At 66.8% G+C, this 103,399-nt stretch carries 94 protein-coding genes (1 of these 94 running past the window's edge); 48 read left to right on the top strand and 46 right to left on the bottom strand.

Translation table 11 applies throughout. From position 1 onward, the window contains the following. Nucleotides 1–451 precede the first annotated feature (451 nt). The 6 genes from M2319_RS17310 to M2319_RS17285 all read right to left on the bottom strand — a co-directional run bounded on the left by M2319_RS17310 (nucleotide 452) and on the right by M2319_RS17285 (nucleotide 6,407). Nucleotides 452–1,540, bottom strand: a complete 1,089-nt coding sequence (locus M2319_RS17310) for a DUF1513 domain-containing protein (RefSeq protein ID WP_264602712.1) — start codon at nucleotides 1,538–1,540, stop codon at nucleotides 452–454. A 2-nt stretch (nucleotides 1,541–1,542) separates the two neighbouring features. Beyond that, the gene (locus M2319_RS17305; protein WP_264602711.1) at nucleotides 1,543–2,631 is read right to left on the bottom strand and encodes an imelysin family protein; all 1,089 of its coding nucleotides are present in this window, start codon (nucleotides 2,629–2,631) and stop codon (nucleotides 1,543–1,545) included. Beyond that, nucleotides 2,631–4,154, bottom strand: a complete 1,524-nt coding sequence (locus M2319_RS17300) for a di-heme oxidoreductase family protein (protein WP_406682203.1) — start codon at nucleotides 4,152–4,154, stop codon at nucleotides 2,631–2,633. Before M2319_RS17300 ends, M2319_RS17305 begins: the two co-directional genes overlap by 1 nt. A 112-nt stretch (nucleotides 4,155–4,266) precedes the next feature. Next, entirely contained in the window at nucleotides 4,267–4,752 is a 486-nt protein-coding gene (gene bfr / locus M2319_RS17295; protein ID WP_111432224.1) for a bacterioferritin, read from the bottom strand. 105 nt (nucleotides 4,753–4,857) lie between these two features. Then, nucleotides 4,858–5,190, bottom strand: coding sequence for a (2Fe-2S)-binding protein (locus M2319_RS17290; protein ID WP_264602710.1), 333 nt, complete (start codon nucleotides 5,188–5,190; stop codon nucleotides 4,858–4,860). Continuing rightward, a complete protein-coding gene (locus tag M2319_RS17285; protein ID WP_264602709.1) occupies nucleotides 5,187–6,407 on the bottom strand; it encodes an imelysin family protein in 1,221 nt (406 codons plus the stop codon). The genes M2319_RS17290 and M2319_RS17285 overlap by 4 nt, the downstream gene beginning before the upstream one ends. A 362-nt stretch (nucleotides 6,408–6,769) precedes the next feature. On the opposite strand from M2319_RS17285, the gene M2319_RS17280 reads away from it, so the two are divergent. From M2319_RS17280 to M2319_RS17230, 11 genes are all read left to right on the top strand, one after another. Then, a complete protein-coding gene (locus tag M2319_RS17280; RefSeq protein ID WP_264602708.1) occupies nucleotides 6,770–7,255 on the top strand; it encodes a hypothetical protein in 486 nt (161 codons plus the stop codon). A 58-nt stretch (nucleotides 7,256–7,313) separates the two neighbouring features. After that, complete coding sequence (locus tag M2319_RS17275) at nucleotides 7,314–7,484, top strand: hypothetical protein (protein WP_264602707.1); 171 nt, start codon at nucleotides 7,314–7,316, stop codon at nucleotides 7,482–7,484. A gap of 483 nt (nucleotides 7,485–7,967) precedes the next feature. Beyond that, on the top strand, nucleotides 7,968–8,414 hold the full coding sequence (locus M2319_RS17270) for a 2Fe-2S iron-sulfur cluster binding domain-containing protein (protein ID WP_264602706.1): 447 nt from the start codon (nucleotides 7,968–7,970) through the stop codon (nucleotides 8,412–8,414). Nucleotides 8,415–8,459: 45 nt separating this feature from the next. Further along, a complete protein-coding gene (locus M2319_RS17265) occupies nucleotides 8,460–9,380 on the top strand; it encodes a catechol 2,3-dioxygenase (RefSeq protein ID WP_264602705.1) in 921 nt (306 codons plus the stop codon). 13 nt (nucleotides 9,381–9,393) lie between these two features. After that, nucleotides 9,394–9,828, top strand: a complete 435-nt coding sequence (locus M2319_RS17260; RefSeq protein WP_264602704.1) for a GlcG/HbpS family heme-binding protein — start codon at nucleotides 9,394–9,396, stop codon at nucleotides 9,826–9,828. 25 nt (nucleotides 9,829–9,853) lie between these two features. Beyond that, nucleotides 9,854–11,347 carry a 2-hydroxymuconic semialdehyde dehydrogenase gene (locus M2319_RS17255; protein ID WP_264602703.1) on the top strand — a complete coding sequence of 498 codons (1,494 nt, stop codon included), beginning with the start codon at nucleotides 9,854–9,856 and terminating at the stop codon, nucleotides 11,345–11,347. Nucleotides 11,348–11,355: 8 nt separating this feature from the next. Then, the gene (locus M2319_RS17250) at nucleotides 11,356–12,153 is read left to right on the top strand and encodes a 2-keto-4-pentenoate hydratase (RefSeq protein WP_264602702.1); all 798 of its coding nucleotides are present in this window, start codon (nucleotides 11,356–11,358) and stop codon (nucleotides 12,151–12,153) included. A gap of 2 nt (nucleotides 12,154–12,155) precedes the next feature. Continuing rightward, nucleotides 12,156–13,103, top strand: a complete 948-nt coding sequence (locus M2319_RS17245) for an acetaldehyde dehydrogenase (acetylating) (protein ID WP_264602701.1) — start codon at nucleotides 12,156–12,158, stop codon at nucleotides 13,101–13,103. A gap of 13 nt (nucleotides 13,104–13,116) precedes the next feature. Beyond that, nucleotides 13,117–14,142, top strand: a complete 1,026-nt coding sequence (dmpG, locus tag M2319_RS17240) for a 4-hydroxy-2-oxovalerate aldolase (RefSeq protein ID WP_264602700.1) — start codon at nucleotides 13,117–13,119, stop codon at nucleotides 14,140–14,142. A 28-nt stretch (nucleotides 14,143–14,170) separates the two neighbouring features. After that, nucleotides 14,171–14,938, top strand: coding sequence for a 2-keto-4-pentenoate hydratase (locus M2319_RS17235; RefSeq protein WP_264602699.1), 768 nt, complete (start codon nucleotides 14,171–14,173; stop codon nucleotides 14,936–14,938). A gap of 24 nt (nucleotides 14,939–14,962) precedes the next feature. Next, the gene (locus M2319_RS17230) at nucleotides 14,963–15,556 is read left to right on the top strand and encodes a 2-hydroxychromene-2-carboxylate isomerase (protein ID WP_264602698.1); all 594 of its coding nucleotides are present in this window, start codon (nucleotides 14,963–14,965) and stop codon (nucleotides 15,554–15,556) included. A gap of 616 nt (nucleotides 15,557–16,172) precedes the next feature. Here M2319_RS17230 and M2319_RS17225 read toward each other — a convergent pair. After that, on the bottom strand, nucleotides 16,173–16,901 hold the full coding sequence (locus tag M2319_RS17225; RefSeq protein WP_264602697.1) for a GntR family transcriptional regulator: 729 nt from the start codon (nucleotides 16,899–16,901) through the stop codon (nucleotides 16,173–16,175). Nucleotides 16,902–17,155: 254 nt separating this feature from the next. Between M2319_RS17225 and M2319_RS17220 the strand changes: the two genes are divergently transcribed. Then, a complete protein-coding gene (locus tag M2319_RS17220) occupies nucleotides 17,156–17,719 on the top strand; it encodes an antibiotic biosynthesis monooxygenase (RefSeq protein WP_264602696.1) in 564 nt (187 codons plus the stop codon). Between the two features lie 177 nt (nucleotides 17,720–17,896). Here the strand turns inward: M2319_RS17220 and M2319_RS17215 are convergent, their stop codons facing one another. Next, on the bottom strand, nucleotides 17,897–18,106 hold the full coding sequence (locus M2319_RS17215; protein ID WP_264602695.1) for a cold-shock protein: 210 nt from the start codon (nucleotides 18,104–18,106) through the stop codon (nucleotides 17,897–17,899). Nucleotides 18,107–18,252: 146 nt separating this feature from the next. Continuing rightward, nucleotides 18,253–19,629 carry a DEAD/DEAH box helicase gene (locus M2319_RS17210; RefSeq protein WP_264602694.1) on the bottom strand — a complete coding sequence of 459 codons (1,377 nt, stop codon included), beginning with the start codon at nucleotides 19,627–19,629 and terminating at the stop codon, nucleotides 18,253–18,255. A 419-nt stretch (nucleotides 19,630–20,048) separates the two neighbouring features. Between M2319_RS17210 and M2319_RS17205 the strand changes: the two genes are divergently transcribed. Beyond that, nucleotides 20,049–20,987: a 3-hydroxyacyl-CoA dehydrogenase family protein gene (locus M2319_RS17205; protein ID WP_264602693.1), complete on the top strand. Its 939-nt coding sequence runs from the start codon at nucleotides 20,049–20,051 to the stop codon at nucleotides 20,985–20,987. Nucleotides 20,988–21,031: 44 nt separating this feature from the next. Here M2319_RS17205 and M2319_RS17200 read toward each other — a convergent pair whose 3' ends face one another. The 3 genes from M2319_RS17200 to M2319_RS17190 are packed head-to-tail and all read right to left on the bottom strand — an operon-like array spanning nucleotide 21,032 to nucleotide 25,228. Beyond that, complete coding sequence (locus M2319_RS17200; protein ID WP_264602692.1) at nucleotides 21,032–22,156, bottom strand: HlyD family secretion protein; 1,125 nt, start codon at nucleotides 22,154–22,156, stop codon at nucleotides 21,032–21,034. A gap of 4 nt (nucleotides 22,157–22,160) precedes the next feature. Further along, a complete protein-coding gene (locus M2319_RS17195) occupies nucleotides 22,161–23,423 on the bottom strand; it encodes a glycosyltransferase family 2 protein (protein ID WP_264602691.1) in 1,263 nt (420 codons plus the stop codon). 2 nt (nucleotides 23,424–23,425) lie between these two features. After that, a complete protein-coding gene (locus M2319_RS17190) occupies nucleotides 23,426–25,228 on the bottom strand; it encodes a TackOD1 domain-containing metal-binding protein (protein WP_264602690.1) in 1,803 nt (600 codons plus the stop codon). Between the two features lie 288 nt (nucleotides 25,229–25,516). Between M2319_RS17190 and M2319_RS17185 the strand changes: the two genes are divergently transcribed. The 3 genes from M2319_RS17185 to M2319_RS17175 are packed head-to-tail and all read left to right on the top strand — an operon-like array spanning nucleotide 25,517 to nucleotide 29,427. After that, entirely contained in the window at nucleotides 25,517–28,660 is a 3,144-nt protein-coding gene (locus M2319_RS17185; RefSeq protein ID WP_264602689.1) for an ATP-binding protein, read from the top strand. A gap of 1 nt (nucleotide 28,661) precedes the next feature. Further along, nucleotides 28,662–29,090, top strand: coding sequence for a response regulator (locus M2319_RS17180; RefSeq protein WP_264602688.1), 429 nt, complete (start codon nucleotides 28,662–28,664; stop codon nucleotides 29,088–29,090). Further along, nucleotides 29,071–29,427: an Hpt domain-containing protein gene (locus tag M2319_RS17175; RefSeq protein ID WP_264602687.1), complete on the top strand. Its 357-nt coding sequence runs from the start codon at nucleotides 29,071–29,073 to the stop codon at nucleotides 29,425–29,427. The genes M2319_RS17180 and M2319_RS17175 overlap by 20 nt, the downstream gene beginning before the upstream one ends. 18 nt (nucleotides 29,428–29,445) lie before the next feature. On the opposite strand, the gene glnQ is transcribed toward M2319_RS17175, so the two are convergent. From glnQ to M2319_RS17155, 4 genes are all read right to left on the bottom strand, one after another. After that, nucleotides 29,446–30,225 (bottom strand): glutamine ABC transporter ATP-binding protein GlnQ, encoded by a 780-nt coding sequence (gene glnQ / locus M2319_RS17170; protein ID WP_319801792.1) that lies wholly within the window; start codon nucleotides 30,223–30,225, stop codon nucleotides 29,446–29,448. Continuing rightward, a complete protein-coding gene (glnP, locus tag M2319_RS17165) occupies nucleotides 30,222–30,878 on the bottom strand; it encodes a glutamine ABC transporter permease GlnP (protein ID WP_264602720.1) in 657 nt (218 codons plus the stop codon). Before glnP ends, glnQ begins: the two co-directional genes overlap by 4 nt. 167 nt (nucleotides 30,879–31,045) lie before the next feature. Beyond that, nucleotides 31,046–31,798 (bottom strand): glutamine ABC transporter substrate-binding protein GlnH, encoded by a 753-nt coding sequence (gene glnH / locus M2319_RS17160; protein ID WP_264602686.1) that lies wholly within the window; start codon nucleotides 31,796–31,798, stop codon nucleotides 31,046–31,048. 58 nt (nucleotides 31,799–31,856) lie between these two features. Beyond that, nucleotides 31,857–32,849, bottom strand: coding sequence for an N-carbamoyl-D-amino-acid hydrolase (locus M2319_RS17155; RefSeq protein ID WP_264602685.1), 993 nt, complete (start codon nucleotides 32,847–32,849; stop codon nucleotides 31,857–31,859). A 113-nt stretch (nucleotides 32,850–32,962) separates the two neighbouring features. On the opposite strand from M2319_RS17155, the gene M2319_RS17150 reads away from it, so the two are divergent. After that, entirely contained in the window at nucleotides 32,963–33,865 is a 903-nt protein-coding gene (locus tag M2319_RS17150) for a MurR/RpiR family transcriptional regulator (RefSeq protein WP_264602684.1), read from the top strand. A gap of 9 nt (nucleotides 33,866–33,874) precedes the next feature. On the opposite strand, the gene M2319_RS17145 is transcribed toward M2319_RS17150, so the two are convergent. From M2319_RS17145 to M2319_RS17060, 18 genes are all read right to left on the bottom strand, one after another. Beyond that, nucleotides 33,875–34,372 (bottom strand): ferritin family protein, encoded by a 498-nt coding sequence (locus M2319_RS17145; RefSeq protein ID WP_264602683.1) that lies wholly within the window; start codon nucleotides 34,370–34,372, stop codon nucleotides 33,875–33,877. Beyond that, on the bottom strand, nucleotides 34,372–36,171 hold the full coding sequence (locus tag M2319_RS17140; RefSeq protein ID WP_264602682.1) for an FAD-dependent oxidoreductase: 1,800 nt from the start codon (nucleotides 36,169–36,171) through the stop codon (nucleotides 34,372–34,374). Before M2319_RS17140 ends, M2319_RS17145 begins: the two co-directional genes overlap by 1 nt. An 11-nt stretch (nucleotides 36,172–36,182) precedes the next feature. Next, nucleotides 36,183–37,361 (bottom strand): NADH-quinone oxidoreductase subunit D, encoded by a 1,179-nt coding sequence (locus M2319_RS17135; protein WP_264602681.1) that lies wholly within the window; start codon nucleotides 37,359–37,361, stop codon nucleotides 36,183–36,185. 1 nt (nucleotide 37,362) lies between these two features. Next, the gene (locus M2319_RS17130; RefSeq protein WP_264602680.1) at nucleotides 37,363–37,896 is read right to left on the bottom strand and encodes an NADH-quinone oxidoreductase subunit C; all 534 of its coding nucleotides are present in this window, start codon (nucleotides 37,894–37,896) and stop codon (nucleotides 37,363–37,365) included. A 6-nt stretch (nucleotides 37,897–37,902) separates the two neighbouring features. Then, nucleotides 37,903–38,604 carry a NuoB/complex I 20 kDa subunit family protein gene (locus tag M2319_RS17125; protein ID WP_264602679.1) on the bottom strand — a complete coding sequence of 234 codons (702 nt, stop codon included), beginning with the start codon at nucleotides 38,602–38,604 and terminating at the stop codon, nucleotides 37,903–37,905. Between the two features lie 10 nt (nucleotides 38,605–38,614). Then, the gene (locus M2319_RS17120) at nucleotides 38,615–39,520 is read right to left on the bottom strand and encodes a respiratory chain complex I subunit 1 family protein (protein ID WP_264602678.1); all 906 of its coding nucleotides are present in this window, start codon (nucleotides 39,518–39,520) and stop codon (nucleotides 38,615–38,617) included. Further along, a complete protein-coding gene (locus tag M2319_RS17115; protein WP_264602677.1) occupies nucleotides 39,517–42,660 on the bottom strand; it encodes a proton-conducting transporter transmembrane domain-containing protein in 3,144 nt (1,047 codons plus the stop codon). The genes M2319_RS17120 and M2319_RS17115 overlap by 4 nt, the downstream gene beginning before the upstream one ends. Further along, on the bottom strand, nucleotides 42,657–43,013 hold the full coding sequence (locus M2319_RS17110; protein WP_264602676.1) for a sodium:proton antiporter: 357 nt from the start codon (nucleotides 43,011–43,013) through the stop codon (nucleotides 42,657–42,659). Before M2319_RS17110 ends, M2319_RS17115 begins: the two co-directional genes overlap by 4 nt. Then, nucleotides 43,010–43,714, bottom strand: coding sequence for a Na(+)/H(+) antiporter subunit B (locus M2319_RS17105; protein WP_264602675.1), 705 nt, complete (start codon nucleotides 43,712–43,714; stop codon nucleotides 43,010–43,012). Before M2319_RS17105 ends, M2319_RS17110 begins: the two co-directional genes overlap by 4 nt. After that, entirely contained in the window at nucleotides 43,707–43,967 is a 261-nt protein-coding gene (locus tag M2319_RS17100; protein WP_264602674.1) for a hydrogenase subunit MbhD domain-containing protein, read from the bottom strand. Before M2319_RS17100 ends, M2319_RS17105 begins: the two co-directional genes overlap by 8 nt. Beyond that, nucleotides 43,964–44,293 (bottom strand): monovalent cation/H(+) antiporter subunit G, encoded by a 330-nt coding sequence (mnhG, locus tag M2319_RS17095; RefSeq protein WP_264602719.1) that lies wholly within the window; start codon nucleotides 44,291–44,293, stop codon nucleotides 43,964–43,966. Before mnhG ends, M2319_RS17100 begins: the two co-directional genes overlap by 4 nt. Further along, complete coding sequence (locus M2319_RS17090) at nucleotides 44,293–44,553, bottom strand: monovalent cation/H+ antiporter complex subunit F (RefSeq protein WP_264602673.1); 261 nt, start codon at nucleotides 44,551–44,553, stop codon at nucleotides 44,293–44,295. Before M2319_RS17090 ends, mnhG begins: the two co-directional genes overlap by 1 nt. After that, on the bottom strand, nucleotides 44,546–45,043 hold the full coding sequence (locus M2319_RS17085) for a Na+/H+ antiporter subunit E (protein WP_264602672.1): 498 nt from the start codon (nucleotides 45,041–45,043) through the stop codon (nucleotides 44,546–44,548). Before M2319_RS17085 ends, M2319_RS17090 begins: the two co-directional genes overlap by 8 nt. Nucleotides 45,044–45,345: 302 nt before the next feature. Continuing rightward, complete coding sequence (locus M2319_RS17080) at nucleotides 45,346–46,632, bottom strand: TRAP transporter large permease (protein WP_264602671.1); 1,287 nt, start codon at nucleotides 46,630–46,632, stop codon at nucleotides 45,346–45,348. Continuing rightward, nucleotides 46,629–47,159, bottom strand: a complete 531-nt coding sequence (locus M2319_RS17075) for a TRAP transporter small permease (RefSeq protein ID WP_264602670.1) — start codon at nucleotides 47,157–47,159, stop codon at nucleotides 46,629–46,631. Before M2319_RS17075 ends, M2319_RS17080 begins: the two co-directional genes overlap by 4 nt. Before the next feature lie 12 nt (nucleotides 47,160–47,171). Then, nucleotides 47,172–48,152 carry a TRAP transporter substrate-binding protein DctP gene (dctP, locus tag M2319_RS17070; RefSeq protein WP_264602669.1) on the bottom strand — a complete coding sequence of 327 codons (981 nt, stop codon included), beginning with the start codon at nucleotides 48,150–48,152 and terminating at the stop codon, nucleotides 47,172–47,174. 58 nt (nucleotides 48,153–48,210) lie between these two features. Further along, nucleotides 48,211–49,155, bottom strand: coding sequence for a hydroxymethylglutaryl-CoA lyase (locus M2319_RS17065; protein ID WP_264602668.1), 945 nt, complete (start codon nucleotides 49,153–49,155; stop codon nucleotides 48,211–48,213). Further along, entirely contained in the window at nucleotides 49,152–50,342 is a 1,191-nt protein-coding gene (locus M2319_RS17060; protein WP_264602667.1) for a CaiB/BaiF CoA transferase family protein, read from the bottom strand. The genes M2319_RS17065 and M2319_RS17060 overlap by 4 nt, the downstream gene beginning before the upstream one ends. A gap of 111 nt (nucleotides 50,343–50,453) precedes the next feature. Between M2319_RS17060 and M2319_RS17055 the strand changes: the two genes are divergently transcribed. Further along, nucleotides 50,454–51,383 carry a LysR family transcriptional regulator gene (locus M2319_RS17055; protein ID WP_264602666.1) on the top strand — a complete coding sequence of 310 codons (930 nt, stop codon included), beginning with the start codon at nucleotides 50,454–50,456 and terminating at the stop codon, nucleotides 51,381–51,383. Nucleotides 51,384–51,500: 117 nt separating this feature from the next. After that, on the top strand, nucleotides 51,501–51,968 hold the full coding sequence (locus M2319_RS17050) for an SAM-dependent methyltransferase (RefSeq protein ID WP_264602665.1): 468 nt from the start codon (nucleotides 51,501–51,503) through the stop codon (nucleotides 51,966–51,968). Nucleotides 51,969–52,131: 163 nt separating this feature from the next. Here M2319_RS17050 and M2319_RS17045 read toward each other — a convergent pair whose 3' ends face one another. Continuing rightward, the gene (locus tag M2319_RS17045) at nucleotides 52,132–52,536 is read right to left on the bottom strand and encodes a type II toxin-antitoxin system PemK/MazF family toxin (protein ID WP_264602664.1); all 405 of its coding nucleotides are present in this window, start codon (nucleotides 52,534–52,536) and stop codon (nucleotides 52,132–52,134) included. A 291-nt stretch (nucleotides 52,537–52,827) separates the two neighbouring features. On the opposite strand from M2319_RS17045, the gene M2319_RS17040 reads away from it, so the two are divergent. The 3 genes from M2319_RS17040 to M2319_RS17030 are packed head-to-tail and all read left to right on the top strand — an operon-like array spanning nucleotide 52,828 to nucleotide 58,533. After that, the gene (locus M2319_RS17040; RefSeq protein ID WP_264602663.1) at nucleotides 52,828–53,670 is read left to right on the top strand and encodes an ImuA family protein; all 843 of its coding nucleotides are present in this window, start codon (nucleotides 52,828–52,830) and stop codon (nucleotides 53,668–53,670) included. After that, nucleotides 53,597–55,123, top strand: coding sequence for a Y-family DNA polymerase (locus M2319_RS17035; protein WP_264602718.1), 1,527 nt, complete (start codon nucleotides 53,597–53,599; stop codon nucleotides 55,121–55,123). Before M2319_RS17040 ends, M2319_RS17035 begins: the two co-directional genes overlap by 74 nt. Beyond that, complete coding sequence (locus tag M2319_RS17030; RefSeq protein ID WP_264602662.1) at nucleotides 55,120–58,533, top strand: error-prone DNA polymerase; 3,414 nt, start codon at nucleotides 55,120–55,122, stop codon at nucleotides 58,531–58,533. Before M2319_RS17035 ends, M2319_RS17030 begins: the two co-directional genes overlap by 4 nt. On the opposite strand, the gene M2319_RS17025 is transcribed toward M2319_RS17030, so the two are convergent. From M2319_RS17025 to M2319_RS17015, 3 genes are read right to left on the bottom strand one after another with little or no spacing between them, the layout of a single operon-like run. Continuing rightward, on the bottom strand, nucleotides 58,505–59,890 hold the full coding sequence (locus M2319_RS17025; protein WP_264602661.1) for a sensor histidine kinase: 1,386 nt from the start codon (nucleotides 59,888–59,890) through the stop codon (nucleotides 58,505–58,507). The genes M2319_RS17030 and M2319_RS17025 overlap by 29 nt on opposite strands. After that, entirely contained in the window at nucleotides 59,887–60,549 is a 663-nt protein-coding gene (locus M2319_RS17020) for a response regulator transcription factor (protein ID WP_264602660.1), read from the bottom strand. The genes M2319_RS17025 and M2319_RS17020 overlap by 4 nt, the downstream gene beginning before the upstream one ends. Then, complete coding sequence (locus tag M2319_RS17015; RefSeq protein WP_264602659.1) at nucleotides 60,549–60,887, bottom strand: PepSY domain-containing protein; 339 nt, start codon at nucleotides 60,885–60,887, stop codon at nucleotides 60,549–60,551. The genes M2319_RS17020 and M2319_RS17015 overlap by 1 nt, the downstream gene beginning before the upstream one ends. A gap of 137 nt (nucleotides 60,888–61,024) precedes the next feature. Between M2319_RS17015 and M2319_RS17010 the strand changes: the two genes are divergently transcribed. The 19 genes from M2319_RS17010 to menC all read left to right on the top strand — a co-directional run bounded on the left by M2319_RS17010 (nucleotide 61,025) and on the right by menC (nucleotide 83,353). Then, the gene (locus M2319_RS17010; RefSeq protein WP_264602658.1) at nucleotides 61,025–61,321 is read left to right on the top strand and encodes a PepSY domain-containing protein; all 297 of its coding nucleotides are present in this window, start codon (nucleotides 61,025–61,027) and stop codon (nucleotides 61,319–61,321) included. After that, a complete protein-coding gene (locus M2319_RS17005) occupies nucleotides 61,321–61,974 on the top strand; it encodes a cytochrome b/b6 domain-containing protein (RefSeq protein WP_264602657.1) in 654 nt (217 codons plus the stop codon). Before M2319_RS17010 ends, M2319_RS17005 begins: the two co-directional genes overlap by 1 nt. Nucleotides 61,975–62,137: 163 nt before the next feature. After that, nucleotides 62,138–63,604, top strand: a complete 1,467-nt coding sequence (locus tag M2319_RS17000) for a cryptochrome/photolyase family protein (RefSeq protein WP_264602656.1) — start codon at nucleotides 62,138–62,140, stop codon at nucleotides 63,602–63,604. A 95-nt stretch (nucleotides 63,605–63,699) separates the two neighbouring features. Beyond that, a complete protein-coding gene (locus M2319_RS16995) occupies nucleotides 63,700–63,954 on the top strand; it encodes a glycine zipper domain-containing protein (protein ID WP_264602655.1) in 255 nt (84 codons plus the stop codon). Nucleotides 63,955–64,000: 46 nt separating this feature from the next. After that, on the top strand, nucleotides 64,001–64,582 hold the full coding sequence (locus M2319_RS16990) for an exopolysaccharide biosynthesis protein (RefSeq protein WP_264602654.1): 582 nt from the start codon (nucleotides 64,001–64,003) through the stop codon (nucleotides 64,580–64,582). Nucleotides 64,583–64,652: 70 nt separating this feature from the next. Continuing rightward, nucleotides 64,653–65,684: a sodium:calcium antiporter gene (locus M2319_RS16985; protein WP_264602653.1), complete on the top strand. Its 1,032-nt coding sequence runs from the start codon at nucleotides 64,653–64,655 to the stop codon at nucleotides 65,682–65,684. Nucleotides 65,685–65,750: 66 nt separating this feature from the next. Then, nucleotides 65,751–66,638: a LysR family transcriptional regulator gene (locus M2319_RS16980; protein WP_264602652.1), complete on the top strand. Its 888-nt coding sequence runs from the start codon at nucleotides 65,751–65,753 to the stop codon at nucleotides 66,636–66,638. A 97-nt stretch (nucleotides 66,639–66,735) separates the two neighbouring features. Continuing rightward, nucleotides 66,736–67,212, top strand: a complete 477-nt coding sequence (locus M2319_RS16975) for a formate dehydrogenase subunit gamma (protein ID WP_264602651.1) — start codon at nucleotides 66,736–66,738, stop codon at nucleotides 67,210–67,212. Then, nucleotides 67,209–68,726, top strand: a complete 1,518-nt coding sequence (locus M2319_RS16970) for a formate dehydrogenase beta subunit (protein WP_264602650.1) — start codon at nucleotides 67,209–67,211, stop codon at nucleotides 68,724–68,726. The genes M2319_RS16975 and M2319_RS16970 overlap by 4 nt, the downstream gene beginning before the upstream one ends. An 11-nt stretch (nucleotides 68,727–68,737) precedes the next feature. Beyond that, nucleotides 68,738–71,620 carry a formate dehydrogenase subunit alpha gene (fdhF, locus tag M2319_RS16965; RefSeq protein WP_264602717.1) on the top strand — a complete coding sequence of 961 codons (2,883 nt, stop codon included), beginning with the start codon at nucleotides 68,738–68,740 and terminating at the stop codon, nucleotides 71,618–71,620. Nucleotides 71,621–71,624: 4 nt separating this feature from the next. After that, the gene (gene fdhD / locus M2319_RS16960) at nucleotides 71,625–72,461 is read left to right on the top strand and encodes a formate dehydrogenase accessory sulfurtransferase FdhD (RefSeq protein ID WP_264602649.1); all 837 of its coding nucleotides are present in this window, start codon (nucleotides 71,625–71,627) and stop codon (nucleotides 72,459–72,461) included. Then, the gene (locus tag M2319_RS16955; protein ID WP_264602648.1) at nucleotides 72,451–72,669 is read left to right on the top strand and encodes a formate dehydrogenase subunit delta; all 219 of its coding nucleotides are present in this window, start codon (nucleotides 72,451–72,453) and stop codon (nucleotides 72,667–72,669) included. Before fdhD ends, M2319_RS16955 begins: the two co-directional genes overlap by 11 nt. Nucleotides 72,670–72,736: 67 nt before the next feature. Continuing rightward, the gene (locus M2319_RS16950) at nucleotides 72,737–74,107 is read left to right on the top strand and encodes a sigma-54-dependent transcriptional regulator (RefSeq protein WP_264602647.1); all 1,371 of its coding nucleotides are present in this window, start codon (nucleotides 72,737–72,739) and stop codon (nucleotides 74,105–74,107) included. 3 nt (nucleotides 74,108–74,110) lie between these two features. Further along, on the top strand, nucleotides 74,111–76,090 hold the full coding sequence (locus M2319_RS16945) for a sensor histidine kinase (protein ID WP_264602646.1): 1,980 nt from the start codon (nucleotides 74,111–74,113) through the stop codon (nucleotides 76,088–76,090). A 256-nt stretch (nucleotides 76,091–76,346) separates the two neighbouring features. Then, nucleotides 76,347–78,077 carry an OFA family MFS transporter gene (locus M2319_RS16940; RefSeq protein WP_264602645.1) on the top strand — a complete coding sequence of 577 codons (1,731 nt, stop codon included), beginning with the start codon at nucleotides 76,347–76,349 and terminating at the stop codon, nucleotides 78,075–78,077. A 323-nt stretch (nucleotides 78,078–78,400) separates the two neighbouring features. Beyond that, nucleotides 78,401–79,753 (top strand): isochorismate synthase, encoded by a 1,353-nt coding sequence (locus M2319_RS16935; RefSeq protein ID WP_264602644.1) that lies wholly within the window; start codon nucleotides 78,401–78,403, stop codon nucleotides 79,751–79,753. Continuing rightward, entirely contained in the window at nucleotides 79,750–81,414 is a 1,665-nt protein-coding gene (menD, locus tag M2319_RS16930; RefSeq protein WP_264602643.1) for a 2-succinyl-5-enolpyruvyl-6-hydroxy-3-cyclohexene-1-carboxylic-acid synthase, read from the top strand. Before M2319_RS16935 ends, menD begins: the two co-directional genes overlap by 4 nt. Before the next feature lie 20 nt (nucleotides 81,415–81,434). After that, on the top strand, nucleotides 81,435–82,283 hold the full coding sequence (gene menB / locus M2319_RS16925) for a 1,4-dihydroxy-2-naphthoyl-CoA synthase (protein ID WP_406682191.1): 849 nt from the start codon (nucleotides 81,435–81,437) through the stop codon (nucleotides 82,281–82,283). After that, entirely contained in the window at nucleotides 82,283–83,353 is a 1,071-nt protein-coding gene (menC, locus tag M2319_RS16920) for an o-succinylbenzoate synthase (RefSeq protein ID WP_264602642.1), read from the top strand. The genes menB and menC overlap by 1 nt, the downstream gene beginning before the upstream one ends. Here the strand turns inward: menC and M2319_RS16915 are convergent. The 4 genes from M2319_RS16915 to M2319_RS16900 form a co-directional block, all read right to left on the bottom strand. Continuing rightward, on the bottom strand, nucleotides 83,285–84,760 hold the full coding sequence (locus M2319_RS16915; RefSeq protein WP_264602641.1) for a class I adenylate-forming enzyme family protein: 1,476 nt from the start codon (nucleotides 84,758–84,760) through the stop codon (nucleotides 83,285–83,287). The genes menC and M2319_RS16915 overlap by 69 nt on opposite strands. Nucleotides 84,761–85,167: 407 nt before the next feature. Continuing rightward, complete coding sequence (locus M2319_RS16910; protein WP_264602640.1) at nucleotides 85,168–86,556, bottom strand: glycoside hydrolase family 15 protein; 1,389 nt, start codon at nucleotides 86,554–86,556, stop codon at nucleotides 85,168–85,170. After that, on the bottom strand, nucleotides 86,556–87,803 hold the full coding sequence (locus M2319_RS16905; RefSeq protein ID WP_264602639.1) for a glucoamylase family protein: 1,248 nt from the start codon (nucleotides 87,801–87,803) through the stop codon (nucleotides 86,556–86,558). Before M2319_RS16905 ends, M2319_RS16910 begins: the two co-directional genes overlap by 1 nt. 13 nt (nucleotides 87,804–87,816) lie before the next feature. Continuing rightward, nucleotides 87,817–89,631, bottom strand: a complete 1,815-nt coding sequence (locus M2319_RS16900) for an ABC transporter ATP-binding protein/permease (RefSeq protein WP_264602638.1) — start codon at nucleotides 89,629–89,631, stop codon at nucleotides 87,817–87,819. 161 nt (nucleotides 89,632–89,792) lie between these two features. Between M2319_RS16900 and M2319_RS16895 the strand changes: the two genes are divergently transcribed. Then, on the top strand, nucleotides 89,793–91,928 hold the full coding sequence (locus tag M2319_RS16895; RefSeq protein WP_264602637.1) for a glycoside hydrolase family 3 N-terminal domain-containing protein: 2,136 nt from the start codon (nucleotides 89,793–89,795) through the stop codon (nucleotides 91,926–91,928). A gap of 28 nt (nucleotides 91,929–91,956) precedes the next feature. Here the strand turns inward: M2319_RS16895 and M2319_RS16890 are convergent, their stop codons facing one another. Next, the gene (locus tag M2319_RS16890; protein WP_264602636.1) at nucleotides 91,957–92,607 is read right to left on the bottom strand and encodes a helix-turn-helix transcriptional regulator; all 651 of its coding nucleotides are present in this window, start codon (nucleotides 92,605–92,607) and stop codon (nucleotides 91,957–91,959) included. Nucleotides 92,608–92,721: 114 nt separating this feature from the next. On the opposite strand from M2319_RS16890, the gene M2319_RS16885 reads away from it, so the two are divergent. The 6 genes from M2319_RS16885 to M2319_RS16860 all read left to right on the top strand — a co-directional run bounded on the left by M2319_RS16885 (nucleotide 92,722) and on the right by M2319_RS16860 (nucleotide 99,949). Beyond that, nucleotides 92,722–93,324, top strand: a complete 603-nt coding sequence (locus M2319_RS16885) for a superoxide dismutase (protein ID WP_264602635.1) — start codon at nucleotides 92,722–92,724, stop codon at nucleotides 93,322–93,324. Between the two features lie 214 nt (nucleotides 93,325–93,538). Beyond that, entirely contained in the window at nucleotides 93,539–94,159 is a 621-nt protein-coding gene (locus M2319_RS16880) for a flavin reductase family protein (protein ID WP_264602634.1), read from the top strand. A 3-nt stretch (nucleotides 94,160–94,162) separates the two neighbouring features. Further along, a complete protein-coding gene (locus M2319_RS16875; protein WP_264602633.1) occupies nucleotides 94,163–95,008 on the top strand; it encodes a universal stress protein in 846 nt (281 codons plus the stop codon). A gap of 37 nt (nucleotides 95,009–95,045) precedes the next feature. Further along, on the top strand, nucleotides 95,046–96,302 hold the full coding sequence (locus M2319_RS16870) for an efflux RND transporter periplasmic adaptor subunit (protein WP_264602632.1): 1,257 nt from the start codon (nucleotides 95,046–95,048) through the stop codon (nucleotides 96,300–96,302). A gap of 3 nt (nucleotides 96,303–96,305) precedes the next feature. Beyond that, the gene (locus tag M2319_RS16865) at nucleotides 96,306–99,464 is read left to right on the top strand and encodes a multidrug efflux RND transporter permease subunit (RefSeq protein WP_264602631.1); all 3,159 of its coding nucleotides are present in this window, start codon (nucleotides 96,306–96,308) and stop codon (nucleotides 99,462–99,464) included. Between the two features lie 122 nt (nucleotides 99,465–99,586). Beyond that, nucleotides 99,587–99,949, top strand: a complete 363-nt coding sequence (locus M2319_RS16860) for a DoxX family protein (RefSeq protein WP_264602630.1) — start codon at nucleotides 99,587–99,589, stop codon at nucleotides 99,947–99,949. On the opposite strand, the gene M2319_RS16855 is transcribed toward M2319_RS16860, so the two are convergent. The 3 genes in view from M2319_RS16855 to M2319_RS16845 are tightly spaced (at most 39 nt apart) and all read right to left on the bottom strand, a layout consistent with a single transcriptional unit that may run on beyond the window. Continuing rightward, entirely contained in the window at nucleotides 99,924–100,703 is a 780-nt protein-coding gene (locus M2319_RS16855; RefSeq protein ID WP_264602629.1) for an SDR family NAD(P)-dependent oxidoreductase, read from the bottom strand. The two genes, M2319_RS16860 and M2319_RS16855, sit on opposite strands and share 26 nt — an antisense overlap. A 39-nt stretch (nucleotides 100,704–100,742) precedes the next feature. Beyond that, nucleotides 100,743–101,540, bottom strand: a complete 798-nt coding sequence (locus M2319_RS16850; protein ID WP_264602628.1) for an SDR family NAD(P)-dependent oxidoreductase — start codon at nucleotides 101,538–101,540, stop codon at nucleotides 100,743–100,745. Between the two features lie 22 nt (nucleotides 101,541–101,562). Further along, nucleotides 101,563–103,399 carry the 3' portion of a molybdopterin guanine dinucleotide-containing S/N-oxide reductase gene (locus M2319_RS16845; RefSeq protein ID WP_264602627.1) on the bottom strand. The gene runs 467 nt beyond the window's last position, so 1,837 of the gene's 2,304 nt are visible here — the last part of the coding sequence; the start codon falls outside the window, past its right edge — the gene reads right to left on this strand; the stop codon is at nucleotides 101,563–101,565.

Below are 103,399 nucleotides of genomic sequence, written 5' to 3'. Positions count from 1 at the left end.
GCGAAAACGGAAAAACCAAAATGGTCGCCCTCATCGCCATCGCAAGAAAGCTCATCACAATCATAAACGCCAGAATCCGCGATCAAATCCAACCACAGACAAAACTGTGTTGATGACGCAGAACATATTTATTTGTCAATGAATTACCGTCATTGCGAGCGCAGCGAAGCAATCCAGAGCAGAGCTGGCGCAGCGCAATGCGCCGCCTGCCTGAGCCCCACCACCAGCCCCACACTCTCCCCGTCACTCCCGGCTTGACCCAGGGCCCATTGCCCCTCTCAACGCGGAAGCCCGTCGAGGTGAAGGAAGGCCGTCGGTCCACGCACACGCACCCCAAACCGCCGGCGACATACCGTGTGGACAAGGGCAATAGGCCCCGGCTCTCCGCTGCGCTACGGCCGGGGTGACGGGAGAGTGAAGGGCCGGGCTGACGGCGAAGGGGGAGCGTCCCTCAAACCATCCGCATGTGGTTGTCGAAGGCGATCCCCGGATAGCGCGCAAGGTCCTTGTCGCCGTCGAAGACGAGCCCCGTTCCACTGGTGCCGAAGAAGGCGTTGCCGGCGTCGGGCGCAAGGCCGCAGACGTCTTCGATCTTCGCCTCCGAGACGATGGTCCCGCTCGCGCAGTTCCAGATCGTCATGACGCCGCCGCGCGGGCTGGAGGTGGCGACGAGCGTTCCGTCGCGGCTGGTGGCGACCGAACCGACATATTGCCGGTAGCCGCGCATCACCCGCGCCGGCGCCGACATCATCTCGGCCTCCCCGTCCCGCATGTGCTTGCCGATCAGCGGCACCTGGTCGGTCTTCGGCCCCTCATACTGGCAGCCGAACCAGACAGCGCCATCGCCGTCGATGCTGATGTGGCGGATCGAGAGCTGGTGGCGCTCAGGCCCAAGCTCCATCTTGTCGACGACCTCGCCGCTCTCAAGATCGAGATAGGCGAGCGAGGGCTCCATGGTGGCGATGTTGAGCTTCTGGCGGCCATACATCGGATCGATGAGGATGCCGCCATTGGCGACGACGGCCGTCTTGCCGTCCGGCATCAGGAGCGTCTCATGCGGGCCGATGCCGCCGGTCCAGATCTCGCCGATGCGCCGGTAGTCCGCCGCCACGTCGTAGACCCCGAGCATCCCTTTTTCGAGCTCATAGGCATTCTCGGTCGCATAGAGCAGCCGCCCGTCCGGCGTATAGAGCCCGTGACCGCAGAAATGCCGTCCCTCGACCGCCGGAATGGTCCGCACGATCTTCCCGGCCGCAAGGTCGACGACGGCCGCGAACCTGCCCGGCCTCCGGCCGAAGACGACGGCCGTGGCATTGTCTGGCGAGACGGTGGCGCCATGGCCCCGCCCTTCCATGCTCTCGGTGAAGAGGAGCCTTCCGTCCGCGTTGAGGACGGCGACGCCGAAGCTGCCGTCGGCATTGCGGATCGCGGTGACGTAGGTCGCCTCGCCCCCGGACGCCTCCGCCGGCACGGCGACGGCCGTCGCCAGCCCGCTGGCAAGCGCGCCGGCCAGGAACCGGCGCCGGTCGATCTCGATCACGGTCAGTCTCCGTCGAAGGAATTGAAGCCGATGGCGAGCCCGGTCCGCCCGGCATAGTAGTCGCCGATGGATTCCTTGGCGCCATGCAGGCTGAGGAGCACGAGATCGAGGAACTTGCGCTTCTCCTCGTCGCGCAAGGCTTTCCCGAAATCGTCCTCAACCTGCCCCAGCGACTGGAACACCTGGCCGACCTCGAAGCGCAGCGACTGCGACAGCCAGGCGTCCTCCTCGCCGAGGGCGGAGATGAAGTCGCCCTTTTCGAACATCGCCAGCACCGATTCCACATTCGCCTTGATCGCGGCAACGGTGAGCCCGGCGCGGCGGAACGGCGCCACGCGCGGGTTGGCGTCCCTGGCGTCCTCACCCATGATGGCAACGAGCTTGAGGTCGCGGACGAACTGCATCTCCTCGGTCATCGCACGCAGGAGATCCTGAACCACTTCGCCGTGGGTCCTGTAGACCGGATTATCGTCGCCCGGCTGGAGGAGCACGGCGGAAAAGCCGTCCGCCTTGGTCCAGTCCGCGGCGATGTCGCCGGCCGTCGCCGCCATCCGCGCGGCGATGGACTGGGCATAGCGGCAACGGAAATCGGCGGCGCCCGGCTCTGCAAGCTCGTCGGCGCCGGTGCCGAAGAGCGCGAATTCCAGCGCCCCAAGCCCCTGAACGGCGACGCTCTTGTCCCAAAGCGCATCGGCACCGATCGCGCTCTCGTCCTTGGTCGAGATAATCCGCTGAACCTGGCGAAGGCCGAGGCTGCGCCGGTCCGGCCAGAAATTGAGCCGCTCATAGCGGTTGTCCTCGCGCACCGGGCCGAAGCGGAGGAGCTCCACCCGCGACCAGGCGTCGACGAGGTCGGCGAATTGCCCGCGGGCAGCGCTCAGCGTCTCCTTGGACGGCTCGGAACACAGAGCCGACGTCGCCGCATCCATCGCCTTTGCCTCGGCCGCCAGCCGGTTGTAGCCGGGGCGGATGAACTCCGTGATGGTCCGCTCCACGATCCGCGGATAGGCATCGGCGGGTGCCGCCGCGGCGGCGCCCGGAAGGGCCGCGGCGAGAAGGAGGAAGGCGAGAGCGGCGTGAACGAACGGCATCACAGGGACCCCAGGAATTTCAGAAGATCGGCACGGGCGGAGGGTTCAAGATCGGCAACGGCATCGCGCGCCGCCTTGGCCTCGCCGCCATGCCAGAGGATGGCTTCCAGCAGGCTGCGGGCGCGCCCGTCATGCAGGAAGTAGGTGTGGCCGCTGACGGTCTCGGTCAGCCCGATGCCCCAGAGCGGCGGCGTGCGCCACTCGCGGCCCGAAGCATCGCCGACAGGCCGGCCGTCGGCAAGCCCCTCGCCCATGTCGTGGAGCAGGAAATCGGAATAGGGCCAGATGAGCTGGAAGCGGTGGGCCGGGTTCGGCGCATCGCGGCGGGTCACGAATTTCGGCGTATGACAGGAGGCGCAGCCGGCGTCATAAAAAACCTTCTTGCCGCGCAGCACCGCCGCATCGCCGACATCGCGGCGGGCCGGAACGGCAATGTTTTCCGAATAATGGACGACCATTGCGAGAACCGGGTCCGGCGCCTCGGTGGCGCCGAGATTGGCCTGCTCGCCCGTCGGCATCCCGCGGCAGTCCTTTTGGCGCGCGGTACAGTCGCCGAAGGCATCGGGCATCAAGGGTGTGGAAATGCCGATATCGCCGGAAAAGGCGTGGGCCGACTGCTCCAGCACCGAGGGCATCGATGCCTTCCAGCCGAACCGGCCGAGGACGATGTTGCCGGCGTGGTCGCGCACGATGCTGGCCTTGCCGGAAATGCCGTCGCCATCGGCGTCCTCAGGGTCGGCAAGGCTGAGGATGTCGGCCGCGTGGATCTGCTCGATTAGGCCGAGGCCGATCATCTGCGGCGCCACGCGTGGTGAGAGCTGCACCTTCGGGTGCATCGGCCCGTAGCCGAGATTGCTCACCCGGTAGTCCGGCCGGCGCAGGCGCGCGGTCTCGCCGCCGGCAAGCGCGATTGTTTCTTCCGTGTAGTCCACATGGAGCCGGCCCTCCGCAGCAAGGCCGGTGACGGCGGATTCCTGGAGCTGGCCGCCATAGGTCGGCTCCGGCACGCTGAGGATTGCCTTGGTCGCGAGCGCCTGGCGGTCCGCATCGGTCTCGGGCGGGATGGAGAGCCTCAGGAACATGGAGACGGCGCTGGCGCCGGGGCTCTCCGGCGGCCGGCCGCGGCCGTCGCGCACATGGCAGCTCTGGCAGGAACGGGCGTTGAAAAGGGGCCCGAGGCCGTCCGAGGCCCGGGTCGATGAGGGCGAGGAGACCCAGAGCTTCTCGAACAGCCCGTTGCCGAAGCGGAACTCGGTCTCGTCCTTGCGGGAAAGATTGGCGAGCGGCTGGGAAAACGCCATCCGCGTCACCCGCTTCATATGGGTGCCCGCGCCGGCGGACCGGGCCTCGAAGCGCTCGGGCTTGGAAAAGTCGGTGGTCGGCCGGGTGACGGTAGCGACGCGCGCCGCGTCATCGGCGGAAAGGTCGTCGCGGCCGCCCTTGTCGGCGGCGACCGTCGCGGCAAGGCCCGTGGCAAACGCCAACGCACCGATGCCCGCGGCCGGCAACAGGCGCCGCGCCACTACGCGCCCCCTTTCGCGCAATCGCGCATCGGCCGGAAAGGGGGGCGGAAAGGCCGGACCGGCACAGCCAGGGGCATGCGCCGGTCCGTGGAATTCGCGGCCGTGAAGCGGCCTAGTCGGCTTCGCTCGCCGGGCCGGCATTGAGCTGGCCGTAGTTCTGCGGGCCGATTTCCTTGAACAGCTCGAGCTGGGTTTCCAGGAAGTCGATATGGCCTTCCTCGTCCGTCAAAAGCTCCTCGAAGAGCTCCATGGAGACGTAGTCGCGCGCCTCGCGGCAGACCTCGCGCGACTTGGCATAGGCCTCGCGCGCCTCGTATTCGGCAGCCAGATCGCTGTCGAGCACTTCCTTGACGGACTGGCCGATGCGCAGCGGCGCAACGGTCTGCAGGTTCGGAAGCCCCTCCAGGAAGATGATGCGCTCGATCAGCTTGTCGGCGTGGCCCATCTCCTCGATGGACTCTTCCCGTTCCTTCTTGGCCAGCAGCGTGTAGCCCCAGTCGTCCAGCAGCCGGTAATGCAGCCAGTACTGGTTGATCGCCGCCAGTTCCATAAAGAGCGCTTCGTTCAAACATTCAATGACTTTTGGGTCGCCCTTCATCGGCTCTTCGTCCTTTCCGTCTCGCATTGGGATGTCGTCTCCCAATGCAAATAGAACGAATGGCGCCATATTCAAAGGGGCGTAGTCGTGGCGAGCGGCCGGCGGTTATGCCGCGATCGTCTTTTTCCACTGCTTTGCGGCGACCTCGCGGCGCGCCCGGCGCATCTCGACGATGCGGCGGTGCTCGGCCTTCAGGTTCGACAGGAAAGCCGCCGTGCGGTCTGCATCGGCGGTTCCCAGGGTGCGGTGGAAGCGTTCGGTCGCCCGTTCGATGATCTGGACGACATTCGGAAAGCAGTTGCAGCACTTCCCCCGTTTCCGCATCTCCTTGTAGACGTGGCCGGGGACGATAAGCCGCCAGGGATCGTCCTTGAGGAGGCCGAGAACGGCCTCCTCAATTTCAAGATCGCTGATGACGTTGCAACTGCAGACGATCATTGGAACACCGCGTTCGGGTTATCGAGGCTGTCGGAGCCCTCGAAATCGATGGCGTCGAGGTCGAGTTCGGCGACCACCCGCTCGATCGAGCGGGTCTGGTCGACGAGCGCGTCGATCGCGGCCTGGACGACGGCGTTGCCCTCGTCATTGCCCTCGCCGATCATCTGATCGTAGGCCTCGCCGCCTTCGGCGCGCTCCTTCATGGTCGTCATCGCCGCCATGGTCGCCTCGAGCTTGCCACTCAGTTCCTTGTCGAGGTCGGCGTTCTTTTCGGCGACGAGGTCGGAGAGGCTCGCCCCCTCCACGACGGACCCGTCAATGCGGGTGTACTTGCCGTGGTAGACGTTGCTGATGCCCTTTGCATCCAGGAAGTGCGACATGTGGGTGTTGTCGGAGAAGCAGTCGTGCTCTTCCTCCGGATCGTGGAGGAGAAGGCCGAGCTTCATGCGCTCGCCGGCAAGCTCGCCATAGGAGAGCGAGCCCATGCCAGTGAGGATGCGAACGATACCGCCATCGGCGTCCATCACGTCCTCGCGGGCAGCGCCGCCCTCAGACCAGGCCGCGACGATCTCTTCCAGGTCGCTGATCATCAGCGTCGAGGCCGCCTTCAGGTAGGCCGCGCGGCGGTCGCAATGGCCGCCGGTGCAGTTGGCGGTGTCGAAGTCGGTCGCCGGACGGGTTCCTGCGCCGGCATCGGTGCCGTTGACGTCCTGGCCCCAGAGCAGGAATTCGATGGCGTGGTAGCCGGTGGCCACGTTCGCCTCGACCTCGCCGGCCTCGTGCAGGGTCTCGCCGAGAAGCTCCGGCGTGATCTTGGAGGTGTCGATCTCCTTGCCGCCGATGGTGATCGTCTCATTGGCGATGACGTTGGCCGTGAAGAGCTCGTTCTCGTCCGACTCCATGCCGTAAGTGTCGGTCTTCACGTAGTCGATCAGGCCCTCGTCGAGCGGCCAGGCGTTCACCTTGCCTTCCCAGTCGTCGACGATCGGGTTGCCGAAGCGGAACGCCTCGGTCTGCTGATAGGGGATGCGGGCGGCCCGCCAGGCGTCCTTGGCGGCGGCAAGCGTCTCCTCGGAGGGATCGGCGATCAGCTTGTCGATGGCCGCATCGAGCGTCTTGGCCGCGGCCAGAGAGTCCTCGTAGCCGGCCTCGGCGATATCCGCATAGGTATCGAGGACCGCCTTCTTGTCGACCTCGGCGGCGGCAGGTGAGATCATCGTCAGCCCCGCTACAAGCCCGGCAACTCCACAAGCCCGGACGAACTGGGCACTTACGATTGGCAACATAAATTGTCCTTCCCCTTGTTTTCTCGCCTTGGCGAGTGACGCACCCCTACTCTTAATGCGAATGACTTTCAATGGCAATTAAGGGATATTGCGCATAGACATTTAAAAAATCGCGAAAAAAGGCCATTTCTGCCCATTCCCACGGCAAAATGTTAGACCGAGTATAATTTAAGCACATCCGCCGTTCTACGTATTGCTATTGCAACTCATTCTCATTAGCGTCATGCGGATGAGAGGCGTGCCCTGCCGCGACGACGGCGCGCCCGGTGGACCGGTGGAGGGGAACCGCCGCAATGAACTGCATTCCATGCCCCAAGGGCGACATCTGCCCGCTGCGCGAGGCCGACGGCAGCCTGCGCATACCCGAGCGGCTGGTCGGCATCGGCTTTCGCTGCTGGATGGCGGGGTTCGCGACCTGCGACATCAATTGCTGGGAGGCCGGCTGGCGCATCTATCGCGACAGGCTCGGCGCCGACGCGGCCAAGGGCGCGATCACCGAACTGTCCTGCTGGGTGCGGGCGCTGAGCGCCGCCGCCAACCGGCGTATCGAGTTCTATCCCTTCTACGATCCCTTCGACGGCGTCGCCTTCTGCCGCGACGAGCGGCTCGGCATCGCCATGATCGCCGCCGGCCAGCACGAGGCGGAGGACGCCGTGCGCGGCGTCGCCGCCACCCTCCTCGGCACGCCCGACGCCGACGAGGTGGTGCGGACTGCCCGAGATTTCGCCGCCGTGCTCGGCGCAGCCGGCATGACGCTGGAGCCGCGCCAGAGCCAATAAGAACCGCGCACGGTCCCTCAGGCGCCGGCGCCAAGAAATCCAGAACCGGGAAACATCCATGATCGTCCTCAGAATGCTGCCCGCCCGGACCCTCGCCGAACTCCTGACCGCGGATGCCGGCCACCGGCACGGCACGCGCCCGTCCAACGTCGTCCGCCTCCACCTGGAGGACCCGGCGACCGAGGACGATGCCTGCCGCGAGGAGCCCCGCCGCTCCGCGGCCGTCTGAGGCCGCATTACCGCGTCAGATCGACCGCGCGCGGACGGCTCGGCGCCGTCGGCGCCAGCACCAATCGACCCTGCTCGAGGCGCACACTCTCCCGCCTCCACGTCCCCCGCGTCACCACCGGACTTGATCCGGTGGTCCATGAGGCCTGTCCGCTTGCATCAGCATTCGTGTTTGGAATCAACGCCCTATGGATTGCCGGGTCAAGCCCGGCAATGACGCTTGAGAGGGATGGAGACGGGAAGCAAGCCCGCATCCTTCTCACCTAGCCTCCGACATCGGTTTGCCTCTTGGCGGATACCCAGACCAATAGTCTGGCCCGGCCGGACCTGCTCTGCCGCCTCGCAGCCGCCCCCTCCGGCAACCATCCCCATTCCTAAGAATCCGCCTTTTTGCCACGGCCCTGCGCCCTTCCGCGCGGCCGCCGACGGCGCGCGCCTGCCCGAAACAAATAAACGAGAGAGTCTTTAAATAACGATATTTTTGTTGACAGACGATATTTTAGACGACCATGATGCATCCGTAAGCGAGTGGCGGTCCGCAATACCGGACCGGACAAAACTCGCGCCGATGGAAACGTTGAAGAAGGATCCGGCCTGCATGGCTGATGCCGCCGGAACGGCCCCGAAAACCTACCGCATCACCTTCGAGGGCGGCGACAGCTTCGACTGCCGCGAGGGGGAGCGGGTACTGGCCGCCATGGAGCGGGCGCGTCTGCGCAAGATCCAGGTCGGCTGTCGGGGCGGCGGCTGCGGCGCATGCCGGGTCCAGATCCTTCAAGGCGACTGCGACCGTTTGCGGATGGGGAAGAACCATGTCGACGACGCGGAGGCGGCAGCAGGCTTTGCCCTGTCCTGCCGCATCACGCCGAAGAGCGACATGGTGCTGCGCAACGCGGTCAAGACACCGGTATCGCGGCAAAAATGCGCCTGAAGGCAGCCGCGACGACACCACGGGAAACGTCAAGGGAGACGACAAATGGCACTCAAAGGGATCTTGCGTCCGGGCTTCATCCAGCTCCGCGTCCTGGACATGGATGAGGCGCTGACCCACTACATCGACCGCGTCGGCCTCAACGAGGTCAGCCGCAGCGACGACGGCCGCGTGTTTCTGAAGGGCTGGGACGAGTTCGACCGCCACAGCTTCATCCTGCGCGAGGCTGACCAGGCCGGCATCGACCTGATGGCCTTCAAGGTCGACAGCGACGCCTCGCTCGATGATTTCACCAAACGCCTCAACGACTACGGCGTCGCCACCGACGAGGTGCCGGCCGGCGAGCAGCCGGGCGTCGGCCGCCGCATCGGCTTCACCATCCCGAGCGGCCACCGCATCGAACTCTATGCCGACATCGAGATGTCGGCGACCCATCCGGCGATCGAGAACCCGATGATCTGGCCGGTCGAGCCGCGCGGCATGAAGGCGACCCGCTTCGACCACGCCCTGCTCTACGGCCCGAACCTCGATCAGGTCCTCGACCTCTTCACCAACGTGCTCGACTTCTCGCTCGCCGAATATGTCGACACCCCGGACGGCAAGCTGGCGATCTGGCTGACGGTCTCCAACAAGGCCCACGACATCGCCTTCGTGAACCATGCCGAGCCCGGCAAGTTCCACCACGCCGCGTTCTTCCTGGAAAGCTGGAACGACGTCGGCCACGCCGCCGACATCATGACCCACTACAACATCTCCCGGGACGTCGGCCCGACCCGCCACGGCATCACCCGCGGCCAGACCATCTACTTCTTCGACCCGAGCGGAAACCGCAACGAAGTCTATGCCGGCGGCTACACCTACTACCCCGACAACCCGACCCGCCGCTGGAGCGCCGACCAGGTCGGCCGCGGCATCTTCTATTACGAAGGCGAGTTGAACGAAGCCTTCCTGTCGGTTCTGACCTGACGGGATCGCACCGATGAAGGTTGTCGAACCCAGCACCTGTCTGACGTTCGAGGCCGGCCTGGCCGCGGTGGAAGCCGCGGTCAGGACGGGCCTTGCGATGGAGCGGCCGATCAACGCCGCCGTCGTCGATACCGGCGGCCACCTGCTGGCGTTCCTGAGGGCGCCCGGCGCCCCGCTCCATTCCATTTCCATCGCCGAGGACAAGGCCTTCACCTCGGCAAGCTTCGGCCTTGCCACCTCCAAATGGGGCGCGGTCGTTGCCGGCGACGACATGCTGCGCGACGGCCTGATGGTCCGCGACCGCCTGGTGATGTTCGCCGGCGGCCTGCCGATCTCGGTCGACGGAAGGATCGTCGGCGGCATCGGCGTCTCCGGAGCCTCGGCCGAAGAAGACGAGATTTGTGCAATGGCCGGGCTGAAAGCCATCGGCCTTGCCCCCGAAAAATAAGATCAACCAGTCCGGAAAGACGACGATGAGCACACAGACAGCCCTCAAAGCGGAAACCGCCGCGGTCGAGATCAAGCATTTCATCAACGGCGAATTCGTCGCCGGCTCCGGCGGCGAGACCTTCGACAACATCTGCCCGCTGAACGGCGAGAAGCTCGGCGTCATCCACAAGGCAACGAAGGACGACGTCGACGCCGCGGTGAGCGCCGCCCGCGCCGCCCTCAAGGGCGAGTGGGGCCGCATGCCGACGGCCGAACGCGTCAGGCTGCTCTATGCCGTCGCCGACGAGATCGACCGGCGCTTCGACGACTTCCTTGCCGCCGAGATCGCCGACACCGGCAAGCCCAAGTCCCTCGCCGCCCACATCGACATTCCCCGCGGCGCCGCCAACTTCAAGGTTTTTGCGGACGTCGTGAAGAACGTGCCGACGGAAAGCTTCTTCCTGGAGACCCCGGACGGCGCCGGCGCCATGAACTACGCGGTGCGGAAGCCGAAAGGCGTCATCGGCGTCATCTCGCCCTGGAACCTGCCGCTCCTCCTGATGACCTGGAAGGTCGGCCCGGCGCTCGCCTGCGGCAACACCGTCGTGGTCAAGCCGTCGGAGGAAACCCCGATGACCACAGCCCTCCTCGGTGAGGTGATGAACGCGGTCGGCATCCCGAAGGGCGTCTACAACGTCGTCCACGGCCACGGCCCCGACGCCGCCGGCGAATTCCTCACCCAGCATCCCGGCGTCGACGCCATCACCTTCACCGGCGAGACCCGCACCGGCGAGGCGATCATGAAGGCCGCGGCCAGGGGCGTGCGCGACGTCTCCTTCGAACTCGGCGGCAAGAACCCGGCGATTGTCTTCGCCGACTGCGATTTCGACGCCGCCATCGAAGGCACCATGCGCTCCGTCTTCGCCAATTGCGGCCAGGTGTGCCTCGGCACCGAGCGGGTCTATGTGGAGCGGCCGATCTTCGACAAATTCGTCGCCACCCTGAAGGAGAAGGCGGAAAACCTGAAGCTCGGCCATTCCGACGACCCGGAGACCAATCTCGGGCCGCTGATCTCCGAGGAGCACCGCGCCAAGGTGAAGTCCTACTACGACAAGGCCGCCGCCGAGGGCGCCACGGTCGTCACCGGCGGCGGCATCCCGGAAATGGGCGACCTCAATGGCGGCTGGTGGGTCGAGCCGACCATCTGGACCGGCCTTCCCGACGACAGCGCCATCGTCACCGAAGAGATCTTCGGCCCCTGCTGCCACATCCGCCCGTTCGACAGCGAGGACGAGGTGCTGAAGCTCGCCAACGACACGCCCTACGGCCTTGCCGCAGCGGTCTGGACCGGCGACGTCTCCCGCGCCCACCGCGTCTCGCGGCATCTTGAGGCCGGCATCATCTGGGTCAATTCCTGGTTCCTGCGCGACCTCCGAACCGCCTTCGGCGGCTCCAAGATGTCCGGCATCGGCCGCGAGGGCGGCGTCCATTCCCTCGAATTCTACACCGAACTGTCCAATGTCTGCGTGAAGCTGTGAGATCCGCCGTGAGTTCCACTGAAGAAAACATCCAGAAGGCCGCAGACGCGATCTTCGATGCCCATGCCACCAAGAAACCCGTCGCGCCGATCCGCGACATGCTGGAAGACGGCGACGTCGACGGCGCCTATGCCGTCCAGGAGATCAATACGAAGCGCTGGCTGGAGGCCGGACGCAAGGTGGTCGGCCGCAAGATCGGCCTGACCTCCGACTCCGTCCAGAAGCAGCTCGGCGTCGATCAGCCCGACTACGGCATGCTGTTCGCCGACATGGCGGTGCCGGAGGGTGAGGAAGTACCGACCGGCACCCTGATCCAGCCCAAGGTCGAGGCCGAAATCGCCTTCGTCATCGGCAAGGATCTCGCAGAGCCGGACCTCACCATGTCCGACCTGATGAGCGCGATCGAGTACGTCCTGCCCGCCATCGAGATCGTCGACAGCCGGATTTCCAATTGGGACATCCGCATCCTCGACACCGTCGCCGACAACGCCTCCAGCGGCCTCTACGTCCTCGGCACGACGCCGGTGAAGCTCGACGGCCTCAACCTTCGAAGCTGCGGCATGGTGATGACGCTGAAGGGCGAGCCGATGGCGACCGGCGCCGGCGCCGCCTGCCTCGGCCATCCGCTGAACGCGGCCCTGTGGCTGGCAAAGACCATGGCCCGCGTCGGCCGACCGCTCGGCGCCGGCGACCAGATCATGTCCGGCGCCCTCGGCCCGATGGTCGTCGCCAGGCCCGGCGACGTCTTCGAGGCCCGCATTACGGGCCTCGGCTCCGTCCGCGCCCAGTTCGCCAAGGGAGAGTAACGATGAGCAATGCCAAGACCAAATGCGCGATCATCGGCTCGGGCAATATCGGCACCGACCTGATGATCAAGGTGATGCGCACCGGCAAGAACATCGAGATGGGCGCCATGGTTGGCGTCGACCCGGCCTCCGACGGCCTTGCCCGCGCCGAGCGCCTGAAGGTGGCGACGACCGCGGAAGGCATCGACGGCCTCATCAAGATGCCGGTGTGGGACGAGATCGGCGTCGTCTTCGACGCCACCTCCGCCTACGCCCACAAGAAGCACAACGATATCTGCATTCAGTACGGCAAGCAGATGATCGACCTGACGCCGGCGGCGATCGGCCCGCACTGCATCCCCGTCGTCAACATGGACGAGCACCTGAACGAACAGAACGTCAACATGGTGACCTGCGGCGGCCAGGCGACCATCCCGATGGTCCATGCCGTCGCCCGGGTCTCGAAATCCGTTCCTTACGCGGAGATCGTCGCCTCGGTGGCGTCGAAGTCCGCGGGCCCCGGCACCCGCGCCAATATCGACGAGTTCACCCAGAACACCGCCCGCGCCATCGAGACCGTCGGCGGCGCCCACCGCGGCAAGGCGATCATCATCCTCAACCCGGCCGAGCCGCCGCTGCTGATGCGCGACACCGTCTATGTGCTGAGCCAGGGCGCCGAGCCGGAAGAGATCCAGAAGAGCGTCGAGGAAATGGCGGCCGAGGTGCAGAAATACGTGCCCGGCTACCGCCTCAAGCAGGACGTCCAGTTCGAGCGCTTCGGCGACAACAACCCGATCCGCTTTCCCGGCTATGGCGAGTTCACCGGCATCAAGTCGACCATCTTCCTGGAGGTCGAGGGCGCGGCCCACTACCTGCCCGCCTATGCCGGCAATCTCGACATCATGACGTCCGCAGCGCTGGCGACCGCCGAGCGCTGGATGGACAAGACACGCGACGCCGAAGCGGCCTGAGGGAGCGAGAAAGATGACCGATAAGATCTACATCCAGGACGTGACGCTCCGCGACGGCATGCATTCCATCCGTCACCAGTTCCAGCTTCCCGACGTCATCCGCATCGCCAAGGCGCTCGATCAGGCCAATGTGGCTGCCATCGAAATCACCCATGGCGACGGCCTCGCCGGCGAGAGCTTCAACTACGGCCTCGGCGCCCACACCGATTTCGAGTGGATCGCCGCCGTTGCCGATGCCGTCGACACCGCCGTCGTCACGGTGCTGTCCCTGCCCGGCATCGGCACCCGCGAGCACCTGAAGGCCGCCTATGAGGCCGGTGCCCGCTCCTGCCGCATCGCCACCCACTGCACAGAGGCCGACGTCTCCCAGCAGCACATCCCGATCGCCCGCGAACTCGGCTACGACACCATCGGCTTTCTGATGATGGCGCATATGAGCTCGCCGGAGGGCCTTGCCGAACAGGCAAAGCTGATGGAGGGCTACGGCGCGACCACAATCTACGTCACCGATAGCGCCGGCTACATGCTGCCCGACGACGTGCGCGCCCGGATCCGCGCCGTGCGCGATGCCATCAAGCCGGAGACGGAACTCGGCATCCACTGCCACCACAATCTCTCGCTCGGCGTTGCCAACTCCATCGCCGCCATCGAGGAAGGCGCCAATCGCGTCGATGCCTCGCTCACCGGCCTCGGCGCCGGCGCCGGCAACGCGCCGCTTGAGGTGCTGATCGCGGTCATGGACCGGGCCGGCTATGAGCACGGCTGCGACCTCTTCGGCCTGATGGATGCCGCCGACGACCTCGTCCGCCCGCTGCAGGAACGCCCGGTCCGCGTCGACCGGGAAAGCCTCAGCCTCGGCTATGCCGGCGTCTATTCCAGCTTCCTGCGCCACGCGGAGAACGCCTCGGAACTCTACAACATCGACACCCGCGACATCCTCGTGGAACTCGGCCGGCGCGGCATGGTCGGCGGCCAGGAGGACATGATCGTCGACGTCGCCCTCGACCTCGTCAAGGCGCGCCAGCACGCCGCCGAATAGGCGCACAAGAACGAAACGAAGGACCGAAATGAAGAACCTTGCCAACTTCGCCGAGATCGTCGACGAGGCGGCCCGCACCGCCAAGGCGATCCCGCAATTCGTCGGCGACGACGAGATGACCCTCGACGAGGCCTATGCCGTCCAGGCGATGTCGGTCTCGCGCCGGATCCAGCGCGGCGAGCGCCGGGTCGGCTTCAAGATGGGGCTGACCAGCCGGGTCAAGATGGAGCAGGTCGGCGTCTCGGAGGTGATCTGGGGCCGGCTCACCGACGCCATGCGCGTGGAGGAAGGCGGCGTCCTCGATATGGGCGGCTACGTCCATCCGCGCGTGGAACCGGAGATCGCCTATCTGATGAAGAAGCCGCTGTCAGGTGACGTCAGCCCGATGGAGGCGCTTGCCGCCGTGGAAGCCGTCGCCCCGGCGCTGGAGATCATCGACAGCCGCTACGAGAATTTCAAGTTCGCCCTCGGCGACGTCGTTGCCGACAACTCGTCCTCCTCCGGCTTCGTCGTCGGCGGCTGGCACGCGCCGGAAACGGACGTCGCCAATCTCGGCATCATCATGAAGTTCGACGGAAGGCCGGTCGAGATCGGTTCCACGGCCGCGATCCTCGGCAACCCGATCCGCTCGCTGGTTGCCGCCGCCCGCATGGTCGCGCGCTCCAGCGAACGACTGGAGCCCGGCTACATCGTGCTCGCCGGCGGCGCCACCGCGGCCGCCCACCTTGCCCCCGGCGTCCACGTCTCCTGCGAATTCCAGAACCTCGGCGACGTCGAATTCCGCGTCGCCGACTGACAATCGAAACGAAAGCCCAGCCCGATGAGCGACCCGGCGGATCTCCTGTTCTTCTTCAATTTCCGCAGCCCCTACTGCTACCTGGTGACCAAGTCGGTCTGGGACATTTTCGAGGATTACCGGGTCAATTTGGTCTGGAAGCCCCTCGGCGGCTGGAACGGCCGGTCCGATCCCGACCGCGCCAAGGTCAAGATCCCCCTGGTGCGCCAGGACGTCGGCCGCTGGGCGAAGAAACTCGGCATCCCCTACACCCCGCCGCCGATCACCACCGACCCGACCAGGGCCGGAGCCGCCAGCCTCTACGCCGAGAAGGAGGGCCGGCTGCGCGACCACGTCGTCGAGACGATGCGGATCGAATGGGCGGAAGGCCAGGACATCGGTGATCCCGACGTGCTGCGTGAAGTCGCCCGGCGCATCGGCATGGACCCCGAGGCCGTCATCGCCGCCAGCGAGGACCCGGACAACCTCGCGGTCCTCGACGAAAACGCCGTGGAAGCCAGGGAACGCGGCGTCTTCGGCGTCCCGACCTTCATCACCGGCGACGCCATCTTCTGGGGCAACGACCGGCTGGATTTCCTTCGCGATCATCTGCGCGAGGAGCGGTTGCGGAAGATTTGAGGGTAACGCGCCCGTTCGCTACCGCCCGCTGCGCCATCGGCGTCGCCGACAGGTCAACCCGGTCACCCCACCCTCTCCCGTCATCCCGGGCGAAGCGAAGCGGAGACCCGGGACCCATTGCCCGCCTCGGCACTGTATGCCCTGTCGGTGGTTCCGTGACGTCGCCCCGCGCACCCCAAGCGTTCCGATCACACACGACATACCGCATGGAGACGGACATTAGGCCCCGGCTCGGGGGCCGGGGTGACGGCAGAGGGTTTGGCTTGCGGGAGCGGTTCGCTCAGCGGGTGATGGCGCTCCAACAACAACCTCAGTCAGAGCCGACAAGCCGCGCTGGATTGCTTCGCTGCGCTCGCAATGACGGTGGATTGAATTTCTCATTAAATTTCAACGCCATTGCGAGGGTCCGAAGGACGGGGCGCGGCGCGTGACGCGAGTCTGGGAAGGCCGACGCGGCAATCCAGCCCTTCCGCCTCCCCCCGCGCAAACGCCGAAACGAGTCCTTCAACGGCATACCGGGTGGATAGGGGCATTAGGCCCCGGCTCGGGGGCCGGAGTGACGGCCGAGTGTGTGGTCTGCGGGAGCTGCCATCAGTCGGCGCAGCAGGGAAGCCCCCTACTCCGCCGCCTCGGGCTTGCCCTCGAACTGCTTTGCGATGACGCCGACGGTGCGGTCGATATGGGTGCCGACCAGTTCGGAGGCCTCGTCGGGCTTGCGGGCCATCACCGCCTTGAAGATCGCCTCGTGCTCGGCGTGGACGTTGCGCGGCGCCGTGGTGTCGGCCAGCGACAGGCGCAGATAGCGGTTCGACTGGTCGTGCAGGATCTTGCGGAAATTGAGGAGCCAGCGATTGCCACAGGCCGAAATCAGCGCGTCGTGGAAGGCCTGGTTGAGGTCGCCCCATTCCGAGGCCACCTCGTCGGGCTTGTCGGCCAGCCGCTCCTCGACCTTGGAGAGCCGGTGATAGGCGGCGACGATGCCCGCCTCCCAGTCGTCGTCGCCATGCTCGATCGAGCTTCGAAGCGCGATCGTCTCCAGGATCTTGCGCATCTCGGCAATGTCCCGGAAGTCCTGCAGCGAGACGGCGGAGACCCGAAAGCCGCGCTGGCCCTCGGTGGTCACCAGCGATTCCGACATCAGCCGCGACAGCGCCTCGCGGATCGTGCTGGCGCCGACGCCGAATTCCTTGCGGAGCTGTTCCACCCGGAGCCGCTCGCCGGGCTGGTGCCGCCCGCTCAGGATATCTTCGCGCAGCCGTGAGAAGACGGCTTCGATCATGGTCTTCGCACCACCGTTCTTGGCGGCGGTGGCAAGGTCGTAGAGCGGCGGTTCGGCAATGGGCATGGGACGATTTCAACCAGCGACAGGAAGCGTTCGGGATTGGTAATATGACCCAGAAAAACGCAATCCGCAACGATTCTCATATATTCTAGAAACGTTTAAATGAAGTGTATATTCACGTTATTCTTTGATAAAAACGATATTTTGTGCTATCGGGTCCGTCGTCAAAAGCCGGACCGCGCGTTCGGCCGCAGCGCGTCGGACGGCGGTGTCGAAACCGCCCGGAACGCCAGAATTCTGAGAGAAAAGGAAGGCTCATGAGCGACCCCGAACCGCAAGAGCCCGTCACCGTCAGCGTCGCGCGCAAGGTCCTGCCCGGAAGGGAGGCCGCCTATGAGGAGTGGATCAAGGGCATCTCCGCGGCCGCCTCGTCCTTTCCCGGCCACATGGGCCTCAATGTCCTGCGACCTTCTGCCCGGACCAACCACGAATACGTGCTGATCTACCGCTTCGACACCTACGAGCATGGCCGCGCCTGGGAAGAGTCGGAAGAGCGCGCCCATTGGCTGGAGAAGCTCGCCGACGTCACGGCCGGCGAGACGACGATGAAAAAGGTGACGGGGCTGGAATTCTGGTTCGACCTGCCCGCCGTGCCGGCCGCCGCCAAGGCGCCGCAATGGAAGATGGCGCTGGTGCTGATCGCTGTCGTCTTCGTGCTGGTCTATCCGCTGCAGCTCACGGTCGGCGCCTGGCTCGCCGGCGGCCCGTTCTGGCTGCGGGTGCTGGTCATCGTCGTCCTGCAGGTGCTTTTGATGACCTATGTGGTCATGCCGCGGGTGACGGCCCTCCTGAAGGGCTGGCTCTTCAAGCCGGCAAAGTAACGACCGGGCCAAAAATGTGAAACGGCGGAGCGTTGCCGCCCCGCCGTTTCGAAATCGTGACGCCGGGCGAGCCCGACTGAGACTTATCCCAAGTCCCGACACCCGTCGGGACTTGGCAAGCGCAAATGCGCGCCGGCGCTGATGCGCCGTAAGCCTGCGTGGCGCCTGAACGCCTGCTTACTGAGCCTGAAGGTTGACGGCCGAGGACTTGCCGCGGCGCTGGTCGACCTCGATCTCGTAGCCGATCTTCTGACCCTCGTTGAGGGTCGACATGCCGGCACGCTCCACCGCGCTGATATGCACGAAGACGTCGTTGCCGCCATCATCCGGCTGGATGAAACCGTAACCCTTGGTGGCGTTGAACCATTTGACCGAACCCGTCTGCATTTCGAAATCTCCTCTTAAGACGTGACAGGGGATGCTGGTTTTTTGTGGTTCGGATGCGGGCCCGTCGACAAACCGCCGTTTGCCGGCGCGCCCCATCCGATTGGGTCGGGTGCGGCGGCCGGAGCCGGACGCCACACCGCATGTTGTCAGGTATTCGTGGACGCGGATGCACCTGCATCCGACCGCGAACCGATATTGCCGAGCATGCGGGACAGCCCGTCGCCGGCGGCTTCCGGACCGGCCTTGCCGAAGCGACGCGACTGCGGCGCCTCGCCCTTGGCCGATGATTTGCCGTTGCGGGAACGCCTGCGCCGGCGCGGCGGCTTGTCGCCGGACCGCTCCTCCACGGACCGGGCCTCGGCCCGGCGCTTCGGCCTGCGGCTGTGGCGCTCCGTCGGCAGTGCGTCGCCCTCCGAGCCGATCGCGCGCCCGATCAGGCGCTCGATGTCGCGCAGGAGGCCGCGCTCGTCCGGATCGCACAGCGACACAGCGATGCCGCTCTTGCCGGCGCGGGCCGTACGTCCGATCCGGTGCACATAGGCCTCCGGCACGTTCGGCAGCTCGAAATTGATGACATGGGAGACATCGTCGATGTCGATGCCGCGGGCCGCGATGTCGGTCGCGACGAGGATGCGCACCCGGTCATTGCGGAACGCGGCGAGCGCCTGCTGGCGCTGGCCCTGGCTCTTGTCGCCGTGGATCGCGGCGGCCGAAAGGCCGGCATCGAGCAGATGCTTGCTGACCCGGTCGGCACCGCGCTTGGTGCGGGTGAAGACGATCGCCCGCTCCACATCGGCACCGGCGAGGATGTCGACCAGCGCCGTGCGCTTGGCCGCCTTGTCCATATGCATCACCGACTGGTCGATGCGCTCGATCGGCCTGGCCGTCGGGGCAACGGAGATCTCCGCCGGACGGTTGAGGAAGTCGCTGGCAAGGCCGCGGATCTGCTTCGGCATGGTCGCCGACAGGAGCACCGTCTGGCGCTCCCGCGGCAGCTTGCCGAGGATGCGGCGCACGGCCGGCAGGAAGCCGAGGTCGAGCATCTGGTCGGCCTCGTCGAGGACAACGGCCTCGGTGCCGTCGAGCCGGATGGCGCGGCCGCCGAGATGATCCTCAAGCCGGCCCGGCGTCGCGATCACGATGTCGACGCCATTGGCAAGCGCGCGGACCTGCGGGCCCGGCTTGACGCCGCCAACGATGACCGTGGAGGTGACCCGGGCAAAGCGCCCGTAGGTGCGCACGCTGTCGGCCACCTGGGCGGCCAGTTCGCGGGTCGGAACCAGCACCAGCGCGCGGCAGGTCTTCTTGTCGGCGCGGCGCTTGTCGCCTGCGATCGCGTGCAAAAGCGGCAGCACGAAGCTGGCGGTCTTGCCGGTGCCGGTCTGGGCGATGCCCAGAACGTCGCGGCCGTTGAGAATTTCGGGAATGACTTTCGACTGGATGGGGGTCGGATCGGTATAACCCTCGGCCTCGACGGCACGAAGGAAAGGCTCGGCGAGGCCGAGATCGGAAAAGGTCGTCAAAAAGGAAGTCTTTCGTTCATCGTCCTGCGGACCAAGGGTGATATGCCCGTCACGCGGCACGATCTAGTTTCTATGAGCGGACTTGCGTAGTTCAGTCGCTGGCTTTCGTGCCTTGCGGCACCTTTTCATGGCAACGATCTTCTACGACGGCTGCTCAGAAGCACGCCCCCGCGTTCAACCCTTTGGTCGTCTACGCGCGGCAGCGTTGCCGCCAATGACCACAGTTTGCGTCGAAAAGCAACAGCTATTGCGTCGGGCGGGCGACGCGGCCGCACCCCTCGACGCCCCTCCGGCCCGCAGGAAACCGCCGAAAGCCGCCACACACCCATAAAGATGCGGGCATTTTTCTTCGCAACCGGCCTTCCATTTCCCCGCGCGGCCGGCTCAACTTTCTCAAAAGCGAACGGGAGGACGCGCGGATGCCGGGCAAGCAGGGGGTGGGAAATCTGACGACGGCGGTAATAGGTGCCGGCCAGATGGGCCACGGCATTGCCTGGGTCCTCGCCGAGGCGGGCCACACCGTCCGCGTCCACGACCGGTCGACAGACGCGCTTGAGAGCCTGCCGGCCCGGCTCGCCGCCATCGAGACGATGTTCGGCGCCGACGGGACGATCGCCGACCGCGTGACGGTCGCCCCGAGCCTTGCGGAAGCTGCCGCCGGTTGCGATTTCATCGTCGAGGCGGCAGCCGAAAATATCGCGCTGAAGCAGGCCCTCTTTGCGGAATTGGAGCGCGCGGCGCCGGACGAGGCCATCCTTGCCTCCAACACCTCGTCGATCCCGATCGGCATCATAGCAGAGCGCGTGACCCGCAAGCACCGGGTCGTCGGCACCCATTTCTGGAACCCGCCGCATCTCGTCCCGCTGGTGGAGGTGGTGCAGATCGGCCCGGAGAACCTTGCGGCAGTCGAGCGCACCATAAGAATCCTGCGCGCGGCCGGCCGCAGCCCGGTTCACGTGAAAAAGGACGTCCCCGGCTTCATCGGCAACCGGCTGCAGCACGCCCTGAAGCGCGAGGCGATCGCCCTCGTCGCCGGCGGCGTCTGCGATGCGGAGACCCTCGATCAGGTGGTCAAGCTCGGCTTCGGCCGGCGCCTTGCCGTCCTCGGTCCGATGGAACAGTCCGACCTCGTCGGCCTCGACCTGACCGAGGCGATCCACCGGACCATCATGCCGGCGCTGGACGTAACGCCCGGGCCCCACCCCTATCTGCGTTCCAGGGTCGCGGACGGTCATCTCGGCATGAAGACCGGCGAGGGCTTTTACAAATGGGCACCCGGCGAGGCCGACGCAGTGCGTGCGCGCCTGCGCGATTTCCTCGCCGTCCAGGCGCGAGCCGAACGTGAGGCCAAGAAATGAATGTCACACGCATTGCAAAGGCGTAGCGCACCGACCGGCACACGCTACTCCGGCGAGGCCATCGCCGCGGCGTGGCGCCGCTCCGCCTCGGCGCCGGTGTCGGGCGCACCGTCCCCGGCGCCCGTCCATGTCTCGTCCTGCGGCGGGCGGGCCTTTTGCTCCGAAAGCGGCCACGGCAGGTAGGATTTGCACCGGATCTCGACCTTTTCGTAGACCGGGAAGACGCCCGGATCGGCGAGCCGGATGCGCGCGAGCTGGTTGCGGTCGCGCGGCTTGAAGGTGTTCTGGAACTCCCGCGGCAGGGCGTCGGAGACCGGCAGGATGTCGGTGATGACGCCGTCGCTCCTGTGGCGTCCGCTCGACACCGTGACCTCCATGCCGGCCTCGATCGGCAAAAGGTAGCGCCGCGGCAGGTAGGTCAGCACATAGGCCTCGCCGGAATAGACCGAAAGGATCGGGTCGCCGGCACGAAAGACGCTGCCGATGGAGGGAACACGCGCGCCGACGGTGCCGCCGGCCGGCGCCCGGATGACGCCCCCGGCATAGTGGGACATGAGGTCGGCAACGGCCCTTGCGGCATCGGCCCTGGCCTCCTCCAGCGCCGATATCTGCGCCGCCAGGGTTTCCGTTTCCGTCGCCAGCTTCACCCGGTCCTGGCGCGCGTTGAAATTGGCCCTGAGCGCCTCCTCGTAGCGCGTCGAGGTGAGGAGGCCGCGGTCCGACATGTCGTCGAAACGCACCAGCACCTTGCTGGTCTCCGTCTCGCGCCGTGCCGCCAGCGGCAGGAGCTGGCGGGCGACCGCGGAGCGGAGCTGGAAGGTCGCCGCCTGCTGGGCGAGTTCGGCCTGGCGGATCGACAATTCGGCGAGCCGTTCCAGCACTTCGGTGGATTCGATCCTGAGCAGCGTGTCGCCCTCGCCGACCGTCTGCCCCTCGCTGACGTCCACCTTTGCGACGCGGGCAACGAAGGTGGCGGCGATCACCGTCTTGTCGCGCAGCACCAGCCCGCCGCCGCGCAGCATGACCAGATCGCCCCAGACATAGTTCGCCACGGCAAAGCTGAAGACCACCAGCAGGGCGAAATAGATGTGCCGGCCCGGCCGGCTCCGCCCCTTGCGCTCCTGGTTGGCGATGGTGTCCGCGCGCGGACGCTTTTTCAGACTGCGCATGGCGTTACTCCCGAACCTTGTGAACCTTGTCCGGCACATAGGGGTCGAAATAGGAGGCATCGACGACCCATTCCTGGAGATAGGCGGCAAACCGGATCATCCGCATCACGACCCCGTTGAAGAGGCTGTAGCCGGGCACCAGCGGCACCAGGGCGAGCCCGTTCGCCCGCGGCGTCGCGGAGGCCGCCAGCAGGAACACCACCGTGTCGATCCCCATCAGCCCGGCCTCGGCGGCGAGCAGGATCGCCGGCGCCAGGTCGCCATAGGTCGAGAACAGCCAGACGACGTAGAACGGCAGCGCGGCGGCCCCGAGGACGTTGAAGAACAGGAACTCGAACTGGTGCACCAGTTCCACGGGACGGAAGCCGACCGCGAACGGGTTGAGGACATCGGCGTGCTTGCGGTAGCGCAGGCGCACCGCGTCCCGCTCCCAGCGGAAGCGCTGGCGGGCGAGCGCCGGCAACGTCTCCGGCACCGCGGTGTAGCAGATGGCGTCGGCGGCAAAGGTCGTCGCCCAGCCGGCACGGCGCAGCCGCAGCGTCACGTCGAGGTCCTCGCCGCCCCCGGCATCGAGTCCGCCGACCTGGCAGAGCGCGCTGCGGCGGAAGGCGGAGAACGCGCCGGAGGCGCAGCTCACCTGGCCGACGAGGTCGAGGGCGGCCTTGCCGAGCGAAATGCTGATCAGATATTCGATCGCCTGGAACCCGGCGACGAGGCTGTTGCGGTGGTTGCGCACCAGGATGTTGCCGCATACCGCACCGATGCCCGGATCGGCAAACGGCTGGACGACGCGCTGCAACGCCCGGCGATCGAACAGGCAGTCGCAATCCACGTTGACGACGATGTCGCCGGAGCAGAGCCGCTCGGCGAGGTTGATCGCCGCCGCCTTGCCGGCCCTCAGCGCCGTGCCGTGGGCGCGCTGGATCAGCCCCTTGCGCTTCAGGTCCCGCAACCGCGCCGTCATGGCGTCGGTCGAGCCGTCGCTGACGACGACGATCTCGTCCGGCGGCAGGGTCTGCTCCCAGAGGCCGCGCACGCAGGCCTCGATCACGTCGCCCTCGTTGTTGCCGGCGATGACGACGCTGATCCGCCCGAGATCGCGCAGCCGCTCCGGCGGCGTGTCGGCAGGCCGGCGGCGCAGGGCCGCGGCGGCAAAGGAAAGCATGTAGCGCGGCACCTCGAAAAGGAGCACGAACCAGAACAGGCTGACGATGGAGCCGAAGCTCTGGGCCGTGAGGAAATCGAATCCGTCCGCAAGAACCGTCATCATCACGACAGGTCCCCCGGCCCGAAGACAATGACGACAGCCTGGGGATCGACTGCCAGGTGCTCGGCCGCGCCGGAGACGATGGCCTCGACATCGCCGCGCACGGCGTCCGGATCGGTCTGCCTGAGGAGCGCGAAATCATAGGCCTGGCCCTTCACCACCCGGGCCTCGGCCCCGAGGACGTGGCGCAGGTTTTCAAGGAACTGGCCGCGCAGCTCCGCGAACCGCCGCGGCCCGTGCTCGCGTTCGATCTCGCGCTGGGCCGGATAGGAAATGTCGAGGAGCGCGAACGGCGTCCCGTTTTCGTTGAAGCGCCGGGCCTCGTCGTTGAGCGCAACGACCAGTTCCAGCGGCAGTTCGGCAAAGCGCAGGGTCTGCTGGACAAAGCCGAGGAACGCCCGGCCCGCCTCGACGAAGCCGCTCGCCTCGTCGGTGAAGCGGAAACTCTCGATGTCGCGCGTGCGCACCGCATCGCCATCCGCATGGGCGCCGCAGGACAGGCACATGAACCCGACCGACGGCTCGGAGGTGGTGTGCCCGCAGCTCCCGCAAACGACCATCGTTCCGGGCTTGTCGTAGTCGCGCCCGAACGAGGTCAGCTCGCGCCGGCATTTCGGGCAGACCAGCGCGTCGCCGCGGCGGAAATCCGCCTCCGGCCCCTGATAGGCGCAGCGGTAATGGTGCAGATAGGCCTCGTCGGCGAGGTTCGACGACCGGCACTCGGGGCACTCCTCGCGGACGTTGAAATGGGACGAGCCGCAGGACGCGCATTCGTGGACGCGGTCGAAGAACGCCGCTGACAGCAGGCCGCGCTCGACCAGCTTGCGGGCCGTGCCGACCAGCCGCACCGGATCCATCGTGCAATTGTAACCGACCAGCATCGGCGAGCCGACGTCGTAGAACGGCATCAGCGGACCGCCGGCGACGACCATCCGGCCGAGCAGTTGCTCGCCGGGGTCCTCCGCATGGTGCAGGTCGGCGTGCAGTGCCGCACGCCGGTCGTGAAACCCCTCAATGAGATCACGCACCAGGTCGAGCCGGTCGCGCGCCAGCTTGGAGCAGTCGAGGTCGGCCTTGCCGGCAAGCGTGCCGGCCATGTCGATGACCGGAAGAAGATGCAGGCCCGTTGCCTGCCAGAGGGGCGCCAGGTCGGCCGGCGTCGCGGGCGCGCGCACCAGCACGGCATCGACGTCGCGCCCGCCCCCGCGCGCCTGAAGGCTGCGCGCGGCGAACCGTCCGGCCGCGAAATCGTCGGGCCAGCGTAGGAAATTGTAGCCGAGCCCGTAGATCGGCGAGCTGTCGTCCTCTGCCGGCAGCGGCGCTACCGCCGCAACCGGTGCCTGTACGGCCTTGGCCCCGTCCGGCGCCGTCGCGGATTGCGGAAGCGCCGCGCCGTCCTCCACGACCTTGCAGATGTCCTGGATGTTGACGGGCTTGGGCACCACCGCGTCGAAGCGCTCGCAATTGGCCTGGTGGGCCAGAAGGCCCTCGATGTCGGCGGTGATGGCGACGAAGCGGGGATGCGGCGCGTCGCCCGCCTCGTCGCGGAACCGCGAGACCACTTCCAGCCCGTTCATCTCCGGAAGATGGAAATCGAGCAGCGCGACGTCGTAGCTGCCCGAAAGAAGGGCCTTGAGCGCGGCCCCGCCGTCCCCGGTGATCGTGACCCGGTGCCCGCGCTGCTCCAGGACCAGCTTCAGGAGGTCCTGGGTGATCGAACTGTCTTCTGCAATCAGGACGTTTACCGCCCGCGCCGGCTCCGCTCGATCGTCGCCCCCGGTCGGTTTCCCAGCCTGCCTTTTCAACTCAACCACCCCTTGAGCAACCGCCTGCGCTTTGGCGCAAAACCGACGATTACCTCTTACTTCAATGTATAAGGCGGATGCGTATATGCTTTGTATCCGCGCAATATAATTGTCTACAACTATAAGATGCCATTCTTAGGTAAACAAAACATGTAAGAACGCAACCATCAGAAGTAAGATATATTTAAAGACTTAATCATAATATCCAATTGGGTGATTTTTACTGCGTAGAAGAATAATGTCGGCTAGAGTGTACGAATTGACAGAGCGTCAAACGAGGAGAACACCATGACGGTACCCGGTGCCCGGCGCATTCCGCTGCTATCTGGAATTGCGACGAAGGTCGCCGTATTCGCCGCCACGTTGGTGGTGTTCACGGCCGTGACGGTCGGCGTGCTGCAATACCGCCAGCACGTCGCCTATTGGCAGGACCACGAACGCCAGCGCCTCGACTTCGGCCTCAGGCAGGCCGCCCAGAACCTTCTCAATCTGGTCGAGACCGCTCGCCGCCAGACCCTCGCCCTGGCCGGCACGCCGCCGATCCAGCGCATCGCCAGCGCCACCAAATATGGCGGCGTCGATCCGTTCAGCGGCGACGACATCAAGACCTGGAAAGATCGCCTGACGCAGATCTTCCTGTCCCTGGCGCGCAGCAATCCCGAGCTCCTGCAGATCCGCTACATCGCGGTCGCCGAGAACGGCAAGGAACTGGTCCGGGTCGACCGGCGCGGCCCGAAGGTCGTGGCGATCGCCAACGAAGAACTCCAGAACAAGGGCGACAGGGACTACGTCACCGGAACGCTCAGTGCGCCGGTCGGGTCGGTGCGTCTTTTCGGTATCGACCTCAACCGCGAGCACGGGGAGATCGAGATACCGAAAAAGCCGGTCCTTCGCGTCGGAACGCCGATCTATGACGAAGCCGGCAGCCCGTTCGGCCTCATCGTCCTCAATATCGACATGCGTCCGGTGCTGGCCAAACTGCCGACCAATTTCGCGTCCGGCCGCAGCCTCTACGTCACCAACGAGAGTGGCGACTACCTCGTCCATCCCGATGTGGAAAAGACCTTCGCCTTCGACTTCGGCGGCGAGGTCCGGCTGCAGAACGACATCCCGGAGATCCGCAACCTGTTCGATCCCGCGGGCGATGCCGGCCAGGACAAGCCGGGCCAGTTGCCTGCCATCCTCAACGACAGCGTCGCCGCCTTCCACAAGGTCTATTTCGACGCTTCGGACCCGAACCGGTTCCTGATGATGGCCGCGTTCACGCCGGTCTCGCGCGTCTTTGCCGAGGATGCCGCCTCCCGCAACAAGACGATCGCCATCTCCGGCGCCCTCGCCATCGTCGGCGGGCTGCTCGCGATCTTTGCCGCCGGCCTGATCGTGCGGCCGCTGAAACGCCTGACCGGCGCCACCGCGCAACTCGTCCAGGGCCACGCCCTGGAAGAGATCGACATTCCGACGGACAGGCCCGACGAGGTCGGCGAGCTCGGCCGCGCGTTCCGCAACATGGCGGTGACACTGCGCGCCCGCGAAGACAAGCTCAAGGAAAAGCAGGAGAACATCCAGGCCATCCTGGAGACCGCCGTCAGCCCGATCATTGTCATCGACGAAAACGGGACGATCGTCGACGCCAATCCGGCAACGAGCACCCTTTTCGGGTATTCCGCGCAGCAATTGATCGGATCGGACATCACCATCCTGATGACGTCGGAGGACCGGGAAAAGCACAGCCAGTACATGCAGGAGCGCCACGACAGCCCGATCTTCAAGAAGAACGGCCGCGAGGCGCTTGCCCGCCACGCCGACGGCAAGACCATCCCGATCCACCTCGCCGTCAGCGAGGTGCGGCGCGACGGCCGCCGGCTCTTCGTCGGCATCGTCACCGATCTTTCCGAGCGCTATCGCTCCGAACGCCTGAAGGACGAGTTCGTCTCCACCGTCAGCCACGAACTGCGCACGCCGCTGACTTCCATCAAGGGCTCGCTCGGCCTGTTGAAGGCCGATGTGCTCGGCGATCTGTCGCCGCAGGCCAAGTCGATGATCTCGATCGCCCACACCAATTGCGACCGGCTCGTGCGACTGATCAACGACATGCTGGACATCGAGAAGATCCAGGCCGGCAAGATCACCTACGACTTCAAGCGGATCGATCTGGTCCCGTTCCTGGAACGCACGATCGAGGCCAACCGCTCCTACGGCGAGGAGTTCAACGTCGTCATCCGGCTCCAAAGCAGCGCGCCCTGGGTCCAGGTCCAGGCGGACCGCGACCGTCTCGCCCAGGTCCTCACCAACCTGTTGTCGAACGCGGTCAAGCACTCCCCGTCGGGTGGCATCGTGGAGGTCCGGGTCGCCGTCGACGCCGACCAGGTCCGGGTCAGCGTCGTCGACAACGGCCCCGGCATTCCTGCCGATTTCCGCGGCAAGATCTTCGGCAAGTTCTGCCAGGCCGACAGCGCCGACAACCGCCAGCGCGGCGGCAGCGGCCTCGGCCTGTCGATCGCCAAGGCGATCGTGGAGGACCACGGCGGCACCATCGGCTACGACACCGAGGTCGGCAAGGGCACGGAGTTCCATTTCGACCTGCCGGCGCTGCCGCCCTCCGCGGCGGGCCTGCCGCAGCCGGGCGGCGACGAAGCCGCGCCCCGCATCCTCATCTGCGAGGACGAGCCGGACATGCGCGGCCTTCTCAAGCTGATCGTGGAACGCATGGGCTTCAGCACCCAGACCTGTGCCAACGCGGCCGAAGCCAAGGAACTGCTGCAGCAGCACCGGTTCGCCGCCATGACCCTGGACCTGGAAATGCCCGGCCAGAACGGACTGCACCTCTTGTCGGAGCTGCGCCGCGATCCCAAGACCCGGAACCTTCCGGTCATCGTGGTGTCGGCCTTCGCCGACGGGTCGGCCAGCGACGCCGGCGAGAACCGGATGGACCATGTGGACTGGCTGGCCAAGCCGATCGACGTCGCCCAGTTGAAGCTGTTCGTCGGCCGCGCCGCCAATCCCCGCTCCGACCTGGCGCCGCGCATCCTCCATGTCGAGGACAACGAGGACCATCGCGACATCATCGAGGCAGTGATCGGCGACCGGGCGCAGGTGGATTTCGCGTCCAGCATCCGCCAGGCCCGCCAGAAGCTCCTCATCAACAGCTACGAGATCGTCATTCTCGACCTGGAACTGCCCGACGGGCACGGCCAGGAGCTGTTGCCGATGATCGAGGCGATCGGCGGGGACCGGCCCCATGTCCTGGTGTTTTCCGGCAGCGACCTGCCGGCCTTCCTGCGCCCGGACATCGACCGGAGCTTCGTCAAGTCGCAAGCGACCACGACGGCGATCCGCGAAGGCATAGCCGAACTGCTCAACACCCGGAACGGCGTTGATGAGACCGAAACAGAGGCCGGGCACCGGCTCGGCGAACAGATGGCTGGGGAGTGAGATGAGCGACGAATTGAAACGCATCACCTATGTGGAGGACGAGCCCGACATCCGGGCCGTCGCAGAACTCGCCCTGACCCAGATCGGCGGCTTCGAGCTCGATGTCTGCGTCGACGGCTTCGATGCGCTGAGGAAGACGCCAGAATTCCGTCCCGACCTGATCCTGCTCGACGTCATGATGCCGGGCATGGACGGCACGGAAACCCTCGCCAAGCTGCGCGAAATACCGGAGCTCGCCGACATCCCGGTCGTCTTCATGACGGCCAAGGCGCAGCGTCACGAAATCGCCGCGTTCCTGGAACTGGGTGTCCTGTCCGTCATCCCCAAGCCGTTCGATCCGATGACGCTGTCCAGTGAACTGAAGGACATCTGGAACATGCGGGTACCGCGGGACCAAGGAGTCCGAGACCATGCAGAAAGAACTGCGTGAACTGATCAGCCGCCACTGCCTGACGCTGACGGTGGAGCTTGAGGACATCAGCCAGTGCCTGGCGCGGCTCGATGCGCCGGGCGCCATTCCGGGCCCGGTCGTCGCCGAGGCCATCGGCCTGTCGCATAAGATCAAGGGCAGCAGCGGATCGCTCGGCTTTTCCAGCATCAGCGCCGCCGCTTCGCTGCTGGAGCACTATCTGAGGGGCATCAACCCGGAGGCCAACGCCCTGAGCCACGAAGAGCAGGAGGGAATTCAAGACCACCTGTCCTGCCTCAACCGGCTGATCAACTCCGCCTCGCCGCAGGATTCCGCGCTCTACAACATGCAGATCTGACCGACCGGCCGCCGCCGCTCAGGCGACGTCCTTCATGAAGTCGCGGAACCGGTCGGACGGCGGATTGGCGAACATCTCCGCCGGATCGCCGTCATGGGCGATGCGACCGTCATCCATGAAGATCAGCCGCGTGCCGACGCTGTTGGCGAACGCCATCTCGTGGGTGACGACGATCATCGTCATGCCCTCCAGCGCCAGCGCCCGCATCACGCCCAGCACCTCGCCGCGCAGCTCCGGATCAAGCGCCGAGGTCGGCTCGTCGAACAGCATCAGCTTCGGCCCGACGGCAAGCGCCCGGGCGATCGCCACCCGCTGCTGCTGGCCGCCGGAAAGCTCGTCCGGATAGTGGCCGCCGCGGTCGGCAAGCCCGACCCGGGCGAGCAGCTCGTCGGCCCTGGCGAGCGCCTCGTCCTTGGCCTTGCCGCGGGCGCGCCGTGCGCCGAAGGCGACGTTCTCGCGCGCCGTCATGTGCGGGAAGAGGTTGAACTGCTGGAACACCATGCCCGCCTCGACCCGCACCTTGCGAAGATCCGTCTTCGGGTCCGACATGTCGAACTGGTTCTCGATGATGAGCCGGCCGGCGCTGATCGTCTCCAGCCCGTTGATGCAGCGAAGCAGCGTCGACTTGCCGGAGCCGGACGGCCCGACGATGACAACCACCTCGCCCTGGTCGATGGTCAGTTCGATGTCTTTGAGGACCTTGACCTCGCCGAAATTCTTGTCGACGTGCTGGAAGCGCACCAGGCCCTTCATCTTGGCGCCGTTGCCGGCCTCGGTGGTCGTCTTGGTATCGGTCATAGGATCCGGATCCGCCTTTCGAGCAGCCGCAGCAGATAGGCGAGGATGGTGGTGACGGCGAGATAGATCAGCGCCACGGAGGTCCACACTTCCAGCGCCCGGAAATTGGTGGCGATGATCTCCTGGCCCTGGCGGGTCAGTTCGCCGACGCCGATGACGATGAACAGCGACGTGTCCTTCAGGCTGATGATCACCTGGTTGCCGAGCGGCGGCACCATGCGCCGGAACGCCAGCGGGCCGACGATATAGGCGATGTTCTGCCAGGAGCTGATGCCGAGCGCCTTGCCGGCCTCGATCAGCCCCTTGCTGATGGACAGCACCGCGCCGCGCACGATCTCCGCGATATAGGCGCCGGAGTTGAGCACGATGGCAAAGATCGCCGCATAGAGCGCCGCGACCCGAAGGCCGGTCGCCAGCGGCAGCGCGAAATAGATGAACATGACCTGGACCACCAGCGGCGTGCCGCGGATGGTCTCGATGTAGATCATGGCAATGCCGTTGATGAGAAAGTTGCCGTAGACCCTGGCAAGGCCGGCAAGCACGCCGAGCGCGATGCCGCCGATCAGCCCGAGGAAGGTGATCTGCAGCGTCAGCGCCAGCCCCTCCATCAGGACGGGGATCGAGTCAACGACAACGTCGAACTGGAAATCCATCGGCACCTCGCCGGAAAGGAGCATCGGACCGCGCGGGGCGCCGCAAGGGGAGGCTAGCGCCGGGCCGGCCGGTGGGTATCGGGTCAGGGCGTCGGGCCGGGACCCTTCTGGGACGCGCGGCCAAAAAAGGCCGGCGGCGGCAAGGACCGCCGCCGGTCGAGGCTACCTTACGAAGGGTCCTTGCCGAACCACTTCTTGTAGATCGTGGCGTAGGTGCCGTCCTCGATGATCTCCAGGAGCGCGATGTTGAACTTCTCGCGCAGCTCGCTGCCGGCCGGGAACGCCATGCCGTAGGTCTGGGCTTCCATCTCCGGCCCGACCGCCTTCATGGCGTCGCCGCCGGCGGTCTTGATGTAGTAGAGGATGTTCGGGGCGTCGTAGAGGGTGACGTCGGCATTGCCGGACCGGACCTCCAGATAGGCGCCGTCGATGTTCGGGAACTGCTTGATCTCGCCGGCGCCGAACTTCTTGGCGATGTCGACGCTTGTGGTGCCGGTCTTCACGGCAACGATCTTGCCCTTCATGTCTTCCGGCGCGTTGATGTCGTTGGTCTCGGAGCGGACCATCATCAGCACCGAGGTGTTGTAGTAGGGGTGGGAGAAGTCGATCGCCTTCTCGCGCTCCGCCTTGATGGTCATGCCGGCGATCGCCATGTCGATATTGCCGGTCTGCAGCGCCGGGATGATGCCGTTGAAGTCCATCGGCTTCAGCTCGTAGGTGATGCCGATGCGCTTGGTCAGCTCGTCGATCATGTCGATGTCGAAGCCGACATATTCGCCGTCCTTGCTGAACTCGAACGGCACGAAGGCGGTGTCGGTGGCGACCGAGATGTCGGCCGCCGCAGCGCCGCCGATCATCGTCGCGGAAAGCGCGGCCGCGGCAAGGGCGGTACGGGAGCGGGATAGAAGGTTCTTCAGCATCCGGATGGTTCTCCTGTGGTTCGTTCGGCGATAAGAGGACCGGCTCGGTCCTCCGGTCTTAAAGGTCCGGCTTCGTCAGCGGCCGGTTCTCGTTGGCAGGCGCCGGCTCCGGGTCCGGAGGCTCAACGGCACCGGCCGTGGATGTGATCAGCGCATAGTGTTCGGGCCGCCGGTGGCGGGCGAAATCGAAGACGGCGGTCTTGGATCGCCGCGTCAGGTCGAGGTCGCAGCGGCTAAAGGCGATCTCGTCGCCGTCGGTGGAACACATGGCGACGACCTCGCCGGTCGGCGAGATGATCGCGCTCTGGCCGACCATTGCCCAGCCGTCCTCGATGCCGGCCTTGGCAACGCCGACGACCCAGGTCCCGTTCTGGTAGGCGCCGGCCTGCATCGGCAGGTGATTGTGGAAATTGGCGAGATGGTCGTGCTCCGGCGCCATCGGATTATGAACGCAGGTGTTGTAGCCGCACAGGATCATCTCCGCGCCCTGCAGGCCGAGCACGCGGTAGCTCTCCGGCCAGCGCCGGTCGTTGCAGATGATGACGCCGAAGACGCCGCCCTCGTGGCGGAAGGCGCGGAACCCCTTGTCGCCGACCTCGAAATACATCTTCTCAAGGTCCTGGATCGGGTAGTCCGGCCGGTAGTCCTCGTGGCCCGGCAGGTGCACCTTGCGGTATTTGTGGACGATGCGGCCGGTGCGGTCGACGACGATCGCCGTGTTGTAGCGCCGTTTGCGGCCACCCTCATGGGCGATCTCGGCATAGCCGAGGTGGAAGCCGATGCCGAGTTGCGCAGCCGTCTCAAACAGCGGCCGCGTGACGTCGCCCGGCATCTCCGTCTCGAAATAGGTGGCTTCCAGCTCCGCCTCGTCGGCGATGTACCACTTGGTGAAGAAGGCGGTCAGCGCCAGTTCCGGGAAGACGACGAGGTCGGCGCCGAGGGCGTGGGCCTCGCGCATCAGCGCGACCATCCTTGCGACCGTCTTCTGCTTTGCGTCATTCTTGGAGACCGGGCCCATCTGGGCGGCGGCGACGCGGACGATCCTCGACAAGCTTCAACCCCGGCTGTGATTGCTGGTGCACAATTTATAGACAGATTAAATTGCGCTCATCGTTTGGGCACTGTATGACGCAAACGTTCCATGAGTCAAAGGCAAAAGAAACGATGGTTTCAGAGGGCCCCTCACGGGCACAGGAAAACAGAGACGTCGGCCCGCCGCGGCGCATCGACTACCGCATCTTCGACGTCTATTCGGAGCTGCCCGACACCCAGAAGCGCCTCGCCGACGCCGTGCTGGAATGCCGCGGCAGCTTTGCCAGCTATTCCGCCGCCGAGCTCGCCCGCATGGCGGACGTTTCCAAGGCGACCGCGGCGCGCTTCTTTCGCCGGCTCGGCTACGACAGCTACGAAGCGGCCCGCATCGAGGCCCGCGAGACGCCGCACTGGGGCTCTCCGCTCTACGACGACAGCCACGCCGCGAAGGAGCCGGAAGCGCGCCCGGAACCGGCCTCGGCGCTCGCCGACCATTTCCAACGCGACATCGACAATCTGAGCGCCACCCGCTCCTTCTTGTCAGAGGCCGACATCGCCGCCGCCGTGGAACGGCTGGCGACGGCGCAAACGGTCTGGGTCGTCGGGTTCAGGAACAGCTTCGCCCTCGCCCACTACGCCCGCGGGCTCCTCCTCAACGTGCGCGGCGGCATCCGCCAGATGCCGAGCCAGGCCTTCGACCTCGCCGAGGACATGGCCGGCATCGGCAAAAACGATCTGGTGCTGGTGGTCGGGTTCCGGCGCTGGCCGCGCATGCTCTCCGGCATCCTGGCGCTGCTATCGGCGCGCGGTATCCCGACCGTCCTGATCACCGACAAGACGGCACCCGGCACGGAACTGCCGGCCGACATCACGCTGCGCTGCCAGAACCGCGGCGCCGGCATGTTCGATTCCTACGCCGCCGGCATCAGCCTGTTGAATTACCTCGTCACACAGGTCGGCGAGGCGCTCGGCGGCAAGGCGCGGAAGCATCTGGAAGAGGTCGAGGACCTCCACGACGCGCTCGGGGATATCTGAGGCTTCGGCTCACACCCCGCCGCTGTGGACGATCTCGTAATAGATCGCCTCAAGCTCGTTCTTGTGCTTGGTCTCTTCGTTGGCGAGGAACCGGAAAAGGTCGTGCACCGGCCCCGGCGGCGTGCGGTCCGCCAGCACCGTGTACTGCTCCATCGCCGCATGCTCGCGCATGAGCGCGTATTGCAGCACCGCCTGGTCGTCCGGCTTCTCGCCGAGGTCGGGAAGGTGCACGCAGTCGGAGAATTTCCGGTCGCTCGCCGGCCGCTCGATCTCTTGCCTGACGAGGTCGCCGAGGTCGTCGCGTTTGGCGAGGTCCGCAAAGAGATCAAAATGCTCCTGCTCCTCTTCGGCCAGTTCCTCCACCAGATAGCGGATGTTCTTGGAGACCTTCGGAACGAGGTCCTTGTAGAAATCCCGCGCCGTGCGCTCGAACTCCGTCGCCACGTCGAGGATGTCCTTGAGGTTGGTGAGCGGCTTCAGCCGCTGGTAGCCGCGTCCTTCCGGCATCACGACAGCTCCTTTGCCTTGAGGACCGCATCCATGCTCGCCGCCACCCGGTGGCCGTCGGCAACGGCGTGGACGACGTCCGGGCCGTTGACGCAGTCGCCGGCGGCCCACAGCCACGGCTCGGAGGTCCGCCCGTCGGCATCGACGGCGATGCGGCCGCGGTTCCATTCCAGCTTTTCGGTGAGGTCTTCGCCGAGGAGCGCGACGTCCGCCGCCTGGCCGATGGCCTCGATCACCATCTCGCCAGCGTGGATGCGCTCGTCGCCCTCGTCATAGGTCGGTGCGAAGCGGCCCTTGTCGTCGAAGATGGAAACGACCTTCCAGGTCTTCAGGCCCGTGACGTTGCCGGCCTCGTCGACCAGCACCTCTTGCGGGCCGCGGGCGTCAAAAATCTCGATCCCCTCTTCGAAGGATTCCTTCACCTCCTCCGGATCGGCGAGGAAGTGCGAAAAGTCCTCCAGCGCCGTCACCGTCATGCCGACTTCGCCATAGGTCTGCTTCTGCAGCCGGGCGAGGCTGCGGGCGATGTCCATGGCGACGTTGCCGCCGCCGATGACGACGGCGGTCTTCGGCACGTCGATGGTCTCGCCGTCGGTGATGGCGCGCAGGAGGTCGACGGCCTTGGCGACCTTCGGACGGTCGGAGCCCGGAATGCGGGTCGAACGGCCGAGATGGAGGCCGATGGCGACGAGCACCGTGTCGAAGTCCTTTTCAAGCGTCGCCATCGTGACCTTGTCGCCGATCGGCGTGTCGCATTCGATCGTAACGCCCATCGCCCGGATCACATCCACATCGGCATCGAGCGCGTCATAGGGCAGCCGGTATTCCGGGATGCCGTAGCGGGTCATGCCGCCGGGGTGCTTGCGCGCTTCGAAGACGGTGACCGCATGACCCATGCGGGCAAGGTCGAAGGCCGCCGTGAGCCCCGCCGGGCCGGCGCCGACGATGGCCACCTTGTGGCCGGTCTCGCCCGCCGGCCGGCCGATGATGTCCACAAAGCGGTCGCGGTCGACGTGGTCGGTGACGTGGCGCTTCAGCCAGCGGATGGCGATCGGATCGCCCTCGTGGTGGACGGCGCAGACGGTCTCGCATTTGTGGGTGCAGACCCGGCCGCAGACCTGGCTGAACGGGTTGGTCTCGTAAAGAAGCTTCAGCCCCGCCTCGTAGTCGCCCTCGCGGATGGTGGCGATATAGTCCGGGATCGACATGTGCGCCGGGCAGGTGGCAACGCAGAGCCCGCAGGCGACGCAGCGCTCCGCCTCCGCCCGTGCCTCATCTACCGAATAGCCGTCGACGATCTCCTCGAAGTTCCCGATCCGCCGCTCCGGGTCCATCTCGCGCATGACGATGCGCTCCGGCGGCGTCAGCCGATGGCCGTCCGGCCGGTGATAACCGAGGTCTGCGTCGTCCCAGGACTTGTGGTCCACGCCCGGGACGAAGCGGAACGCGTCCGGGTCGCTGTCGATCCAGGTATATTCGTTCGACATGGTCAGCGAGCCGGTCATGCAGACGTCGACACAGAGCGCGCACCAGCAGCAGCGGCCATAGTCGATCTGCGGCCTGAGGCCGGAATCGCCCTCTTTCGTCTCGATGCCCTCGACCGGCACCATGTCGATGGCCGCGTTCTGGCAGATCGCCTCGCAGGTGCCGCAGCCGATGCACTCCGCAACGTCGTTCTTGTGAAAGCCGCGATAGCGCGCCGCCCCCGGCCGCTCGGTCAGGGGATCGCGCACGGTGACCGGATCGCGAAAGAGGTTCTTCCAGGCGGTGAAGGGGGAAAGGACGTCCTGAACGGTCATGTTGCCCTCCCCTAGCGCTCGATTTCTGGCGGATAGGTGTGCAGCGACACCATCAGCCCGGCGACGTCGGAAATGTTGGCGTTGACGATCAGCTTTTCGAGCAAGGCCATCGCGTGGGTGTAGGACGGCCCGCGCACATTGACCCGGCGCGGATAGCCGGAGCCGTCGGTGACGAGATAGTAGCCGTATTCGCCGCGCGAGCACTCGCCGCGGATATAGGTCTCGCCTTGCGGGATCTTCCAGTTGAGGACGTTCGGGAGCCTCGACATCACCGGCCCGTCCTTCGGCATTTTTGAAAGAATCTGCCGGATCAGGTCGATGGAGACGTGGACGTCGCGGCGGCGGACGTCGGCCCTCGTGTAGATGTCGGAGACTTTTCCGACGACCGGCTCGAAGTCGAGTTCCGGATAGACCAGATAGGGCTGGTCCTTGCGCACGTCCTTGGCAACGCCCGCCGCCCGCGCGTTCGGGCCGGTGACGCCGTAGGGCTCGATCATCTCCGGCTCTATGACGCCGACCCCGACCGTGCGCTTCTTGAAGACGGCATTGCAGTACATCACGTCGTTGATGTCTTTCAGGGCCCGTTCGACCTCTTGAAGCGTTTCCTCCATGCGCACTGCAAAGCCTTCCGGCAGGCCGTCGCGGACGCCGCCGGGCAGGATGAACATGTGGTAGATGCGCGCCCCGGTCATTTCCTCGAACCGGTCGAGCATCAGGTCGCGGACATAGGTCGCCCACTGGCCGATGACGCCCATGCCGAAGGCGCCGGCCTGACCGCCGAGATACATCATGTAGCTGTTGATGCGGCCCATCTCCAGGATCAGCGTGCGGATCCAGTGCGCCCGTTCCGGCACTTCCAGGCCCGCCAGTTCCTCGACGGCCGCAGCGTAGCAATATTCGTTGAAGTCCGGCTCCGGCACGCAGATGCGGCAGACGATCGGGAAGCACTGGATGAAGGTGCGCCGCTCCATGAGTTTCTCGAAGCCGCGATGCAGATAGCCCACATGGGTCCGCCCCTCGACGACCTCGTCGCCGCACACGGTCAGCTCCACCGACATATTGCCGGTGATGCCGGGGTGCTGCGGCCCCTGCCAGAGCTTCAGGTATTTGCCGGAGGTAAGGTCGATGTCGAGACTGCCGTCGGCTCTCGTTTCCGGATATTGGCTGCGGTCGAGTTCGAAAAGCGCCATCTCAGGAGGCCTCGCCCGGATAGAGTTTGTCTTTCATGTGCGTCGCCGGATCGAAGGTCTCCCGGCCCGGCCGATGGAAGTAGGTCTCCTCGGCGTATTTCTTAGTGTCGAAGTCGCGCCGGTAGGGCGGGATGTCGGTCCAGCCTTCCAGGATGAACTCCTCGTCGATGCGCGGGCTCCCCGGAAAGTCGATGCCGAACATCTCCTTCAGTTCGCGCTGGTAGGTCGCCGCCGTCGGCCAGAGGTCGTGGATGCCCGCCATCGTCGCCTCCTCGCGGTCGATGAAGACGCGAAGGCCGATATCGCAGGCCTTTGTGCGGTTGTTGACCAGATAGGTGAGCTGGAACCGGCCGCCCTCGATCCAGTCGACGGCGGTCAAAAGCACCAGATGAGAAAAACCCTCCACGTCACGCAAATGGGTGATGACGGCGCGAAGGAGGTCCGGCGCGACGGAGACGAAGGCAAGGTCGTCGCGCTTTTCGGTGATGTCGCCGAGCGTGAAAAGCGTGCCCAGCCGGTCGATGAGGTCTTTCATGGCGCGTTACCAGCTATAGTCCGGCATGTCCCAGTCGTGGATCACCTGCTTCTGGTTGGCCTTGTACCAGGCGAAGTTCTCCGCATAGCGGTTGGCGCCCTCGCCCTTGCCGGCCTTGATGATCTTCTTCAATTCCAGGAAGCCGGCGAGCAGCGCCTCCGGCCGCGGCATGCAGCCGGTGATGTAGAGGTCGACCGGCAGGTAGCGGTCGAGCCGCTTGATGGTGTTGTAGCTGTCCCAGTACATGCCGCCATTGATGGTGCAGGAGCCGAGGCCAACGACGTATTTCGGGTTCTGCATCTGCTCGTAGGAGCGGATCGCGCGCTTCAGGGTCTTCACCGAGAGATAGCCGGAGATGACGAAGAGGTTGGCCTGGCGCGGCGTCGGCCGCCACTGGATGCCGTAGCGATAGGCATCGAAGCGCGGCGTCATCAGCGGCCGCATCTCGATGGCCCCGCAGCCGGTGCCGAAGCCGAGGATCCAGATGGATTCCGCCCGCGCCCAGTTGAAGAGGTCTTCAACGATCTTGAAATAGGCCGGCGGATGGACCTTCGGCGGCGCCTCGCAATAGTAGTCCTTCAGCGGCTCGACGGTGATCTCCTGGCCGTCCGGCGTCGTCACCACACGCGGCTGCAGCTCTTCCTTGGCGGGCCGCTCGGGCCGCTCCTTCAGGCGGTTCTTCTCGCCCGGTTTGACGAAGGCTTCCATCGTTGTCCCCTCAGACGATGAGAATGGCGGCGATGCCGATCGGCACGGCCCAGACCATGAACCAGCGGATCGACTGCTCGACCCGGAAGCGCGGAAAGACGACGCCGACCAGCACCGAGACCATGTAGATCGCGAAGACCTTGACGAAGAAGACCGGCCAGTTCGACGCGCCGCCGAAAAAGAGGTTCATGAAGATGACGATCTTGGCGATCGGGAAGATCACCCGGTTGGTCTGCATCAGCGCCAGATAGGCCGAGTGGTATTCGGTCGGCGGCCCGATCGGGATTTCCTGCGGCGCCAGCACCACGTCGAAGGGCGGGCGCATCATGGAGCCGAGGAAGGAGAGCATGGCGGCGATCACCGCCAGCGGATTGGTGAAGAGCGTCCAGTGCAGGAACCCGCCCTGCTGGGCCGCGACGATCTCGGTGATCGACAGCGTCTGGTACTGAACGGCAACGGCAAAGACCGCGAGTGCCAGCGGCAGTTCGGCCATGGTGACTTGCGAGAGGCCTCTGGTGACGCCGATCGCCGAATAGGGATGGCCGCTCTCGCCGGCGCCGAGCGCCATGCCGAGCGAGCCGAAGAAGATGAAATAGAGCGCAAGGATCAGATCGCCGGCGAACGACATGTTGGAGAACATCGGCGAGCCGTAGATGATCGGCACGAAGAGAAGCAGGCCGACGCCGCCGGTCAGCCGGAACACCGGGCCGAGATAGAACATGAAGCCGTGGGTGATGGCGCTCCTCAGCGCGTAGTTCTTCAGAAGGTCGATGTAGTTCTGGTAGATCGGGATGCCGTGGCGCCCGCCGACCCGGGCCGCGATCTTCTGCATCAAGGCGGTCAAGAGCAGCCCGTAATTGACGACGATGAAGAGCGTCAGGAGGGCGAAGGGGATCTTCATCCATTCGAAGGTCATGGCCGCACCCCCATGGAGAGCAGGTAGACGATGACGACGAAGCCGACGAAGTGGAAGGCGTAGACCTGACCGTCACCGGTATAGAACCGCCGGGTCAGCTCCGCCGTGCCGTGCAGCGTGCCGGTGATGCCGCCCCAGAAGCGGGTGACCAGCGGCTCGGTCAGAAAGCCCATCGCCTTGCGGTAGGGCGCAAAGAAATTCCAGGCGAAATGGGTGGTTTCGGGGCGATAGGGTCGTTCCGCCGCAAAGACGATGTTGAACTGCTTCACCTTCTGGGCCTTGTGGTTGAGGAAGACGAGCCAGGCAAGGAGCACGACGAAGATGGCGGCGACGACGATCATGATGGAGACCGGGCTCCAGTAGCCGTACTCGCTGGTGATCGTCAGGCCCTCCCAGGCAAGGCCGTGGTTGGGGAAAAACGTGCCGAGATAGGCATCGACGCGGCGCAGCGCCAGGCCCGGGAAGATCGCAAAGCCGATGAGAAAAGCCACGAACAGCATCTGCGGCAGGATGATCCAGAACGGAGCCTCCTTCAGGCGCCGGTGCTCGTCCTTGAGCTGGCCGAGGAAGATCGTGTGGATCAGCCGGAAGAGGTAGAGGAAGGCGATCGGGCCGGAGAGGAAGATGACGACCATCGGCAGCCGGTCGTCGGAACTCATGATGGCGTTGTAGAAGATCCACCTGCCGCCGAAGCCGGAGAGCGGCGGCACGCCGGACATGGCGATGATGCCGACGAGAACGGCGATGAAGGAGAGCGGCATCAGGGTGATGAGCCCGCCCATCCGGTACATCAGCTTGGTGCCGGTGCGTTTGGCGATGCCGCCGACGGACAGGAACAGCATCGACTTGTAGACATAGTGGTTGATGACGAACATCAGCGCCATCAGCCAGCCGAGATGGTTCATCAGCGCAAGGCCGAAGAGCGCATAGCCCATCTGGCCGATGGAGGAATAGGCAAGCAGCCGCTTGGCGTCCTCCTGGAAGATCGCCATCAGATTGCCGAGCAGCGCCGACAGCGCGCCGATCCACAGCAGCACATAGGTCAGTTCGACGCCGTAGAACTCCGTCTTGCCCATGGTCATCAGGAGAATGAAGAAGCCGTAGAGCCCGGCCTTCAACAGGATGCCGGAAACCATCGGCGAGACGTCCGTCTCGGCCTCGGCATGCGCGCCCGGTAGCCAGATATGGAGCCCGATGGCCGCCGTCTTGGTCATGAAGCCGGCGGCAAGGAGGATGAAGACGTAGGGCGCAAAGGTCGCCGAGACGTCCGCAAGATTTGCGAGCGCGAAGGGCTGGACGCCCTGTGCCGCGAGCGCAAAGCCGGCGAGGATCGCAAAGGCGCCGCCGAGCGAAAAGACGACGTAGGAGAGCGCATGCGGCTCGGATTTCTTTCCCCTCAGGATCAGGAAATAGGAGCCGAGGGTGAGGATTTCCCAGGCCGCGAAGAACGCGAACGAGTTCTGCGCGACGATCAGCATGGCGAGCCCGGCATACATCAGCATCGCCGACGGATAGAAGCCGACGCGGCGGCCGTGCGTCTCGAAGCTTGCCAGCAGGATGACCGCGCCGCCGATCAGGATGATGACGCCGAAGATGAGCCGCAGCGGGTCGTAGTCCGGGTAGCTGACAAAAAACCAGGCGACGAGGCCGGCAATCGCAATCGCGTTCTTGACCTTCGCCGGCAGCCAGTCCAGCGCAAGGAAGGCGAGCGCGAAGAGCAGCGGCAGCGCCGTCAGCACATTGCCGAGGCCGGAAAGGTCGCCCCAGAGGTAACCGAGGCCCCAACCGGCGGCGACGGCGACCAGCACCACACCGATCTTGTGCAGCGACAGGTCGACCTGCTGCGCCGGCGCCTCGCGTTTCAGGGCATAGCCGAACCAGCGGAACAGGTAGCCGGCCTCGATGAGGGCGCCGAGCAGGATCAGCCCGAGCACCAGGTAGCGGCCGTCGGCGGCGAGCGCGTGGGCGAGCTGCCACTTGGCGTAGAAGCCCGGGAACGGCGGCAGACCGACCAGCATGGCAACGAAGGAGGCAAAGGCAAAGAGCAGCACCGGATGGTGCTTCAGCTCGGCCCAGGAGGTCAGCGCGCGCTCCGGCAGCGTGCCGGAGAGCCAGTAGAGCCCGGCCTTGGCAACGGCATGGGCAAGGAGGATACCGCCGGCGATGAACAGATACTGGTCGCCAAGGAGTTCCTTTTGGCCGATGACGGCGAAGACAAGACCGATCTGCGCCACCGACGAATAGCCGAGAAGCCGCCGGTCGCTGGTCTGGGACAGCGCCAAAACGTTGGCGGCGACGAAGGTGGAAAGCCCGATGGCGGTCGCCACCGGCAGCCAGGCCGGCCCGCCGATGAGGAGCGCCTTGTCGACGGCATAGAGGGACGCCGCACCGGCGGCGGCCGAAAAGATCGCGGAGAACGCCGGATGGGCGGACTCGTAGATATCGAGCGCCCAGCCATTCGCCGGGAACGGCTTCAGTTCGGCAACGAGGGCAATGAAGAGCAGGAAGAAGGCGAGCGCGCCGGACTTGACGAGCACCGTCGAGTTGCCGGCGGCGGACGCCGCGGCGAGGTCGTCGATATTGAGCGATCCGCCGGCGTGGTAGAGGAAGATGATGCCGATAAGGAGCAGGATCGAGATCACCTGCGAGACGATCAGATATTTGAAGCCGGCAGACAGCGCGCGGGCGTCGTCGGAGAGAAGTACCAGCCCACCGGTGGAGATGACGGCGAGCTCAAAGAAGACGAAGAGATTGAAGATGTCGCGGGTGAGCACGATGCCGGCGAACGACATGGTGGCGATCAGGAGCACCGCCATCGAGCGCCGCCCGAGCCGCATCATCGGCTCTTTCAGGAAGACGGCCGCAAGGAGCCCGGTGACCGTGATCAGCAGCGTCAGCGCGGCCTCGGCGAGCCCCATGCGCAGATTGATGGCAAAGGGCGGCTTGGTGCCGGCGGTGAAGATTTCGACCGGGCCGGTGGCGCCGGAGGACAGGGCGAGCAGCCAGTCGGCGGCGATCCAGCTCATGACTGCGAGCGCCGCAAGCGTGATGGCGTAGGCCGTGGCGCGCAGCCGGTTGTCGAGGAAGGCCAGCAGGAACGCGGTGCCGAGGCCGATGGCGATGATCAGGATCGGGCTCACCCTTTTAGCTCCGTGAATTTGGAGATATCGAGCGTGCGTTTGGTCTCGTAGAGCTTGAAGGCGTAGGCGAGCATCAACGCGGTGATGCCGAGGCCGATGACGATCGCCGTCAGCACGAGCGCCTGCGGCACGGGATCGATGATCCGCTCGGCGGCCTTAGCGACAGGCACGGCCGCATCGAGGATCGGCGCCGTGCGCCCGGCAATGTAGCCGACCGACACCAGCACCAAGTTCACCCCCGTGCTGGCGATGGTGAAGGCGACGATCATGCGCAGGATGTTGCGGTTGGTCAGCGCGCCGTAGAGCCCCATCAGGATCAGCAGGAACCCGGCCGCCATGGCAACGAGGATCATTGCGGCTTCTCCGTCTCGGAAAGATTGACCAGCATGGAGCTGAATTCCGCCCCGACCTTGAGGCCGACCAGCGAATAGATGATCGGGATGGCGCCGGCCGAGAACAGCGATCCGAAGTCGCCAAGCGGCAGGATGCGGTTGTCGAGGAAACCGCCGGCAAGGACGAGGCCGAGGGCGCCGAGGGCCACGTAAGTGAGCCCCGACAGCGATTCCACCCGCGCGATCATGCGGTGGCCGAAGCGGCGCAGCGGATCGGTCAAAAGCAACAGCAGCATCGACGAGGCGACGATGGCGCCGCCCTGGAAGCCGCCGCCCGGCGTCAGATGCCCGTTGACGAAGACATAGACGCCGAAGAGCACGATCAGCGGCACCAAGAGCCGGCTGCCGGTATGCAGCAATTCGCCGGACGGCGGCAGCACCCGCTGCGGCGCGCCGGGCTGATGCCGCGACTGGGCGAGCACCAGCGCGACGATCGCCGCCGTCAGGAACAGCACCGTCACTTCGCCGAGGGTATCGAGCCCGCGATAGGTGACGATGATCGCCGTGACGATGTTGGCGGCGCCGAGGTCCTTGGCCGTGTTCTCCGCGTAGTAGCGGGCTGTCAGGTTCAGTTCGGTATCGGGCGTATAGCCGAGCATGAGGCCGGCAAAGACGGTGCCGAGGCCGATGAGGAAGATGACGGCGAGCGCGTGCCTAATCATTGTCCTGCTCCCCGCCGCCGACCCGTCCGAGGACGAAGAAGAAGAGGAAGGTGGTGAGCCCGCTGCCAATCGCGGCTTCCGTCATGGCGACGTCCGGCGCGGCAAGGATCAGGAACAGCACCGAGGCGAACAGCGAGACGGCGCCGGCCGACAGGATCGCCACCGGCAGGCTGTCAACGCGGATGGCAACGAACGCCGCCCCGATGGTGGCGAGCGCGACGACGACGCTCATGACGGGCAGGAACGCGCTCATGCCGTCTCTCCCGTATCGTCGGCGAGCCGGTCGACCTGAACCTCATGCGTCTGCGCCACGCGCGTGCGGTGCGCGGACCGCGCCAGCACCTGGGATGACAACGGGTTGGTGAACAGCAGGAACAGCCCGATGAGCAGCAGCTTCAACGTCCAGGCCGGTTCCAGGAGGGCGACGCCGGCAAGGGTCAGGAGCGTGCCGAGGGTCGTCGTCTTGGTGCCGGCCTGGATGCGGTTGAAGGTGTCCGGCATGCGGTAGAGCCCGAGCCCGCCGAGCAGCAGGAACACGGTGCCGGCAACGAGCACGATGGCGCCGAGGAGATCCAGCATCACGACGCCCCTTCCAGGTAGCGGGCGATGACGATGACGCCGAGGAAGGAGAGCAGCGCATAGACCAGCGCCACGTCGAGATAGATGACCCGGCCTTCCACGAGCGCCACCAGCACCATGCCGGTGATCGCGATGATGGTGAGAACGTCGAAGGCGATGACCCGGTCGACGGCGCGCGGGCCCTTGACGAAGCGCACCAGCGCCAGGAAGAAGGCCGCGCCGGCGATGACACCGGCGACGGTGATCAGGACCTCAACCATACATGACCTCAAGATAGCGCTCGAAGCCGGCGACGATCTTTGCCGTCGCCCCCTCATTGTCGGTGGCGTCGACCGTCACCCAGTGCACGTAGAGCCATTCGCCGGCGAGCTCGACGGAGAGCGTTCCCGGCGTCAGCGTGATGGAATTGGCGAGCAGCAGCCGGCCCATGGGGCTCTTCAGCCTGGTGCGCACCTTGACGATGCCCGGCTTGATGGGCAGCTCCGGCGACAGCACGATCCGCGCAAGCGCGATGTTGGAGCGGACCAACTCACCGAGGAAATAGAAGACGAAAAGGACGGAAGCGGTGAAGGACTTCGGCACCGGCCGGAAGTGAGACAGGAACGACAGCCCGTCCGTGTAGAAGAGGACGATGGCGATGGCCGCGGCGGCGCCGACGGCGAGCGTGCCGGGCGCCAGGGTTCCGTTCAACAGGATCCAGAACAGCAGCAGGGTCGCGAAAAGCTCGGCCGAATTGCGCACCCTGCCCATGGCAGCGTCTCCCTGAAGGCAGCCCCTCTTGCCGCGCATCGCATCCGATCCGAAAGCCCAGAGGAGGGCGGGAACGGCGGCAGATCCGAAAGTTCGGGCAGCAGCAAACCGGCGGAAAGACGGGGTCAGGAGGAGGTGCCGATTCGCCCGATGCGAGGATCAGCCTTTGGTAGCATTTATTAGAAAACTATAACATTCGGAAATGATACTATATTCCCGGGCAATTGACCGCAGAAAGGTCAGCAGTACAGACGCGAATCCGCGGAAATCCCCGCAGTTTCCACGGGCCTATGTCGGGGCGGTCAGCGGCCGAAGCCGGCGGTCACCGGCAACCAGGTTGCGAGTTCGGGAACGGCAATGAGCAGCGCCAGGCCGCCGATCATCAGGGCGACGAAGGGGGCGGCGCCGCGCACCACGTCGGACAGCGGCGCGTCGGTAATGCCCTTGATGACGAAGAGGTTCATGCCGACCGGCGGCGTGATCAGCGCCAGCTCCAGATTGATCATCAGGAGAACCCCGTACCAGATCGGATCGATGCCGAGCTGGTGCATGGTCGGCAACAGGATCGGCGTGGTGATCAGGATGATGGAGATCGTCTCCAGGAACATGCCGAGGACGAAGACGAGGCCCATCACAGCAACGATGAAGCCGACCGGCCCGAGGCCGAGATTGGCGACCATTTCCGTGACGCCGACCGGCAGGCGGATGATGGTGATGGCATGGCCGAACATTGCCGCGCCGGCGATGATCATGAACACCATCACCGAGGTGCGCATGGTCTGCTGGGCCGAGGCCCAGAGATCGGAAAGGCCGAAATTGCGGTAGGCGAGGACGGCAACGGCGAGCGCATAGACGCAGCCGGCGGCCGCAGCCTCCGAGGCGGTGAAGATGCCGAAATAGATCCCGCCCATGACGACGGGCGGCGCCATCAGCGCCCAGATCGAGCGCCGCGTCGCCGCGACCATCTTGGAGAACGCCGCCATTTCCGGCGCCTTGACGCCGGCGCGCCGCGTCGCCTGGACGACGCAGAAGACGGAAAAGGCCAGCGCCATCAGCACGCCCGGGATGATGCCGGCCAGGAACAGCGCCCCGATCGAGACCTCAGAGACGATGGCATAGAGGATCATCGGCCCGGACGGCGGAATGAGGATGCCGAGCGTGCCGCCGGCGGCAACGACGCCGAGCGCATCGCGGGTCGGATAGCCGAACCGCTTCATCTGCGGCACTGCAGTGGAGCCGATGGAAAGGGCCGTGGCGACGGACGAGCCGGAGATCGCGGCAAAGATCGTGCAGGAGAGCACCGTGGCGACACCGAGGCCGCCGCGGATATGGCCGACGACGGTGTGGGCGAACTCGTAGAGATCGTCGATCACCTTCGCCCGGATCATGATCTGCGCCATCAGCACGAAGAGAGGAATGGCGGTCAGAAGGTCCTTGTTGAGATGGGAAAAGACCGTGTCGGCGACGGCCGAGACGTTGCCCTCGAAGATGAGGAGGATCGCCGTCGCCATCAGGCCGAGGGCGGCAAAGATCGGAATGCCGATGAGGAGCAGGAGGATCAGCCCGGCAAAGACGACGACCGCGGTCATGCCGCGTCCTTCCCGGCGATGTGGCGGATGAGAAGCGCAAGGGCGAGGAGGATGAGGAGCCCGGCGCCGATCAGCATCGGAAGCTGCGGGATCCAGGTCGCCACTTCCAGATAGCCCGGCGAATAGGACCCGAAATCATAGGCAAAGGAGATGGACTCCCAGGCGCTGAGGCCGAGGACGACGGCAAAGCCGATGACGGCGAGATTGGCGATAACCGCAAGGAGCCGCTTCAACGTCGGCCCGACCTTGCCGGTGACGAGATCGATGGCGATGTGCTCGCCGTGCCGCAGCGTTTCCGCCGCGCCCAGCATGACCAGCGCAACCAGCAGGTAGCCGGAAAGTTCGTCGCCCCATTTCAGCGGCGTATCGAGGAAGTATCGCTGCAGGATCGCATAGACGACCAGCGCCAGGACGGCGAGCACCAGCGCGGAGGCGACGATGCCGCCGAGCCGGCCCGGCCAGGTCAGGAAGCCTTTCGGCAAAGAGGGGGCGTCCTGCGCCCCCTCGCCTTTGTCGTCGTGAGACATGGAGCCTCTGGTCTAAAGCTTGCCGATCAGCTCGATCAGCTTCTTAGCGTCGTCATTGTTGGCGAAGTTCTCGTCGAACGCCGGCCGCATGGCCGCTTCCAGCGCCTCGATCTCTTCCTCGGTGGCGATGTGCACCTCGGCACCCTTCTCGCGCAGTTCGTCCGGGGCCTTGGAGGCGGCGTCCACGGAGGCCTCGATGGCCCATTCCGCCGCCTTGTCGCCGGCCGCCTTCAGCGCCGCCTTGTTGGCGTCGGAGAGGCCGTCATAGAATTTCGGGTTCACATAGCCGTGGAAATAGACCGAGATCACCGGCAGCACGACGAAGTGGTCCTGCACCTCGTAATATTTGCGCGAGACGGCTGCCGCGATGTCGGTGAGGCCGGCATCGATGACGCCGGTGGCGAGCGCCTGGTAGACCTTGGAGCCGGACATGGAGCTGGGCGCCGCGCCGAGCGCTTCCAGCGAGGCGTTGAAGGACGGCTCCAGGCCGCGGATCTTCACGCCGTTGAAGTCTTCCGGCTTGAGGAGAAAGCGCTCGTTGGAGGTGAACACCGAGGTATTGGTGGTGAACAGCCAGACGACGTTCTTCAGGCCCTTGTCCTCAAGCTTCTGGTCGAGGAACGCGGCGGCCTCCGACTCCGGCCATTTGCGCCAGATGTCGAGGTCGCTGAAGGCGAACGGCGCCATGGTGACGTTCATGATCGGCAGGGTCTTGCCCCACTGGAAGTTCACCGAGAACGCGCATTCCACGTCGCCCTTGGCGGTCGCGACGATGTTCTCGCGCGCACCGACCAGGCTGCCGGCGCCGAAGATCTGCACGTCGATATCGCCGTTCGACTGCTTCTCGACCTCCTCGGCCCAGCGGTCGATGACCTTGGCGATGTGGTGGCCCGGCGGAAGCTGATGGCTGCAGCGCATGGTCTCCGCCGCCATCGTCGCGGTCGATGTCGCGGCGAGCATGCAGGTGGCGACGAGGATGTGTGACAGCTTCATATGATCTCTCCCTGACTGTCGTTCTTATGCATCGGTGGGATGGGATTGGCCAGCTATGTCAGTGCCGGTAGGAGACCGTCGCCGGAAGGCCGGCCCTGGCGAGCGCGCCGTAGAGCGGCTCGTTCGGCATTTCGTTCGCAAGGATCTCGCGTACCGGGAACAGTGCCTCAAGGTCGATGCCGGTGGCAAATCCCATCGTCTCGCACAGATAGACGAGGTCCTCGAAGACGACGTTGCCGGTGGCGCCCGGCGCAAAGGGGCAGCCGCCGAGGCCGCCGATAGACCCGTCAAGGATGCGCGCCCCGGCATTGAGGGCGGCCGCCGCATTGGCGATGCCCATGCCGCGGGTGTCGTGCAGATGCACCAGATAGGGGATGTCGCCGCAGAGCTTGCCGATATCCGTACACAGCTCTTCGACCTGTTTCGGGCCGCAGAAACCGACCGTATCGGCGACGCCGACGATATCGGCGCCGGCGTCCAAGCAGGCACCGGCGAGCCGCACCACCTCGGCGGGGTCGACCGGCCCGGCGATGGAGCAGCCGAAGGCCATGGAGATCGCCGCCATCACCAGCGGCCGCTTCGGTGCGTCGGCGGCCTTCTCAGTCGTGGTACGCACCAGGTCGATCGCCGCCTCGCGCGAGCGGCGCATATTGGCCTGGCTGTGCTCCTCCGTCGCCGAGACGACGCAGACCACCTCGTCGACGCCGGAGGCCATCGCATCGTCCGCGCCGCGCTCGTTGAGGGCGAGCGCCGCGGAGCGCGCGCCCTCAAGGCCGGCGATGACGCCGATGAGTTCGCGGAGATCGGCGAATTGCGGCATCCGGCTGGCGGGAAGGAACGAGCCGACCTCGAAATGCCTCACGCCCGCGCCATGGGCCCGCTTGATCCATTCGGTCTTGCCGGCGGTCGACGGGAAGGCCTTGACCAGTTGCAGCCCGTCGCGCAAGCCGACCTCGCGCAAGGAAACGCCGGCCCGGGGGTAAATCTCTGCCGCCCGGCTCATGCCGCCTCCCCCTTGGAGGTCCCGCGCGCGGCCGCGATCTCCGCCTCGCTGAGCCCCAGCTCCGTCAGCACCTCGGTGCTGTCGGCGCCGATGTCGGCGAGGTATTCGCCGTGGCAGGTGAAGGACTGGCCGTCGATTTCCACCGGCAGCCCCGGCGCCCGGAAGGTGGTGCCGTCGGCCATGGTCGTGGTGATGAGGCCGCCGGGCCGGTTGACGTGCGGATCGTCATACATCTCCGCCGGCCGGGCGATCGGCGAGAACGGGATGCCGGTCTCCTCAAAGGCCGCGGCGAGCTCGTCGAAGTCGCGCTTGGCGATCGCCTCGGCAAAGATCGGCACGGTCCACTCGCGGGCATCGATCTGCGCCATGCGCGATTGCAGGTCGGGATGGTCGAGGAGTTCCTGCAGCTTCAGGATCCGGCAGAGGATGCCCCACTGGCCCTCGGTGACGGCACCGACGAAGATCTGCCGGCCGCCGGAGGTCTGGAAGATGTCATAGACCGGCCAGGAGAAATCCCGCTCCGGCATCGGCGGCGCCTCGCGGCCCTCGATGTCGAACTGCACCATGTGCTGGGCGACGAGCAGGAGGCAGTTCTCGAACAGGCCGACGCGCACGGCGCGGCCCTTGCCGTCCTTGTCGCGCTCGAACAGGGCCGCCAGCACCGACAGGGCGCCGAAGAGGCCGGCCATGATGTCGTTGGCTGAGGAGCCGATGCGCAGCGGCCGGCCGGTCGGCCCCGTCATATAGGCCATGCCGGTCATCATCTGCACGACCTCGTCGAGCGCCGTCCGCTCCTTGTAGGGGCCGTGCAGGAAGCCCTTGCAGGAGGCAACGACGAGGCGCGGATATTTCTCGCGCAGCATCTCCGGCGCAAAGCCCATCTTGGCGAGCGAGACGTCGCGGAAGTTTTCGACGAACACATCCGCGGTCTTCAGCAGCTTGTCGAGGGCGGCGCGGCCGGCATCGGACTTCAGGTCCAGCGTCACGGACTTCTTGCCGCGGTTGAAGGTCGGAAAGAAGCCCCGGCCCATGCCGGTAAGGTCGCGGGTCTTGTCGCCCTCCGGCGGCTCGACCTTGATCACCTCGGCGCCGAGGAAGCTTAGGAACATCCCGCAGGACGGTCCGAGAATCATGTGGCTCATCTCCACGACGCGGACGCCGTCGAGCGGTTTGAAAGCTGGTTCCATGGGCTCCCTGCCCTTGTTGCTCTTAGTTACGAGCGGCGGAGTTTAGTGTTGCCGGGTCATGTTCGAAATTCTATTGATTCGAAATTGTCATTCGAAAAAATAGAACGCAGGATGGACTCCCGCCAGCTCCGTTACTTCGCCGCGATCTTCGAGGCCCGGTCGCTGTCGCGGGCCTCCGAGGCGCTTCATATCGCGCCCTCCGCCCTCAGTCACCACCTGGCCAATCTGGAAGAGGAACTGGCGACGGCGCTTTTCGTCAGGAAACCACGCGGCATGCAGCCGACGGCGGCCGGCGAGCGCCTGTTCGAGCATGCAAGGGGGATCCTGCGCGCGATCGCCAGCGCCGAACGCGACGTGCGCGACGCCGGCCGGGAGATCTCCGGCGAGGTCGCCGTCGGCATGGCCTTTTCCGCGGTCAAGACCATCGGCGTGCCGCTCCTGGAAAAGGTCGCGTGCGACTATCCGAAGCTGCGCCTTGCCTTGTCGGAGAGCCTGTCCGGCGCGACGCTCATGGAGCTGATGGCCTCGGAGATCGACCTTGCCATGGTCTACAATCCGCCGCTCGATCCGCGCCTGCGCTCCCGGCCGCTGCTGGAAGAGCGCATGGTCTGCATTGGCCGGGCCGACGTCATCGGCGAGGCCGACGCACCGCTCGCCTTCGACGATCTTCTGGACCTGCCGATCATCCTGTTGCGCCGGGGCCTGCCGGCCCGTGCCATCGTCGACGACGCGACGCTGCTGAAGAAGCTGGAGGCCCGCGCCCGGCTGCATCTCAATTCGGTCCAGGCGATCACCGGCTCGCTGCTTGCCGGCCTCGGCTGCGTGATCGCCACCCGCCACCTGATGCGCGAGCACCTGGAGGCCGGCCGGCTGAACGCCCGGCCGATCATCGCCCCGGAGCTTTTCCGCACGCTCTGCCTGTGCGAATTGTCGGAGCGCCCCGCCACCTATGCCCGCGAGACCGTCCGCCAGCTTCTCGTGAACTTCGTGCTCGACGCCATCGCCCGCGGCCTCTGGGACGCCCGCGCCATTGAGGACTGATTTCAAAGGGCATTGACGACCTGGATCGAGCACGAACGACGGATTTGAAAGACAAGGCGTTGCAGATGGTCCTATGCCCCCGGTCAATGCCCGTTCGTAAGAAGGATTTTTTCAGCCATGAAACTCGACATAGACCCGATCGGCACCGTACGCGGCGGCCGCGACGTCCCGGAAGACGACGACTGGGGCAGGAGCCTCTGCCGGCTGGAACTCGACACCTCGCGCTTTTCCGAGGAGGCGCTCTACGGCCTTGCCGACTTCTCCCACGCCGAGGTCGTCTTCGTCTTTAACCGTGTGCCGGACGACAAGATCACCGCCGGCGCCCGCCATCCGCGCGGCCGCAAGGACTGGCCCCTGGTCGGCATCTTCGCCCAGCGCGGCAAGAACAGGCCCAACCGCATCGGCGTCTCGATCTGCGAGATCGTCGCCGTCTCCGGCACTGCCGTCGAGGTCCGCGGCCTCGACGCCATCGACGGCTCGCCGATCCTCGACATCAAACCGGTAATGAAAGGATTTTTGCCGCGTGGGACGGTCCGCGAGCCGGAGTGGGCGGCGGAGATCATGCAGCGTTACTGGGAGGCTTGAGGCGGGAAGGCGTTTCAGAAAACACAAAACCCCGCGCTGGGCGGGGTTTTGGGACATGACAATATCGAGGCATTCCCGAGCGTGTCATTGCCCATTGGGATGCCTGCCTAGAGATCTAGGTCTTAAAGCCCGACAACCGGGATACACTCGTAATGTAGTTGGTCTAGGGGGATTTGGCAATGCGATCCAGCCCCAGTCCGCACAGGACCGCCCGTCGCACCCCCGCCAGATCGTCTGGCGTCAGTGTCGGATAGGTGTATTTCCGTCGTCCAGTTTTGAAAGCACTCAATCGGTAAAGACCAAGATTCAAGACGAGGTCAGCTTTCGCCCAGCATGGTAACGCGTCATCCTCTTGCGGATGGTAGTTTTTCGAAAGCCGATAGCAATACGGATAATCGTGCTTGGGCGCAGTAAGGCTGATCGGAACGATCGCAACGATTTCCGATCGATACGGCAGTTTTGGAGATACGACGATAACGGGACGCGTTTTAACCATCTCCGGTTCTTTGAACCCGTTGAAATCACACATGAATATCTGACCCGCTCTCGGGTGAAAATTAAGTGGCATGGGAAATCTCTAATCAAAGAACTGCCCACGGAAGAACATGCATTCTCGTGAACATGACAAGGCTGCTTCACAACGTGCGCGTCCGCAAGCGCCCAGAGCGGTGAAATTCGATCGTTTCGCCTGATAGTATCAAAACGCCGGGGCATTGAAGGAGAAAGGCCGGACAGACCGCCGACGCAAAAAAGCACCGAATTCCAAACCGATACCCCTCCCCACACCGCCGCATTGACTCCTTTCAGCGGCGGTGCTTTCATAGAACAAAATAGGAACATTTAAAACCACGAGCAGGCCATGCCGACGGAACTCGACCGGCTGCGCGCGAAGCTGTCGGCTTTCGCGCGGAACGCGACACATGACCCCGGCTGTTCGCAGGACAGCGGGGGGAAAATCGGGCTCGGCCCGGCGGATCTCGACCGGTTTCTGGAGGGCGGACTCGGTCGCGGCGCGCTGCACGAGGTCTTTGCCGCCGGCCCTCTCGACGCCGGCACGGCGACCGGTTTCGCCGCCGCCCTCACCCGGCGCGTGCTCGACAGCGCCTCGGCCGGGAAATCCGGCACGGACAAGGCTGTCGTCTGGGTCCGCCAGGCCTTCGTCACTGTGGAGGCCGGCACCCTCTATGCCCCCGGCCTTGCCGGCCTCGGCCTCGATCCGGCGCACCTTGTCCTCGTCGAGGCCAAGGATCCCCTCGGCGTCCTCAAGGCGGGGCTGGAAGCGGCGCGCTGTGCGGCGCTCGGCGCCGTCGTCATCGAGCCCTGGGGGGCGCCGAAGGTGCTCGACTTCACCGCCACCCGCCGCCTGGCGCTTGCCGCGTCCGAGGCCGGCACCACCGTCTTCCTGTTGCGCCTGCAGGCCGAGCCGCAGCAGAGCGCGGCCGAGACCCGCTGGCGCGTTGCCGCCGGTCCCTCCCGGCCGCTTCCCGCCAACGCCCCCGGCGCGGCGGCCTTCACCGTCGAGCTGTTGCGCCACCGCACCGGTCCCGCCGGCCGGCGCTGGCATCTGGAGTGGGATCATGGGCAGTGTCTCTTTACCCAACCCGCGCGCCGCGCGCCGCTACCTCGCCCTGTGGTTTCCCTACCTCAGCGCGGATCGCATCCGGCACCGCTCCCGGCACAACAAAGCCGCACCGGCACGTGAGAAAGGAGCCCCGCTCGTCTTCATCGAAAAGGAGAAGAGCGCACTCCGCCTTGCCGCCGGTGACGCGCGCGCCGAAAAGCTTGGCCTATCGCCGGGGCTGGCGCTCGCCGATGCCCGCGCCCGGATTCCGGAGCTTGAGGTCGTGGACATGGACCGCGCCGCCGACGCGGCCTTCCTGGAGCGCATCGCCGATTTCTGCGACCGCTACACGCCTCTGGTCGCCCTCGATGCCCCCGAAGGCCTCATCCTCGACATCACCGGCTGCGCCCATCTCCTGAACGGCGAGGACCGGCTCCATGCGGACATAAAAAAGCGCCTTACCGCATTGGGGATCACCTTGCGGGCAAGCATTGCCGGAACCCCGGAGGCGGCAAGGGCCCTCGCCCGCTTCGGCCGGGAGAAAATCGTCCCGGCCGGCGGCGAGCCCGAGGCCGTTTTCCGCCTTCCCGCCGCTGCCCTCGATCTCGCGCCCCAGACCGTCCAGGCGCTGTCGCGTGCGGGCCTCAAAACCGTCGGCGCCCTTGCCGAGCGGCCGCGTCCGCCGCTCGCCGCCCGTTTCGGCGCCGACCTCATCGCCCGCCTTGCCGGCGTCCTTGGCGAGCGCGACCTGTGCATCACGCCGCGCCGGCCGATGCCGCCGACCATGGCCGAGCGGAGCTTTGCCGAGCCCATCGGCCTTGAGGACGACATGCTGGCGGCGCTCCGGAGCCTTGCCGGCCATGTCTGTGCGAGCCTTGAAACCCGCGGCGAGGGCGGGCGCGGCTTCGAAGCGGCGTTCTTTCGCACCGACGGCCGGGTCTTTCGCATCGGCATTGAGACCGTCGAGCCCCAGCGCGATCCGGCCGTGCTGATGCGCCTTTTCAGGGAGCGCCTCGGCGCCCTGCCCGACCCGCTCGATCCCGGCTTCGGCTTCGATTTCATGCGCCTTGCGGTCATCGCCAGCGAGCCGGCTGCAACGCCCCAGGCGAGCCTTGACGGCAACGAGGCGGCCGAGCAGGAGGTGAGCGATCTCATCGACCGGCTGATCGCCCGCTTCGGCCGCGATGCGGTGCGCCGTTTCGTTGCCGTCGACAGCCATATCCCGGAGCTTGCCGCCCGCACCGTCCCGGCCCTCGGCGCGGCCGAGGACGGCACTGCCTGGACGTCGCTGGGGGGGACGCCGCCGGCAAGCCGCCCGATCCACCTGTTCGACCCACCCCAGCCAATCGAGACCCTTGCCGAGGTGCCGGACGGCCCGCCCCTGCGCTTTCGCTGGCGCCGCGCCATGCACGACATCGCCCGCGCCGAAGGGCCGGAGCGCATCGCCGCGGAATGGTGGCGCGCCGACGGCCTGACCCGCGACTACTACCGCGTCGAGGACGATTCTGGCCGGCGCTACTGGGTGTTCCGCGAGGGGCTCTACGGCCTGGAGGCGGAGCGGCCGCGCTGGTTCCTGCACGGCATCTTCCCATGACCGCCTACGCCGAACTGGCCGCGACCAGCAATTTCTCGTTTTTGCGCGGCGCCTCCCACCCCGCGGAGTTGGTCATTGAGGCGCTGCGGCTCGGCCATACCGGCATCGGCATTGCCGACCGCAACAGCGTCGCCGGCGTCGTGCGCGCCCATGGCGCCTTCAAGGATCTGGAGGCGAAGCTGCAGGCAAAGGCGGGCACATCCGCAAGGCTCTCGTTCAAGCTTGCCGTCGGCAGCCGGCTGGTGTTTTGTGACGGCACCCCGGAAATCCTCGCCTATCCCCAGAACCGCACCGGCTGGGCCTCCCTCTGTCGGCTTTTGAGCCTCGGCAAACTGCGCGCGGAAAAGGGCGACTGCCTTATCACCCTCGACGACCTCCTCGCCGCCCCCGGCGATCTTTTGCTCGTCGTCATGCCCGGTGAGAGCTCGTTGGAATCCGACTCAGAACACCACCCGGCCAAAATACTTGCTCCCTCATCTCAATCTCTCTCAGGCGTCATTGCCGGGCTTGACCCGGCAATCCATTCGGCGTCTCGGAACGATCCGGCAGCGCCGCATGGACCACCGGGTCGAAGCCCGGTGGTGACGCAGAGCGGGGAGCCACCGGTAGAGAGAGATACCCTCTTCAAAACCCTTAGCCGCCTAAAGGAAGCCGCGCCGGGTGCCGTCTGGCTTGCCGCCTCCATGCTCTATCGCGGCAACGACCGGCGCCGGCTCATCGGCCTGAAAACCCTCGCCGAGGAAGCGGGCGTGCCGCTCCTTGCCGTCAACGACGTGCTCTATCACCGGCCGGAGCGGCGGCCCCTGCAGGACGTCGTCACCTGCATCCGCGAGGGACTGAGGCTAGCGAGCGCCGGCCGGCGCCTCGCCGCCAATGCCGAGCGCCATTTGAAATACCCCCAAGAAATGGCCCGCCTGTTCCGCGACGCGCCGGAGGCGATCGCCGAGACCGGCCATCTGCTTGAGCGCATCGACTTTTCCCTCGACGAGCTTTGCTACGAATATCCGGAGGAGATGATCCCGCCGGGCAAAACTCCGCAGGGATGGCTGGAGGAGTTGACCTGGAAGCGCGCGCGCTGGCGCTATCCGGACGGCGTGCCGGCAAAGGTCGAAAGGCTCCTTGTCGACGAGTTGAAGCTGATTTCCGACCTCGATTACGCCCGCTATTTCCTCACCATCCACGACATCGTCCGCTTCGCCGAGGACCGCGGCATCCTCTGCCAGGGCCGGGGCTCGGCCGCCAATTCCGCCGTCTGCTACGTGCTCGGCATCACCGCCGTCGACCCGGCCGAGCACGATCTCCTGTTCGCCCGCTTCATTTCCGCCGAACGCAAGGAGCCGCCCGACATCGACGTCGATTTCGAGCACGAGCGGCGCGAGGAGGTGATCCAGCACATCTACCAGCGCTACGGCCGCGAGCGCGCCGGCATCGCCGCCACCGTCATCCGCTACAGGCCGCGCAGCGCCATCCGCGAGGTCGGCAAGGTCTTCGGGCTGACGGAAGACGTCACCGCCCGCCTTGCCGGCACGGTCTGGGGAAGCTGGGGCGACAGCAAGGGCGCGCTCAGGGTGCGCGAGGCCGGCCTCGACCCGGAAAACCCGCTCATCAAGCAGGCGGTCGACCTTGCCGGAACGCTGCTCGGCTTTCCGCGCCACCTCTCCCAGCATGTCGGCGGCTTCGTCTTGACCCGCGGCCGGCTCGACGAGCTGGTGCCGATCGGCAATGCGGCGATGGCGGACCGCACCTTCATCGAATGGGACAAGGACGACATCGACATCCTCGGCCTGATGAAGGTCGACGTGCTGGCCCTCGGCATGCTGACCTGCATCCGCAAATGCTTCGACCTGATGCGCGGCCATTGCGGCCTCGATCCCGACCTCGCCGGCATCCCGCAGAAGGACGCGGCCGTCTACGAGATGCTGCAAAGTGGCGATTCCATCGGCGTCTTCCAGGTCGAAAGCCGCGCCCAGATCGCCATGCTGCCGCGCCTGAAGCCTCAAAAATTCTACGACCTCGTCATCGAGGTCGCGATCGTCCGCCCCGGCCCGATCCAGGGCGACATGGTGCACCCCTATCTGCGCCGGCGGAACGGCGAGGAGGAGGTGCATTTTCCCTCGCCCGCCCCGCCGCACGACCCGGACGAACTGCGCCACGTGCTGAGCCGCACCCTCGGCGTGCCGCTGTTCCAGGAACAGGCCATGAAGGTCGCCATTGTCGCGGCGGAGTTCACCCCCGACGAGGCCAATGGATTGCGGCGCGCCATGGCCACCTTCCGCCACCTCGGCACCATCCACTCGTTCGAGGCAAAGATGGTCGAGGGCATGGTCCGGCGCGGCTATGAGCGCGATTTCGCCGAGCGCTGCTTCAACCAGATCAAGGGTTTTGGGGACTACGGCTTTCCGGAAAGCCACGCCGCCTCCTTCGCCAAGCTGGTCTACATCTCCGCCTGGATCAAATGCCACCACCCGGCGGTCTTTGCCTGCGGCCTCCTCAACGCCCAGCCCATGGGGTTCTACGCCCCGGCCCAGATCGTCCGCGACGCCCGCGAGCACGGGGTGACGGTGCGCGGCCCCGACATCAACGCCAGCTTCTGGGACAACACGTTGGAGGATACCGACGATGGGTCCCTCGCCCTCCGCCTCGGCTTTCGCCAGATCGACGGGTTCCGGGAGGACTGGGCAAAGACGCTGACGGACGGGCGAGAAGACGGCTACGGCGACATCGAGTCCCTGTGGCGCCGCACCCGCCTGCCCCATGGTGCGCTGAAGAAGCTGGCCGACGCCGACGCCTTCCGCTCGATCGCGCTCGACCGGCGGAACGCGCTCTGGGCCGTGCGGCGCCTGCCCGACGACGCGCCGCTGCCGCTATTCGCCGCGGCCGAGGCGCACGAGCTCGGCGAGGAGCCGCAAACGCTGCTGCCGGAAATGCCGATGTCGGAGCACGTCGTCACCGACTACCAGACGCTGCGCTTCTCCCTGAAGGCGCACCCTCTGTCGTTCCTGAGGAAAAAATTCGCCGGCGAAGGAATCACCCCCTGCGCCGGCCTTGCCGATCTCCCCGATGCCGCCTTTGTGCGCTGCGCCGGCGTCGTCATCATCCGCCAGCGGCCGGGCAAGGGAAATGCCATCTTCATGACGCTGGAGGACGAGACCGGCATCGCCAACGCGCTCATCTGGGCGCGCCGCTTCGAGCGGTTCCGCCGCGAGGTGATGAGCGCCCGCCTCGCCGTCGTCGAAGGTCGCATCCAGAAGAGTTCGGAGGGCGTCATCCACCTGATCGCCAGCGCCGTCCGCGATCGCAGCGCCGATCTTTTGGCTCTGCAGGAGGACGAGGCCGCGACCGGCCCGCCGACCCGCGCCCGCCACCCGCGCAACGTCCGCGTCATCCCGAAGTCGCGGGATTTCCACTGAGCGGCGGATTGCCCGGCGCCGCAAGCGGCAGCACGAGCCGGGCGTCCAGCCCCGGCGATTTGTTCGCAAGCGTCAACGCGCCGCCGGCCGCCTCGGCGATTTCCGAGGCGATGGCCAGCCCGAGACCGCTGCCACCGCCGGCCTCGTCGAGCCGCCGGCCGCGCGCCGTCATTTCCTGCAGCCGCGCCTCAGGGATTCCCGGCCCGTCGTCGCGGAGCGCGATGTGAACAGTTTCCCCCTCGGCCGTCGCCGCAATCGTCACCACGCTCGCCGCAAACCGCGCAGCGTTTTCCGCCAGCGCCCCGAGCGCCTCGGAAAAATCGCCTTCGTCGAGCGCCACGGCGAGCCCCGGCGCGACATTGATCTGCCAATCGAGCCGCCCACCGTCGGGGGTCCGGCGCAGCACGGCGACGATCCGCTCCACGGCCCTTGCCACATCGGCGCGCGCCTTGAAGGCATGGGCGGCCGCCCGCGCCCGCACCAGTTCGCGCTCCACATGGCGCTGCATGGACCGCACCACCTGGTCGATGTCCTCGGCTGCCTCGATCTCGCCCTTGGCGCGCAGCCGCGCCGCCTCGCCGAGCAGCGCCTGCAGCGGCGTCTTCAGCCCGTGGGCAAGGTCGCCGGCCCGCGCCCGCGCCCGGGCGAGGTCCGCCTCGCGGGCATCGAGCAGCGCGTCGATCTCGCCGGCGAGCGGGCGGACCTCTTGAGGCCAGTCGTCGCCCATCCGCCGCGCCGTGCCGGAGCGCAGTTCCGTCACCCGCGTGCCGAGCGAGCGTAGCGGCCGGAGGCCGACCGCCATTTGGACCCAGCCGGCCGCAATCAGCACGAGCGCAAGCAGCGCCAGATAGGGGATAATATCGGCAAGGAAGGCCCGCTGCGCGGCGGCGAGTTCGCGCGCGTCCATGGCGACGGCCGCACGCGCCGGGCCGCCGCCGAGTCGGGCCGGAAGCGTCACGCTCCGCTCCAGCGTCAGCAGCGTCTCGCCGGACGGCCCGACAAGGTCATGCCGGTGCACCTGGCCGTCGACAAGATCGTCACTCGGCAGTGGCAGTTCGGCATCCCAGAGCGAGCGCGACCGCAGCAGTCGGCCTTCCGCGGCGATCTGCCAGTAGAGCCCGGAATAGGGTTTTGAAAAACGCGGATCGGCCGGCGGCGTCGCCAGGACCAGGGCCCCGTCGCGGAACGCAAGACCGGAAAGCACCTGGTCGAGCTGCACGGAAAGCTCGGCCATGGCGCGCCGCTCCACATGGGTGCCGAAGAGCGCGACGAGCCCGGCCGCGGCAAGCGCCAGCGCCACGACGACCGCGACGGCACCGGCAAGCGCCAGCCGCAGGCGCAGCGACAGCCGCCTCACGATCCGCCTTCCAGGAAATAGCCAAAGCCGCGCCGCGTGCCGATCGCGCCGGCACCGAACTTGCGCCTCAGCCGCGCGATCACCGCCTCAAGGGCGTTCGCCTCGCGCGCGTCCTCGTCGCCATAAAGGTGTTCCAGGAGTTCCGACACCGGCACCACCCGGTCGCGGTTCAGCATCAGATAGGCGACGAGCCGGTATTCCAGGGCCGTCAGCGACAGCGGCACGCCGCGCCGGGAAACGGTCATCCGGTTGGTGTCGACGGTGATCTCGCCAAGGCTGAGGACGGCGCTCCCGCGGCCTGCCGCACGGCGCATCAGCGCCCGCGCCCGGGCGATGAGTTCCTCCATGCGGAAGGGTTTGGGCAAATAATCGTCGGCGCCGGCCTCGATGCCCTCCACCCGCTCGCTCCAGGCGCCGCGCGCCGTCAGCACCAGCACCGGCATCTCCCGCCCGCCCGCGCGCCAGCGCTTCAGCACGGAGAGCCCGTCCATGCCGGGAAGGCCGAGGTCGAGGACGACGAGGTCGTAATCCTCCGTGTCGCCGCGGAACCAGGCGTCCTCGCCGTCGCCGCAGGTCTCCACGCGAAAGCCGGCGCCCTCCAGCGCCGCCTTCAGGTCGGCCGCGATGCGCGCGTCGTCCTCAACGGCGAGCGCGCGCATCAGTCGTCCTCCCCGCCGCGCGACAGGATCCGGCCGGTCGCCGCATCGACCTTCACCTCGCGCAGCCGGCCGCCCTCGCCGAGCACTTCCAGCTCGTAGACATAGCCCTCGTGGCGGCGCTCGAACTCCACCTCGATGACCCGCCCGCCGAGCTTGTCGCCGACGATTTCAAGGATGCGGATGAGCGGCAGCACGTCGCCGCGCCGAAGGGCGGCGCGCGCCTCGTCGTGGTCGCGCTCCTCATGATGGTCGCTGTCGGCGATGGCCGGAAGACCGATGGCGGCCGGGACGGCGGCGAGCGCGGCAAGGAGCAGAAAGGGCGGAATCAGGCGTTTCATGGCCCGCCATCCTCTACCGCCATCGACCTGACAGCAAGCTGACAGCAGGCGTCAGCCCGCCGTCAGGGCGGCTGGGCGACAAGGGAGCCACCGAAGCGGCACGACCGCCGCTGCAACGGCATGAAAAGGAGACCGACATGATCCGCAAGTTTGTTCTGCCCCTCGCCCTTGCCGCCGCCACCGGCCTTGCGGCCGCCAGCGCCGAGGCCTCCGACGACGGCGACGAGATGGCCGCGTCCACGCCGCGCGCGGAGTGGATGAGCGTCGATGCTATCGCCGCAAAGCTGAAGGCGAAGGGTTACACGGTCAGCGAGATCGAAGCCGAGCGCCACGGCTACGAGGTGGAGATGACCAGCGCCGACGGCATGCGCGTCAAGGCCTATCTCGACCCGATGACCGGTGAGCCGATGCAGCGCCGGGGCGACGACGACTGATGGCCGCGACCGGAAGCAACGGCACGATCCGGGTCTGGGATCCCCTCATCCGCATCGGCCACTGGGTCCTGGTGGCGGCCTTCGCCACCGCCTATCTCACCGAGGGCGAGCCGGAATGGCTGCACACCTGGGCCGGCTACGCCATCGCCGCGACGGTGCTGCTGCGCATTGTCTGGGGGTTCGTCGGGCCGAAGCGGGCGCGGTTTTCAGACTTCGTCACCGGCCCGGGGCGCGTCGTCGCCTATCTGAAGGGCCTCGTCTCCGGCAAGGCCGAGCGCCACATCGGCCACAGCCCGGCCGGCGGGGCGATGACCGTCGCCCTCCTCCTCTGCCTCGCCGTCACCGCGGTGTCGGGCATGGGGCGCCTTGCCGCCGAGGAAGGCCGCGGCCCGCTCGCCGGCATCGTTGCCGCCGCACCCGAGGGCCAGGGACTACGCGTCCACGGCGAACGGGAAGACCACGAGGAATACGGCGAGGGCCGCGAGCACGGGGAAGGCGACGAGGAAGAAGGGTTCTGGGCGGAGACTCACGAGATCGCCGCCAATCTGACGCTCGCCCTCATCCTCCTGCACATCGCCGGCGTCTTCTTTGCCAGCTACGCCCACCGGGAGAACCTGGCCCGGGCGATGGTGACCGGCGCCAAGCGGGCCTGACGCCAGAACAACGAGATCCGGCACAGATCGGGGTCGCGAACATCCGCGGCCCCGTATGCTTTTGGGGCAGCCGTCCGGAACCGTCGGTGGTCCGCCAGGCGTTGCGTCTCGTACGCGAAAGAACGACAACGCCCTTCCCTCCCCGGCCCTTCGAAGGTGATCCATGCCCGCCGACACCGGTGCCCCCGTCCTCCTCTGGTTCCGCCGCGACCTGCGCCTTTCCGACAACCCGGCGCTCACCGCTGCGGTCTCCACCGGCCGCCCCGTCGTGCCGGTCTTCATCCGCGATGACGAGGATGCCGGGGACCGCGCGCCCGGCGGCGCCTCGCGCTGGTGGCTCCACGGATCGCTGAAAGCCCTCGCCGAGGACCTGTCGGGCCGCGGCAGCCGGCTGATCCTGAGGTCCGGCAACGCAGCCGACGCGATCGACGACCTACTCAAGGAGACCGGAGCCGAGGTCGTCTTCTGGAACCGCCGCTACGAGCCCTGGGCGACCCGCCGCGACGAGGCCATCAAGACCTCCCTGAAGGAGCGCGGCATCGAGGCGAAAAGCTTCAACGCCGCCCTCCTCTGCGAACCCTGGGAGATCGAGACCAAGGACGGCGGACCCTACAAGGTCTTCACGCCGTTCTGGAAGGCGCTGCGCGGCCTCGGCGACCCCGAAAGACCCGAAGCGGCACCGGACGGCATCCCCGCACCCGACGCCTTCCCCAAGACGGAAAACCTCGACGACTGGAAGCTGCTTCCCGAAAAACCCGATTGGGCCGGCGGCCTGCGCGAAGCCTGGACACCGGGGGAAAAGGGAGCCCGCGAACGCCTCGCCACCTTCGTCGACGAGGCCGTCATGGCCTATGCCGACAAGCGGAACCTGCCGGCAAAGGCCGGCACCTCGCGTCTTTCCCCCCACCTCCATTTCGGCGAGGTCGGCCCGCGCCAGATCTGGCACGCGGCGATCGCCGCCGGCATGTCGGCGACCGGCCAGCCGACGCCGAAGGGCGTCGAGACATTTCTGTCGGAGATCGCCTGGCGTGAATTCTCCTGGCACCTGCTGTTTCACTTTCCGACCCTGCCGGAAGAGCCGCTCCGCCCGGAATTTTCCGATTTCGAATGGAAGGACGACGACGGCGGCCTGAAGGCCTGGCAACAGGGCATGACCGGCTATCCGATCGTCGATGCCGGCATGCGCGAGCTCTGGGCGACCGGCTGGATGCACAACCGCGTGCGCATGATCGTCGCTTCCTTTCTCGTCAAGGATCTCCTCGTCCACTGGCGCGAGGGCGAAGTCTGGTTCTGGGACACCCTCGTCGATGCCGACCTCGCCAACAATACGGCGAGCTGGCAGTGGGTCGCCGGCTCCGGCGCCGACGCCGCGCCCTATTTCCGGGTCTTCAACCCGGTCCTGCAGGGCGAGAAGTTCGACCCGGACGGGGAGTATGTCCGCCGCTGGGTACCGGAGTTGAAGGACCTTCCTGCCAACGCCGTCCACGCCCCCTGGACCGCCAAGCCGATGGAGCTGAAAGAGGCGGGCATCGAACTCGGCCGCGACTACCCCCACCCCATCGTCGACCACGCAACGGCCCGCAAGCGGGCGCTGGAGCGCTATCGCCGCATGAAGGACGGTAACGACTGACCGCGCGGTAACCCTGTCGGCGAAAGAATCGCACCCGGCATGAAACTTTTTTCGCCGCCGCGAATTGCTCTTGCGACAACCGGAGGAGCAATTCCATGAAGAAAGTGATCCTGCCTGCCCTTGCCGCGCTGATGATCGCCGGCTGCACGACGACCGAACAGGGTGCCGTCATCGGCGGCGCCTCGGGCGCCGCGATCGGCGCCGCGACCAGTGGAACCATGGGCGGCGCCGTCGCCGGCGGTGCCATCGGTGCCGTTGCCGGCGGTCTCATCGGCCGTGCCGCCGAGCCGGGCTGGTGCTACTACCGCGACCGTTACGGCCGCCGCTACCGCGCCCGCTGCGACTACTGATCGCCGCGCCGCATAGCCAGGAAAACGCCGAGCAGGGAAGCGGGCCGTGAGCGACGCCGCCCATTCCATCACGGCCGTGCTCGACCGGACCTGCGAGGTCGCGTCGGAGGGGGAAGTGTCCGTCAAGGACACGGTCGAATCCCTCGGCGCGGCCTCGCACAGCGCCCTGATCCTGCTGCCGGCGCTGCTCGCGATCACGCCGCTCAGCGGCGTTCCGGGCGCCTCCAGCTTTTTCGGGCTGACGATCGCCCTCGTCTCCCTGCAGATGCTGATCGGCCGCGAAAGCCTGTGGCTGCCGGATTTTCTCCTGCGCCGCAGCATCGACAGCGCCAAACTTGAGAAGGCGATCGGATTTCTCCGGCGCCCGGCGCGGTTCGTCGACCGCCACACCAGGGAACGCCTCGGCCTTCTGGTGCGGCCGCCGGCACGCTCGCTATTGCAGGCGGCGTGCCTCGGCTGCGGCCTGGTCATGCCGTTCCTGGAGGTGATTCCCTTCACCTCCTCCATCATGGTGACGGCCGTCGCATTCTTCGCAACGGCGCTTGTCGTCCGCGACGGCCTGCTGGCCGCTGCCGGGCTCGCCTTTGTCGCAGCCGCGGCGACGCTGGCCCTCAATGTGGTAGCCTGAACCGCAGCGCGCGGGAGGCCGGTGCAAGCCGCCGACCGGACAAAAAAACCGCAAACGCCGGAAGGCACCGATGCTGACCGACCTCAACACCCCCGCGATCGCCGCCATCATGGCCGCTGCCGCAGCGGTCATTTTGTTGTGCGGCCTGCGCATGACGACCCTTGCCGACCGCATCGCCGACCGCACCGGCCTCGGCGAGGCGCTGATCGGCGGCGTTCTTCTGGGCGCCGCGACCTCGCTCTCCGGCGCCGTCGTGTCGCTGACATCGGCGCTCAACGGCCATGCGTCGCTCGCCTTTGCCAACGGCATCGGCGGCATCGCCGCCCAGACCGCCTTTCTGGCCATCGCCGACCTCGTCTATCGCCGCGCCAACCTGGAGCACGCGGCGGCGGAACTGGCCAACGTCTTCCAGTGCGGGCTGCTGATCGTGCTGCTGGCCATCCCGTTCCTGGCCTCCACGACGCCCGAAGTCACCCTCTTCGCCATCCATCCGCTGTCCTTCGCGATCCCGGCGATCTATGTCGCCGGCATCGTCGCAACGCGGCGCGTGCGCGAATTCCCGATGTGGCAGCCGATCTCCACCGACGAGACCCGGCTGGACACACCCGAGGACGAGGACGACGCCAGGAAGAGCCCGGTCGGCCTCATTGTCACCTTCGCTGTCCTCGTCGTCTTCCTCGCCGGCGCCGGCTGGACCATCGCCCGCTGCGGCGTCGCACTCTCCGACCGGCTCGGCCTGTCCGAGACCCTCGTCGGCGCGCTGATGACGGCGGTCATCACGTCCCTGCCGGAGCTGGTGACGACGCTGGCGGCCGTGCGCCGCGGCGCCCTGCAGCTTGCCGTCGGCGGCATCATCGGCGGCAACAGCTTCGACACCCTGTTCCTGACGATCTCCGACGCCGGCTACCGCGAAGGCTCCATCTACCATGCCGTCGGCAAAACGGACTTCTTCTGGAACGCCGTCGGCCTCGTCATGACCGGCGTCCTGCTCCTCGGCCTGTTGTTGCGCCAGAAGGAGGGCACCGCCCGCATCGGCTTTGAAAGCCTGTTGCTCTTCCTCATCTTCGGCGCCGCCATCGGCCTCCAGGCGCTGTGGGGGTAGCTCTCTCCCGTTTCCGATCCCATTCGTTTCCGCTATTGATCGAAATGCTTTCGATAGGGATCCGCTATGCTCGCCAAGCTGGAAATGCTGCTCGCGCTCGCCAAGGAGCAACATTTCGGCCGCGCCGCCCACAGCCTCGGCATCACCCAGCCGACGCTGTCGGCCGGCATCCGCCAGCTTGAGGAGCAGCTCGGCGTCAAGCTGGTGCAGCGCGGCTCGCGCTTCGGCGGGCTGACGCCGGAGGGCCAGCGCGCCCTCGTCTGGGCACGCCAGATCGTCGGCGACTCACGGCGCCTGCGCGACGAGATGCGGTTCTCCAAGGAAGGGCTCTCCGGCCATCTGCGCCTTGCCGCCATCCCGACGGCGCTGACCTGGGCCGCCCGGCTGACCTCCCGCTTCACCGAAGCCCACCCCAATGTCAGCTTCACCGTGCTGTCGCGCTCCTCCATCGACATCCTGGCGATGCTGGAAAACCTCGATATCGACGCCGGCATCACCTATCTCGACAACGAGCCGCTTGGCCGCGTCGCCGCCGCCCCGCTCTACCGCGAGCGCTACGTGCTCATCTGCCCGAAGGACCATGCCCTCGCCGTCCGCCGGCACATCACCTGGGGCGACCTTGCCGGCGTCCGGCTGTGCCTCCTGACGCCCGACATGCAGAACCGGCGCATCATCAACCGCAATTTCATGGAGGCCGGCGTCACGCCCGCCGCGCTGGTGGAATCCAACTCCACCATCGTGCTGGTCAGCCATGTGGTCGAGGGCGGCTTTGCCACGATCCTGCCGACCGACCTCGCCCGGTTCCTCGCCGTCGGCCGCGACCTTGCGCTCGTCCCGGTCGCCGACGGAGGCTTCGTGCCGACCGTCGGCCTCATCGCCCTGCACCACGAACCCTATACGCCGGTGTTCGAAGCGCTGCAGAAAATGGCCCGCTCGATCGCCGATCCGGCGTGATGTTGATAGAGATTTTCTATCGACTGACGGAATTCAGATATTGATATTCAAATAATTGATCGGGCAAATTGTCGCAAAAGACAATCGGGAGACGAACATGTCCGAGGAGCACCCGCAGCCGTCGGCTGAGGGCATTCGATCTTTGATCGACGCCCGCCTTCATCTGGAAGGCCCGATGCTGCCCATCGTCCACGCCATCCAGGCGGAGTACGGCTACGTGCCGGAAATGGCGCTGCCGCTGATCGCCGATGCGCTGAACCTGACGGCCGCCGAGGTCCACGGCGTCGTCTCCTTCTACCACGACTTCCGCCACGCCCCGGCCGGCCGGCACGTCTTGAAAATCTGCCGCGCCGAGGCTTGCCAGGCCTCCGGCGGCACGGCGATCGCCGAACGCACCCTGAAGAAGCTCGGCATCGACTGGAACGGCACGACGGCGAACGGCGCCGTCACCGTCGAGCCGGTCTATTGTCTGGGCCTGTGCGCCTGCGGCCCGGCGGCGATGGTCGACGGGACGGTCGTCGGCCGCGTCGACGATGCCCGCATGGACAAGCTCCTTTCGGAGGCCGGCGCATGAGGATCTACGTTCCCCTTGACGCCGCCGCCAAGGCGCTCGGCGCCGACGACGTCGCCGCCGCCATCCGTGCAGAAGCCGACGCCCGCGGCCTCGACGTGGAGATCGTGCGCAACGGCACCCGCGGTATGGTTTGGCTTGAGCCGCTGGTCGAAATCGAGGACGCGGACGGCCGGCGCGGCTACGGCCCGCTCACCGTCGACGACGTCCCCGCCCTTTTCGATGGCACGCTCGAGACCCTCGGTGACGTTGAGAAAATCCCCTTCTTTGCCCGCCAGACCCGGCTCACCTTCGCCCGCTGCGGCCTGATCGATCCGCTGAACATCGATGATTATGAGGCCCATGGCGGCCTCGCCGGCCTCCGGCGCGCGATTCAAATGACCTCCGAGAACATCGTCGAGGAAGTGAAGACCTCGGGCCTGCGCGGCCGCGGCGGCGCCGGTTTCCCGACCGGTATCAAGTGGGAAACGGTCCTCCACGCCAAGGGCGCCCAGAAATACATCATCTGCAACGCCGACGAGGGCGACAGCGGCACCTTCGCCGACCGCATGATCATGGAAGGCGATCCCTTCGTCCTCATCGAGGGCATGGTGATCGCCGGCCTCGGCGTCGGCGCCACCAAGGGCTACGTCTACAGCCGCTCCGAATATCCCGACGCCAACGCGGTCTTTGCCGAGGCCATCGGGATCGCCCTTGAGCGCGGCCTCATCGGCCCGGACGTGCTCGGCTCCGACCGCCGCTTCGATCTGGAGCTGCGCATCGGCGCCGGCGCCTATGTCTGCGGCGAGGAAACCTCGCTGATGAACTCCCTGGAAGGAAAGCGCGGCGTCGTTCGGGCAAAGCCGCCGCTGCCGGCCTATCGCGGGCTCTTCAACCGGCCGACCGTCGTCAACAACCTCCTGTCGCTCGCCACCATCCCGGCGATCTTTGAAAAGGGCGCCGAGCACTACGCCGATTTCGGCCTCGGCCGCTCCAAGGGCACGATGCCGATCCAGATCGCCGGCAACGTCAAATATGGCGGCCTGTTCGAGACCGCCTTCGGCATGCCGCTCGGCGAACTCGTCAACGAGATCGCCGGCGGTACCGCCTCCGGCCGGCCGGTCAAGGCCGTGCAGGTCGGCGGCCCCCTCGGCGCCTATATGCCGCCGGAGAAATTCGACACGCCCTTCGGCTATGAGGAATTCGACGGCCAGGGCGGCCTCATCGGCCATGCCGGCATCGTCGTCTTCGACGACACGGTCGACATGCTGCAGATGGCCCGCTTCGCCATGGAGTTCTGCGCCATCGAGAGCTGCGGCAAGTGCACGCCCTGCCGCATCGGCGCGGTCAGGGGCGTCGAGACCATCGACCGCATCGCCCATGGCGACCCGGACGCGCCGGCCCTCCTCGCCGACCTCTGCGAGACCATGCGCGGCGGCTCGCTCTGCGCGCTCGGCGGCTTCACGCCGTTCCCGGTGATGTCCGCCCTCACCCATTTCCCAGACGACTTCGCACCGGCACGGGAGGCCGCAGAATGACCAACCCGACCATGCTCCCCAGCGACCGCGACATGAGCACGCCGGAGCGGCACGGCGCCCCGGTGACCGTCACCATCGACGGCTTCGAGATCACCGTGCCGAAGGGCACCAGCGTGCTGCGCGCCGCCGCCGAAGGCGGCATCCAGATCCCCAAGCTCTGCGCCACGGACTCCATCGAGGCCTTCGGCTCCTGCCGGCTCTGCGTCGTGGAGATCGAGGGCAAGCGCGGCACGCCGTCGTCCTGTACGACCCCCGTCGCCGAGGGCATGGTCGTGCGCACCCAGACGGACAAGCTGAAGAAGATCCGCAAAGGGGTGATGGAGCTCTACATCTCCGACCACCCGCTCGATTGCCTCACCTGCTCCGCCAACAATGACTGCGAATTGCAGGACATGGCCGGAATGGTGGGCCTGCGCGAGGTCCGCTACAAGCCGGCCAATGGCAACGGCCTTTCCAACCACTTCACGCCGCGCGAGGCCTCCGGCGAGGCCAACGCGCTCTACATCCCCAAGGACGAATCGAACCCCTATTTCACCTACGACCCGTCCAAATGCATCGTCTGCTCGCGCTGCGTGCGCGCCTGCGAGGAAGTGCAGGGCACCTTCGCGCTGACCATCGCGGGCAAGGGCTTCGACAGCCGGGTCTCGCCGGGCATGGGCAGCGATGACTTCCTGTCGTCGGACTGCGTCAGTTGCGGCGCCTGCGTCCAGGCCTGCCCGACCGCGACCCTGCAGGAAAAATCGGTCGCCGAACTCGGCACGCCGGAGCGCGCGGTCGTCACCACCTGCGCCTATTGCGGCGTCGGCTGCTCCTTCAAGGCCGAGCTCAATGGCGACGAACTGGTCCGCATGGTCCCCTATCGCGACGGCAAGGCCAATCGCGGCCATAGCTGCGTCAAGGGGCGCTTCGCCTGGGGCTACGCCAACCACCGCGACCGCATCCTCAACCCGATGATCCGCGACACCATCGACGAGCCCTGGCGCGAGGTCTCCTGGCAGGAGGCTATCGGCTTTGCCGCCGCCCGACTGCGCAAGCTCCAGGAGCGCCACGGCCAGAAGTCCATCGGCGTCATCACGTCGAGCCGCTGCACCAACGAGGAGACCTTCCTCGTTCAGAAGCTGGCCCGCGCGGTCTTCGGCAACAACAACACCGACACCTGCGCCCGCGTCTGCCATTCGCCCACCGGCTACGGCCTCGGCCAGACCTTCGGCACCAGCGCCGGCACCCAGGATTTCGACAGCGTCGAGGCCTCCGACGTCGTCATCGTCATCGGCGCCAACCCGACCGACGGCCACCCGGTCTTCGCCTCGCGGCTGAAGAAGCGCCTGCGCCAGGGCGCCAGGCTGATCGTCATCGATCCGCGCCGCATCGACCTCGTGCGCTCGCCGCACATCAGGGCGTCGCACCACCTGGCGCTCCGCCCCGGCACCAATGTCGCGGTGGTCACGGCCCTCGCCCATGTCATCGTCACCGAGGGCCTCTTTGACGAGACCTATATCCGCGAGCGCTGCGACTGGGACGAGTTCCAGGACTACGCCGCCTTCGTCTCCGAAGAGCGCCACAGCCCGGAGGCGACCGAAGCGCTGACCGGCGTGCCGGCGGCCGAAATCCGCGGCGCGGCACGCCTGTTCGCCACCGGCGGCAACGGCGCCATCTATTACGGCCTCGGCGTCACGGAACACAGCCAGGGCTCCACCACCGTCATGGGCATCGCCAACCTCGCCATGCTGACCGGCAATGTCGGCCGCAAGGGCGTCGGCGTGAACCCGCTGCGCGGCCAGAACAACGTGCAAGGGAGCTGCGACATGGGCTCCTTCCCGCACGAGCTTCCCGGCTACCGCCACGTCAAGCTGCCCGAGGTCCGAAAAATCTTCGAGGACGCCTGGGGCGTTGAGATCGACCCCGAGCCGGGCCTCCGCATTCCCAACATGCTGGACGCCGCCGTCGACGGCTCCTTCAAGGGCCTCTACTGCCAGGGCGAGGATATCCTGCAGTCAGACCCGGACACCCACCACGTCGCGGCGGGCCTTGCGGCGATGGAGTGCGTCATCGTCCACGACCTGTTCCTGAACGAAACCGCCAACTACGCCCACGTCTTCCTGCCGGGCTCCACCTTCCTGGAAAAGGACGGCACCTTCACCAACGCCGAACGCCGCATCAACCGCGTGCGCAAGGTCATGGCGCCGAAGAACGGCTATGCCGATTGGGAGGTCACCCAGTTGCTGGCGAATGCCATGGGTGCCGGCTGGACCTACCAGCACCCGGCCGAGATCATGGCCGAGATCGCAGCGACGACCCCGTCCTTCGCCGGCGTCACCTACGACCTCCTGGAGGAAAAGGGCTCGGTGCAATGGCCCTGCAACGACAAGACACCGGAGGGCACGCCGCTGATGCATGTGGACGGGTTCGTCCGCGGCAAGGGGCGGTTCATCGTCACCGAATATCTGGCGACGGACGAAAAGACCGGCCCGCGCTTCCCGCTCCTGCTGACGACAGGCCGCATCCTCTCCCAGTACAATGTCGGCGCCCAGACGCGGCGCACCGACAATGTCGTCTGGCACGAGGCGGACGTCCTGGAGATCCATCCGCACGATGCGGAGCAGCGCGGCGTTGCCGAGGGCGACTGGGTGCGGCTCGCCTCCCGCTCCGGCGAGACGACCCTCAAGGCCAAGATCACCGACCGGGTCAGCCCCGGCGTCGTCTACACAACCTTCCACCACCCGGACACCCAGGCGAACGTCGTCACCACCGACTTCTCCGACTGGGCCACCAACTGCCCGGAATACAAGGTGACGGCGGTGCAGGTCGCGCCGTCCAACGGCCCCAGCGACTGGCAGGAGGACTATGCGGCACAGGCGGAACGCGCGCGCCGCATCGTCCACGCGGCGGAGTAGCTGAATGGCAGCCCGCGCAACCCGCAGCCATGCTGCCCGCAGCCTCCCCGGCATCGCCGTGCAGCCGACCGCAAGGCGCGGCGTGATGCGCAGCCTGCCGGACGAGGAGCCGGTCGCCATGGTCTTCGACGGCACCACCTACGCCGTCCTGATGGCGACCCCGGCCGACATCGAGGATTTTGCTCTCGGCTTTGCCCTGTCCGAAGGGATCGTCGAGACGCGGGACCAGATCGCCGAACTGACGGTGCTGGAGCACGACAACGGCCTGGAAGCCCGGTTCTGGCTCGCCGCGGACCGCTCCAAGGCCTTGAAGGCGCGCCGCCGGGCGATGACCGGGCCGATCGGCTGCGGCCTTTGCGGCATCGACAGCCTGGAAGAGGCCCTGCGCCCGCTCCCTGTGCTGCCCGAAGGCGGCCCGGTCTTTTCCGCCGCCGAAGTGGCTGAGGCTACGGAGGCGCTACGCGACCTGCAGCCGCTCCACGACCAGACTCGTGCGGTCCATGCCGCCGGGTTCCTGCTTCCGGGCAAGGGCATCGTCCTTGCCCGCGAGGATGTCGGCCGCCACAACGCCCTCGACAAGCTGATCGGCGCGCTCATCACCGCCGGCATCGATGCCGGCACCGGCGCCGTGGTGCTGACCAGCCGGGTCTCGGTGGAGATGGTGCAGAAGACGGTCGTCGCCGGGACGCCCGTGCTCATCGCCGCCTCCGCACCGACGGCCCGCGCCTTGAAGCTGGCCGAGGACGCCGGCCTGACCCTTGCCGCCTTTGCCCGTGGCGGCGGCTTCGACCTTTATGCCGCGCCGGAGCGCATTGTCGACGGAGACCCCGATGTCGCCTGAAAAGATGGTCCACATGGCCAACCAGATCGCCGGCTTCTTCAACAGCCAGCCGAATGCCGACCGGGCGGAAAAGGTCGCCGCCCATATTAACGACTTCTGGGAGCCGCGCATGCGCTCCCAGCTTGGCGCCTATGTCGATGCCGGCGGCCAGGGCCTCGACCCGCTGGTGCTTCAGGCCATGGAAAAGGTGCGGGTTCCCGCCGCTTGAGAAAAGGGGCTGTATCCAGTCCCCTCTTCCGCCAATATGGCGGCGGAGGAAACAGGAACCCGTACAAGTGAGGGACACCCGGACCGATACCAGGACCCAGCTCACCGACAGGTTGGAGCAGGCGAGCGTCCTCGTCGTCGATGACGAGCCGGGGATGCGCAATTTCCTCGTCAAGACGCTGGCGCCCTACTGCCAGTTCGTGGCCGAAGCCGCCGAGGCCGAGGCGGCGGGCGCGCTGCTTGCCGAGCGGCATTTCGACGTCATGATCCTCGACAACATGATGCCCGGCCGCAAGGGCATCGACTGGCTGGCCGAGCAGCGCTCAAAGGGCGGCTTCACCGACACCATCATGGTCACCGCCTTCGCCGACCTGGAAACGGCGATCGAGGCGATGCGGGCCGGCGCCGCCGACTTCGTCCTAAAACCATTCCGCTCCAACCAGCTCCTCAACGCGGTGCGCCGCTGCATCCAGATGGCACAGCTTCGCCGCGAGAACATGCTGCTGCGGCGTGAATTGGAAAGCGCCGATATCGGACGCCGCCGCCGGCACCAGTTGATCGGCAGTTCGCCGGCCATCGGTGCCGTGCGCGAGACGCTTTCCCGCATCAAGGACGTGACCACGCCCGTGCTGATCACCGGCGCCTCGGGCACCGGCAAGGAGGTTGCGGCGCGGCACCTGCACGCGGCCTCCAACCGCGCCGGCATGCCGTTCGTGCCGATCAACTGCGCGGCGATCCCCTCCGACATGATCGAGATCGAGCTGTTCGGCCATGTCCCCGGCGCCTTTCTGGGGGCAAAGGGGCTGCGCGAGGGGCTGCTGCCGTCGGCCCAGGGCGGCACGGTGTTTCTCGACGAGGTGACCGAGCTCGACGCCTCGGCGCAGTCGGCGCTCCTGCGCGTGCTCGACGACGGCATCGTCCGGCCGGTCGGGACCGAGCGCACCATCCAGCTCGACCTGCGCTTCGTGCTCGCCACCAGCAAATCGCTGGAACAGGAGGTCGCCGAGGGCCGGTTCCGGGAGGACCTCCTGTTCCGCATCAACGTCGTGGAGATCCGTATGCCACCGCTCGCCAAGCGCGAGACCGACGTCATCGAGTTGGCCGAGCTGTTCCTGACCGAGATCGCCGCCCGGCTCGGCCTGCCGCCGCTTGAGATCGATGCCGCAGCCCGCGCGACCATGCTGCGCTACGACTGGCCCGGCAACATCCGCGAACTGCGCAACTTCATCGAGCGCTCGCTGATCTTCGGCCGCTTCCCGCTGGAAACGCTGGCGCCGGTGTCCCAGGACGGCGATCAGATCGAGCCCCTCGACCAGGTCGAGCGCCGCCTGATCCTGCATGCCCTGGAAGCCGTCGGCGGCAACCGGTCGGAGGCGGCGCGGCGCCTCGGCGTGTCGCGCAAGACCATCGACCGGAAATGCGCGGCGTGGGGCATCTGAGCGATGGCCGTCTTGCCGCGGGTGTTCCGCTCGGTCCGGGTCCGGCTCCTGGTCATCGCCCTGCTGCCGATGCTGGTGCTCCTGCCGGTGATGCTCGGCAGCACCATGCTGCGCTGGTCCGGCAAGATCGACGACATCCTGATCGCCAAGGTCAATGGCGACCTGACGATCGCCGACCAGTATCTCAGTCGGCTCCTGGAGAATTCCGGCGAGCGGCTCGACGCGCTCGCCCAGTCGGTGGCGCTCCATGCGGTGCTGGACGACACGGCGGCGCGGGCTGCCTTCATCGAGCAGAAGCGCCGGGCCCTCGGCCTCGATTTTCTCTACCTGACGACCGGCCGCTCTGGCCCCGGCGGCTTTGACGTCGGCGCCTGGCCGGTGGTGCAGGACGCCCTCGCCGGCCGGCGCCGCAGCGTCGTCGACATTTTTGGCCCCGCCGAATTGGACGCCCTGTCGCCGGGGCTCGCCGAGCGCGCCGCGATCCGGCTGGTGGAGACGCGGGCCGCAGTCCCGACCGACCGCACGGCGGAGACCCGCGGCATGGTCATCCATTCCGCCGCCCCGGTGGCGCTTGCCGACGGCCGCCGCGCCGCCCTCGTCGGCGGGCTCCTCCTCAACCGCAACCTCGACTTCATCGACACCATCAACGCGCTGGTCTACCGCGAGCGCAGCCTGCCGGAGGGCAGCCAGGGCACCGCGACGCTGTTCCTGGAGGACGTGCGCGTCTCCACCAATGTGCGCCTGTTCGAGAACGTGCGCGCGCTCGGCACCCGGGTCTCCGCGGCGGTGCGCGAAAGGGTGCTGGGCGAGGGCAAGGTCTGGCTCGACCGCGCCTTCGTCGTCAACGACTGGTACATCTCCGGCTACGAGCCGATCGTCGACAGCCGCGGCGAGCGCGTCGGCATGCTCTATGTCGGCTTCCTGGAAGCCCCGTTCCAGCAGGCCAAGACCACCTCGGTGCTGGCCCTGACGCTGGTCTTCCTGCTGATCGCCGCGCTGTCGGTACCGATCTTCCTGCGCTGGGCCGGCCGCATCTTCCTGCCGCTGGAACGCATGACCCAGACCATTGCCCGGGTCGAGGCCGGCGACCTCGACGCCCGCAACAACGTGCATGACGGCGACAACGAGATCACCCGGGTGGCGGGGCATCTGGACGGGCTTCTCGACCAGCTCCAGGAGCGCGACCGGCAGCTTCGCGACTGGGCCGGCCAGCTCAATCAAAAGGTCGAAGAGCGCACCAAGGACCTCAAGGAAACCAACCGCAAGCTGGAGCGGGCGACCGAGCGGCTGATCATGTCGGAAAAGCTCGCGGCCGTCGGCGAGATCACCGCCGGCGTCGCCCACGAGATCAACAATCCGATCGCCGTCATCCAGGGCAATCTGGAAGTGGCCCGCACCCTGCTCGGCGACGAGACCGACAAGGTCAAGACCGAGTTCCGCCTGATCGACGATCAGGTCTACCGCATCGGCTCGATCGTCTCCAAGCTCCTGCAGTTCGCGCGACCGTCGGAATATTCCGGCGCCGCCAACGTCATCTCGCCGGCAGAAGTCGTGCAGGACTGCCTGGTGCTGACCCGCCACCAGACCGAGGCGGCCGAGATCGAAACGGCGACCGATTTCGCCTCGGGCCGCTCCGTGCTGATGGCCCGCACCGAACTGCAGCAGGTGGTCGTCAACCTGATCCTCAACGCCGTCCACGCCATGCCGGAGGGCGGCCGGCTGACGCTCCAGGTCCGTGACGCCGAGGACGGCACCGGCGGCGTCGCCATCGTCGTGGAGGACACCGGCGTCGGCATGCCGCCCGACACGCTGAAGCGCATCTTCGATCCGTTCTTCACCACCAAGCAGGCCCAGGGCACCGGGCTCGGCCTGTCGATCAGCCAGACGCTGGTCTCGCGCGCCGGCGGACGCATCACGGCGGCCTCGACACCCGGCAAGGGCAGCCGCTTCACAATTTTTCTGCCCCAGAGCGAAAACGCCTGATTTGGACAAAATGTCGCACTTGCGCGCATATCTTGCAGGCAGGACGGACAAGATGTCGCAATTGACGCCGAAAGAGCGGTTACGCTCCGCCATCTTGTCCGTCTACGTTATTGTATTATCTATATATTTTTATTGACAGATCAAGCTGCGTCCGGCCAAGAATCCGCCCACACGTGCAATGACACGTTGTCGCACACGGCAGCCGACGGGCCGATGCCCGCCAGAAGCTGCCGACCAACAAAGGGAGGAAAGGCTCATGAGCAACGCCCATTCCGGCGGCGCGCCGGGGTTCCTGCGCAAGGAACACATCGTCGCCAGGCCCGGCTTCAATCGCTGGCTCGTACCGCCGGCGTCCATCGCAATCCATCTCTGCATCGGCTCGGTCTACGCCTGGTCGGTCTTCAACCCCGCCCTGACCCGCGAACTCGGCGTCGTCGCCCCTGCGGCCGACGACTGGAACCTCAGTTCGGTGGTCTGGATCTTCTCCGTCGCCATCGTCTTCCTCGGCCTTGCCGCGGCCTTCGCCGGCAAATGGCTTGAGGATGTCGGCCCGCGCATGGTCGGCGTCGTCGCCGCGTTCCTGTGGGGCGGCGGCTTCATCATCGGCTCCTTCGGGATCATGAGCCATCAGCTCTGGCTGATCTATCTCGGCTACGGCGTCCTCGGCGGCTGCGGCCTCGGCCTCGGCTACGTCTCGCCGGTCTCGACCCTGATCCGCTGGTTCCCGGACCGGCGCGGCATGGCGACCGGCATGGCCATCATGGGCTTCGGCGGCGGCGCCATGATCGCCGCCCCGGTCAAGGGCTGGCTGCTCGCGCTCTACGCCAAGGCGCCCGAATATCTCGGCGCCCGCGAGGCCGTGGAGACCGTCGTCGAGGGCGGCCGGGTGTTCGCAACGACCGCGGCCGGCAAGGTCGAGGTGGTGATCGCCTCGGCCCAGCAGGCGGCAAACCTTCCGGGCGGCGGCGAGGCCGGCGTCTATGTCATCGGCACCGGCAACACCGGCGCGGCGATGACCTTCATGACCCTCGGCATCGTCTATTTCATCGTCATGGTGATCGCCGCCTTCAGCTACCGCGTCCCGGCCGAGGGCTGGAAGCCGGAAGGCTGGCAGCCGAAGCCGGTCGCCTCCGGCATGATCACCCAGAACAACGTCCATATCGACCAGGCGCTGAAGACGCCGCAGTTCTGGCAGCTCTGGATCATGCTGTGCTTCAACGTCACGGCGGGCATCGGCGTCATCGGCGTCGCCAAGACCATGATGTCGGAGATCTTCGGCACCACGATGCCGCTCGTCGTGACCGCGGCCTTCGCCTCGACCTACGTCTTGATGATCTCGGTCTTCAATATGGTCGGGCGGTTCTTCTGGGCCTCGACCTCGGACTATATCGGACGCAAGGCCACCTATATGTGCTTCTTCGTCCTCGGCACCCTGCTCTACCTGTCGATCCCGTATTTCGCCGACGCCGGGGCGTCCGACCCGTCGATGATCTACCTGATCGGCTTCTACGCCGCGACCATGGTCATCTTCTCCATGTATGGCGGCGGCTTCGCCACCGTGCCGGCCTATCTCGCCGACATGTTCGGCACCATGCATGTGGGCGGCATCCACGGCCGTCTGCTGACGGCGTGGTCGACGGCCGGCGTGCTCGGGCCGCTGGCCATCACCTCGCTGCGGCAGATGTCGGTGGGCAATGCCATCCAGGATCTGGCGAGCAAGGTCGACCCGGCCGCCTTTGCCGAAAAATTCGGTGCGCCGATCGCCCAGCTCGACCAGCTCGTCGCGGCCAAGACGGTGACCATCGCCAAGCTGATGGAAATCGCGCCGGCCGGCACGATCGATCCGACGCCGAGCCTCTACAACACGACCATGTATGTCATGGCAGCATTGCTGGTGGTCGCCTTCTTCGCCAATTTGTTCCTGAAGCCGGTGAAGGAACACCACCACCACGACGAGCCGGAGCTCGCCGCCGTCCCGGTGGAGTGAACGAAATCGGGGCGCCTCTCGCGAGGCGTCCCGTAAGCCCCCCGTTTGGCCGGACCTCCCGACCCCATGGGTGGCCCCAGATCGCAATCCGACGCCGCCGGGCAATTCCCGGCGGCGTCGCCGTCTTGGGCGACGCTCATATCGATGGCTGCAGCCGGAACCTCGACCGGCAGGCACTTGAGACCGAGGAAAAATGCGCGTTCCGGCCGAACAAGCCCGGACCCGCCACGCGAGGTGTCACGTCGCATGTGTCAACATGTTTTGACACTTGCCCCCGTTTCTGGGTAAAGCGGTTGGGACGCTTTTTTCACGCAGAAACGCCCATGCCCGTTCCGAATCTGCTCGACCGGACCTCCCAGCCCGTCCCGCGCGCCGATCCGCTGGCGCGGCTGGAGCATGCGATTACGGCGGCGATGGACGCCATCGCGGCCGTGCCCGCCGGCCACCTCGTCAGCCTGACTGTCGAGCTCCCGAACGATCTGCCGTCGATCCACCCCGCCGGCGACTGCCGCTGGCTGTCGCCCGACGGCGATTGCGCGCTTTACGCGGCCGGTGAGGCGTTCCGCATCGCCCTTGCCGAGCCGGCTGCCTTCGAAGCCCATCGCGCGGCCTGGACCGCCCTCGGCGACATCGACGCCCCGCCCCTCGCCTTCTGGACCATGCCGCCTGCCCTCGACCCGGCCCTGCCGGAACTCTGGGTGCCGCGCGTGCTGCTGCGGCGCGCGGACGGCCACACGACCCTGACCGTGAGCCTCCTCAGGGGCGCCGTGCCCGTCCCCGTCGCCGCCTTGCGCTGGCTGGAGGACGCCCGCTCGCTTCTCGGCGGTGGCACCGAGAGAACCCTTCCCGCGATCGCCGCCCGCATCCCCGGCTCCGACCTTGCCGACTGGTCCGACAGGGTCCGCCGCACCACCGCGGCGATCGCCGAAGGACGGCTGGCAAAGGCGGTGCTGGCGAGAAAGCTGACGGTCCGACTTGCCGGCCGCGCCGATGCCAGGGCGCTGGCCGATCGGCTGGCGACGCTGCACCCTTCCTGCGCGACCTTCTGCCTGCCCCATGGCCCCGGCCATGTGGTGGCGGCAAGCCCGGAGCGCCTCGCTGTGAAGCGCGGATCGCGGGTCTCCAGCGCCGCGCTCGCCGGCACCACGCGACGCCACGCCTCTCGGGCGGCCGATGCAATGGCCGCCGCCGAGCTGCTTGCCTCGCCGAAGGAGCGCGAGGAACACGCCATCGTCGCCGATACCATCTCCGAAGCCCTTGCCGAGGTCTGCGCCACCGTCGAGCGCCCGGACGCACCCGCCATCATGCGCCTGCGCCAGGTCCAGCACCTGTGGACGGAGATTTCCGGAACGCTGAAGCCCGGCACCGGCTTCCTCGACGTCGTTGCGCGCCTCCACCCGACACCGGCGGTGCTGGGCGCCCCCCGCAAGGCCGCCCTCGACTGGCTCGGCGAAATGAACGAGGGCCGCGACGGCCTCTACACCGGCGTTGCCGGCTGGATCGACCGCAACGGCGACGGCGAGGCGGCGATGGTGCTGCGCTCCGCCTATGTGGAGGACCGCACGGCCGTGCTCTGGGCCGGTGCCGGCATCGTCGCGGGCTCCGATCCCGGGCGCGAATGGACCGAGACCGACCTGAAGCTCTCCACCCTCCTCAATCTCTTTTCCGACCCATGAGCAATCCGGCCGACGTCACCTTTCGCTGGGCTGCGGCGCTCATTGGCGGCCTTGCCGGCGCCGGCGTCACCCGTGCCGTCATCTCGCCGGGCTCGCGCTCGACCCCGCTGACGCTGGCGGCCCTCCGCCATCCCGCCATCGCCTGCCGCATGGTCCTCGACGAACGGGTGGCAGGCTTCCACGCCCTCGGCCTCGCCAAGGCGGAGCAAAAGCCTGTCGTCCTCATCGCCACCTCCGGCTCGGCGATCGCCAACTGGCTGCCGGCCGTTGTCGAGGCCGATATGGCGCGCGTGCCGCTGATCCTTCTCTCCGCCGACCGGCCGCCGGAGCTGCAAAACTGCGGCGCCAACCAGACCATGGACCAGATCGGCCTCTTTTCCAGCCACGCCCGCGCCTTCCACCAACTGCCGCCGGCCGAAGAGGAGTCCGGCTGGCTCGCCCCCTTCGCCGCCCGCGCCGTCGCCCAAAGCCTCGGCCCGCTCCTCGGTCCCGTACACATCAACGTGCCGCTGCGCGAGCCGCTGGTGCCATCTGCCGACATCGCTGCGCCCAAACCCGGTGCGCCCGCAGCGCAGACCCTGACCTCGGCGCCAGCACCAACGCCCGCAGCGCTCGATACCCTGTCACAGGTCATCGCCCAAGGCCGCGGCGCCATCGTCTGCGGCACGGAGGACCTTGGCCCCGAAAGCCGGGCGGCGATCTTCGACCTCGCCGAGCGCCTCCAAGTGCCGGTCTTTGCCGATGCCCTCTCGGGCCTGCGTTTCGACCCGCGCGCCGGCGCCACCGTCCTCGCCCATCCCGATCAGGTTTCGCGCAACGCACCGCCCGCCGACTGGCTGTTGCGCCTCGGCGGCGCGCCGATCTCCCGAGCGCTCTCCGACTGGCTGAAGAAGGCGGCCGGCCGCCCCCAGATCGTCGTCGGATCGTCGTCGCGGATCGCCGACCCGGAAGGCACGGCCACCCACACCCTCACCGCCGATGCCACCGCCCTCTACCGAGCCCTCAACGGCCCGCCGGCACCGGCCGACTGGCTCGAACAGGTCCAGGCCCTCGACGCGGCCGCCACCGAGGCGGCGGAACGAGCCTGCGACGAAGACACCCCCTTCGAGGGAACGGTGCTGCGCCGGCTGGTCCGCGCCCTGCCCGCCGCAACGCCTCTCGTCATGGCCAATTCCCTGCCGGTACGCGCCCTCGACTGGCTCGCGGGCCGCCCCGCCTCCGGCATCCGCCTCTTCGGCAGCCGCGGCGTCAGCGGCATCGACGGCACGCTGTCGGCCGCCTTCGGCATCGCCAGTGCGTTCGGCCCGACCGTCGCCGTTATCGGCGACCTCGCCTTCCAGCACGACCTCGGCGCCCTTGCCCTCGGCGCCGACCTGCCGCTCGCCATCCTCGTCCTCGACAATAGCGGCGGCGCCATCTTCGACCATCTGCCGCAGACCGTGCTGCCGGAATTTCAGGAAGGCTGGCTGACGCCCTCGACCCTCGACATCGCTGGCGCCGCCCGCTCCTTCGGCATCGAGGCCGAAACCGTCACCTCCAACGACGCCGCCGTCGCCGGGATCCTCGCGGCGCTGAAAAGACCCGCCGCCAGCGTCATCCGCCTGCCCATCGATCGCGCGGCCAGCCTCGCCCGCTTCCGCGCCTTCTTCGCCGCCCGATAACGACAAGGGAGAAAGCCCCCATGACCGCCCCCATGAGCACCGAGACCTTCGACTGGCGCCCCGTTCCCGGCACCGACTTCTCCGACATCCTGTTCGAGACCTTTGAGGGCATCGCCCGCATCACCATCAACCGGCCGCACGTCCACAACGCATTCCGGCCGGAGACCCTGGAAGAGATCATGGTCGCGCTGCAAAAGGCCCGGCTCGACCCGGACGTCGGCGCGGTGATCCTGTGCGGTTCCGGCACCGAGGCCTTCTGCTCCGGCGGCGACCAGAAGATCCGCGGCGAGGACGGCGGCTACAAGGACACCACCGGCGTCAACCACCTCAATGCCCTCGACCTGCAGCGCATGATCCGCACCCTGCCGATGCCGGTCGTCGCCATGGTCGCCGGCTGGGCGATCGGCGGCGGCAACGTGCTGCACCTCGTCTGCGACCTGACGATCGCCGCCGACAACGCCCGCTTCGGCCAGACCGGCCCGCGCGTCGGCAGCTTCGACGGCGGCTTCGGCGCCGGCCTGATGGCGCGCACGGTCGGGCTGAAAAAGGCCAAGGAAATCTGGTTCCTGTGCCGGCAATACGACGCGAAACAGGCACTTGAGATGGGTCTCGTCAACGCTGTCGTGCCGCTCGCCGAGCTGGAGCTCGAGACCGTCGCCTGGTGCCGCGAGATGCTGGTGCTGTCGCCGACGGCGCTGCGCGTCCTCAAGGCCGGCTTCAACGCCGACACGGACGGGCTGTCGGGCATCCAGGAACTCGCCGGCAACGCCACCGCGCTCTACTACATGACCGCCGAGGGCCAGGAAGGCCGCAACGCCTTCAACGAAAAGCGCAAACCAGACTTCACCCGCTATCCGCGCCGGCCCTGATGACAGTCACCGGCATCGCCGTCCACCCCTACGCCCTGCCGCTGGTGCGGCCCTGGGCGGCCGCGCGCACGACGCTCCACGAGCGCCGCGGCCAGCTTTTGGCCGTAACCGGAGAGGACGGCATCACCGGCTGGGGCGACTGCGCCCCGCTGCCGAGTTCGGGAACGGACGGCCATGCAAGAGCTTTCGAAGCATTGGCCGACGCAGCGCGAATCCTCAAGGGCCGAGAGGCGGCGGAACTGCTCGCCGATGGCAGCGAGCTATCGCCCGTGCCGGAGGTGCGCTGGGCCATCGAGACAGCGCTGTTCGATCTCGAAGCGCGGCGTGAAGGGGTGCCGCTCACACGGCACCTACGATCCGGCGCCCCATCAAGCGTCGCCATCAACGCAGCGCTCGGCCCCCTCGACGACGGCTGCGCCGCACGGGCGGAAGCGGCGGCAAAGACCGGCTTTGCCGTCGCCAAGATCAAGGTCGGTATCGGCACTGTTGAAAATGAATTAGCCGGCTTACGAAAAGTCATCAAGGCGGCAGAGGGGCGCCTCGCCTTTCGCCTCGACGCCAACCGCGCCTGGTGCGTGGCGGACGCAAGACGGTTCCTGACGGCCATCGCCGACTGGCCCATCGACGGCGTGGAAGAGCCCCTCGCCGAGCCGACGCCGGACGCGCTCGCAACGCTCCAGGCGGACCTGCCCTTTCCGCTCGCCGCCGACGAGTCCCTGCCGGTGCTTGGCCCGGATGCGCTCCTGGAGGCCGGCGCCGTCCGCCGCTTCGTCGTCAAACCGGCCCGGCTCGGCGGTATCCGCGCCACCCTCGCCCTTGCCGAAAAGGCGCGCGCGGCCGGCATCGAGCTGGTGCTGACCTCGGTGGTCGATTCCGCCGTCGGCGTGACGGCCGCCGCCCACCTCGCCGCGAGCCTTGCCGAAAACGCCGTCCATGGCCTTGGCACCCTCGGCTGGCTCACGCGCGACGTGGCGGAGGGCCCGGCGATCGCAAACGGCCGTCTAGTCCTTCCCGCAGGTGCCGGCCTCGGTCTCGACGTCGTCGCTTGCGGCGAGGCGTTTGAGGGCTGAGCGGTCCGGCTTGCCATTGGCGAGTTCCGGAAATGCCGCGACCTTCAGCGCCGCCCGCGGCCGCAGCGCGCTCGCCACATTCTCCCGACACCAGGAAAGCACGTCTTCCGGCAATGCCGTTCCCCGATAGATCGCCACCACGACCTCCCCCCAGATCGCATCCGGCCGGCCGGCGACGGCCACCGTCTCGATGCCGGGACACGCCGAAACGAGCCCCTCGACCATCGCCGGCAGCACTTTTTTGCCGGCGCTGACGATGACGTCGTCGGCGCGGCCGAGGACGGTAATGCCGTCCGGCCCGATCTCGGCGAGATCGGCGGTGACGAACCAGCCATCCTCAAGCCCGTCGCCGGGCGCGAGGCCGGGATTGGCATACCCCGCCATCAGCATTCCCCCACGCACCTTCATCCGGCCATCATCCGCGAGCGCCACTTCGGCGCCGGGAAGCGGCGGGCCGACATGGCCGGCGCGCCACGGCCGCGGCAAGCTCGCCAGCGTCGCGATCTGCGACGCCGCCTCGCTCATGCCGTAGGTCGGCTGGATCGGCCAGCCGAGGCCGGCAGCCCGCTCGGCAAGGTCGACGGAAAGCGCCGCTCCGCCGACGAGCACATGTTTCAAGGTCGCAGGTGAGGCCTCGCGATCGCATAGCCGGGAGAGCATCGCCGGCACCAGCGACAGATGGGTGACGCCGCCGGCCTTCAGAGATTCCATGACCCGCTCGGCATCGAACCGCTCATGGATCAGCGCCGTCGCCCCGGCAAGGGCAGAGCGGGTGAGGATCGAAAAGCCGCCGATGTGAAAGAGCGGCAAGGACGCGAGCCAGACGTCGCCGGGTCCGAGCGGCGTTGCGGCTTCACTCGCCTTTGCGGCGGCGGCCAGCGCCGCTCCCGTCAGCATCACGGCCTTGGGCCGGCCCGAACTGCCGCTGGTGGCGATCAGGAGCGCAATGCCGTCCGGCGCCCGCCAGGGAACCTCGGCGCCGGCCGGAGCAGAAAGCACGTCTGCGGTCGCGATATGGGTCCGACCCGCAAACGGCCGGTCCGCAACAACCAGATCGACGCCGGCCTGGTCGAGGAGATCGGCAATCACGTTGTCCGGCAGGCTCGGGTCGATGGGAAACAGCGGCACCGGCAGCAGCGGCGCGGTATGGGCAAGGATCGCAATCGCGGCGGCAGAGGTCGTGACGACGGCGACGGGTCGGCCCGGCGCTGCGCCGGCGTCGCTTAGCATCTCGGCCGCCGCCGCTGCCTGCCGCGACAGAGTTCGGGCGGTGATACCGGTCCATCTCGGGCTGCTCTCAGCACTATCGTCGGTCACACCCTGCCTGTCCCCTAGCGCTCCGCCATCGTACGGTTCCAACCCAGCCCACCACCTGGCATCATTGCCGGGCTTGACCCGGCAATCCATAGGGCCGTTGTTTTTCAATCGCTTAAGCCGCACAGGCGACCGGGTCAAGCCGGCAGTCGCGCGCAGCGGATGGCACATGGCGTGCCGGGTGCCCACCTTGCGAACGGGTCACTCCGGCCTGCCAAGACCTCCGTCGTCACCCCGGCCCCCGAGCCGGGGCCTATTGCCCCTGTCAGCGCGGTATGTCGCTTTTTTCGTCTCGCGGCAGGGTGAGCCGGGCCGGGCATCGTGCGAAATCCGCACCGGGCTACGCCGTCGAGAGGGGCAATGGATCCCGGCTCTCCGCTGCGCTCCGACCGGGATGACGACGGAGGGCATGGCGCCATTCAGTGCTTGGCTGTTCCGCCGATCCGGATTGCGTCGCTAAGCTCGCAATGCCATCGAAATGGTTTTCTTGGCGCTGGACGCTAGCCCTTGCACGCCGGCCCGATTGACCGCGTGGCCTCCCGCCGCGCGGAAGCAGCAGTGAGAAAAGCCGCATAGCTCCAGGTCAGGTGTTTTGCCGAGGTCTGGCGGCCGTCGTCCTGGTCGAACTGTTCGGACAGGGCGCCGTCCGCGGGTGTGAACGCCTTGACCGTGTCGAGAAAGCCGTCGCCGCGGGCGATCAGGGCGTCTGAAACCTGCCGATGGCCCATTACCGCCTCAATGCCGGTTTGCGCAAAAAAACGGGCGTTTTCAGACGTGGCCGTGAGGCCGCCCTCCGCCGCCAGCGCGGAGAGCCGATAAAAGAGTTCGGCCGCGGCGAGCGTCGAGAAGAAATAGGCGCCGCCGCTCTGGTAGACGTCGCCCCGAAACCGGCCCATGGCGGGTGCCGGCCGGCCGCGGTTGATGGCGTAGTCCTCGGCGAAGATGTCGGCGAGCGTCGCAAAGCTCGCCTGGATGCGCGGATCGGCGATGGAATGGGGGCCGGTGGTGCGCCCGCTATGGAGCGCCGCGAAGACGACGGCGAAATCGATGTCCCGGTCTCCGGGAATGCCTGTTCCGGCGGCCGCCCGGTAGCAGGCGCGCTCCGGCGACCAATGGGCGTCGAGAAGAGTTCCAAGCCGGTTCGCCGCTTCCCCGAATACCTCCGCTCGCGCAGGATCGCCCGCATCCCGTGCCGCACTCCCGAGCAGGGCCGCCTGCACCGAGCGGGTGTAGTAATCGGCGCAAAGCCGCTCCTCCCAGATGTCGACGCTCTCCATGCTGGCATGGCGCAGGGTGAAATCGATATCGGCATCGACGAGCCGGCGCAGATCCTGCGAAAAACCATGACGATTCCCGTAGTCGCGGAGCACCAGCGCCCGTGCGGCGACGCCGTCGATCTGCGGCCGGCCCCAGCCGAGGATGTCGAGCGTGCCGTCCGGGTTGAAGCGCGGCTCCATGCGCACGCGGTCGCCATGGACCTCCGAAAGCTCCTCACGGGACCGCAGATATTGCCGCACCTCCGGCGCCGCGGCCTCGCCGAACGAAGGGTCCGCGGCCATAGCCCTGCCGTCGAGGGCATCGAGCGACAGAGTGAAGCGGACGATGTCAGCGATCGTTTCGTGACCGTCCTTCCCAAAAATTCCGTCGTCGATGAGGGCGACGAGCGCGCCGAGAATGACCGCCGTATCGCGCTGCCAATGGAAAAAATAGTCCGGATCGGGGTCGTAGTACGCGGAAACCGGCGAGGCGAGCACCGAGCCCTTCGCCGGGCGGACAACCTGCCCGAAGGCCGGCCGGCGATGGACGAGATGGGTCGCGGAGATGGCGGCCAACATGTTCCGCCGCGCCACCGCCTCCTCCCCGTCGATCCAGGCGTCGAGCCCCGCCATCACGCCACCTTCGGCGGGAAAAAGCCGAGGCGGTCTAGCCCGGCGCGCACCTCCGGCGCCCGCATGAAGAGCCGCCAGAGGAGCCCGGAGCGGTGGTTCTCCATCATGATGACGATCGGCCCCTGGTCGATGGCGAGGTGCTCGGTTGAGGTCCAGTCGTGTTCCTCGGAAAAGGCATCCACAAAACCCCAGTCGGTCCAGATCCGCGCGCCCAGATCGTCGTGGAAATGGCGCATCGCCACCATCGCGGCTTCAGGGGCGTAGGGAAAGCTGGAAAGCGCCGCCGTCGGGGTGATGACGCCGAAATCGTTGGTCGGCGAGTGGCCCGCATAGCCCTGATGGTTGTCGCTCGCCGTCAGGCCCCAGCAATCCGGCCCGTAGCCGGCGAAACCCTTCGGGTTGGCGATGCAATAGGCGCGGTTGATCTCCACGTGCCCTCGGTTTTGCTGGAAATAATCGGCATAGCGGTCGACCAGCCCGCGCGGATCGAGGCCGAGGAAGGAATAGTGGGCGAAGAACAAAGGGCCGCCCAGCGGCGGGCCCAGCGGCAGCGTCACGCCATAGGCCGTCTCGCCGTTGACGAAGACGGGGCCCGTCGCCCAGCCGCGATGGTAGAGTTCGGGGTCGATCGGATGGGTCGGCGAGGCGGCGGCGAGCACATAGGTGATCAGGCACTCGTTCCAGCCGCGGATCGCGTGGTCGATGGCAAAGCCGAAATTCGGGCTCCAGTGCCAGAGCAGCACATCGTCGCCGGCCGTCTTGTAGAACGGCCAGTCGACGGCGTGCCAGAGGGCATTTATCCGCTCGCGCAGGTCCCGCTCGGCCGCCTCGTCGCGGTCGAAATATTCGCGCGCGGTCAACAGCCCCTGCATGAGGAGCGCGGTCTCCACGAGGTCGCCGCCGTCGTCCTTTTCCGAGAACGGCTCGGTCTTGCCGGTCCGCACATCGAGCCAGTGCGGCACGGCGCCGTGGTAGAGATCGGCACGCTCCAGGGTGGCGACAATCAGCGTCGTCCGCTCCAGCGCCGCCTCGCGCGAAATGAAGCCGCGCTCCGCACCGACGATCAGCACCATGACGGCAAAGCCGGTGCCGCCGGTGGCGACAATGCCCCCCCGCGACGAAGTCCGGTCCGGCACCATGCCGGACGACGCATCCGCCCGCTCCCAGAACCAGCGGAAGGTATGCTCCTGGACGCGGGCGAAGAGTTCGGCGTCGCTGAGCGGCCCGCCCTTTTGCGCTGTTTTCATGGGGTCTTCCGCCTCAGGCCGGATCGGGGATCGGGTTGCCTTCCGGCCCCACGGCGCCACCTTGGTCGGCAAGCCGGATGTCGGTCGCGGTCGCCGGTCCCGGCTCGGCCGCCTCGCCCTCGACCTCGGAGGTCAGCGCCACCAGCCGGTCGTAGAGCGCGTTCTTGATCGGCTTGTTGTAGATGCTGATCAGGGACGATCCGGCAAGTTCCTCGTCGAAGATGGCATGGATGAGGTCGGGCTGGGTCTCCCGGATCATGTCGATCATGCCGTCGCTGAACACCCATTTCGGCTTCATCAGGAGGACGCGGGCGAGCGCCAGCAACTGCCGGTCCTGGTTGGTCAGTTCCCGGTCCCAGCGCTCGACCCGGTCGAGCGCGTCGCCGAGATGGCCGAGACCGACCCGCTTCAGCGCCGCCTTCATGTCATCGTCGTCCATCGGGTGGACGCCGTTGGTGTAGGTGAGGATGGTGCGGATCGAGCCCGGCGGCACGAACGGGCGCTGCGCCAGGAACACGGTGTCCTCGGCCGGCGGCAGGCTGATGCGCCCGCTGCCCCAGTTCCACAGGCCGCCGATGGCCAGGAAGAAGATGCCCTTGCCGGCGCCAGGAAGCCCGGTGAAGAGCACCCGCTCGCCCGGCTTGACGGTCAGATGCGCCTCGCTGGCCCGGGTCCGCCGGTGCGCGCTCATCACCACCACGTCGTCGAGGGCAAAGAGGCCTTGCGGATGCTCGACGCGCTCGAAGCGTTCCGCTCCGGCCTCGAAATCGTCGATCTGCATCAGCGCCTGGCGGAAATTCATGACGCGCAGCAGCGATGCCCGCCAGTCGGCGATGGTGCTGGCGTTGTCGACGAACCAGCGCAGCGACTGCTGCACCTGGTTGAAGGCGCCGACCACCATCATCAGTTCGCCGAAGGAGAGCGAGCCGCCGAAATAGGCCGGCGCGGCGACGATGATCGGAAACACAAGCGCCACCCAGCCATAGCCGGCGGTGAGCCAGGTCAGCCCGACGGTCGCCATGACGATCCGGCGCAACACATCGAGCAGCTTGTCGAGATCGCCGATCAGCGCCTCGCGCTTGTGCCGCTCGCCATTGTTGAGGACGATGCCGTCGGAATGCTCCGCGCCTTGCACCAGCGCCACGCGCAGGTCCGCCTCGCGGGCGTAGCGGGTCTGCTGCAGCTTCACGAGCCGCCGGCCGACCAGCCAGGAGAACGCCGAGCCGGTGATCGCATAGAGCAGCGCCGCCCAGACCATGTAGCCGGGGATAGAGAAGCTGTAGCCGAACATCTTCAGGACGACGCCCTGCGACAGCACCCAGAGGACGCCGATGAAGCTGGAAAGGAGCAGCGTCGCCTGTAAGAGCCCGACGCCGAGCGAGGTCGTCAGCTCTGTCAGGTGGTTGGCATCCTCGTGGATGCGCTGGTCCGGATTGACGCCGATCTGCCCGGCGCGGCCGATCCGCGCCGCCCGCTTGTGGCTCATCCAGTTTTCAATGAGGTCGCCGGTGGCCATCTGCCTCAGCTTCAGCGCGATCGTCATGTCGAGATAGCGCTGCGCCACGTTGAGGAGAAGGAGCACCGCGGCGATCATGACAAAGACGCCGAGCTGGGTGAAAAACCCGTCGAGGTCCTTCTTCTCGATGGCGTTGTAGAACGGCTCGTTCCAGGCGTTGAGCCAGACTTGGGCGGCCGCCGTCGCGATGATGACGCCGGTGATCAACGCACACAGCACGTAGAGACCGGTGCGCCCGGGCGTCCCGTTGATCGAGCGCGCCAGCGTCAGGAGCTGGCGGCTGAGCCGTTCCTCAAAGACCGGGGGCCGCACACCCTTCCGTCGCGGCGCCCCAGTCTCGTCGCGGTTATCCATAAAAATCGACCCCACTGATGCGAAGGAAGTTTAACTAGTGCGCGGTGAATGAATTATGAGGGGGCGAGTTCCTCGTATCGAAAAAGAACCGGGGATCACCGAAAAAAGGGCCTGCCAGCATGACGTTTCCGTCCGACCTCATCGACCGCATGACGCTTGCCGAGAAGATCGGCCAGCTCAACATGCTCTCGGCCGACTATGCGGTCACCGGCCCCGTCGTCGCCGGCGACGTCACCGGGGCGCTGCGCGCCGGCAGGGTCGGCAGCATCTTCAATCTCTATGGCCGCGGCCCGGCCCGGCGCGCCCAGAAGATCGCGGTGGAGGAGACCCGGCTCGGCATTCCCCTGTTCTTCGCCTTCGACGTCATCCACGGCTTTCGCACCGTGTTTCCGATGCCGCTCGCCGAGGCCGGCGCCTTCGATCCGGCTTTGTGGGAGGAAACCGCCCGCGAGGCGGCGACGGAATCGGCAGAGGCCGGCCTCGATCTCGTCTTCGCGCCGATGCTCGACATCGCCCGCGACCCGCGCTGGGGCCGCGGCGTCGAGGGCCCCGGCGAGGATCCGCTGGTGGCGATGCGCTTTGCCCGCGCCAAGGTGCGCGGCTACCAGGGCCGGCGCAACGGCAGCCGCGCCATTTCCGGCGTCGTCGCCACCGTCAAGCATTTCGTCGGCTACGGCGCCTCGCGCGCCGGCCGTGACTATGCCGAGGTCGACCTCTCCGAACGCGAACTCGCCGAGGTCTACCTGCCGCCGTTCCAGGCCGGCATCGCCGAGGGCGCTGCAGCCCTGATGCCGGCCTTCACCGACATCGGCGGCCTGCCGCTCACCGCCCACAAGGCGCTGATTACCGGAAAGGCCCGCGGCGAATGGGGCTTCGACGGCCTCGTCATCAGCGACTACGGGGCGATCGGCGAGCTGATCCCGCACGGCGTTGCCGGCGATCTCGCCGAGGCCGCGGCGCTGGCACTGAATGCCGGCGTCGACGTCGACATGGTGTCCTATGCTTATGAGAAGGGCCTCGACGAGGCGCTGTCGCGCGGCCGCGTCACCATGGAGACCCTCAACGCCGCAGTGCTGCGGGTGCTCGACTTCAAGGACCGCCTAGGCCTCTTCGACGATCCCTATCGGCGCTGCCAGGACGAGACGCCGGAGCCGGCACCGCCGACGAAGCGCTGCCGTGCCGTCGCCAGGAAGGCTGCGGCGAAATCGATGGTGCTCCTGAAGAACGAGGGCGGCGCCCTGCCGCTGGACGAGGCCCCCGGCCGCATCGCGCTGATCGGTCCGCTGACGGACGCGCGCGACGACATGCTCGGCTCCTGGGCGGGCGCCGGCCGCGGCGCGGAAGCCGTCGGCGTTCTTGAGGGCCTCAAGGCCGCCCTCCCCGGCACCACCATCGACCATGCAAGAGGCGTCACCATCGACGGCAACGGCGACGATGAGGCCGAGACGGCAAAGGCCCTCGACCTTGCCCGCAAGGCCGACCACGTCGTCCTGTGCATCGGCGAGGCCGGCTGGATGAGCGGCGAGGCCGCCAGCCGCGCCCGCATCGACCTGCCCGGCCGCCAGGAGGCGTTCGCCGAAAAGGTGCTGGCGCTCGGCAGGCCCGTCATCGTGCTGCTCTTTGCCGGCCGGCCGATCGTCATGCCGGAAGTGTTCGAAAAGGCCGCCGCGGTCGTCATGTGCTGGTTTCCGGGCACCGAGGCGGGCCCAGCCGTTGCCGATATCCTGACCGGCCGGGTCAATCCGACGGCGCGGATGGCCGTGACCTGGCCGCAACATGTGGGCCAGGTGCCGATCCACTACGCCGCCCGACGCGGCGGCCGGCCGCTGGTCGTCGGCAACAAATACACCAGCCAGTATCTCGACATGCCGAACGCGCCGCTGCTGCCGTTCGGCGCCGGGCTGTCCTACACGACGTTCAGCCTGACGGAGCCGTCGGTGACGATGGGAGACAAGGTCGAGGTGGAGACGATCGTCACCAATGACGGCGCAAGGGCCGGCGAGGCGGTGGTGTTCCTGTTCCTCACCGACCCGGTGGCGCGGATCGCGCGCCCCGTGCTGGAATTGAAGGACTTCGCCCGCATCGAACTTGCGCCCGGCGAAACCCACGCCGTCACCTTCTGGCTGGACCGAGATGCCTTCGCCTATCCGGGCGCCGACCTGAAACCGCTCGTGGAGCCCGGCGACGTCATTCTGCATGTGGGATTTTCCGCCGACCCGGCGGCCCTCAAATCGGCGACCATACGGCTCGACTGAGCGTTAGGAACGTTCGGCCAGGCGCGCCTTAGGCGCCCTTTTCCCGGATCACATAGGTACAGCGGCGCCCGCCCTTGACGATGTGTTCGGCGCGCTCGATTTCCACTGAGGGGCCGAGCACGGCCCGGAAGACCTCCAGCTCGGCACGGCAGAAGCCCTGGCAGGCCGTCGCCGCCATGCAGATCGGGCAATGGTTCTCCGCAAAGAGGATCGACCCGTCGGCCTGCCGGCGCCATTCGGCCATGTAGCCTTCTTCGGAGCGCAGCCTGGCAAGCGCGGCCACCCGGTCGGCAAGGTCGCTCTTGTCCGCCAGCTTCGCCTCGTAGCACGCCCGCGTCTCGGCCTCGCGAATGGTGATGATCCTGTCGAGCGCCGCCTCGCCGAGCTGGTCGCGGATGATCCTGAGGAGCTGCGTCGTCAGGTTCGCGTGGGTATCGGGAAAGCGCGACTGGGCCGCGTCCGTCAGGTGCCAGAGCTGCTTCGGGCGACCGACGCCCTTGGCCTCGCTCGTCGCTTCCACCAGTCCCTGGTCGGCCAGCCGCACGAGCTGCTGGCGCGCTGCCTCGCCGGTGATCCCCAGCTTCTTGCCGAGCGCCGCCGAGGTCTCCGCACCGTGCATCTTCAGCGCCGCCAGGATCCGATCCGAGGCGTTGCGCGGCGACCATCCGACATTTTCCAAGTTTTCACTTGACATATTACGTGCTTCGATATTTAAAGTCATCACTTGGAAAATTAGCAGGCCTGTCGAAAACACGCAAGGCCGCCGATCCGATCAACAAAAAGGAACCCCGAAATGGCCTTCGAACTCCCCGCCCTGTCCTACTCCTATTCCGCGCTCGCCGAGCGCGGCATGTGCCAGGAGACGCTGGAACTCCACCACGGCAAGCACCACCAGGCCTATGTGACGGCGCTGAACGGGTTCGTGGAGAAGAACGACGACCTGAAGGGCAAGTCGCTGGAAGAGATCGTCGCCTTCGTCAACGGCAAGGACGACCTGGCGCCGGTCTTCAACAATGCCGGACAGCACTGGAACCACATCCATTTCTGGAACGCCCTGTCGCCGGACGGCGGCCGCATCCCCGACACCCTGGAAAAGCGTCTCGTCACCGACTTCGGTTCGGTCGAGGCCTTCAAGGAGGCCTTCAAGGCCGCCGCCGTCTCTCAGTTCGGCTCCGGCTGGGCCTGGCTCGTCCAGGGCAGCGACGACCGCCTGAAGGTCGCCAAGACCCCGAACGGCGTTCCGCCGATCACCGGAACCGACGGCAAGGCCCTGCTCGGCCTCGATGTCTGGGAGCACAGCTACTATCTGGACTTCCGCAACCGCCGTCCGGACTACGTGACCAACTTCCTCGACAAGCTGGCCAATTACGAGTTCGCCGCAGCCAATCTCGGCTAGAGCGCATTCACGAACCGGAGACCCGCTACAGGTGGAGACCGGCTCTCGGATAAGAATACGCGTTACAACAAAAAGTTAGAGCGTTTCGGGCGGTTCCGTAGTCGCCTGAAACGCTCTGACGACCGACACACTCCTCCAAAGTGCAATGCCGGTGACGCAGGCCACGACAAGAGCGGTCGCGTCCCGGCCCCCCGCCGGAAGTGTCAGCCTCAAGGTGCCGACAGAACCGGATGCGGAGCAGATCATCATGTGCGCGGACATCGCCGGCCTCGGCGCCTCGGGCTCCAACATCGTCAACGCCGTCTCCATGCGGCCGGCGCGCCGGCCCGCCGTCGACGAACAGCGCTTTCGCGATGCCATGGCGGCCTCGGCGGCCAGCGTCGGCGTCGTCGCGGCAACGCTCGGCGACGAGCGCCAGGGCCGCACGGTGACGGCCGCGCTGTCGCTCTCCCTGACGCCGCCGACGATCCTTGTCTCCATCGACGCCAGGAGCACATTCGCCGATTTCGTCACCGAGAGCGGCGGTTTTTCGTATTCCGTACTGTCCGAAGATCAGGGTATCATCGGCCAGGCCTTCGCCAGCCGGATCGACCAGGAGCGGCGCTTCGAGCTCGGTGCATGGCAGCAGTGGCCGTCGGGCCAGCAGAAGCTCGTCGATGCCGTGACTGCCCTCGACTGCGAGGTCATCGCTGCAATTGCCACCGTTTCGCATATTCTGTTCATCGGTGCCGTGATAGGGGCGGAGACGTGCGGCGACCGCAGGCCGCTGCTCTGGCACGATCGTCAGTACACGCGCGTCGGCGACCACATCGGCGCGCCGCAGGGAGCCGGATAAGCGATGCCCTACAAGACCGTAGCCGTTTTCGGAGATCCGCGCCCGGAAAGCCTTGCGCGCCTGCGCTTCGCCATGCGTTTCGCCCTGCGCCACGACGCCCATCTGATCGGCCTGTTCTTCCAACCCTCCTATTGGGACGGCAGGATTCCGAGCACCAATGTGCGCGGCAATGCGGCAATCCACGGCGTCATCAAGGAATATGTGGGCGAGCAGAAGGCCGTGGTCGAGCAGGCCCACAAGGAGTTCGACGAAGAGCTCGGGGCGAGCGACCTCAGCTACGAATTCCGGGTCATGGGCGACCTGGAAACCGCCGATCACGTATTGTTCAACGCGCTGCACAGCGATCTGGCTATACTCGGATCCGGAACATCGCATTATCCGAACGGCGCAACGGCCGAATCCATTCTGTTCAACACCGGCGTGCCGCTGCTCATCGTTCCCGACGACTGGGCGGCATCCGGGCGCGACACGGGAGAGCACATCCTGTTGGCCTGGAATGCGAGCCGGGAGTCGCGCAGGGCAATCACAGACGCGCTGCCGCTGCTGTGCCGGGCCAAGGCCGTATCCGTCGTCGTCGTCGACGCCCGCAAGAACCCGCGCCATGGCGAGGAGCCCGGCGCGGACGTTGCGCGTCTGCTCAGTCGCCACGGCGTCCAGGTGACCGTTGCCCAGCTTGAATCCGGCGGCCGCCCCGTCGCCAAGGTCCTCCTCGACCATGCCCTTTCCGTCGATGCCGATCTCATCGTCCTCGGCGCCTACAGTCACAGCCGGGCCTTTGAGGCAGTCTTCGGCGGCGTCACCCGCCATCTGCTGCAGAAAGCCCCCTTCCCCCTGTTCATCGTGCATTGAGCCGTCGGACCGATCCGAACCACCCACGGGATTGCCCATGCCTAGCATTTCCACCACCCCCCGCATCGCTCCCGTCGGCCCGGCCGTGCCCGCCGGCCGGACGGCCGCGCGCGCCCTGTCCCTGTCGCTCTGCCTCCTGGCCGCGGCCGTCGCGCCGGCGTCCGCCCAGTGGGGCAACGCCCCCCCGCCGGCGGTCGACGTCATCACCATCAAGACCGAGGCGGTCCCGGTGATCAGCGAATTGCCGGGCCGTATTGCGCCGACACAGGTCTCCGAGGTGCGCGCCCGCGTCTCCGGCATCCTGATGGAGCGTGTGTTCAAGCAGGGCTCCAAGGTCGACAAGGACCAGGTCCTCTACCGGATCGATCCCAAGCTGTTCCAGGTCCGCGTGGCCAGCGCCGAGGCCAGCCTGAAGCGCGCCCGCGCCACCCGCGAAGAGGCCCGCCAGCAGTTCGATCGCCAGAAGTCCCTGCGCGAACGCAAGGTCATCTCGGACGCGCGCTACGACACCGCTGCCCTGACCCTTGCCCAGGCCGACGCGGAGGTTGCCGTCGCCCAGGCCGCGCTGGAAGAGGCCCGCATCAATCTCGACTACACAGAAGTGCGCGCGCCGATCACCGGCATCATCGGCGGCGCCCTCGTCACCGAAGGCGCGCTCGTCACCGCCGACGGTCCCCAGAGCATGGCGCTGATCCAGCAGATCAACCCGGTCTATGCCGACTTTACCCAGTCCTCCTCCGAGCTGTTCGCCCTGAAGCGCGCGGTCGAGGAGGGCCGGCTGGCGAGCCCGGCGCCGGGCCAGGCCAGCGTCCGCCTCGTCTTCGACGACGGCACCGTCTATTCCCAGCCCGGCACGCTGCTGTTCTCCAGCGCCAGCGTCGACACCACCACCGGCCAGATCACCCTGCGCGCCGAATTCCCCAATCCCAAGGGCGACCTCCTGCCGGGCCTTTATGTGCGCGTGCGCATCGAGCAGGCCGTCCGCAACAACGCCATCCTGGTGCCGCAACGCTCCATCGTGCGCACCGCCGAGGGCGCAGCCCAGGTCTATGTCGTCAAGGACGGCACGGTGGAGGCCCGCGACGTCACCCTCGGCGAGTCGCACGGCTCGGACTGGATCATCGAAGCCGGCCTCAAGGCCGGCGAGCAGGTGATCGCCAACGGCACGATGAAGGCGCAGCCCGGCGGCAAGGTCTCCCCGACCACCGTGGACGCCGACAGCGTGACGCCCGCCCCCGATACCGACAGAGAAGCCGGCAGCGCCCAGAAGGCCGACGACGCGGGGGCCAAATAGTCCATGGCCAGTTTTTTCCTCAATCGCCCGACGATGGCGTGGGTGATCGCGATCTTCATTGCGATCGCCGGCGTCATCGCCATCCCGCAGTTGCCGATCTCGCAATATCCGAAGGTCGCGCCGCCGCAGCTTTCCATCAGCACCTTCTATCCGGGCGCCTCGCCCCAGGACATCTACCAGGGCGTGACCCGGCTCATCGAGGAGGAGCTGAACACCGTCGACGGGCTGCAATATTTCGAGTCCACCTCCGACAGTTCCGGCTCGGTGACGATCACCACCACCTTCGAGCCCGGCACCGACATCAAGCTCGCCACCGTCGACGTCCAGAACGCCATCGCCCGCATCGAGGCGCGATTGCCGACGCCGGTGATCCAGCAGGGCGTCGTCGTGGAAGAGGCGAGCGCCGGCTACCTGATGTTCATCGCGCTCACCTCGACCGACGGCAAGCGCAGCCAGATCGCCCTCGGCGACTATCTCAGCCGCAACGTGATGGGCGAGCTGAGGCGCGTGCAGGGCGTCGGCAAGGCGACGCTCTTTGCGCCGCAGCGTGCCATGCGCATCTGGGTCGATCCGGACAAGATGGTCGGCTTCAACATCAGCGCCGGCGACATCATGTCGGCGATCACCGCGCAGAACGCCCAGGTCGCGGCCGGCCGCATCGGCGCGGCGCCGCAGCCGGCGAACCAGGACATCACGGCGACGGTGCTGGTCAAAGGCCAGCTCTCCGACCCCGCCGCGTTCGGCCAGATCGTGCTGCGCGCCAATCCCGACGGCTCGCGCATCCTCCTGAAAGACGTCGCCCGCATCGAGGTCGGCGGCGAGGACTACAACGTCACCACCCGCCTCGACGGCCAGTGGGCGGCCAGCGTCGGCATCCAGCTCTCCTCCACCGGCAACGCCATGGCGACGGCCGAGGCCGTGCGCAACAAGCTGGAGGAGCTGTCGGCCTTCTTCCCCGACGGCATCGCCTATTCCACTCCCTATGACACCAGCCCGTTCGTCGCAGCGTCCATCGAAACCGTGCTGCACACGCTGGTCGAGGCGGTCGTCCTCGTCTTTATCGTCATGTTGGTGTTCCTGCAGAACATCCGCTACACGCTGATCCCGACCATCGTCGTGCCGATCGCCCTGCTCGGCGCCTGCGCCGTCATGCTGGTCACCGGCTTTTCCATCAACGTCCTGACCATGTTCGCCATGGTGCTCGCCATCGGCATCCTGGTCGACGACGCCATCGTCGTCGTTGAGAACGTGGAACGGATCATGGCCGAGGAGGGGCTGCCGCCGAAGGAGGCCACCGTCAAGGCGATGGGCCAGATCTCCGGCGCCATCATCGGCATCACGCTGGTGCTCGCCTGCGTCTTCGTGCCGATGGCCTTCTTCCCCGGCTCCGTCGGCGTGATCTATCGCCAGTTCAGCATCACCATGGTGGTGTCGATCCTGTTTTCCGCCTTCCTGGCGCTGTCGCTGACGCCGGCCCTGTGCTCCAGCTTCCTGAAGCCGATCAAGGGCGGCCACGGGCACGGCCGCGGCATCGGCGGATGGTTCAACCGCAATTTCGACAGGGTCGCGAGCCGCTATGCCGGCACCACGGGCTTCCTGGCCCGGCGCGCCGGCCGCGTCATGATCGTCTACCTCGCCCTCGGCATCGGCCTTGGCTATTTCTACATCAACCTGCCGAGCGCCTTCGTGCCGGAGGAGGACCAGGGCTACATCATCGTCGACATTCTCGGACCGTCGGAGTCGAGCCGCAACCGCACGCTGGCGACCATCCAGGAGATCGAGGGCATCTTCGCCGACGAGCCCGGCGTGGAACACACCGTCGCCGTCCAGGGCTTCAGCTTCTCCGGCAACGGCCCCAACTCCGGCATCATGTTCGTCACCCTGAAGGACTGGGCCGAGCGCGGCGAGGGCAATTCGGCAAGCGAGATCGCCGGCCGGGCCAACATGAAGCTGTTCGGCCTGAAGGACGCCAGGTCCTTCGCCCTGTCGCCGCCGCCGATCGAGGGCCTCGGCACGTCCGCCGGCTTCACCTTCCGCCTGCAGGACCGCGGCTTCATCGGCCTCGCCCAGCTCCAGCAGGCGGCCGGCCAGTTGATGGGACAGGCCAGCCAGGGCGGCAAGGTCGTCGGCGTCCGCCCCGAGGGCATGCCCTTCGCGGCCCAGGTCATGCTGACCATCGACCGCAAGAAGGCGAACACCTTCGGCGTCACCTTTGCCGAGATCAACAACACCATCACGGCCAATCTCGGCTCCGCCTATATCAACGACTTCCCGAACGCCGGCCGCATGCAGCGGGTGATCGTGCAGGCCAAGGACAAGGCCCGCATGCAGCCGGAAGACATCATGAAGCTGAACGTGCGCAACGCCAATGGCGGCATGGTGCCGATGTCCGCAATCGCCAGCTTCGACTGGCAGAAGGGCCCGGCCCAGGTGATCGGCTACAACGGCTATCCGGCGGTGCGCATCGCCGGCGCCCCTGCGCCCGGCCTCTCCTCGGGCGACGCCATCGCCGAGATGGAGCGGCTTGCCGGGGACCTTCCGAAGGGCATCGGCTACGAGTGGACCGGACCGTCGCTGGAGGAGATCAAGTCGGGCGCCCAGGCGCCGATCCTCCTCAGCCTCAGCATCCTGTTCGTGTTCCTGCTGCTGGCCGCGCTCTACGAGAGCTGGGCGATCCCGTTCGCGGTCATCCTCGTGGTGCCACTCGGCGTCATCGGCTGCGTCGCCGCCGTCATGCTGCGCGACATGCCGAACGACGTCTATTTCAAGGTCGGCCTCATCGCGATCATCGGCCTGTCCGCCAAGAACGCGATCCTGATCGTGGAGTTCGCCAAGGACTACTACGCCGAAGGCCGGTCGCTGGTGGAATCCGCCGTCGCCGCCGCGCGCGTGCGGTTCCGGCCGATCATCATGACCTCGCTCGCCTTCACGCTCGGCGTCGTGCCGCTGGCGATCGCCACCGGGCCGAGCTCGGCCAGCCAGAACGCGATCGGTACCGGCGTCTTCGGCGGCATGATCTCGGCAACGATCCTGGCGATCTTCTTCGTCCCCGTCTTCTTCGTCTTCATCCTGAGTCTGTTTTCAAGGAAGAAAAAGAAGAAGGCGCCGGACGACGACGGAGCGTCCGTGGAATCGGAGGCGGGCTCTCCCTCCGCCTCGTGAGTCCCGAAAGCCTCGCACAGCGACCTCAAGGCCCGGCGGACGCAAGCCGCCGGGTCGATGTCAAAGGGCGGCCGCAACGCGCCGTCCCCGACCGAAAAACCATCGAAAAGGGACCGGCGACCATGACCATGAAGAGAGTGGGCACCGTGCTGGCGTGGCTCTTGGTGGCGTTCTTCGCCGTCGGCAGCGCCACCAACATCTTTGCGCCCGCTGCGATCGTCGAGGATTACCAGCGCTGGGGATATCCCGCCTGGTTCCACTATGTGACCGGAACGTTGGAGTTGATCGCCTGCCTCCTGCTGATATTCCCCGTCACCCGGCTTGCCGGTTCCGCCATCGGCGGCGGCGTCATGGCGGCGGCGCTCGCGACCATGCTCTGGAACAGCGAATATGCGCACGGCCTCGCCCCGCTGGCGGTGCTCGCCTTCGTCTGCATCAATGCCTGGATGACCTGGCGGATCAGGACGCGGACGGCTCGAGCCTGAGACCGGACAGGCCCTCGCAGATCTCCACCAGCCGATCCTGAAGGCCCATGTCCCGGCTCTGACGGTCGGGCGTCCTCACGGTCAGCTTGCAGAGATACTCGCCGGTGACGTCGGCGAGCGGACTGCCGGCCTCCGGCGCGGCGAGCGCGGCCTGCGTCGCAGCGCCATCGGCAAGACTGTCCGGCGCGCTTTTCCCGCCCATATTGGTCGGCACCCAGCCCGGATCGACGGCGTTGGAAAAGACGTCCGGCCACAGCCGCGCTACGGCAAAGGCCAGCAGCGTGTCGTGCAGCTTGCTTTCCGAATAGGCGGCCGTCCCGTTGAAGCGCCGGGTCTTCCAGAACGGGTCGTCGAGATGCGCCGGCACGCTATGCATGCTGGAACTCAGATAGACGAGGCGCTTCGGCCGCGCGATCATCGCCGTCAGGATGTAAGGGGCGAGCACGTTGACGGCGAACATCCGCGGCAGCCCGTCGGCCGTCTCAAGGAATGTCCGGTCATAGACGCCGGCATTGTGGATGACGGCATCGAACCGGCCGAGCGCATTCACCGCCTCGCCGACGCCCTTGGCCCCGGCGAGCGTTTCCAGATCGCCGATGACGATCGCTTCCGCTTCGGGCAGTGCCTGTCGCGCATCGGCCTCGCGCGCCTCATTGCGGGCGTGCAGAACCACGTCGTGGCCCTTTTCGGCGAGCAGTTGCCCCGCCTTCAGGCCCAGTCCGGTCGACGAGCCGGTGATGAAAATCCGCGCCACGACAATTCTCCTTCGGCTGGCATTGTCCGGGAGATATGCCTAACTGCTTGTCGCGGCAAGGAGGCCCATGCCGCCGTCGACGCGCAGGTCGACGCCGGTGATGAATCCGGCCGCATCGGACGCGAGGAACAGCGCCGCCTCGGCGATGTCGAAGGCACTGCCCTGCCGCTTCATCGGCACCTGTGCGGCCCGCCGTGCCGCAAGCTCCTCGGGCGCCACCCCGCCGGCGATGAATGCCTGGACATGCGGCGTGTCGATCATGCCGGGCAGCACCGTGTTGCAGCGCACGCCGCGGGCGGCATATTCCATCGCGATGCTCCGCGACAGCCGGCAGAGCGCGGCCTTGGAGACCTCGTAGCCGACATAGGCGTAGGGCCCGCTCTGCACGGCGGCGAGCGAGGAGACGAAGACGATCGAGCCGCCGCCCTCCTCCAGAAGCGGCAGTGCCGCCTGGACGAGCTGGAACGCGGCATCGAGATTGACCGCGAAGACGGCCTTCCAGTCGTCGAGGCTTGTCGCCTCGATGCCGCCGGCCTTGCTGATGCCGATATTGACGTGGAGCACGTCGAGGCCGCCGAGATGCCGCTCCGCCGCGTCGATCGTCGCCCGGACAGCCTCCGGATTGGTGGCGTCCGCCGCATGGGCGAAGGCGATGTTGCCTTCGGCGCGGATCAGCGACGCGGTCTCTTCCGCCGCATCGCCATTGCGGTCGACACAGAGAACCTTTCCGCCCTCGCGCGCGAACAGCGCCGCCGCCGCCTTGCCGTTGCCCCAGCCGGGCCCGACGGAGCCCGCGCCGATAACCGCGACCCGCTTGCCGTCCAGTCGTCCTGCCATGAGTTGCTCCTGGAATTGCGGTCTAGAGATCGTCGCCGGAGATCAGCTCCGGCGCCTCGAAGGCCCTGACCGGCGCCGGCTCGTTGACCGGACCGCGCACGTCGACGAGGCAGGTGTGGGCGGCACAGCCCTGGGACAGCGACGAGGTGCCGATATCGAGGGTGAGAACGTTCGGATTGCCGTGCCTCTCCAGCCCCGTTTCCGGGTCCGGGTCGTACCAGGCCCCTGTCGACATGCGCACCACGCCCGGCATGATGTCCTCAGAAGGCACCGCCGCAGCAAGGCAGCGCCCCCGCCCGTTGAACACCTCCACGACGTCGCCGGCGGCAATGCCCCGGCGCACCGCATCGTCCGGATGGATCAGCAGCGGCTCGCGGCCACCCACTTTGCCCTTGCGGCTGTAGGCGCTGTCGTCGAGCTGGCTGTGCAGCTTGCGGGCCGGCTGGTCGGAGATCAGATGCAGCGGGAAGGCATGTGCCTGCTCGGCCCCAAGCCATTCGCACGGCGCCATCCAGGTGGCGTGCCCCGGGCAGTCCGCATAGCCGAAGGATTCTATCTCCTCCGAAAAAAGCTCGAGCTTGCCGGACGGCGTCTTCAGCGGATTGGCTTCGGGATCGCTGCGGAACTCCGACAGCATGATCACCGGGCCCGCATCCTTGTCCAGATCGACCAGCCCCTTCTCCCAGAACGTGTCGAAGTCGGGAATATCGACGCCGGCTTTGTCCCAGCGCTCGCGGCAGTCCTCGTAGATATGCCGGATCCACGCCTCGGCGTCGCGCCCTTCGGTGAAGGCCTCTGCAACGCCCATCCGCTCGGCAAGTCCGCAAAAAATGTCGAAGTCGTGCCGCGCCTCGGCAAAGGGCGGAACCACCTGCTTGGTGGCGACCAGCAGCCCTTCCTGGGTGGCGTAGGAGATGTCGTCCCGCTCAAGGCCTGTCGTTGCCGGGAACACCACATCGGCCCGCTTGGCGGTCGCCGTCCAGCACTGCTCGTTGACGACGATGGTGTCGGGCTTCTGCCAGGCCCTTTCCATCCGGTTGAGGTCCTGGTGGTGGTGATAGGGATTGCCGCCGGCCCAGTAGACGAGATGGATGTCGGGATAGGTGCGGTCGACACCGTCATAGGGGAAGGTCTCGCCCGGATGGAGCAGCAGGTCGGCGATCCGCGCCACCGGAATGAAGGCATCGACGGCATTGCGGCCCTGGTCGAGCCGCGGGCCGGACAGCCGGCGATGGGGCGAGCCGAGCGTGTTCATGGCGCCGTAGCCGACGCCGAAGCCGCCGCCCGGAAGCCCGATCTGGCCGAGCATCGCGGCAAGCGTGATCACCATCCAGAACGGCTGCTCGCCGTGATGGGCGCGTTGCAGCGACCAGGCAACGTTCAGCATCGTGCGCGCTCCCGCCATCTCCACGGCAAGCGCCTCGATCCGCTCCGCCGGAACGCCGCACAGCGCCTCCGCCCAGGCCGGCGTCTTGGCGATGCCGTCCTCAGTTCCGGTGAGATAGCGCTCAAAGCGCTCGAAACCGACGCAGTGGGAGGCGAGGAACGCCCGGTCGCAAAGGCCCCGGTCGACCAGCGTCCAGGCAAGCCCCAGCATCATCGCAACATCGGAATTCGGCCGTGCCGGGATCCATTCGTGGTCTCCGCCGGTCTCCAGATTGTCGTCGACGGGACCGATATTGACGAAGCGGACGCCGGCCTTTTGCATTCGCCGCAGCCCTTCCGGCACCCGGTGCAGGCCGGAGCCGCCGGGCGCCATCTGCGCGTTCTTGGCCGGAACGCCGCCGAAGGTGACGAACAGTTCCGTATGCTCGGCCATGACGTCCCAGGACGTGTGCATGTGCTGCAGGTCGGTCATC

Origin of the sequence: Rhodobium gokarnense (genome assembly GCF_025961475.1) — a bacterium.
GTDB lineage: Bacteria > Pseudomonadota > Alphaproteobacteria > Rhizobiales > Rhodobiaceae > Rhodobium > Rhodobium gokarnense.
Note: the sequence above shows the minus strand (reverse complement) of the source record. Positions and strands in the feature narration are given on the sequence as shown.

Excerpts from the sequence above, each read along its gene's own strand:
- M2319_RS17065 (WP_264602668.1), bottom strand. The coding sequence starts at position 49,155 with ATGAGCCGGGCGGCAGAGATTTACCCCCGGGCCGGCGTTTCCTTGCGC.
- M2319_RS17005 (WP_264602657.1), top strand. The coding sequence starts at position 61,321 with ATGGCCGCGACCGGAAGCAACGGCACGATCCGGGTCTGGGATCCCCTC.
- fdhF (WP_264602717.1), top strand. The coding sequence starts at position 68,738 with ATGCTCCCCAGCGACCGCGACATGAGCACGCCGGAGCGGCACGGCGCC.
- M2319_RS16870 (WP_264602632.1), top strand. The coding sequence starts at position 95,046 with ATGCCTAGCATTTCCACCACCCCCCGCATCGCTCCCGTCGGCCCGGCC.
- M2319_RS17055 (WP_264602666.1), top strand. The coding sequence starts at position 50,454 with ATGGACTCCCGCCAGCTCCGTTACTTCGCCGCGATCTTCGAGGCCCGG.
- glnP (WP_264602720.1), bottom strand. The coding sequence starts at position 30,878 with ATGGATTTCCAGTTCGACGTTGTCGTTGACTCGATCCCCGTCCTGATG.
- M2319_RS17265 (WP_264602705.1), top strand. The coding sequence starts at position 8,460 with ATGGCACTCAAAGGGATCTTGCGTCCGGGCTTCATCCAGCTCCGCGTC.
- M2319_RS16885 (WP_264602635.1), top strand. The coding sequence starts at position 92,722 with ATGGCCTTCGAACTCCCCGCCCTGTCCTACTCCTATTCCGCGCTCGCC.
- M2319_RS17290 (WP_264602710.1), bottom strand. The coding sequence starts at position 5,190 with ATGATCGTCTGCAGTTGCAACGTCATCAGCGATCTTGAAATTGAGGAG.
- M2319_RS17120 (WP_264602678.1), bottom strand. The coding sequence starts at position 39,520 with ATGACCTTCGAATGGATGAAGATCCCCTTCGCCCTCCTGACGCTCTTC.
- M2319_RS17180 (WP_264602688.1), top strand. The coding sequence starts at position 28,662 with ATGAGCGACGAATTGAAACGCATCACCTATGTGGAGGACGAGCCCGAC.
- glnH (WP_264602686.1), bottom strand. The coding sequence starts at position 31,798 with ATGCTGAAGAACCTTCTATCCCGCTCCCGTACCGCCCTTGCCGCGGCC.
- M2319_RS16940 (WP_264602645.1), top strand. The coding sequence starts at position 76,347 with ATGAGCAACGCCCATTCCGGCGGCGCGCCGGGGTTCCTGCGCAAGGAA.
- M2319_RS17225 (WP_264602697.1), bottom strand. The coding sequence starts at position 16,901 with ATGCCCATTGCCGAACCGCCGCTCTACGACCTTGCCACCGCCGCCAAG.
- M2319_RS17185 (WP_264602689.1), top strand. The coding sequence starts at position 25,517 with ATGACGGTACCCGGTGCCCGGCGCATTCCGCTGCTATCTGGAATTGCG.
- menC (WP_264602642.1), top strand. The coding sequence starts at position 82,283 with ATGACAGTCACCGGCATCGCCGTCCACCCCTACGCCCTGCCGCTGGTG.
- M2319_RS16875 (WP_264602633.1), top strand. The coding sequence starts at position 94,163 with ATGCCCTACAAGACCGTAGCCGTTTTCGGAGATCCGCGCCCGGAAAGC.
- M2319_RS16975 (WP_264602651.1), top strand. The coding sequence starts at position 66,736 with ATGTCCGAGGAGCACCCGCAGCCGTCGGCTGAGGGCATTCGATCTTTG.
- M2319_RS17050 (WP_264602665.1), top strand. The coding sequence starts at position 51,501 with ATGAAACTCGACATAGACCCGATCGGCACCGTACGCGGCGGCCGCGAC.
- M2319_RS17075 (WP_264602670.1), bottom strand. The coding sequence starts at position 47,159 with ATGTCTCACGACGACAAAGGCGAGGGGGCGCAGGACGCCCCCTCTTTG.
- M2319_RS16895 (WP_264602637.1), top strand. The coding sequence starts at position 89,793 with ATGACGTTTCCGTCCGACCTCATCGACCGCATGACGCTTGCCGAGAAG.
- M2319_RS17060 (WP_264602667.1), bottom strand. The coding sequence starts at position 50,342 with ATGGAACCAGCTTTCAAACCGCTCGACGGCGTCCGCGTCGTGGAGATG.
- M2319_RS16955 (WP_264602648.1), top strand. The coding sequence starts at position 72,451 with ATGTCGCCTGAAAAGATGGTCCACATGGCCAACCAGATCGCCGGCTTC.
- M2319_RS17020 (WP_264602660.1), bottom strand. The coding sequence starts at position 60,549 with ATGCGCGCGCTCGCCGTTGAGGACGACGCGCGCATCGCGGCCGACCTG.
- M2319_RS17000 (WP_264602656.1), top strand. The coding sequence starts at position 62,138 with ATGCCCGCCGACACCGGTGCCCCCGTCCTCCTCTGGTTCCGCCGCGAC.
- M2319_RS17220 (WP_264602696.1), top strand. The coding sequence starts at position 17,156 with ATGAGCGACCCCGAACCGCAAGAGCCCGTCACCGTCAGCGTCGCGCGC.
- M2319_RS16860 (WP_264602630.1), top strand. The coding sequence starts at position 99,587 with ATGACCATGAAGAGAGTGGGCACCGTGCTGGCGTGGCTCTTGGTGGCG.
- M2319_RS17010 (WP_264602658.1), top strand. The coding sequence starts at position 61,025 with ATGATCCGCAAGTTTGTTCTGCCCCTCGCCCTTGCCGCCGCCACCGGC.
- M2319_RS17140 (WP_264602682.1), bottom strand. The coding sequence starts at position 36,171 with ATGACCGTTCAGGACGTCCTTTCCCCCTTCACCGCCTGGAAGAACCTC.
- M2319_RS16980 (WP_264602652.1), top strand. The coding sequence starts at position 65,751 with ATGCTCGCCAAGCTGGAAATGCTGCTCGCGCTCGCCAAGGAGCAACAT.
- M2319_RS17100 (WP_264602674.1), bottom strand. The coding sequence starts at position 43,967 with ATGAGCGCGTTCCTGCCCGTCATGAGCGTCGTCGTCGCGCTCGCCACC.
- M2319_RS17215 (WP_264602695.1), bottom strand. The coding sequence starts at position 18,106 with ATGCAGACGGGTTCGGTCAAATGGTTCAACGCCACCAAGGGTTACGGT.
- M2319_RS17200 (WP_264602692.1), bottom strand. The coding sequence starts at position 22,156 with ATGCGCAGTCTGAAAAAGCGTCCGCGCGCGGACACCATCGCCAACCAG.
- M2319_RS17040 (WP_264602663.1), top strand. The coding sequence starts at position 52,828 with ATGCCGACGGAACTCGACCGGCTGCGCGCGAAGCTGTCGGCTTTCGCG.
- M2319_RS17280 (WP_264602708.1), top strand. The coding sequence starts at position 6,770 with ATGAACTGCATTCCATGCCCCAAGGGCGACATCTGCCCGCTGCGCGAG.
- M2319_RS17015 (WP_264602659.1), bottom strand. The coding sequence starts at position 60,887 with ATGAAACGCCTGATTCCGCCCTTTCTGCTCCTTGCCGCGCTCGCCGCC.
- M2319_RS16970 (WP_264602650.1), top strand. The coding sequence starts at position 67,209 with ATGAGGATCTACGTTCCCCTTGACGCCGCCGCCAAGGCGCTCGGCGCC.
- M2319_RS17125 (WP_264602679.1), bottom strand. The coding sequence starts at position 38,604 with ATGGAAGCCTTCGTCAAACCGGGCGAGAAGAACCGCCTGAAGGAGCGG.
- M2319_RS17260 (WP_264602704.1), top strand. The coding sequence starts at position 9,394 with ATGAAGGTTGTCGAACCCAGCACCTGTCTGACGTTCGAGGCCGGCCTG.
- M2319_RS17305 (WP_264602711.1), bottom strand. The coding sequence starts at position 2,631 with ATGCCGTTCGTTCACGCCGCTCTCGCCTTCCTCCTTCTCGCCGCGGCC.
- M2319_RS17045 (WP_264602664.1), bottom strand. The coding sequence starts at position 52,536 with ATGCCACTTAATTTTCACCCGAGAGCGGGTCAGATATTCATGTGTGAT.
- M2319_RS16945 (WP_264602646.1), top strand. The coding sequence starts at position 74,111 with ATGGCCGTCTTGCCGCGGGTGTTCCGCTCGGTCCGGGTCCGGCTCCTG.
- M2319_RS17175 (WP_264602687.1), top strand. The coding sequence starts at position 29,071 with ATGCAGAAAGAACTGCGTGAACTGATCAGCCGCCACTGCCTGACGCTG.
- menD (WP_264602643.1), top strand. The coding sequence starts at position 79,750 with ATGAGCAATCCGGCCGACGTCACCTTTCGCTGGGCTGCGGCGCTCATT.
- M2319_RS16915 (WP_264602641.1), bottom strand. The coding sequence starts at position 84,760 with ATGGATTGCCGGGTCAAGCCCGGCAATGATGCCAGGTGGTGGGCTGGG.
- M2319_RS16850 (WP_264602628.1), bottom strand. The coding sequence starts at position 101,540 with ATGGCAGGACGACTGGACGGCAAGCGGGTCGCGGTTATCGGCGCGGGC.
- M2319_RS17105 (WP_264602675.1), bottom strand. The coding sequence starts at position 43,714 with ATGATTAGGCACGCGCTCGCCGTCATCTTCCTCATCGGCCTCGGCACC.
- fdhD (WP_264602649.1), top strand. The coding sequence starts at position 71,625 with ATGGCAGCCCGCGCAACCCGCAGCCATGCTGCCCGCAGCCTCCCCGGC.
- glnQ (WP_319801792.1), bottom strand. The coding sequence starts at position 30,225 with ATGACCGATACCAAGACGACCACCGAGGCCGGCAACGGCGCCAAGATG.
- M2319_RS17145 (WP_264602683.1), bottom strand. The coding sequence starts at position 34,372 with ATGCCGGAAGGACGCGGCTACCAGCGGCTGAAGCCGCTCACCAACCTC.
- M2319_RS17150 (WP_264602684.1), top strand. The coding sequence starts at position 32,963 with ATGGTTTCAGAGGGCCCCTCACGGGCACAGGAAAACAGAGACGTCGGC.
- M2319_RS17275 (WP_264602707.1), top strand. The coding sequence starts at position 7,314 with ATGATCGTCCTCAGAATGCTGCCCGCCCGGACCCTCGCCGAACTCCTG.
- menB (WP_406682191.1), top strand. The coding sequence starts at position 81,435 with ATGACCGCCCCCATGAGCACCGAGACCTTCGACTGGCGCCCCGTTCCC.
- M2319_RS16935 (WP_264602644.1), top strand. The coding sequence starts at position 78,401 with ATGCCCGTTCCGAATCTGCTCGACCGGACCTCCCAGCCCGTCCCGCGC.
- M2319_RS17195 (WP_264602691.1), bottom strand. The coding sequence starts at position 23,423 with ATGACGGTTCTTGCGGACGGATTCGATTTCCTCACGGCCCAGAGCTTC.
- dmpG (WP_264602700.1), top strand. The coding sequence starts at position 13,117 with ATGACCGATAAGATCTACATCCAGGACGTGACGCTCCGCGACGGCATG.
- M2319_RS16905 (WP_264602639.1), bottom strand. The coding sequence starts at position 87,803 with ATGAAAACAGCGCAAAAGGGCGGGCCGCTCAGCGACGCCGAACTCTTC.
- M2319_RS17255 (WP_264602703.1), top strand. The coding sequence starts at position 9,854 with ATGAGCACACAGACAGCCCTCAAAGCGGAAACCGCCGCGGTCGAGATC.
- M2319_RS16985 (WP_264602653.1), top strand. The coding sequence starts at position 64,653 with ATGCTGACCGACCTCAACACCCCCGCGATCGCCGCCATCATGGCCGCT.
- M2319_RS17245 (WP_264602701.1), top strand. The coding sequence starts at position 12,156 with ATGAGCAATGCCAAGACCAAATGCGCGATCATCGGCTCGGGCAATATC.
- M2319_RS17235 (WP_264602699.1), top strand. The coding sequence starts at position 14,171 with ATGAAGAACCTTGCCAACTTCGCCGAGATCGTCGACGAGGCGGCCCGC.
- M2319_RS17285 (WP_264602709.1), bottom strand. The coding sequence starts at position 6,407 with ATGATCTCACCTGCCGCCGCCGAGGTCGACAAGAAGGCGGTCCTCGAT.
- dctP (WP_264602669.1), bottom strand. The coding sequence starts at position 48,152 with ATGAAGCTGTCACACATCCTCGTCGCCACCTGCATGCTCGCCGCGACA.
- M2319_RS17090 (WP_264602673.1), bottom strand. The coding sequence starts at position 44,553 with ATGGTTGAGGTCCTGATCACCGTCGCCGGTGTCATCGCCGGCGCGGCC.
- M2319_RS16910 (WP_264602640.1), bottom strand. The coding sequence starts at position 86,556 with ATGGCGGGGCTCGACGCCTGGATCGACGGGGAGGAGGCGGTGGCGCGG.
- M2319_RS17130 (WP_264602680.1), bottom strand. The coding sequence starts at position 37,896 with ATGAAAGACCTCATCGACCGGCTGGGCACGCTTTTCACGCTCGGCGAC.
- M2319_RS16995 (WP_264602655.1), top strand. The coding sequence starts at position 63,700 with ATGAAGAAAGTGATCCTGCCTGCCCTTGCCGCGCTGATGATCGCCGGC.
- M2319_RS17230 (WP_264602698.1), top strand. The coding sequence starts at position 14,963 with ATGAGCGACCCGGCGGATCTCCTGTTCTTCTTCAATTTCCGCAGCCCC.
- M2319_RS17110 (WP_264602676.1), bottom strand. The coding sequence starts at position 43,013 with ATGATCCTCGTTGCCATGGCGGCCGGGTTCCTGCTGATCCTGATGGGG.
- M2319_RS17080 (WP_264602671.1), bottom strand. The coding sequence starts at position 46,632 with ATGACCGCGGTCGTCGTCTTTGCCGGGCTGATCCTCCTGCTCCTCATC.
- M2319_RS17030 (WP_264602662.1), top strand. The coding sequence starts at position 55,120 with ATGACCGCCTACGCCGAACTGGCCGCGACCAGCAATTTCTCGTTTTTG.
- bfr (WP_111432224.1), bottom strand. The coding sequence starts at position 4,752 with ATGAAGGGCGACCCAAAAGTCATTGAATGTTTGAACGAAGCGCTCTTT.
- M2319_RS16865 (WP_264602631.1), top strand. The coding sequence starts at position 96,306 with ATGGCCAGTTTTTTCCTCAATCGCCCGACGATGGCGTGGGTGATCGCG.
- mnhG (WP_264602719.1), bottom strand. The coding sequence starts at position 44,293 with ATGCTGGATCTCCTCGGCGCCATCGTGCTCGTTGCCGGCACCGTGTTC.
- M2319_RS17135 (WP_264602681.1), bottom strand. The coding sequence starts at position 37,361 with ATGGCGCTTTTCGAACTCGACCGCAGCCAATATCCGGAAACGAGAGCC.
- M2319_RS17085 (WP_264602672.1), bottom strand. The coding sequence starts at position 45,043 with ATGGGCAGGGTGCGCAATTCGGCCGAGCTTTTCGCGACCCTGCTGCTG.
- M2319_RS17205 (WP_264602693.1), top strand. The coding sequence starts at position 20,049 with ATGCCGGGCAAGCAGGGGGTGGGAAATCTGACGACGGCGGTAATAGGT.